Source organism: Litchfieldella rifensis (assembly GCF_042646605.1).
Taxonomy (GTDB): domain Bacteria; phylum Pseudomonadota; class Gammaproteobacteria; order Pseudomonadales; family Halomonadaceae; genus Litchfieldella; species Litchfieldella rifensis.
Genome location: NZ_JBHRUG010000027.1, coordinates 1 through 113,372, shown reverse-complemented (window position 1 = coordinate 113,372; position 113,372 = coordinate 1). Strand labels below are relative to the sequence as shown.

Sequence of the window (113,372 nt, the reverse complement as noted above, 5' to 3'; positions counted from 1 at the left end):
TCGGTCGCCGGGGATACCTGCATGCTGCTCAAGGTGCGCTGCAAGAGCAGCCGGGCGCTCGAAGGGTTACTCGCCCGGCTCTATGCCATGCCATGTGTAAAGGCGACACGCAGCTATGTCGTCCTCTCGACCTATCTCGAGCGCACGCCACAGGCGGACATCACTGACGCTCTGGAAAACGATCGCTCGATGGCCCATCCCGGGCAATGACGCCCTCTTCCGCTTGGGTAAAACCCTATTGCCCGATGGAGGCAAGCCGGTTATCCGGCGGATTGACGGCCATAGCCGGCCATCACATGCTTGGGCCCCCTATCGACACAAGCGTCCAGACTGTCTTGCAGGATGCGGCATTCGGCGCGCTTCTGCTTGACGAAGGCCGTCAGCATCGGATCCAGTTCAGGGGTGGCATTGGCGTCCAGCAGATGCTCGGAGAATCGTAGCGAGTAGTCGGCGACCGCGATTGCCTGCGTCAGCGTTTCCATGGCCATGTCACGGTTGACGACAAAGAAGTACTGCTTGGCATGGCGGGTTTCGTGCGCAGTGAGCGTGTCCGGTAATGCCAAGCGTTGTGAGGCTTGCCGTTGCTCGTCGAGACGTCGCTCGCATTCGATGCCTAATGCGGCCATTAGCTTGCTCATTCCCAGATCGAAGGGCAGGAAGCCAAAGGCTAGGCGGCGATAGTGATTCATTTCCTGCCTTTCGTGAGCATTGGCCAAGACCAGCAGTTCCTCCGGCAGAAGAACCAGTTTCGCGACGTCAGTCTGATCATGTGGCATAACAACGGTCTCCTGTGGGTTGGGAGCCGATCCTGACTCCATCCCATGAAGGTAGGGGAACTTCCGTCGAACCACCCTTGATGGCCGTCAAATTTTGGCGTTTCAATTCCAATGAACCAGACATTTCACCCATCGAGTACGAGGGAGATCAACGCGTCGGCAGAGCGGGCCGCGCCTCCTTACTTAACGGTATATTTCGCCGCCTCCCAGATAGAGCGACAACCCATGGCACCTAATCGCACCAGTACTGTCTCAAGGTCGGGCACATCGATCATGGCTGGCAGTGCCAGCCACACTCGGGTGTCCCAATTCCACTCGTCAGGAGGATAAGCCCATGGGAGCCATCGACGTCTTTGCCATCGGACTCACAACGGCAGGCCTCCTCGCCATCGCCGCCTACGCCGTCATGGAAAGCAGGCAGCATCTCATCCGTCACAAAGTCCGCAGCGACGAGCAGGAACCCCACCGCCCGCGCCGCCGCGATTGAGGTGATGGCGACACACGACAGCGCTAATGCTCGAGCGCCAGGTCACGACGAATGGCTGGGGCGCTCGAGAGTGTCCAGTGAGCCGCGCGACAGCGTCAGGCAGCGATACTAAGTGGCTTCCCTGTCGAGTAAGACACGTTTGCGCTCGATACCCCAGCGATAACCGGAGAGAGCACCATCGGCGCGCACCACACGATGACAGGGAATGGCGACGGCGAGCGCGTTGGCTCCGCAGGCACGCGCAACGGCACGTACCGCCTTCGGCGAGCCGATTCGCTCCGCCACCTCCGCATAGCTGACGGTTGAGCCAACCGGTATCTCGGTCAGGGCGTGCCAGACACGCTGCTGAAAGGCGGTCCCCCGGACATCCAGCGGGAGGTCGAGACCGAGTTGCGGTGCCTCGACGAATCCCACGACATGGGCCACCCAGCGATCGAAATCCGCGTCACCAGCCACCAGCGTGGCGTTCGCGAAGCGATCCTGGAAGTCGCGCAGCAATTCATCCGGATCGTCGCCCAACAAGATAGCGCAAATCCCCTTGTCACTGGCGGCCACCAGAATCGTGCCCAGCGAACACTCCCCCAAGGCAAAGCGGATTTCCGCTCCGCTGCCCCTCGCTCGGAATGTCGTCGGAGTCATGCCGAGAATACGGGAAGAGGCGGCATAGAAGCGTCCGTTGGAGTTGAAGCCTGACTCGTAGATGGCCTCTGTCACCGTCTCGCTACGCAGGAGCTCCTCCCGCACTCGGTCGGCGCGACATGCCGCGGCATAAGCCCGCGGCGTCACACCAGTACTCGCTTTGAACACTCGGTGAAAATGGAAGCGGCTCATGCCTGCCGCTTTCGCCAGGTCGTCGAGCGCCAGGGAATCTTCAGCGCTTTCGATCAAACGGCATGCCTGGGCCACGGCTAGTGCATGGCGCTCTGCAAACGGGGTTTCCTGCGGCCGACAGCGTTTGCACGGCCGGAAACCGGCGTGCTCGGCCGCTTCGACGCTGACATGAAACTCCACATTCTCCCGCCGCGGCCGCCGTGCGGCGCAGGAAGGTCGACAATAGATCCCGGTGGAGCGCACCGCATAGACAAAAACGCCATCCGCAGCGACATCACGGCGCTGGACTGCTCCCCACTTGTCATCGTCGGAGATGAATGGGTGTGCCTGGTTCGGGGGCTTCTCGGTCATGATGGGTTCCCTTCCCGACTTCGGGCGCAACGGTTGTCATGATTGACCAGCATGGCGTCGTTGTTCTTATCCGGCACTCCGTCTCTTGCTCTCGAATCGCCGCGACAGGCATGTGCCACATAGGCAGAGCGTAGCATCGCTGAACACAGAGATTCGGCAGCAAGAAGCGGAGTGAACGTGGCAGGCCGGGCCGGCATGGTCGGTGTCAGAGTCGCGATCGCGACTCGGGATGCACAAACCATCGGAGGAGATCCAAGATGAAGACACTTACCGGAAAGGTGGCCATCGTCACGGGCGCAAGCTCAGGAATCGGCTATGCCAGCGCCAAGCTGTTCGCTGAAGAAGGCGCTACGGTCGTCGTCAGCGGGCGGCGTCAATCCGCACTCGAGGCACTTGTCGCCGACATTGAGCAGTCGGGGGGTGAAGCCGTACTCGTGGCCGGCGATGTTCGCGACGAAAGCTTGGCCAAGGCACTGGTCGACACGGCGCTCGAGCGTTTCGGCGGACTCGATATCGCCTTCAACAACGCCGGGACGGCAGGCGTGATGGGGCCGGTGTCCGATATGGCACTGAGCGACTGGTGCGAGACGCTCGACACCAATCTGACCAGCGCGTTTCTGGGAGCCAAGTACCAGGTGCCAGCCATGCTGGAGCGAGGCCAGGGGAGCCTGATATTCACCTCGAGCTTCGTCGGCCATTCGGTCGGCATGCCGGGCATGGCGGCCTATGCTGCGAGCAAAGCGGGTATCATCGGCCTCGTGCAGTCGCTGGCGGCAGAATTCGGTGCCAATGGCATTCGTGCCAATGCGCTGCTACCCGGCGGCACCGACACTCCCTCGAATATCGCCAATGCTCCCGATGCTGGTCCAGAGGTGCAGGCGTTCGTCGAGAATCTGCACGCCTTGAAACGCATGGCGGCCCCTGGTGAAATCGCGAGGACAGCGCTGCATCTCGCGTCCGATGCTTCCCGTTTCATTACCGGGACAGCCCTGCTGGTCGACGGAGGCGTATCGATCAGCCGCACCTGATCGCTTTCTGCACCCGCTGTGGCCGGGCCCTCTTTCCGGGGGCCTCGGCCTTCGGCGACGGGCATCGGCACCATTCAGGACATTGCCTTGTCCGAATCAAGGGATTTGTCTTTTGTGATGCCAGGAGCAAACGATGCACGACGGTTACCGCAAGCTGTCACGCCGCACGGTGCTGCAAGGCATGCTGCTGACCGCGGCTGCGACGGCGCTGCCTTCCCTCGCGGCTCCGGCCAATGGCGAAGGGCCCTTGACCAGGCCGATCCCGTCCAGCGGCGAGCGGCTGCCCAGGGTCGGCCTGGGCAGTTGGATCACCTTCAACGTCGGCAACGACCCGGTGCTGCTGAAGGAGTGCACGGCGGTAATGGAGCACTTCTTCAAGGGAGGTGGTGGCATGATCGACTCCTCGCCGATGTATGGCTCTTCCCAGGCGACGATCGGCCACGGATTGAGCCAGCTCGGGGCGGTCGACCAGGTATTCTCGACCGACAAGGTCTGGACCTCGGACGTTGACAGTGGACCAGCCCAGATCGCGGAGTCCCGCGCCGAATGGGGCGTGCCGCGCTTCGACCTGCTCCAGGTCCACAACCTGGTCGCCTGGGAGGAGCATCTGAAGACGCTGTTCAGGATGAAGGAAGCCGATGAGGTACGCTACGTGGGCATCACCACCTCGCACGGCCGGCGTCATGATCAGTTTGAAGCCATCATGCGCAACGAGCCCCTGGACTTCGTGCAGCTCACCTACAACGTCGTCGACCGCGAAGCCGAGGAACGCCTGCTGCCGCTGGCCAGGGAGCGGGGCATCGGGGTGATCGTCAATCGCCCCTTCCAGCAGGGCCGGCTGACCGAACGCCTCGCCAGCGAACCGCTGCCGGAATGGGCGACAGAAGTCGACGCCGACACCTGGGCGCAGTTCATTCTCAAGTTCATCATTTCTCACCCGGCGGTCACCTGCGCCATTCCCGCCACGACCCGTGTCGATCATGTGCGTGAGAACATGGCCGTAGCCGCGTCACCGCTGCCCGATGACGCCATGCGCCAGCGCATGGCCGCGTACGTCAGGGAACTGTGATGTCCGAATGGTGGACCTACCGGCTCGAGGACCTCCTGCTCTTTTCGCCGCGCGTCTACTGGCGGTTGTTCGAACTGCACAACCAGGCCCTCTGGCCATTGCCGCTTCTCGCCCTGTTGCTGGGAGTGCTTATGCTGGTCGGCCTGCTGCGACCTCGCCCCTGGTCCGACCGGCTGATTGCCGCACTGCTGGCAGTGGCCTGGGTATTCGTGGCCTGGGCGTTCCTGTGGGAGCGCTACGCCACCATCAACTGGGCCGCCATCTACGCCGTGCCGTTCTTTGTCTTGCAGGCCCTGTTGCTGCTCGGGGTAGGCACCGTCGGTGGCCAGCTGCCGCTGATGGACAAGTGGACCCTCCCTAGAGCCATCGGGCTCGCGCTCTTTCTCTACGCGCTGGCGTTGCACCCGTTCGCGGCACTCTACGCGGGACGCGACCTGCAAAGCGCCGAAATCTTCGCTGTCGCTCCCGATCCGCTCGCCATCGCCACGCTGGGCGTGCTGGCAGCGGCATCGCCGAGACACCGGGTGTGGCCGCTGCTGGTGATTCCCGTGATGTGGTGCCTGGTGAGCTGGCTCACGCTCGACACGATGGACGCGCGTGGCGCCTGGATACCGTTGCTGGCGGTCGGCCTTGCCTTGGCTGCGAGGTCTTGGCCCACGACGTGGCGAACCGAAGCGCGGTGAACAAGGGCACCGCCGGCCATGTCGGTATGCTAGAGAGCCCGCAGTCTTCACTTCGTCCAGCCACAATGTCACCGTAGCTTCATGGCCCCTTATCAGGAGGCGACCCATGGCCACGCTGCAAGAACTCCATCAGGCACGTGAGCGCAAACGCTCGGTCTATGAGGTCCGCACCCGGTTCGTGGACGACCGGGGCGAGCCGACCTACACCAACCATCTGATTCTGGAAGACTCCCCTTACCTCCTTCAGCATGCCCATAACCCTGTCGACTGGTACCCGTGGGGCAGCGAGGCCTTCGACAAGGCCGCCAGCGAGGACAAGCCGATCTTCCTGTCGATCGGCTACAGTACCTGTCACTGGTGCCATGTCATGGAAGAGGAGAGCTTCGACGACGAAGTCGTGGCCGACCGCCTCAACCGCCATTTCGTGTCGATCAAGGTGGACCGGGAGCAGCGCCCGGACCTGGACGAGATCTACATGACCGGCGTGCAACTCACCTCGGGGCGGGGCGGCTGGCCGATGTCGAGTTTCCTCACCCCACAGGGCAAGCCGTTCTTCGGCGCCACCTACTTTCCCAGGGATCACTTCCTGGGGTTGCTGGACAAGGTCCGGCAGGTCTGGCGCGACAACCGCGACAGGCTGCTCGAGGACGCCAACAGGCTCGATGAGGGCATCCGCCAGCAGCTCGCCCCCTCCGCCACGGCGCGTCTGCCCGAGGGACTGGTCGACAAGGTGACCGAGGCCCTGACACAGCATGCCGATACCACCCATGGCGGCTTCGGCGAGGCGCCCAAGTTTCCCCAGGAGCCCAACCTGCTCCTGCTGCTGGAGCAGGTCCAGCGCGACACCCGCCCGCTAACGGAACAGCCGGCCTGGTCGGTAGTGCGTCAGGCGCTCGACGCCATGCTGCAGGGCGGGATCTACGACCAGGTGGGCGGCGGTTTTCACCGCTACGCCACCGACCCGGCATGGCAGGTGCCCCATTTCGAGAAGATGCTCTACAACCAGGGCCAGTTGGCCAGCCTCTACCTGTGGGCCTGGCAGCTCTCCGGGCACGGGGAATACCGCCGGGTCGTCGAAGAAACCCTGGACTACGTGCTGCGCGAGATGCGCTCGCCCAGCGGCGGCTTCTACTCGGCGACCGACGCCGATAGCGAGGGCCAGGAAGGCAAGTTCTTTGTCTGGGACTACACCGAACTAACCGCCCTGCTGGATCCCGCCGCCCTGGTGCTGTGCGAGCGGGTCTACGGGGTAACCCGAGAAGGCAACTTCGAGGGCGCCAACGTGCTCCACCTGCCCCGGCCACTGGACGAGGCGGCCGACGCCTTGGCCATGCCGCGCTACTCGCTCGACAAGGCCTTGGCCGACCTCAAGCATCAGCTCTACGCCGCCCGCTCGAAGCGCCCCGCGCCGCTGCGCGACAATAAGCAGATCAGCGAGTGGAACGGCATGGTCATCGCCGCGCTGGCCCAGGCGGCGGATGCCCTGGAACGGCCCGACTACCGCGATGCCGCCATCGCCGCCGCCGACGACCTGTGGCAACACCACCACGACGAGACGCAAGGCCGATTGTGGCGAACCAGCCTCGACGGCGTGGCCTCGATAGCAGCGCAACTCGAGGACTATGCCCATGTCCTTAACGCCCTGGTGGCCCTGTATGACGCCACCGGCGAGCGACATTGGCTCACCCGCGCCCGATCGCTGCTCGATGAACTGCAGGCCCAGCATTGGGATGAGGGCGACGGCGGCTACTTCGTCTCAGCGCCCGAAGCCGTGGGGCCGCAACTGGTGCGCAGCAAGAGCCTGAGGGACGGTGCCACCATCTGTGGCAACTCGCTGATGCTCCCGGTGCTGATCGCGCTTCACCAGCGCACCGGCGAGGCCGCATTGCGTCCCCTGATCGAACGCCAGATCGAGGCCTTTTCCGGCCACATCGCCCAGATGCCGCTGGCCGGGCCGGTGTTCCTGCAGGGGTTGCGCCAGTGGGACAGTCCCGCCCCGGGCCCGCTCCAGTACCTCGCCGAGGGTGCCATCCGCGTCCGCTGCCGTTCCGAACGACCCGATGACACGCGCCTGCAAGCGACCCTCACCCTCGAGATCGATCCAGGCTGGCACATCCAGGGCCACGACAGCGACGCCGCTGAAGCGACACGGGTGGGCATTCGCAACCCGGACGACTGGCAGGAGGTGAGGATCCACTACCCGACGCCCGAGCGCAGTCCTGCGGACGGCACCGACCAAGCCGAGTCGATTCACTCGGGGCACCTGACCATCGTCCTGGAAGCGAACGCCACCTCCCCCTGCCCACTGGTGGCCGAGCTGGCGCTGCAACCCTGCACGCAGACGGAATGTCTGCCTCTGGAGCGGCGGGAGTTCGTGATCCATGGCTAACGCCTCGACGGCGAGGGTCAGCGATTGTGACGCGAGCGCGACGACTGAATCCCATCGACAGACGGGGGCAATGACGAATGGAAGCTAACAAGGCAACGTCGACCGACGACCTGGCGGAAAAGGTCCGCTTCCTGAGCCAGCCGGAAGCCTACCCGGATCAGCCTGCCAGCGTGCAACTGGTGGAAACCCACTTCTCCTATGTCTTCCTCACGGATACCCGGGTCTACAAACTGAAGAAGAACGAGCGCTATCCCTTCCTGGACCTGTCGTCGCTGGAGGCCCGGCTTGCGAACTGCCGGGAGGAAGATCGCCTGAATCGGTGGCTGGCGCCGGACGTCTATCTGGGAATCGTGCCGTTGCACCGCACCTCGGAAGGCGCGCTGAGTCTTCACCCAGACGGCGCCGTCGTGGACTACCTGGTGCACATGGTGAGATTGGCGGATGAACGGAACCTGGAATATCAGTTGTGCCATGGCGGCCTGCAACCGACGGACATTACCGCCGCCGCCGATTGGATGACGGAATTCTATCGGCATACGGACAGGAAGGGCACGACCGACGTGGCAGCTCGCCGCCGCGATTGTGAACGAACCGCCGAAGAGTTGATGGAACTGGTGAACGATTCGCGAGTGCCCGAGTTGCGGGACCAATTGCTTCGCTGGATGAAAGCCAACGACCGGTTGCTGGCGCAACGCGCCCTGGTGGATGCCCATGGCGACCTGCGGCCCCAGCACCTCTACCTCGGCGCCCACCCGCGAGTCATCGACCGTTTGGAATTCGACGCCTCCCTGCGGCGGCTCGACCCGCTTGAGGAACTGGCCTTTCTGACCCTGGAGTGCGACCGGCTGGGGCAACGCTGGGTGGGCGAGCATTTTCTCGAACGCTACGAGCTACTCTGCGACGATACGTCACCGCCGGGCCTGGTGCCTTTCTATCAGGCCAGCCGGGCACTCACCTGGGCGCTGCTCAGCGCCAATCACCTGGTGACCAACCCGGAAAGCCGGGGCCATTGGCGGGAACGCACGCGACTCTATCTGGACATGGGAATGACCAGCCTGCGGTCAATGGTTTAGCGGAGGATCGGGGTCGTCCACGCGTTGTCCACTCAGCGCCAGGATGGTTCGAGCGAGTTGTGGCTCCACCCGCAGCAAGCGGGCACGCTCATCGGCCCCCTCCGGCAGTGGCCGCGAAACGGTGTTGGTGTAAAACAGGCGATCGGGCCCGGAGCGCTCGAACAACACCGCGGAGCCCGAGGCAAAGAGGCCATGCGTGGCGCAGGCGATCACCCGTGCCGCTCCGGCATGGCGGCACGCCTCCACGGCGCGCAGCATGGTGGTGCCACCCGCAATCAAGTCATCCATGATCACCACCAGCCTGCCTCGTAGTTCGCCTATCACCGCGTCACCGCTGACCTCACCTTCACTGCGGCGTTTCTCCAGAAACGCCATGCTTACCTCGTCATCGCTCATTTGCTGCAGCATCTCGCGCAACCGCTCGGCGCGCTTCACCCCGCCCGTGTCGGGCGACATGACCACCAGCGGCAGACCGTCTCGCTCTTCCATCACGGCTTCCGCCATCAGCCGACGCCCCTCCAGATGGATGACCTCGCAGCGGAAGGCATTTTCCAGGCCCGCCTGGTTGTGCACATCCATCGTCACCAGACGATCCACTCCCATGGCTTCGAACAACTGGGCCAGGTAGCGCTGGTTCAGCGGATCCCAGGACTTGGTGCGCCTGTCCTTCCTGGCATACGGCAAGTAAGGCACCACCGCCGTGATGCAGGCGGCGCCGAGATCGCGCAGGGTGGCAATGAAGAACAGTAGCCGCACCAAGCGGTCATTGGTGCTCAGTGCCGGAGCGCCCGTCAGGCGATGCACGATATAGACATCGCGACCACGCACGCTGATCTTCGGTCGCAGCTTGTGTTCGCCGTCCTCGAAATCACGCAGCTCGAACGGCGCCAGGCCGGTACCGAGATGCTGCGTCAGCGCCGCGAAGAAATCGCTGTCCTCATCCAGCAGGAAAACCACCGAAGTGGCTTCGGTCGATTGCGGTGATGTCATCTCATGCCCTCCTGTGCGCATCGTGGGCTCAACACTTCGCAAGATCAGCTGCCCTATACGCATCAGGCAATGAAAGGCTGGGAGGTGTTCAACAAGAAGGCTTCACATTCGGCGATGCACCAGTTCCCGATACACCGCCTCTGGAGCCACGCTAGCGGTTGGCCCCACTTATCGCCGCTGGCGGGCCAGGCGCGTGGCACCGGCCACCGCCACCAGCATGCCGACAACCAGGCCGGCATAACCGAGCAGGGACAACAGGAGGCCAGGCTCGACCACACGCATCACCATGGCGAGCAGCACCAGCAGGCCGGTGAGCGACATGCCGGCCCCACACAGCAGGAGTTTCATGGCACCTCCTCCTTGCTAGCTCCTAGGAAGCGCTGAAGAAATCGACGAGCAGCTTCAAGCACAAGGCGCCCGGAGCGCAGCAACCGGAGCATATGGGGTATATGTGAGGCTTGCGAGCACCGCGTAACGCGGTTATTGAGCTGTGCAGGCATTTCTTCAGTGCTTCCTTAGCGATGTAGCCAACAGGCCGAATATTGGCCGCGTCGTGGCTCGAAATCGGGCGGTTCGTCCACGTCGCACAAGCCGGCCATGGCGTGCGGGCAGCGGGGGTGGAAACGGCACCCCCGAGGTGGATGCAGCAGGCTGGGCGGCTCGCCGCGGGGGACCACTCGTTGCTTGGCGGCGTTGGCCGCGTCCGGGTCGGCGATCGCCGCGAGCAGCGCCTGGGTATAGGGATGCTGGGGGTGATCGAGCAGTTCGTTCACGCCGGCGCTTTCCACCACCCGGCCGGCGTACATCACGAAGATCCGCTCGGCGTAATGGCGCACGGTGGACAGGTCATGGGTGATAAAGGCCAGGGTCAGCTCGCGCTGGCTCTGAATGTGGCGCAGCAGATTGAGGATTTCCACCCGCACGGACGCGTCGAGCATCGAGACCGGTTCGTCGGCGATGATCATCGCCGGTTCCAGGATCAAGGCCCGCGCGATCACCACCCGCTGCTGCTGGCCGCCGCTGAGCATGTGCGGGAACTTGGGGAGGAACTCCTCGGCCGGCGACAGCCGCACCTCGTCCAGCGCCGCCCGGATGCGCTGCTCGCGCTGCGCGCGATCCTTCACTCCCTGCACGATCAGCGGCTCGGCGAGAACGTGCCGCACGTCCATGAACGGCGGCAGCGCGCCGAACGGGTCCTGCTGGACGTAACCCACCTTGGCCCGGTACGCCTTGAGTTCCCGTGCCGTCAGTCCACCCAGCGAGCGCCCCGCGAAGAGAACCTCGCCACGTGTCGGACGATGCAGCCCGAGCAGGGTCCGGGCCAGGGAGCTCTTGCCGCAACCGCTCTCCCCCACGAACGCCACCGCCTCACCACGCGCGAGCGTGAAGCTCACCCCATCGACCGCACGCACCGCCCCCACGCGCAGAAAGCCCCACTGGCGCAACTCGAACCAGGTGTGCAGGTCGTTGACCGACAATAGCGTCCCCGGCGTTGGCGCGGATCCCGCATCGGCGCCTGCCTGCCATTCGCTCATCGCTCGTCCCCTCCCGCATACAGCCAGCAACGAACCCGCCGGCGGTCGCCGAGGCGGAAGGAATCGGGATGCTGCGCACAACGTTTGAAGCGCGATGGGCAACGATCCGCGAACCGGCAACCGCTCGGCGGGTCGAGCAGGCTGGGCGGCTGTCCTGGAATCGGCTCGGGCCGCTGCTCCTGGTGCAGGCGCGGCACACTGGCCATCAGCATTTGCGAATAAGGATGCGCCGGGGCATCGAAGAACTGCGCGGCATCGCTGACCTCGACGATCTCGCCGGCATACATCAGCGCCACACGATCGGCGAGTTCGCTGGACGTCGCCACATCGTGGGTGATCAGGATGAAGCTGGTACCCAGCTCACGCTTGAGGCGCTTGAGCACGTTCATGATGCCCGCCTGGGTCAGGACATCCAGCGCCGACGTGGGCTCGTCGAGGATCACCAGCTCCGGTTCCGTGACCAACGCCATGGCCAGCACCACGCGCTGGCGCATGCCACCGGAGAGCTCGAATGGATAGCGCCGCAGGAAGTCCGTGGAGACCCCGACCAATTCGAAGACCTCCACCGCGCGCGCCAGGGCCCGTGCCCGTGGCCAGCGCCGCAACACCCGCAGCGGCTCGACGACCTGCTCGCCCACTCGCACCACCGGATTGAGGGCGTTCATCGACGCCTGCATCACCAGCGCCATGCGCACCCACTGCACGTCGCGCCGGAAGCGCTCGTCGGAAAGCGCCATCAATTCGGTCTCCCCCAGCATGACCCGGCCGGACACCTGGTGGATATTGCGCGGCAGCACCCGCATCAACGCCTTGGCCAGCGAACTCTTGCCACAGCCGGACTCGCCCAGCACCACCAGCGCCTCGTTGCGCCGCACCTCGAAACTCACGCCATCCACGGCACGCACCACGCCCCGCCGCGTCTGGTAGTGCAGGTGCAGGTCTTCCACCCTGAGCAGCGTGCGGTCGCTCATCACAGGCTCCTCAGGCGCGGGTTGAACACACGATCCAGGGCGAACCCCAGCATGGCGAAACCCAAACCGCTCAGCATCAGCAACGCCGCCGGCTCCAGCACCCAGTAGTAATAGCCGTTGTAGAGCGCACTCTGGGTCTGGGCGTCGTTGAGCACCTTGCCCCAGGTGGGCAGTACCGGGTCCCCCAAGCCCAGCACGGCGAGCGAGGCTTCCAGGAACACGAAAGTGGGAATCAGGGTGACGAAGGTGGGAATCAGCACCGGCAGGATGCGCGGGATCATGTAGCGCATCACGATTCGCAAATTGCCGGCGCCGTACGCCTGGGCCGCCTCGATATAGGGCGCCTCGCGGATCGGCAGCAACATCGCCCGGTACATCTTGATGCCGGCACTGAAGATGCCCAGCAGAACCACCACCCCCAGCATCAGCCAGATACTGGTGGAATACAGCGTGCCGACCATGACCAGAATCGGCAACATCGGCAGGATCATGTTCACCTCGGTAAGCCGCTGGATGGTGGCGTCGATCCAGCCTCGGTACCAGACCCCCAGCGCGGCGATGATCAGGGTGGTGATGGTGGTGCCCACCGCCGCCAGCAGGCCGAAGGCCAGCGCCACCGGGGTCCCCCACATCAGCGCCACGCTCAGGTCGCGGCGCTGATGGTCGGTGCCCGCGATGCCGTGCACGCGGCCGTACAGCACCAGCGAGGCCTCGAGCCCCGCCCGTTCATCGAACACCACCGCATCCACTAACAGCGTATAGCGCCCTGGCTGGGCTCGCGGCACGGCCTGGGTGTCGGATTCGGCGAGCAGCCCCACATGAGGCACCATGCCCCCCAGCCGACGCTCGAGGGCGCGATCCTGGGAGATCGAGATACGCTCCTCGCGACCGATGCGATGCCCCCCCAGCGATATCTCGCGACCGTCGGGCGTCTTCCACACCAGTCGCGCGAAGGGTTGCTGCTCGTGCCCCTCGGCACGCAGATAGAGGTTGATTTCGCTCGGAAAACCCTCGTAATCGTAGTCGAATGTCAGGGGAATCCGCAGGCGACGACCGCCCTCGAAGGCGTGCTCCTCGATATCCGCGTCGGCACTGGACACGGTGATGGTTCGCGGCTGTTCGCCGCCGGTCAGGCGATCGGCCCACACCGGGCCGGCGTTGGCCGGCGTCATTCGCCAGTGCTCGCCGCCGCGCCACAGCTCCAGCGCCTGGGAATAGGGAATGGCGATGACGGTGTAGAGGGACAGCCCCACCAACGCCAGGATGATCGCCATGCCCATGATCGCCGAAGGGTAACGGCGCAGTTCCCGCAAGCCGTCGAGCCAGCCCCTCATCGCTCGCCCCCCTCGATGCGGATGCGCGGATCCAGCAGCGCGTAAAGAATGTCCAGCAGGAACACCGTCATCGCCAGCAAGTAGGCGAAGATCACCACCGAGCCGATGATCACCGGGGTATCCCGGTGGCCGATGGCCTGAAACAACAGCAGCCCCAACCCCGGCCAGTCGAACACCTGCTCGAGAATGATGGCGCCACTCCAGAGCCCGATGAGCATCAGCAGGAAGCTGGTGATGATCGGTGGCAAGGTCGGACGCAGGATGTAGCGGCGTTCGATGAGGTTTGAGGGAAGCCCCTTGGCCCGCGCCATCTCCACGTAGTCCTCGCTGGAATGCACCAGGAAGAAGGTGCGCCAGGAATAGATGGAGACGAAGATCTGCGACAGGAACATGGCCGTGACCGGGAGCATCATGTGGCGCAGCATGCTCGCCGCATAGGCCCAGGTCCCGTCGGGCGGGGGAGCCGCCACCATGCCGCTGGCGGGCAGCACCGGCATGACGAAAGCGAACAGCAGGATCAGGAAGATGCCGTAGAACCATCCCGGGGCCGCCGAACTCGGTGCCAGGGCGATCACGCTGCGATCCAGCGGGCTGCCGTAGCGTCTCGATAGCGACAGCGCAATGAACACCGAGACGAAGAACACCAGCAGATTGGCGGTGCCGAACAGCAGCAGGGTCGCCGGCAAGCGTTCGACGATGATGTCGTAGACCGCGCGTGAGCCGCGGTCGCTGTGCATCTGCTCGGCACGCCCCAGGTTGAGAGTGATGGCCTGCCGCAGGTAGTCGATGCTGCGCAGGATGAAGGGTTCATCCAGACGCAGCCGTTCCACTTCCATCGCTACCTGGCGCTGGATCAATTGGTTGCGCTCTTCACTGGGCATGTCCTGGAAGTCGGGGTTGGCGCGCACCAGTTCGGATGCCTCGCTACGGATCTGCACCATGCGCAGTTCGTCGACCTGCCCGCCCATGTTGGCGATGACGATGGTCAGGTAGACACCGACCACCACGGTAAGGAACAGCGCCAGCAGGCGCTTGCCGGTGTAGATCAGCAGACGTCGCAGATCGCGCATGGGACCGCGCCCAGCGGGAGGTTGTGTCGGTGTTGTCGGGCTCATGGCGCACTCTCCCGCCGGCCATCGTCGGGAACCGTGGCGAAGACATGCGAGGCGAACGACGGCAGCGCCACCCGTCGACTGGTGACGGCCAGTTCCAGACTGTTGGCGCCCACCCCCAGCGCCTTGGTCGCCTCCGGCGCCAGTGCGATTTTCCACACGCCGTTGTCAAGCACCTTGGCATTGCCCTGCCTGGCCAGTTCGCCGCTGCCATCGAACAGCAGGAAGCGAACCTTCTCGATCGCCTTGCGGGCATAGGGCTCGCCTTCGAAGGTGATGTTCAGCGAGAATTCCGCGGACTCCCCGCTTTCCACGACCATCGGTCCCGCGAGATCCAGCTCCGGGATCTCCGGCCGTGTATAGCGCAGCCACTTGTCGGCCGGGTCGGGGAAATCCTCGTTGCGACGCAGCACCACGCTGCCCGACACCGGGTGCACCGACTCCAGATAGAAAGGCCCGTCACCCACCCAGAAATGCCCCCGCTGCTGGTGCCAGTCAGCCAAGGCGCGGTAGCGCTCGGCGGCTTCGCCCTCACGCATCAACGTCTCCAGCACCTCCGGGAAAGGTACGAAGTTGCGTTCGCCCGCTCGCCGTAGGTGACGTTCCAGAACCGGAATACTGGGGCCCGCCACCAGACTCATCCAATCCGCACGCAAGCGGTCGGCCTTGTACGAGGAAAAGGTCAGTTCGCCACTGCGCTCGGCCAGGATCCCCAGGCCCAGCACATGCCACGGAAGGGGAGCCGGCGCCCAGGAGGCCACGATGGTTTCCGCATCGGGATAGATCTGGTTGGTGTAGATATCGACCACCAGTGGGTCGCTGGAGACGATGCGCCAGCCTCGGAAATGCTGCTGGAACGCCTCGAAGGTGGGGAGATGGGCCACGTCATGCAGTTGGCTGTTTTCGTCGGCGCGCGCGAAGGTGAGTATCCAGGGCAGGACCACATCGGCCTGAGAGACTTGCGACCCATCGTGCCAGCGGCGCTCGAGGTATCCTTCCTCGAAGCGAATCCGCACACAGGTGCGTGCCGTGATCCCGTCCGGGTGCTTCTCACCCACCGTCACGAAATGCCCGGCCTGGGCATCCCAGTCGATCCAGGCCTCCTCGGGCACCTCGATCTCGGCAGCGGTCTCCACGCTGAGCCAGTCCAGCGTACGGGTGACCGGCACATCCTCTTGAACCGTCACTTCCGCACCCTCGATCCGCTGGGGCCGATACAGGCCGGTGAACGGATCGGGAATCAGTGCCGGATCCTGCAGTGAACGAGTGATCATCTGGTCGTAGAGCCAGTTGCTACCCGCCACCGGATTCCAGGGCTCGGTCAGCAGGCCCGGCGAGCCGAACACTATCTTCCCGCCGACACGGTCCTTGAAGCGAATGGTGTAAGGCCACAGGAACGATCCCGATAACCCACCCGCCAGGTCGGTGGCGACCTCGACGTCTCGCGAGCGCGCCGAGACGTTGAGCTGGTCCACCAGCCAGACGCGCACCGAATTCTCCATCGCCAGTTCCAGGGCGCGCGCCATCATGGTCTGGCGCTGCTCTCGGCTGTGGTAGTCGCGCTGTTGCAGACGTTCGGCGAGTTTGTCGAATTCCGGCACCGGGTCGTAGGCCTGCCACAGCGGTTCGGCACGACCTCGCGGCGTGTAGAAATAGCTGAAGTTATCCGCCTCATCGCGCTGGACCACGGCAACGATCCAGCCGCCGGTGTAGATATGCCACCGTCCGGCCTTGGGGTCACCGGCGATCCAGATCCGCGAGGCCTCCTCCGCCGTGCGGTAACGCCGCTCGACCGCAAAACCGACCTCGTCCAGCAGATTGGCGACGTAATCGCCCACGCGACGGCGCTCGTCGTCGGTACGGATCAGCATGATGACTCGCACCGGCCTCCCCTCATAGTGCCAGCGGCCATTATCCAAGCGAGCGCCGAGCGCTCGCATCTCGCGGTGAATCACCTCCTGTGCCGCTTCCGGATCGTGCGCGTAGCGCAGCTCCAGTTTCCGCGCCACGCCGGCCAGGCGGGCGTAGTCCGGAAACGCCGTACTCAATGGCAGGATGCGGGGAACGGCCAGACCGCCATAGATCTCCTCGGCGATATAGTCACGGTCGACAAGACGATTGAGTGCCTCGCGGATCTCCGGCACATGGAAAGGGTTGAGTTCGCCGTTGGAAAAGGTCGGCCCGGCAGGGTTCAACGTGAGTTCGACATTGGCGCCGTAGGACACGTCGTACGCCGCCCGCGGGGAATCGCGCAGCCGCTGGTATACCGTGGTATTGGTGATTCCCTGGGCGAAGGCGTGGTGAGTGCCTGCCTCGATCAGCCCCACCACCTGGCCCGTATCCGCCTCCTCGGTGAACACGACCTGATCCACCAAGGCACCGTGCCGGCCGGCAATCTCCAGCCCGGTCCCATTATCCGTTCTTGCATCAGTACTTGTCCCGCCCGGCGCGGCCGCCTGCTGCGGCGGCGCGGTAGGCTCTGGAACCAGGACAGCGACGAGCGCCACCACAGACAGCAGCGCCACGGCCACAAGCAGGCTCTTTCGCATGATGTCTCCCTTACTTACACAGTAGGCGATGGAGACGGGTTAAGGAAAATGCCTCGGCTCAGAGTCGGTCGTTCACATAACGCTTCAAGGCCAGCGCATTGTGAGCGGCATGGGCTTCCTCATCGTTGTTGAAGTAGGCGTAGACGTCGTAGCCGTCCTGTAGCAGGGCCGTGACCCGGTCCGCCTCCGCGGTGAGAAACTGAGAAGAGTAACTGCCGGTATAGTGTTCGCCGTGGAAGCGTAGATAGGTCCAGTCCGCGGTTACCTCGCGCGGATGCTCCTCGATCATGTCGTGGATGCATAGCGCTGCTCCATGCTCACGCAGCACCCCGAAGACGTCGTCATTGAGCCACAGCGGATCACGAAACTCGAAGGTCCAGCGGATCTGGCTCGGCGCCTCGGCGAGGAAGTGCTCCAGGCGCTGGGGCTGCGGCTGCCATTTCGGCGGCAGCTGCACCAGCACCGGCCCCAGGTGCCCCTTTAGCTGCCGGGCAGCATCGAGAAAGGTCGCAATGCTCTGTCCCGGATCCTTGAGACGTTTGATATGGCTGCCGTAGCGGCTGAACTTGAGCGCATATTCGAATCCTTCCGGCGCCGACTCCCGCCAGTTGTCGAAGGTCTCGCCCTTCGGCAGATTGTAGAAGGTATTGTTGATCTCCACCGTATCGAAACGCTCGGCGTAGTAGTCGAACCATGCCCTCTGCGGCAGCTCGGCGGGATAGAAGCGCTCCTTCCAGTGCCGGTACTGATAGCCGGACGTGCCGATCCGCAAACGGCCACTCCGTTGCTTCCTTGACGTCGCTTGTCTCGCCATGGGTCACCTCCTGTCAGTCGGCCTATCCACTGCCGTTGGGCAAGATCGGCCGGCTTCGGTTCATGGCGATGGCTCTCGTCCTCCCTCCCCCGTCCCCTGACGAGCCAGGCGCTTTTCCGAGGTGCGGACCCAGCCGGCATGCTCGCGGGAGACGTGCTCTTCCACGCGCTCGGCCAGCAGCCGCAATGCCTCGGCGCGCTCCAGCTCACGGTAAGGACCCGCGCCGGCGAGCAGGAGGTATTTCTCGTGCTTGAGATGTTCGGCGGTCGAGCGGTACTGAAGCCATAGCGTGCCGAACTGGTTGATCTGTTCGGTAGCTTCGAGCACCGCTATCAAGGCACCTAGCGAGGCCGTCAGCCAGCGCGCCAAGGGCAGGTCGGCCAAGGAAATCACCGGAATGGAGGCGGCAAACGCCACCTGCACCAGGCGCAGTCCCTTGTGCCAGCGCTGGCAGCTTCTGCTGCGGCGACCGTACCAGGCGAGTTGGTCCTCCAGACGGCGCCATTCCGCGCGCTGACGCAAGACGTCGTCCGGCGCTATGCCGTCGGGGGTCGGGGAATCGCTGCGATCAGCGGGCGCGGCGTCGTCCACATCGCTCTCCGGCGGCAATTGGCCGTGTGCGGGTATGGGGTACGGCTTGATCTTCTTCGCATAAATAAATATAGCAGTTCGGCCCCTCCCCACATGGAGCCCCTGCGCCTCTGGTGCAATACTACGGATACGCCACTCGAAGTATGCCCTCGACAAGTCAGCACATGCCCTGCCTCGACCATGTCGCCGACAGGGCCCACCACCAATGGGGGAGGCAGGCATGGAGGCGTCGATACCACGTACCACGCGAATCCTTGCGGTGCTCCTGCTGAGCCTCTTCACGCTCGGCGGCTGTCAGAATCTCAGCACCTGCGAAGGGGCCAGCACCGGCCTCGGCGCCCTCCTCGGCGGCGTGATCGGCTCGCAGATCGGAGACGGCTCCGGGCGAACCGCCGCCATGGTGATCGGTGCCTCGATGGGCGGCCTCATCGGCCGCGAGATCGGTACCCGGTTTACCTGCGAGGACCGCCAGACGATGGGGGCGGTGCTCGATCGTACCCCCGACGGCGAATCACAGAGCTGGCGCAACGCGAATACCGGCAGCGAGTACACGGTGACGCCCCAGGAGACCTTCCAGCAGGGCGACCAGCAATGTCGCCACTTCGATATGGAGGTCGTGGTCGACGGCGAGCGACGTCGCACCGATGGCACGGCCTGCCGACGACCGGACGATCAGGCGTGGACGACGGTCTAATCATGGCTAACGTTAACGAGGGCCAGCGCCGGTTCAGAGGGTATCTTGCCTGGCTGCTTACCGCGGCGCTCGCTGTCTCGCCGGTCTTGCAGGCATCGACGACCGGCGACTATGACGACTACCAACCGCCCTCCCGGGACGGGGGTGGCGGCGACAACGACTGGCGGGTACCGGCCATCGTGGCGGGCGCCGCGGCGCTGGTTCTGGTCGGGAGCTGGCTGCACCGGCGCAGCGAGGCCGCGCAACGGTCGACCGAGGACGATGGCGACGTGATCGATCGGCTGCAACGCAACGGTCCGGAGTTTGCCCCCCAGTACAATACCAGCGCGTTCGCCGCTGTCGGCGTGGTACGTGGCGATTGGCCGTTCGTGCTGGACTTCGCCCATGAGCAGCCGGTCATCGTCACGCTGCGCATCAGCGCCCAGGATGTCCCGGAGATATACACGCTGCGCATCCCCTTCGCTGCGGACGACGTGGGTCGGCATCTCCTCCAGTTCCGGCTTCCGTCCGCATTCGGCGACAGCGAACGCCCTGCCGCCATTGCCGTGACCGCGACCGATATGAGCGGGGAACGCACGGTGTCCTCGTTTCGCGTCTACGCGCTGGGTTGCGGCCCCCGGGCGGTGGGCTCGGTGGCCATCGAAGAGGTATCGTTCCTGCCACGCCGGATCCGCACTCAAGCGAGTGAGCAGGCCTCCTATCGTTTCTTCTCGCATTCCGAGTTTCCCCAGGCGGTGGCGGAGATCATGCGCGTGGAGCCGGCCGATGACGGCGAGCGCCAATTCTTCGTCAACGAGGAACCCATCGACGGCGGTGTGGCCGCCGGACGCAGCATCGATCCGCAGCAGTGGGATGGCCGCGACGAGAGCCAAAGCGTCTCTACGGGCACGCATCGTCTCAAGGTTCGCGCCTGGGCGCCGACCGGAGGGTGGGTCACGGCATGGTCGGACTCCCAAGTGAGCGTGGCACCGTAAGGCGCTCGCACTAGTCGCCCGGGTCGGCCGCGAGTTGCCGCCATATCACCGCCGACAGTGCCTCCACCTCGCCAAACGCCGTCAATCGGCTGCCGGTCAGGACCTCCTGTCGCCGAACCGGCCGGGACGGTGGCGCGCCGAGCGCGGGCCATTGCCAGAGCGTGGCGCGGTCGTCGGTGGCGACCAGCAGCCGAATCGCCGATGGTCCGAAATCGCTGTCGATGGCGAAGGAGGAACGGCCCGCACCATGCAGCGCCGGTGTCAACGGATGGCCGCCGACCGCGTCCCAGAGTCGTATGCTCCCGTCGCTCTGCCAGGTCAGCACGCGTTCCCCGTCGCGGGCGAACGCCGCGCCGACGACGTTGCCCTGGTGGGCCAGGTTCGCCAGGTGAGTGGCGGCGGCAAGGTCCCAGATGCGCACGCTGTCGCCGCCCCAACTCAGGATCCGCTGCGTGCCGGCATGCAGCCGCGCGCCACGGACATCATCGTGATGCAGGGAGACGCTGGCAGTGCGGCGGTCCTGCCACGACAGGGTGACACCGCCGTCATCGGTGGCGACCAGCAGGCGTTCGCCCGCGGCGTCGATGCCGGCACTGCGAATGAGCGGCCCGTCGGAGAAGGCCCACAGCGACACCGGCTCGCGTGCCTCGACGTCCCACAAGCGCAGGCGCCGGTCCTCGCCCCAGGTCAGCAATCGGGAGCCGTCGTCGTCGAAGGCCGCGCCGCGCAGGCGACACTCCGCGTCCCCGTCCGCCTCGCCACCATGCTCGAGCGGCACGACACGCGCCATGCCGACTCGCCACAACCACGCGGTGCACCCCTGCTCGCCCCAGAACAGCAAGCGATCGGATCCGGAGTTCCACACCACGTCCGCCACGGGAGCGTCGCCGGCGGTAGCGCCCGGTGCCGCCAGCGCCTGGAAGGCAGCCTCCTCCCAGCTCCAGATGCGCACATCGCCGCTCGGTCCGGCGGTCAGCAGGCGGTGACCGTCGGGGGCGAAGGCGGCACGCACGATGCCCCGGTCCAGCAGCCAACGCTCCACCGTGCCGTCGTTCGGTGACCAGGCGTGAACGTAGCCGTCGAGCGTGACGGCCTGAATCCGCGCCTCGCCCGGCACGAGCGCGGCATCGAGCACGGCCGTCGGGAACTCGATGGCCGCCGCGGCCGTCGGGGCGTGCACCCGCCACAGACGCAGGCTGCCGTTTCCCGCCCAGGAGAGCACGCGCTGCCCGTCATCGCTGGCCATCGCGCCCATCACCGCGGCCGGATGCCGCAGCGGCAGGCCCAGAAGGTTGCCGGTAATGCTCGCCCATAGTCGTGCCTCGCTACCGCCCCAGGTGACCAGGAGGCCCTCGTCCGCCCCGAAGCTGGCGCCCGTCACGGGGCCGGCGAGGGTGGCCACGGCCTGGCCGGTCGTGCTGTGCCATAAGCGTGCCGGGCCATTGTTGGGGCTCCAGGTGACGAAACGGGCTCTCCCGATCGCGGGCGGGGCGAGCTCCTCCGCATGGCGTATGACGGGGCCGACCGGGAGCTGCGCCTCGGGATCCCACAGCCGGGCGGTCCCGCAGGCCCCATGGTTCCAGACGAGCAGGCGAGCGGTAGCGACGAGAAACTGCGCGCCGATGGCCCGGCCGCTACAGCGTCCCCCCTCCGCCGGCGCCAGGGTGACGTCATCCAGGGCCGGCAGCCACAGCCGACCGTCGCGGCTCCAGAGCGCTACGTCCCGCTCCCTCGCACCCAGTGCCCCGCCGATGATCTCGCCAGCGCCGCGATAGCGTGCCGCCACCGTGGCGGTATCCAGGTGCCAGAGCACCGCTTCGCCGTCACGGGTCCAGAACAGGAGTCGCGCGCCCTGCGGGGAAAAGGCGACGCCGTCCACGCCCGCGGCATGCGGCAAGGCGCCGAGGCGCTCACCATGCGCGAGGTCCCATACCCAGGCCTCACCGCCGCGGTGTACGCTCACCGCCGTGGCTTCATCGGCCCCGCCGATCCAGAGGCGTTCCACCGCCGGCGGCGTCTCGATCAGCAGGGCACCGCTGCGACGATCGCGGATCTCGGCGCGGTGGTCCTCGCCATAGACGACGATCCGCGTGTGCCAGGGCATGCCCGCCGGCGAGACCGTCTGCACGAGGCGCCGCCCCCGCGGGAGCGTGGGCTCCGCCGCACCATCGCCCACGGACCAGGCACGACCGCTGCCGTCGCTGCCCCACAGCCGCACGGTCTCCCCCGCCGCCTCGAAGGCGGCCGTCACCAGGCCGGGGCCGGTATCCGCCGCGGCGGCGAGTTGCAGACCATGACCCACCCGGTTAGCGGCCCAGTAGGCGCTCGCCGCCCGCCCCGGGTCCACCGCCAACTCCGCGGCGCGCATGAAGTGATGGCTCGCCTTGAGAGGGCTATCGTCCCGATCGCGGGCGCGCACGCCGTTGACCCAATGCAGGTCGGCCAGGCCCTGGCGCGTGATCTGCTCCTGCTGGTGTAACGACCAGGCGAACCACGAGAGCCCGATGACGCCGCACAGCAGCGTCAGCCCCGTGGCCGCGATCCAGCGTCGCTTGACCCGTTCCCGCCGACGCGACTCGGCGAACTCGGCATCGCGTTGCTCGCGGCACGCCTGCAGATAGCGGCGCTCGATGTCGGCGAACAGGACGAGGCTTTCGTCCGCGAGCGCCTCCGCCATGTCCAGGCGGCTACCGCGATGAACCAGCAACTCGGCGGGGCGTCCGCCGTCCTCCCACTCGGAGGCGGCGCGATGAAGGCCATCGCGAATCCGCAGCGCCTCACGATCGGCCTCCAGCCACTGATTGAGCCGATGCCAGACCCGGAACAGCGATTCATGGGCCACCTCCAGCGTGCGCGCGCCATCGTGGCTACCGGCGATCAACAGTCGCGCCTTGACGAAACGCTCCAGCAGCGGATGACTCGCGGCGGGCAGGTCCTCCCAACGCCTCATCTGCCGTGTGTAACGGCCCTCGTCGTCGAGACGCACCAGCGTGAGCAAGGCGGCGCGCAGCGCCTGTTCCTGTTCCGGGGTGAGCGCGGCGGCGGTGAGCACCGCTTCGGCGGCTCGCGCCACCGAGCCGTGCAACCCGCCGAGCCGGTCGCGGTATTCGGCCAGGGTCAGCCGTCCGTCGTCCCCGCCCTGCTCCCACAGTTCGCGCAGCGTGAAGGCGAGCAGCGGCAGCGCGTCCTCGGTGGCGGTGTCCGCGACCATCGCCCCGACCAGACCGGTCTCGAGCTCGAGCCCCGCGAGCTCCGCCGGCCCCTCGATCACCGCAGCGAAACCACCCACCGACAGGGGCTCCACGGTCAGTGGTTCGAGGGGGACGTCGCGCCAGGCGGGGTGCTCCTGGAGGGCACCGAGGAAGTCGGAGCGCAGGGTGGCGATCACGAGGATGGGGACGTCGGAGCTGTGCAGGGCGGGGCGCAGCACTCGCATGAACTGCTCGGCCTGGACCGAGTTCGTCAGCAGCTCTTCGAGCTGGTCGACGATCAGCACCAGGGCCACGTGCTCCCTGCCGGGCAGCATCCGCAGCTCGCGGTGCACCGTCGGCAGCCACTGGGCCGCCGACTCGGCAGGCGACGTCATCGCCGGAATGCGCTCGGTCGACACGCCTTCGGCGGCGAGTCCCCGCGCAAGCTGCGTCGAGAATTCGTCGAAGGGACGCTCACGGGGACGGATGGGGCCGATAACCGCCCATGTCTCGGGAGCGGTTCGCAGTCGCGGCACGATCCCGGCACGCACGAGCGAGGACTTGCCGCTGCCCGAGGCCCCCAGGAACAGCAGCAGACGCGGTCCACCGAAGCGCCGTCTCTGGTGGAGACGGTCCAGGGCCTGCTGGATTTCGGCATCGCGACCGAAGAAGATGGCCGCATCCGCCTCCTCGAAGACCAGCAGGCCGGGATAGGGCGGACGGCGGCGATCCCAGTCGAACACGCTCGCCAGCCCCTGACGCAGCCGCTTGTAGCCCGTCTCCGGGTCCTTGACCAGATCGATCACCTGCAGCTCGGCGAGCTGGGGCCGCAGGGTGCAGCAGGCGATGCGGACCGGAAAAATCCGCTTGCCGAGGGCGCGGGCATGGCTCATCTCGGCGAGACACCAGCATGAGGTCATGGAGTGCTCGCTGCACAGCACGATCATCGCCTGGCAGGTACGGAGATTGCGGTAGAGCTCGCGCTCCCAGTCGCGCCCGGCCGGAATGCCATGTTCGACGTCGAAGTCGAGGAACAGCGAGTGATGCCCGTGCCGTTCCAGCCACTCGGCCATCTCGCGTGCCGCCGTGCTATCGGCACTGCTGTGGCTGATGAAAAGCGTGCTCATCGCCAATGCCCGTATCGCGCGCAGGGGAAGGAAGGCCTGATTTCAGTGCGCCCTCCCTTCAGCGTAATCGCTCGGCTGCAATATTCCTCATGCGACTCACGGAAGCCGCCGTCATGCCGGGGTTCACACCCATCGGTCTCGGCGCGAGCGTGCCAGCCACCCCCCGGCGATGGTGAAGGCCGCCACGTAGCAGACGCCACCCGCCGCCAGGGTCGCGCTCTGGCCGAAGTGGACGGAGACCAGCGGCGCCAGCGAGGCCCCCAGTACCGAGGCGAAGCCGTTGATGCCCCATGCCCAGGGAATCCAGCGCTCCTGCCCGGCAAGCTGGCGCAGGGCCCACGGAAAGGGCCGGCCCATGGCCCACGCCAGGGGCAGAAGCAGCGCGACCAACAGCGCGGCGCGCAGCGGAAAGGCCGGGATACTCAGGGCGTGAACGGCCAGGAACGGCACCAATGCCAGGGCGAGGCCAACGCCCACGGCGGCATAGACCCGCACCAGGCTGACACGACTGGCGGCTTCCGGGGTCATGGCGCTGCCGAGGCCGGAACCGATCAGGAAGGTGGCGAAGACCAGCGAGGCGGCGAGCACCGGCTCGCCCAGGTACAGGATCAGGCGCTGGAACAGCACCAGCTCGACGAGGATGTAGCCCAGGCCGAGCGCGGTGAAGTAGCCCGCGACCGACAGTCGGCTGAAGGGCCGTTCGATGCCCGGCAGTCGGCCCAGCGGCGCGAGGATCAGCAGGAAGGCCAGGACGGCGGCGACCACGGTGGCCACCACCGACAGGATCAGCGTCCAGTCGAGATAGCTCCAGCCGCGCCCGCCCAGATCGCGGACGAGCCGCGGCGCCTGCTCCCATTCCAGGGAGCGCCAGGGATAGGGGCGGTCGAGTCCGGCCGGAGCGGTATGGAACAGGCGCGCCTCCGGCGGCAGCGGCTGCCCCGCGAACAGTGGGCGGGCGATGTCGTAAAAGACCGGTGAGTCCAGCCGGTGATAGCGGTTGGTACGCTCGCGCGCCAGTCCCGGCAACCAGGCGGTGTCGAAGCGCCACCGTTCGGCGAATTCCCGTAGCGCGGTGATATCCGCTGCGGCCAGCGGTTGCGGCGAGGCGAGGACCAGTGCTGCCTGCAGCCCCCGCAGCACGGCCACCTGCTCGCCCGGCTCGGCCGCCCCCTGGTGACGCAGGGCCCGATCCAGCGTGGCCATCACTCGCGGATAATGGCGGGGCGGATCGTCGAGTGGCAGCGGGATGGCGAGCAGGCCATCGGGGGTCAGCCGCGTCAGGGCCAGCGCCAGGCCGGCCACGGTGAGCGCATAATCCTCGGTGGCGGCATCGCCACCCTCCCAGGCGCGGTCGAAGGTGATGAGTGCATAGACACCGGTAGCGGTGACCAGATGGCGCCAGACGCCATCCTCGAGCAGTGTCAGACCGGCCGCGGAGGCGCCCCGCTCCCGGGCAATATCGAGGATCCGGCCATCGGGCTCCACCCAGGTAATGGCCTGTTCGCGTGCCGCGGCAGGAGTCTGCCAGGCGCCGCTGCCCAGCACCAGCACCCGGCCATCAGGGCGCAATTGCAACGGTAGCCCGGCCAGCGAGGCGCGCAGGTGGTCCGCGGGGGCTGGCCAGCGGCGCGGCAGGGGCACGACCTGGTCGCTGCCGATCACCGCTACGTCCACCGACGGCACGCTCTCGGTCCAGCCCAGGCTCAGGCCCGGCGCGAAGCGCAGGCTGTCGGCGCGGAACAGGGTGAGCTGGCCGGGCAGACCGGGACGCACCGCCAGGGTTTCGACAGCGGGCAGTTCCCGGATCCGGGACAGGGCCTTGAAATCCGACACCGCGGGTGGCGGCGGACGCGCGACGGCAACCACCGCCAGCACCAGTCCCAGGGCACACATCGCGCCCCCACCCCGCCGCCCGCGGGCGAACGCCAGCACACCGCCCAACGCGAAGAGCAGTGCGGCGATCACCGCCAGGGCGGTGGCTTCGGGGACGATCACCAGCAGCGCCGCGGCTCCCAGGCTGCCCACTCCGCTGCCGAGCAGGTTGGCCGCGTACAGCACCCGGGTGCGATCGGGCCAGCGCAGGAAGACCTGGCCGATGGCCAGGCCGGCACCATAGAAGGGCACGAAGGCGACGAAGTCGACCAGCAGCAGACGCGCGAGTTCTGCCGCGTTCCAGCCGGCAAATACCGGCCGCAGCGCGACCCGCGACTGCAACACGAGCACCAGCAGGAAACCGGCGCCGGTCACCACCAGCCCCATGAGGAACCAGTCGTCGCCACGGCTGAACCGGTAACGGCCGGCCAGCGCCAGGGTGGTTCCCGCCGCCCCCAGGCCCAGCAATGCCAGGGATATCGCCAGCCCGGCGAAGTGGTACCAGTGGCTGAACTCGAACAGCCGCAGCAGCACGACCTCCAGCGCCAGCAAGGCGGCGGAGACACCGGCCAGCGCCAGCAGATCGAGTCGTCCCGGAGCCCTCATCATCGCCGATCAGTGGTCGCCGGTGAGTGGCACGAAGCGTACCGATGCCAGGTTGCGGGTACTCACCTCATCATCGGCATTCTTTTCCACCAGCAGCAGGTTCTGGACCCAGCCCATTTGCGCCACCGGGATCACCATGTGCCCGCCGGGGCGGAGCTGGGCCACCAGGGGTGGCGGCGTATGGTTCGCCGCCGCCGTGACGACGATGGCATCGAAGGGGGCGCGCGCCTCGTGGCCGTAATAGCCATCACCGTGCAGCACGGTGATATTGGTATAGCCCATTTGCTCGAGACGCTTGGCGGCGCTTTCGGCCAACTCCGCGATGATCTCGATGGTAACGACCTCGTCGACGAGCTCGGCGAGGATGGCCGCCTGATAGCCGGACCCCGTGCCCACTTCCAGAACGCGGTCATCGGGCTCCAGGGCCAACCTTTCGGTCATGAAACCAACCATGTAAGGCTGAGAAATTGTCTGGCCGTGACCGATGGGCTGAGGGGAATCCTGATAGGCGCTCTCCGGGTCCACCATGGGGGCGAAGCGATGGCGCGGCACGCGGCGCAAGGCCTCGAGCACCGCGTCGTCGGACACATCCCGGGCCTCGATCTGGTCGCGTACCATCTCCGCCCTGAGGCCCTCGAACTCGTCGCCCTCGAAGGCCGGACGCTGAGCCGTCGTCCCGTCGCGGGCAGCGTCCAGCAGCACCTTGACATCCTGTGCAGCAGCCGGCGCGCCTACGAGCGCCGCTGCCAGCAGCACGGCGCGAAACCAATCGGTTGCCGGATCTGCCTGGGTCATTGCCGCCTCCCTTAGAGGGTGTTTACAAATGTGACGAGCGATGGTCAGGCAAGGCGAAATCAGCCGAAAAAAGGACCGGGCTCGCGCACGAGTTTACGAGGTTGTAAATGAGCATTTTAAGGCTGATTTCAACGCAGTATGGCCGAGCGCAGTAGTTTGTAAACACCCTCTCAACGGCACCGGAATTAACAGGATAGGACAGGGCTGGCGCGGGGTGCGAGGCGCTTTGAAAACAATACCGCCGACACTATGGTCAAAAGAGACACTATCGCTTGGCGAGAGACTCATGAGACAAAAGGACACGCGGCAGCCGGAGAAGCAGCGAGACTCCTCGAAGCAGAGATGGACCGCCCCGGATCCCCATCAGGACTTCCAGAAACCCCCACGTCAGCAGTGGATGATATTCGTCTGGATCTCGATGGGGATCCTGCTCATGTTCTACTACGCCGACACCCTCCAGCAGCCACAGCGCACCCAACTCACCTACTCCGAATTCCTGACCGCCGTGGAAGAAGGCCATGTGGAGCGGGTCACGCTGCGTGGTCAGGAGGTAAACGGCGTACTCACCGAGGCTGGCCGCAACGCGCTGGAGGCCGGCGAAGCAAAAACCTTCGAGACCACACGCCCGGCCATGGGGGATGAGCGGCTGCTCCAGCGACTCGAGGAGAATGGCGTCAACATCACCGCCCAGCCGACCGAGCCGCCCTGGTGGCAGCGACTCCTGGTGGGCGCACTGCCCTGGATCCTGATACTGGGACTGCTGTTCTGGTTCTGGAACCGCATGCAGCAGCGGATGATGTCGGGTGGCGGCCCGTTCGGCGTCGGTCAGTCGAAGGCCAAGAAGATCCAACGCGAGGACACCAGCGTGCGCATGGAGGACGTGGCCGGGTCGGAGAACGCCAAACAGGAGATCACCGAGGTGGTGGAATTCCTCAAGAACCCGGCACATTTCCGCCAGCTCGGTGCCAGGATCCCGCGCGGGATTCTGATGATGGGTCCCCCGGGCACCGGCAAGACACTGATGGCCCGTGCCGTGGCCGGCGAGGCCGGCGTGCCCTTCTTCAGTATCAGCGGTTCCGAGTTCATCGAGATGTTCGTCGGCGTCGGTGCCTCCCGCGTGCGTGATCTTTTCAAGCAGGCCAGGGAGGAGGCACCCGCCGTGATCTTCATCGATGAACTCGATGCCATAGGCCGCTCGCGTGGCGCCGGCATGGGCGGCGGTCACGACGAGCGCGAACAGACGCTGAACCAGATCCTCTCGGAGATGGACGGCTTCACGGTGGAAGAGTCGGTGGTGGTGCTGGCCGCCACCAACCGCCCCGACGTACTCGACCCGGCGTTGCTGCGTCCCGGCCGTTTCGACCGCAAGATCACCCTCGACAGACCCCATCGTGAGGCCCGCCGCGACATCCTGCGAGTACACACGGCGAAAATACCGCTGGCCGACGACGTCGACCTCGAGCGCCTGGCCAAGATCACCATCGGCTTCTCCGGCGCGGATCTCTCCAACCTGGCGAACGAGGCGGCGCTGCTTGCCGGGCGGCGCAAGCAGCAGGAGGTGGACTGGTCCTGTTTCACCGACGCCCGCGACCGCATCATGCTGGGTGAAGCCCGGGAGACGGCGCTCTCGGAACGCGAGCGGCACATCGTGGCCTATCATGAGTCCGGCCACACGCTGCTGGCCTATCTGCTGCCCAACGCCGACCCCCTGGAGAAGGTCACGGTGATCCCGCGCGGTCGTGCCCTGGGGGTGACCGCTCAGGTGCCGGACGAGGAGCGCTACAACTACAACGAGTCCTACCTGCGCGATCGGATCGCGGTGATGTTCGGCGGCCGCCTGGCCGAATCGATCGTGTTCGGCGAGGTCAGCAGTGGCGCGGAGGACGACCTCCGGCAAGCCACGCAATTGGCCCGGCGGATGGTCGCGCACTGGGGGATGAGCAAGCGCATCGGGCCCGCCGCCTTCCCGCAGAGCGAGCAGCACGTCTTCCTGGGCAAGGAAATCGGCCAGGGCCGCGAGCACAGCGAAACCACGGCCACCGTCATCGACGAGGAGATTCGCCAACTGCTCGAGGACATCGAGGCCCATGGCCGCGAGCTGCTCGAGCGCAACCGCGACCGCCTGGACACCCTGGCCCAGGCCCTGGAAGAGCGGGAAACCCTGGAGGTCGACGAGATCCTGGAACTACTGAAGAAACCGCCGCAACGGCTGACCCGCTAGCGGCTCCTGCGGCGTCAATCGTCGTCCTGCTCATCCCAAGCGGGCGCCGTGCGCTCGGCCTGTTCTGCACGAACGTCATCGATGACGGCCATCAGGTCCCCGACATCGACGCTGGTAGTGTCATGTTCGAAATAGCCGGTAAGGGGGCTGTCGGGGTGCAATTTGCCTCCCTCGTAGAGCGCCCAGATCTCCTTGCCGTAATCGGTGGTCAACAGTTCCGGGGCAAAGCGGCCGAAATAGGCGCGCATATTATCGACATCGCGCTCCAGCATCATGGCGGCGTTGTTATTGCCGGCCGCATCCACCGCCTGGGGCAGATCGATGATCACCGGCCCGTGACGGTCCACCAGCACGTTGAACTCGGAAAGGTCGCCATGCACCAGGCCGGCACACAGCATGCGTACGACATCGGCCATCACCTGGGCATGATAATCGCGGGCCTGTTCCGCACTCAGGATGACGTCATCCAGCCGCGGCGCGGCGTACCCCTCGTCATCGGCCACCAGTTCCATCAGCAGCACCCCATCGACGAAACCATATGGCCGAGGGACGCGCACGCCGGCCGACGCCAGCCGGTACAGCGCATCGACCTCGGCGTTCAGCCAGGCCTGCTCCTGTTCTTTCTGGCCGTAGCGGGTCTTCTTCGACATCGCCCGGGCACGGCGGCTGTTGCGCTCCTTGCGCCCTTCCTGGTACTGCACCGCCTGCTTGAAACTGCGCTGCCTGGCTTCCTTGAAGACCTTGGCACAACGCAGGCCGTCGCCGCAGCGCACCACATACACCTGCGCTTCCTTGCCGCTCATCAACTGGGCGATGACCTCGTCGATCATGCCGTCGTCGACCAGCGGTTGTAATCTCTTGGGTACTTTCATGGTTCTTGGTAATCAGCCCTCTCTAGGCATGAGTAATGTGCTGGCCTTTTCAGATGATCCGGCGGGCGCGAAACGAGCGCCCCTTGAGCTTCCCTTCACTCAGCTTCTGCAGCGCGGTCTTGGCCACGTCGCGGTGGACGGCGACATAGGCGCTGCGCTCCTGCACCTTGATCTTGCCCACCTGATCGCCGTTGAGCCCACCGTCCCCGGTCAGGGCGCCGAGGATATCGCCGGGACGCACCTTGTGTTTCCTGCCACCGTCGAGTTGCAGCGTCGTCATGCGCGGGGAAAACGGTGCCTGCTCGGGGCCGCGGCCGGACGGCAGCGGCGCGGCCTCGAGTTCCTGGCCGAGAAACTCGGCGAGCCGCGCCAGCCGATAGGCTTCCTGCTCGGTGATCAGGGTATAGGCCACGCCCGTGCTGCCTGCCCGGCCGGTGCGTCCGATGCGATGTACATGCACCTCGAGATCGCGCGCGATCTGATAGTTGAACACCGCGTCGAGCGCGTCGATATCCAGCCCACGCGCCGCCACGTCGGTCGCCACCAGGATCGAAGCGCTCTTGTTGGCGAACGTCACCAGGGTCCGGTCGCGGTCACGCTGCTCGAGGTCGCCATGCAGCGCCAGGGCACTGAAGCCGTGCTCGCCCAGGGCATCGGCGATGTCCTGGGTCTCGCGCTTGGTGTTGCAGAATACCACGCTGGACTCGGGGCGATACGTCAGCAGCAACCGGCGCAGCGCTTCGAACCGCGCCGGCTCGTCCGTCACCCGATAAAAGTGCTGACGAATGCTGGAACTGTCGTGGGTCGCGGCGACCTCCACCGTCACCGGCTCGTGCATCAGGCGCTCGGCGATCGGGCGGATGCCCTCGGCATAGGTGGCACTGAACAACAGGGTCTGACGAGTGGACGGCGTCTCGCCGATGATCGCCTCCAGCGCAGCCTGGAAGCCCATGTCGAGCATGCGGTCGGCCTCATCCAGCACCAGGGTGGTGAGCGCAGCCAGGCTCAGCGAGCCCTTGCGCAGATGCTCCTCCACCCGGCCCGGGGTGCCGACGATGACATGCGCGCCATGCTCCAGCGAGCCGAGCTGCGGGCCAAAGGGGGCGCCACCACACAGGGTCAGCACCTTGACGTTGGCCAGGGTGCGCGCCAGCCGCCGCAGCTCCCCGGCCACCTGATCCGCCAGTTCACGGGTCGGGCACAGCACCAGCGCCTGCACGCGGAAACGTGCCACCTCGAGCCGCGACAACAGGCCGAGACCGAAGGCCGCCGTCTTGCCCGAGCCGGTCATGGCCTGGGCGATGACGTCCCGGCCCGCCAGCATCGCGGGTAGGCTCTCGGTCTGGATCGGGGTCATGGCGTGATAGCCAAGCGACTCCAGATTGCTCAGCAACTCCGGCGCCAGCGGCAGGGAGGCAAAAGTGGCATCGGGCACGGAGTCAGACACGGTGGCGGTCCTGTAACGAGAGAGTGGCGGTGTGGCAAACGGGTGAAATACGGGGCCGAGACAGGCGCCGGGGAGCGGAGGTCGTGAAGGGCCAGAGAATAAAGGCGAGAAGAATAACAGAGACGGGCCGGAGATGCCCGCCACACGGACATGTTTCCCGGCAAATAACCCTGTTCCCGATTTCGGTTGTTGAGTAAAATTCATCCTTCGATGATGACGCAACGGGACACCAAGATGGGCAGGGCCTTCCAGAACCGCAAGGAATCCATGGCCAAGACGGCCGCCGCCAAAACCAAGGTCTACAGCAAGTACGGCCGCGAGATCTATGTGTGCGCCAAGTCGGGCGGTGTCGATCCGGACGGCAACCTGGCGTTGCGCGGCCTGATCGACCGCGCCAAGAAGGATCAGGTGCCCTCGCACGTGATCGAGAAGGCGCTGGACAAGGCCAAGGGCGCCGGCGGCGAGGATTTCTCCCCGGCCCGCTACGAAGGCTTCGGTCCCGGCAACTGCATGGTGATCGTCGACTGCCTGACCGACAATCCCAACCGCACCTTCGGCGACGTGCGCGCTTGTTTCACCAAGACCAAGTGCAAGATCGGCACGCCTGGCAGCGTCAGCCACATGTTCGACCACTGCGCCATCCTCGCCTTCAACGGCGAGGACGAAGACGCCACGCTCGAGGCGCTGATGGAAGCCGACGTGGATGTCACCGACATCGAGAACGAAGACGGCATACTCACCGTATTCGCCCCCCACACCGAGCATTTCAAGGCCAAGCAGGCCCTGATCGACGCCTTCGGTGAACTCGACTTCGAGGTCGACGAGATCCAGTTCCTGCCACAGACCACCACGCCGGTCGAAGGCGACGACGTGACCATGTTCGAGAAATTTCTCGACATGCTCAACGACCTGGACGACGTGCAGAACGTCTATCACAACGCCGAGCCGGCAAACTAGCCTACGTGCCTCGGCTCAAGGCCATCACGACAAAGGGGGGCGAAATGCCCCCCTTCGCGTCTTCTGGCATGGCGTAACTGCCGTCAGGCCGTTGTCCTGCCGCCATGGCTCTTCATGTCGATGAGCGTCCAGACGGCATCGGCGCCTATCAACAGTCCCATGATGACGCTGTTCCATAGCGCAGCCGTCATGCCGGTATACCCCAGTACGAACGGCGCGGCGATCAGCCAGGCACCGAGCAAGAGGCTGATCCATTCCTCCCATGTTTGCGGCTTCATGATCTCGGCGATGGCAAATACGACCACCACCACGCCAACGATCACCGGGTTCCATACCGCCATCTGGGCGCCTGCACCGGCGTATCCGAGCACAAAGGGCGACACGACAAGCCATACACCGAACAGCAACATCAGCCATTCACGCCACTGCTCTTTGAAGTTGACGGATCTCATGCCTCACCTCCCAACCGGCAGTGTCCGGTTGACGTCATTACAGGGGCAACTTGACGGGTTGCCTAATCATATTTAATAGGGACAATTCTCCAATTTTTCAAGGGATTGTCAGCCAACGCCCTGCGCCGCTGCGACACTCTCCCCCAGCCGCCGCCGGGATTTCATCGCTCGACATCGACCACTCCTCACGGTGGGAAGAGAGCTAGCCTCGCGGCAATCCCGCCGCGTCGTTCAGGAAGTCATCGATGCCTTCCAGGTAGACCGCCCCGCTTTCCAGAAAACCGGTATTGTGACTGCCGCTGATCACCAGCATCTCCTTGGGTTCCCGGGCTGCCTCGAAGACGGCCTCGCCTTCGGAGAAGGGGATGATGTCGTCCTCGCGACTGTGGATCACCAGAATGGGAGCCTCGATCTCCGTTACATAGGCAGCGGTGTCATAGTCGAAGCGGGCCAGCCAGCGAGCCGGTAGGAAGGGATAAATCTGCTGGGCCAAGAGGGGCACCGAGCGGAACGGTGACTCCAGGATCACCGCCGCCGGCCGGACTTCCCGACCCAGTTCCGCCGCCACGGCGGCACCCAAGGAACGGCCGAAGAGCACGATCTCGTCGGCGGCGATGGCGCGCTCCTCACGCATCCAGCGCCAGGCGGCCCGGGCATCCAACGCCGTGCCTGCCTCCGACGGCCGCCCCTCGCTGCGGCCATAGCCACGGTAGTCGATGATCAGCACTGACAGCCCCAGTTGATGGAACTGGGCCAGGGAATCCAGGCGGTGAGAGATATTGCCGGCGTTACCGTGCAAGAACAGCAGGCTGCCACGTGGCTCGTTTGCCGGCACCCACCAGGCATCCAGGCTCAGACCATCGTCAGTCGCAAGCGTCACCGACTTCCACGCCATGCCTCTGTCTGCCGGCGTAGCGAGATGCTCGCGGCCCATGTAGGGCAAGTAGAGCAACCGATCCTGGAAGGCCCAGGCCAGCAGCACCACCAGCGCATAGGCGAGGACCAGCCAGGACAGAAGACGCAGCATATGGCCTCACTCAGTCACTCCTGATATGGCTCATCCGTCCGCGGTGCGTCCGGTGCCTGCTCATCCAGCGATTGTCGATAACGGATGCAGCCCCGGAGGAACTCCGGCCACTCGGGCACCACCGGAATCGAATCACTGGTTTCCGGCAGCAGCCCCCATAGATCGGGGTGGTGCCAACATAGCTCGTGCCCACTGCAGTCCCGATGCCGACGAATCCCCTCTCGCAACGCCTTCGCTTCCGCAATGAGCTCCTCGCGTGTCATTTTCTCCAGATCATCGTCCATTTCCGCTCTCCTCCGATAGGATTCGATCAGAGACAGCAGCAACGCAAGCGTTCGACAACTCGATACCCTAGTCGCCCGTAAGCACGGATCGCTCAAACGAACTCCCGCAACACCGCCAGCAGCCGTTCGACATCGGCGTCTTCGTTGTAGACGTGGGGCGCAATACGCAGGGAATCACCACGCGCACTCACGAACACCTGCTCCTCCGCCAGGCGCTTGGGAAGCGCTTCGGGAATGCTGCCATCCGGCAGTCGCACGCCGACCAGGTGCCCGACGCGATGGTCGGCCGGTAGTACCGAGCACCCCATCTCAGTGACTTCCTTGGCAATTTGGTTTGTGAGCCGACTCAGCGTCGCCTGTACGCATCCGACGCCCCAGTCGAGCAGTTGCGAGAGACCGGCAAATGCCATCGGCGCGAGCACGAATTGCGGATATTCGCCCATGTCGAAGCGCCGCGCGCCGGGCCGGTAGTCATCCACGTAATCGACCAGCGCAGCAAAATCCTCGGCGCCGGCCCGGGTCAGCCAGGAAGCCTCCAGGGGGCGGCCGGTCTCACGCCATCTCGGAGCCGCATAGAGGTACCCCAAGCCGTAGGGGCCTAGTTGCCACTTGTAGCCGACCGAAACCAGGAAGTCCGGCTGGATAGCAGCAATGTCGAGCGGATAGGCACCGAGCGACTGGCTGGCATCGACGACCAGGGCAGCTCCCACGCTGCGGGCGCGTTCTCCCACTTGAATAAGATCGATGAGCGCCCCGTCGGTCCAGTGGCAGTTGGGCACGGTCACCACGGCCGTGTCGTCGTCGATGGCTTCCAGCACCGCACCGGTCCAGGCATCGAGCGGCTCCTTGTGAACGGTACGTACCTCGGCAGTGCTCACCCTGGCCAGCTCCCGCCAAGCGTAAAGGTTGGAGGGGAACTGCTCATCAAGCAGCACGATGTTCTGCCCTCTCTCGATCGGAACGTTGGATGCCGCGATCGAGATGCCATAGCTCGCCGCCGGAATAAGCGCGACACCATCGGTATCGGCCCCCATGAGCCTTGCCGCGACCGCTCTGAGCGCTTCAGCATCGGTGAACCAGTCCGAGGGACTGATCTTCCAGGGCGCCTTCATCCGCCGCACCGCCTCGAGACCGGCCTTGGTGACGGAGTGCGACTGGGGTGACATGTTGGCGCAGTTGAGATAGGCAACTTCTCTAGGGAGATCGAAGAGATCCCGCTGCGAAGGGAGTGGTTCAGGGATGCTTGGATTCATGAGAATTGGCCGAGCGGGAAGTGGTGGCGACTAATGGCGCGCGAGTATTTAAGCGTAGCCCAGCACGACCTTGCTATGGCCAGAAATGCAGGAAGCCCACCGATTTCGGCGGGCTTACCAGGCGTCCTCGACGCCCGTGCGACCGTCCGGACCTGCAAGATATTTTCACCAGGCTGAATAAGGCGATTGGATGACGATACTAATAATTGCAAAAGGTTACCTAGAACTATAATGACTTTACCCAAGCCAAACGCCCACCGACGGCGGCCTACAGGCTAAGCGGTAAGAATCGAGGCTTGTACCGCCCGGTCAAGCCCCTTTCCCCACGCGACTCCTCTCCCCGCACCGAGACGGCCATGGCGGGTGGCACCTTTGTGCCTACTGTTCACGCGCTGCCGCACCGCCAGCGCAGGGCGGTCCGGCGCATCACCACGAAGGAGAAACGCCATGCAACGTTTTGGTGTTGGTGGTTTTCGCACGCTTGGCCTGGCGTCAGCGATGCTGCTGGCACTGGCAACGGGTTCCACGCAGGCCTCGGAAGGGGACATCCTGAGCGGTCACCCGGTCGCCGTCGGCAACGGCCTGGCCCGAGTGGTTGTCACGCAAGACACAGGTGGGATACCGACGTCCATCGCCGTCGTCCTGACGGCAGACGCCCTGGAGGGGTTACCGGAACCGCAACCCGACCAGAAAGCATGGTTATACCTCTTGCCTCTGCCGGAGGGTGTCTCACCGACGGGGTACGATCATGTTCTCCTGGACTGGAACCCCGCCGGGCATATTCCTGACGGCGTCTATTCGGTCCCCCACTTCGACATGCACTTCTATCTCATCAGCGATGCCGAACGGCAGGCCATCACTTTCCTGGGGCCTGACCGGGAACAACAGCTCGCGCCCCCGGACGCCTTGCTGGTACCGGCGGGTTACGTGGTACCTCCCGAGTCGGCCGTCGAGCATATGGGTGTCCATGGCATCGACCCCGCCGGCCACGAGTTCCATGGGCAGCCGTTCACCCATACCTTCATCTATGGCTACCATGGTGGACGGCTCATTTTCGTGGAGCCGATGGTATCGCTGGACTTCCTGCACTCACGACCCGATGTCACCATGCCAGTGAAGACACCGGCCCGGTACAGCCTGTCCGGCTACTACCCGACCCAGTATCGCGTGAGTTTCGACCCCGCGCACGACGAGTACCACATCGAGCTGCTTGGGCTATCCCACTTCGATCCGGAGTTGCAAACCGTCCAGCAGTAAGGATGCCCTGGCAACGATGTCGTATCGGTAGCTGTGAGGGACACGACCGTCACTGGTCGTGTCCCGCTTTCCCCATTGCCGGAATAACGGATATCGTTGAACAGGATCCCCGTGACGACACTGCAACCACAACGGCTCTGGCTCGCCCGTCTCAAGAACACTCTTCAGGCCTTGCTGATCATGGCGGGCCGGACTCTGGTCCTGTCCGTGCCCAGCTACCTCCTTGCCGGCGCCAGCGGCGTGATCATATCCCTCGTGGCGGTAGCGGTGGCAGCACACTTCAGCAGTTGGGCGCTGGCCCGGCTCATTCTGGCCAACGTTGGCGCCGGCTGCCTCGTACCCGCTCCACCGGGAACCTCTGCTCGTTCTTGGCGATCTTGTCTTCGACCGCCCGCAGCAGATCGATGTCGAGCTTGTCGCTGAGCATCAGCAGGTAGATCTGCACATCGGCGATCTCCTCGCGAACCCCTTCGAGCTCTGCGTCTGACAGCTCTTTCGACTCCTGCTCCGTCAGCCACTGGAAATGTTCCGTCAGCTCGCCCACTTCGCCCGTCAGGGCCATCACGAGGTTCTTGGGCGAGTGGAACTGGCCCCACTCGCGGGCGCGAGCGAAACCCTGAAGGCGCTCACGAATCAGCGCCAGGCGATCGACCGAGTCGGGTTCTTCCATGCTGACCTCCTTCATTTGTCCGTCTTGTCGCAGCCCATCACACCGCCCTTGGCCCAACCCTCGCCATCGATCTCGCTGAAGAACACCTGTACCGCCTCCTCCTTCGCCCCGTAGACCTCCACGAAGGCCTCGGTAATGCGCCGCGCCAGCTCCCGCTTCTGCTCCAGCGGGCGGGGAAACTGCTGAATCGTCACGATGGGCATGATCGGCTCCTGTTGTGGAAAAGCCCCTATGGTCGAATGAACTCCCTGGCGCTGCAACGCGCCCACACCAGGCTCAGAATACAGGAAACCCGACATCTCCCCCTGATATGCCTCCCAGCATCCTCGATGTCCGCTTGCCGAATACGCTCGCCATTCTCGACGCTGGCCGTGTGCCATAGTGGATTGAGACAGGTTCCGAAGGGTCATGGCCCCTTGTCCGGCCCCTTTTTGCGGAGGAAGACAACGATGCAGGAACGTGACGTCGATATCGCCATCATCGGGGCCGGGACTGCCGGCCTGAGCGCCTGGCACGCTGCCAGGAAGCAGTCCCCCAGCGTAGTGCTGATCGAGGGCGGCCAGTATGGCACCACCTGTGCCCGAGTGGGCTGCATGCCCTCGAAGCTGTTGATCGCTGCTGCCGATGCTGCCCACCATGCCCGCGACACTGCCGGTTTCGGCGTACAGGTGCGCGGTGCGATAGAAATCGACGGCCGTGCGGTCATGGAACGCGTCAAACGCGAGCGCGACGGCTTCGTCAATAGCGTCCTCAAGTCGATGCAGCGAATCGACGAGGCCGACCGCCTTCAAGGCCATGCCCGCTTCGAAGGCCCACACACCCTGATCGTCGGCGATCATACCCGCCTCAGGGCTCGCAATATCGTCATCGCCACCGGCATGCGCCCCACCTGGCCGGCTTTCTTCGAGGTCGCGGGCGACCGGCTGATCGTCAGCGACGATGTCTTCGCGTGGGACGACCTGCCGGCGTCGGTCGCCGTATTCGGCCCCGGGGTGATCGGCCTGGAGCTCGGCCAGGCCCTGCACCGCCTGGACGTACGCCTGCGCGTCTTCGGCGTCAGCGGCTCCCTCGGTCCGTTCCAGGACGAGGCCCTGCGCGACTATGCCGATCGCACCTTCAACGAGGACTTCTACGTCGACCCGAGTGCCAAGGTGGAGTCCATCGCCCGCGACGGCGAGCAAGTGGTGATCACCTTTCTCGAGCGCGGCACCGGCAAGCGTCTGACCGAACGCTTCGACTACCTGCTTGCCGCCACCGGCCGACGACCCAACGTCGACAAGCTCGACCTCGGCAGGGCCGATCTGGCGCTGAACGACAAGGGGGTGCCGTACTTCAATCGCTTCACCCTGCAGTGCCGCAACGCCGATGACAGCCCGAGCCACATATTCATCGCCGGCGACGCCAACCAGGAGCTACCGTTGCTGCACGAGGCCAGCACCGCGGGGCGCATCGCCGGCGACAACGCCGGGCGCTATCCGGAGCTTCGCGCCGGCAAGCGCAACACGCCCCTGACCATTGTCTTCACCGACCCGCAGATGGCCACGGTCGGCGCCAGCCGCGCCGAACTCGAGCAGCGCCACGGGGGGCATGAGTGCATCGCCACCGGCGAAGCTTCCTTCGAGGACCAGGGGCGCGCCAAAGTGATACGCGAGAACCGCGGCATGATGCGACTCTATGCCGAGCACGGCTCGGGCCGGTTTCTCGGCGCCGAGCTCTTCGGCCCGCGCATCGAACACATGGCGCACCTACTGGCCTGGTCGCTGGAGCAGAACATGGGCGTGAGCCGGATGCTCGAGATGCCCTTCTATCACCCGGTACTCGAGGAGGGGCTGCGCAGCGGCCTGCGCGACCTGAACACCAAGCTGCTGCAGGGCCCGGCCATCGTCGACCGCTGCATGGAGTGCGGGCCGGGGGATTAAAGAGCCCCTTGGCACGCCCAGTAACCCACAACCCCGCCAATAACGATTTTAGAGGCCGACCGGCCAACCGATCAGTCGCCGCCGAAACGGTCGGACAGCCAGAGCGGTAGCGACCGCCCTTTTCTCATCGCCAGGATAGCGGATATCGTTGAGTGACAAATGCGTTTACCGGGACAGGAGTCGCCGTGACACTCCGACCCCAACGGCTCTGGCTCGTCCGTCTCAAGAATGGCCTGCAGACCTTGTTGATCATGGCGGGTCTGGCCTTGGTCCTGTCCGTGCCCGGCTATCTCCTCGCCGGCGCCACGGGGGTGATCCTGTCCCTTTTTGCGGTTGCGGTAGCAGCGCACCTCAGCAGTTGGGTACCGGCCCGGCTCATTCTGGCCAACGCCGGTGCCGGGCTGCTGCGTCGACACCAAGCCCCCGAGCTCTATCGTGTACTCGATATCCTCTATCAACGTGCCGGCCTGGAAATTGCGCCGCAGCTTTACTATTCCCCTTCACGCGATCTCAATGCCTTTGCCGTCGGTGACCGGCGTGACGGTGGCATTGCCATTACCGATGGCCTGCTCAGGACGCTCGATCTCCGCCAGTTGGCCGCCGTGCTGGCCCATGAAGTCAATCATTTGCAACAGGGAGACACCCGCGTCATGTCGATGGCGGCCGCCATGACCCGGCTCACCTTCTGGCTAGCAACAGCAGTACAGATCGCTCTGCTGCTGATGCTGCCCCTGATCATCACGGGAGGAGGGGAACTGCCCTGGTTACTGCTGTTGCTCGTGGCACTGTCTCCAACCGTCAGCACCCTGCTCCAGCTCGCGCTCTCGCGCAATCGTGAATACACCGCCGACCTGGAAGCCATAGCCATTACCGGTGATCCCCACGGCCTTGCATCGGCTCTGGAAGTGCTGGAACGCCACAACGGCAGTTGGCTGATGACACTGTTTGGCCGACAGGCGCCGGCGTGGATCAACTGGCTGCGTACACACCCACCGACCCACAAGCGTATCCGCCGACTACTCGACGTTGGCGAGCTACCACGACACACCGGCACCCGGCCGTTCATCCGGCTATCCGACGTCGACCACCCAGTGATCAATGAGCGTCCTGGCCCGGAGAGTGGCCGCTACTGGATTCGCCGCCGACGTTGACCTTTCAGCCGGGACATGAACCAAGGGGGCTAGAAGGAAGCATGCGAGTAAATGGCTTTGATATCGCCCCGCCACTGTTGATGGAAGCGTTCGCGCCATTGCTCCGCTGGACTGAACTTATTCTCGATGATCGCTTGGAGTGGCTGCAAATAAACGGATTCATCCGCGTTTTGCGCATCCCTCTTTTGCCGCCTTTCCAGTCCCTTGCGAGCCAGTTCTGTGGCGTATCGCAAGGCTTCGAGCAAGGAAGAGGCGTTGTAAACTCCCCTGACGGGGAGGTCATCACTGTTGGCCAGGCCGAGCTGAGGTAGGCGGTGGCGCAGTTGGTTCAAGCTGGCGACGTCACACCCCGCTATGAACGCCAGGGCCTTTTGCAACGCCTGGTCATCGTAAAGAATGCCCGTCCAGAACGCGGCCAGTGCCATGCTGTGTTCCAGGGTAAGCGAGTCGTTACCACGCAACTCCAGATGGTCTTTCAAGCGGACGTCATGCATTAACGTGTTGAGGTGATCATGCCAGTCCTTCAGCGTGGGTTTTTCTCCGGGTAATTCGTGCAATTTCCCTTGCATCATATCCCGGAAAGAGCGTCCGGCGAGATCGATATGCACGCCGTTCCTTTTCACCGAGTACATGGGCACCGCCAAAGCCCGCTGAACATACTCGGCAAAATTAAAATCGGGAGAAAGCACCAGCGGCAGGACGCCACAACGCGCAGAATCGGTATGTAGCCAGACGTAGTTACGGTAAGAGGTCAACTGGCTGTCTTGGCCATCGGCGAAGGGAGAATTGGCCAGCGCTACCATCACCAGGGGCTGCAGTGCCATCGCCACACGATACTTATCGCACATATCCCGCTGGTTGCAGAAGTCGAAGTTCAGCTGGATCGAGCAGGTGCGCGTCATCATGTCCGTCCCATGCACCCCGACCTTGGGCATGTAGTCCCGCATGATGTGGTAGCGACTCTTGGGCACCCAGTCCATCTTTTGCTGAGTCCACTCCGGCGCAAAGCCCAGCGTCATTATCCCTAAATCCATTTCATCGGCAAGTTCCACCAGTTGCCGGCGATGCTCCAGCATTTCCTGGTAAACAGCGTGCAAATCCACCCAGGGTGTTCCGGACAATTCAAACTGTCCAGCGGGTTCCAGTGTGATGGCGGCACCGTCGAGTTTCAGGCCGGTGAGGTTGTTCCGTTCAAAGGTTGGCTGCCAACCGAAGCGTTGCATTTCCGTCAGCAAGGTGTGAATACTGACTCGCCCGGCATAAGGCAACAAGCGGTGGTCCTGTTGCGAAAAAATGAACTTTTCGTGTTCAATCCCGATCAGGCACTGGTCCCTGGGCTTGCATTGCCCCGCCAGGTCATCACACAGGCTCTGCTCGTCGGTTACCTCGTCCATTGGACTGCCCTTGTCTTTCCCCTTGGCGAAGATAGATGGGGATTCTCTCTACCTCTCAAGAAAATGTGGCATAAATCCCGCAGCCCTGCCGCTTTAACCTAAAGGGATGCCTTGCTGCTCACCAATTCATTCAGTGTGGAGGAACTCAACCCACCGCACGAACCCAGCGCGCCCGGCCGGACTCCTTCGCCTGATAGAGTGCTTCGTCCGCCCGGCGGTAGACATGGTTCGCAGCGATATCACTTTCGCTATCCAGCAGGTTGAGCCCGGCGGAAATGGTGATGGTGTCGTGTGGGCCGGCAGGTGCCGCGTCCAGTGCCTCGATGGTCGCCAGCAGCCGGTCCGCCATGGCAGCGGCCTGGGCTGCGTCGTCGGTGCGGAATACCACACCGAACTCCTCGCCGCCGAGCCGGAACACGATGTCCTCGCGCCGACAGAACACCCCCTGCGCTGCGCCTGCAATGCGCTTGAGCAGCTCGTCGCCCTGGGGGTGGCCGAAGCGGTCGTTGTAGGCCTTGAAGTGATCGATGTCGAACAGCAGGAACGCGAGCTGGCGCGCTTTGCGATCGCGCCGTGACAGCTCGCGCTCGAGAACATCGATGAACGTGCGGCGGTTGTAGAGCCCGGTCAGTGGATCGTGGCAGGCCAGCTCCGAGAGTTGCACACTCACGGCGCGCAACCGTGTCATCACCCGCTTGCGGTGATGGACGTACAGCGCCATCACGGCTGCCTGGAAACACATCCCGACGCTGACCGTCAGCGCGCCATCGATCGCCATGAGCAGATCGCGCGGTTCGGGGCCTAATCCCGAGAAGATCGCGACGTTGAGGCCGGCGGTCATCAGCAGCGTACCCACGATGCCTCGATGCACGTCATCGAGCATCAGGAACGCCATGGCGGGATAGATGAGCGGCAGCGTCATCGTCAGTGGATTATCGGCCCTGAGGATGGCCAGCCCCATCAGGAAAGCGAACAGGAAGGCATGGGCGACGTGCGAGACCACTGCCACCGGGGCGCCCATGCGCAGACTGGACAGCACGCCGACAGCAACCGCCAACCCCGTCACGTTGATCGCCAAGCGCCCGACAGAGCTTTCCACCACACCAAGCAGATTGAGGCACAGAAACAGTCCCCAGACGATGAAGGCCGCGGCCCCCACCAGATTCAACAGGGTGATGCGCAGATAATCCGCTTGGTCCTCCGAGGTACGACCAGCGGATGTCAGACAGTCACGCGAGAGCCGGCACCAGACCCCGGCACGCGAAACTACTGCGTCAGGCTCCCCAGCGATACCCGCTTTGGTAAGCAGCGCCTCTTTCATGCCAGCACAATGCTCCGTGTCCGAGGATAGAGCACGGTAGTCGGAGGAACCCTGCGTAGTCCCCGTTCCTCTTTTCTATCGTTATCGCCAGCCGTCTCAGCGGCCTCTGGTTACCAGTTAAGCCACTTTCGTAACAATTTGCAACAAATAACCCCGCCGCGATGGCGGGCTTTGATCCAAGGAAGCGCTGAATAAATCGACGAGCGGTTTCAAGCACAAGGCGCCCGGAGCGCAGCAACCGGAGCATATGGGGTATATGTGAGGCTTCGACCGGGCTGGCGCACCAGCACCGCGTAACGCAGTGATGGAGCTGCGCAGGCATTGATTCAGTGTTTCCCTAAGGCAAGTTATGCTCATCTATCAACAAGCATCTAAACGATCGACCGACAGGAGAGCCCAGATGGCCGATATCACCCCTCGGCTAAAGTCCGTAAAGGAGGGCATCACGAAGCTGGTGAAGCTGGCCGGCAACGACCAGGCCGAGGCAGCCCGCAAACTGGGCAAGGAATTGACCGAAGAGCTCGACCAAGCCATGGAAGAGGCTTCATCGCTGCAAGACGATACCGTACGCCCGCAGCCAGCCCCACCTCGTGCGCCACGCAATGAGGTCGAGAGGTGTCCGGTCTGTTCGCTGCGTACCTTCACCTTCCAGAAGGGCACGATCCGCGAGTGCGCCGACTGCGAAAGCGGCTTCGAAGCGCTCTACCACTGCCTGACTTGCGAGCATGAAGGATGGCACGAGATCGAGTGACACCTCGGCTTGGCGTGTTCGGCTTCCCCCTGGCCCACCCCATCCGCCGCCATCACCCTGCCAGCCGGAACAGGGGAATAAGCCCGAACCACAGTACGTAGCCGAGCGAAGCGGCCATCAGGCCGTCGATGCGGCCAGGCGATTTTTCTGAGCGTATATGGCGGGTTAGCAGCCATGTCAGCAGGGCAGCGTGGGGAACGATCGCGAAGGCGATGCCGGCGAAAGCGCCATCCGCCAGCCCCATCCATTGCCAGGCCACGGCGACAGTGGCAGAGAGCAGCGTGAAGACCAGCGCCACCCGCAACGCGCCCGTGTGCCCCAGACGTACCGCCAGGGTGCGCTTGGCAGCCCCGGCATCGGCCTCGAGGTCCGGGATGCCCGACAGCGTGATGGATGGCAGTATCGCCAGCAGCAGCGGCAGGCTCAGCAGCCATGGCAGCGGGTCGCTCCAGGTACCACCCAGGAACACATGGCCGCACAGCAGCACGCCGATGCTGTGCGTGACCGCGACATCCACCTCGCCCCAGCCGCGATAGCTGAGCCGCAACGGCGGGGCCGTATAGCCGATGGCCAGGATCGCCAACATACCCAATACGGCGATGCCCACAGCCGGAGCCGCCGGCGCTACGCTCAATACCCACACCGAACTGGCCAGAAAGCCCAGCAACGCGGCAACGATCCCGACCTTAACCTCACGCAGGCTCAGTAAGCCCTCGACGAGCACGCGCGACCCGCCCGTGAAGGTGCTGAAGAAGCGGTTGTGCCGATCGGTGTGCAAATCGACCACCTCATTGATCAGCACGGTAGCCACTTCCAGCAGGAACAGGCACAGGTAGCCGATCCAGAAAATGGGATTGCCGAATACGACCCCACTCGGAGAAGCGGCGAGGCCACCGGTCGTATAGGCCACCCAGGTCATGGGATAGAACTGCAGCCGCAGCCCGCGCAGCCAGGCACCAGCCTTGTGCTTCAGTCGTTCCATCGGGGTGATTCGGCCTCGTTCCAGTCGCCTCCCTTGCCGATTGGCGCGGACCAGCCAGGCCTGCCGCTGCTGCGTGGTGGCATCCTTGACCGAGCCGAAGGCGAGCGCACGCACCGGGCGAATGCCGCAGAAGCCCAAGGTCGCTCGCGCCATGGCATTCCTGCCCGGCTCGCGATAGAGCAGCCGGTGGATCAGCGGGGGCGTGTCCATGGTGGTGATGAGCTGCGCCGAGCGTCCGTTCAAGAGCCCCTGATAGCCGATACCGCCTTCGCAGGTCCTGAAGGCAAACTCCGGCGCCATGATGCGGTCCAAGAATCCCTTGAGCAGCGCGGGAACCGTTCCCCACCAGGTGGGGTAGACGAACACCAGGTGATCCGCCCAGAGGATGCTCTCCCGCGCCAGGCGCAGGTCCTCCTCGAGGGGCTGTTGGTTGGGCGAGGGGGTCTGCACGGACGGATCGAAATTCAGTGCCGAGAGGTTCAAGCGGCGCAGTTGCACGCCTGCGGCATGGGCACCTTCGCAAAAGGCATCTGCCAATGCCCCGCACAGGCTATCGGCACGCGGATGCCCGAGGATGACCAGCACCTTCATCGGCCGTCGCGCCGGTTCCGCCGCATCGGCCAATACGTCGTTCTTCCTGAACGTTGTCATCGAGTCTGCTTTCGGGAGTTGAGGAGTCCATGCCTGTCGTCGAACATGAGGCCGAGATCGCGGCCAGCCCACAGGAGGTGTTTGCACTCATCGACCGAGTGGAAACGTTCGCCGACTACAGCGATGCCATAGACACCATAGTTCGCCTGGACGACAGCCGCTACCGCTGGCAGGTCCGCGTGGCCGGCGTGCCCCTGAGCTTCGATGTGGAGATCACGGAGTTCACGCCCCCAGAGCGGTTCGCCTGGCGCTCCGTGACTGGTGTTCCCAATCGCGGCTGTTACCGTCTGACGCCCATCGAGGGCGGTACCCGCATCCATCTGACGCTGGAGTACAGCCTCAACGATCAGCCGATGGAGAAGGCCATTCACCAGGCCGCGAAACCCCTGCTCCGCAAGCTGAGCCGGGACATCATCGACAAGGTGGAGGCGCAGCTGAAAGCGCAGCGAACCGGGCCACCCTAGACATCGCGGTAATAGCACAACGCTGGACGATCAATCATCCTTGAATTCCGCCATGGCCCGCTTGCACCCTATCCCGACGTCTTCGCCTCCACCCGGGTCGATCCAGGGCAGGATCGCCGCGGGTGGCGCGACCACGGCACCGAGCAAGGAGGCTAGGCCACGCGCCAGTAGCTCGCGCGAAACCACATTTACCCGTGGGTTGCGCATTGGCCCTTTCAGCTCCACCGGCGACTCTCCGGTGAAAAGGGTCACGTCCTTGTTGTGCCCCTCGAAAAGCAGTCGCAGCGTCTCGGCATCCAGGTTGATCGCGCCACCGCCAGTGAAGTTCGCAATCTCGGTCGACATGAAGAACTGCTTCAAGTCGGCCAGGCCATCGTCGGCAACGAAGTGGACATAGGTGCATTCCAATGGGACCTGTTCCGCGTCCGTCAGGGCCGCGACCAAGGCATTGGCAACGTTCAAGGGCAGAAGCTCCGCCGCGATGACGTCCAACCAGCCTTGGGACATGGCCAATTCCAGCGTGCCATTGAGCCCGGCCATGACCTCATCCATCGAGCGGCCCCGATAAGCGAAATCGCCGCGCCCACCGACCACACCGAGGGAATCCTGAGCCACCTGAGGCAGGTGGGCTTCACGCAGCAGTGCCTTGAGGCTCACCCGCTTGAGCGCCAGATTCAGGTCGCCCTTCAGCACGTTCTGGCGTGCATCGATAACCCATGTGCCGTTGACCTGGCCACCGCCAAGCCCCACCTGCAAGGGGTCTATGGTCATCACGCCACGCTCCAGCTCCAGCTCGAGAGACACATCGGTAAACGGCACATACTGCATCTTGACGTTGCTTGCCCGGTAATCGAGCACGATATCCGTGCCACGCAGTCCTGCCACGTCCCAACGGCGGTCGGGGAAAAGCCGCCGGCGGCGCACGACCTCATCGGTCCAGCGCTCCCGCTCGGGAGACGCCGTCTCACCCGTATCGGGGGGCGGCGTGATGCCCAGCATCGGCAGCAGATCCACAGCCTCGAGCGTGTCCGAGGTTAGCGTGGCCGTCAGCTGTGGTCGTTCCTCCATGCGCAAGCGCACGTCGCCGGCCACATCGCTGTTACCGAAGCCGCCTTGCATGTCATTTAAACGCAGCAGGTCGTCGCTGAACTGCAGATGACTGCGGACCTGGTAGGGCGGGACCTCAGGCAGATTGATGCCGGTCAGGTCGGAGATATCCGCCAGGTTGGGACCCTTGAGCCGGAAGTCACCCTCCACCGAAGCGAGCTCCAGCGGTTGGACGACGCTGCCGTCCAGTTGAAGCTGGGTGTCGCCGGAGTTCAACTCACCAGAAATCGGATAGGGCTCGTCACTAGTCAGATCGAGCAGGGGGCCCACCACCAAGTCGAACGCAAATGGCGTTTCCTGGTAGGTGCCATCGCCGACCATGTAGACTCCGGGCTTGTCCAAGCCTTCGATCTCACGGGAATCGGCACGCAGCGAAAGCGTCAGCCCCCAACGCGGCCCCTGATAGTCAATCGCGGTGTCGTCGAACACCAGCCCACCGTCGACCACCTGCGTGTTGAGCCGGCCATCGAGCATGCCCAACTCCCCGAGCCCCAATGGCGCGAGTGCCGCGGTCAGATCGACCCGATCGAGTTGTGCCTCCACGTCGGCGACCAATCGTCGCTCCTGCACCTCGATCCAGCCCTGGATGGTCAAGCCACCTCGCTGTCCATCGGCGCTTTCCTGAAGGGCATGAAGACGCTCCACGCTGACGCGACCATCCTCGAGCTGGCCCTCGATGGCCAAATCATGCAGGGTCTGATCGGCATAGCGCAGGCGGGCAATGGAAAGGTCCACTTGCCCCTCGAACGCTTTTAGTTCCCCGAGAGCCTCAGCCCAACGCTGGTCCCAGGCCGCCTTGAGAGTCGAGGCGTTCTCCGCTTCGTTGCCGCTCCCGCTTCGTGCGGTGGCCCCGTCCGCCGTGCGGTCCCCCTCGCTCTCGTCCAGCACTCCCCAGCGGTTCAGGTCCAGTGCGTCGGCATCCAGTTGCGCTTCGATGTAGGGCACATCCCGGCCGAGGTCCACCGCCAGCGAACCGTTCAGACGGCCGCCACCGATCTCTCCTTCCAGCTCTTCGACAGCGACGCGATTCTCTGCTCGCTGGTAGTGCGCCAGTGCTTGGAATGTCAGGGGATCATCCTGCACGTGCCCCTCGCCACGCACATCAAGACGCAGTTCGTCGCTCGTTCCACCAGGCGTCTCGAAGGCGACGTCGAGCTCGATATCCTGCGCGGCGTCATGGTAGGTCAACCGGCCCCGCGCGATGGCAAAGGCCTTGGGCCAGATTGTCTGGCCCAAGGCCTTATCTGGAGGCTTTTCGCCACCTCGGCGAGACCAGTTGGGGGTGCCGTCCTCTCGTCGTGCCAGATGAAGCATTAGCCGCTCGACGCGGACGAGCTCCAGCTCCACCTCGCCCCTGATCAATCGGCCCGGGTCCAAGTCGATGGCCAGTTCGTCCAGCCGCGCCATATCCTCGTTGCGTGCCCAGGATGCATTGGCGACACGCACGTCATTCAACTGCACCGCCAACGGCCAGCCCCAACCGATGTCCAGGTCGCCGATTTCGACCTCGCGACCACCCACTTGCTGACTGGCCTGATCTTCAAGCCAATCGCGCATCCAGGGGGATTCCAGGAGCAGGGCCACCGCCACCAGGAGCAGCAGCACACTCCCGAGCGCCACACCCACCAGCCGAGTCGCCTTTGCCACATCCCTATCCAACAGTGAAGCCAGTCCTTTAACCATGGACAGGGATACAGCGTCAGTCCAATGCTGAGCGCTGGCTTAATGCGCCGCCGGAGGCGCCGGCTCGAACAGCAGCTTGATATAGTCGCGCAGCAGCATGATTTGCGTGGGAAGAATGTTCGGGTCGCCGGTTGCCCGACCGAGCACCAGCCCGCCCTCGATCACGGTCGACACCATGTCGGCCAGCGCATCGAGGTCGACCGGCTCCCTCGCTTCGTGATGTACGGCAATTTCTTCCAGAAGCGTACGAAAGCGGGTGCGCCAATGGAACACGATGTGCCGGTTCAGCTCACGCACGCCGCGGTCGAACAGGCGCTCCTGATAGCAATAGGTGGCAACGAGGCATCCCGGATGCCCGCCCGGCAGGTCGGCCATGGTTTCCGCCAGCAATTTCAGGCCGACCAGAAACCCGTTCAGTGGATTGGCGGCCAGCTCCCGCCCGCGGGCGAAGACCTCATCGAGTAGCACATCGTCACGTTCCATGTATCGCTGCAGCAATGCACGTGCCAGCTCGTTCTTGTCGCGGAAATGGTAGAAGAAACCGCTTTTGGTAATTCCGGCTTCCGCGATGACCTCCTCGATCGAGGTGGCACCAAACCCCTTGGCCAGCACCGCCGTCTCCGTGATGGCCAGGATCCGCTCGCGGGTCGCTTCGCCCCTTGCCATTGCCATGGCTGCCCCCGTACCTGCCGCGTCCACTGTACCGGAGGTACAGTTCGCCGGAACCAGGTCTTGCCGGAACCTTCGTCTCGGCGAGAAACCTCTTCGCATGTGCTTGATTGTAGTTGACGCAACCCCCCTCGCGAGAACCGCACCACGGGTTCACTAGCCGGCAACCGGGCAGGCGGCCATCCTTATTCACAGTACCGGTGCAAGCCCGCCGGTGGATAGCAAAAAGGGGGGAACCACCATGTCTACAGCAACCGATGCGGCCCATAGCGTGACCACCTTCGACGACAGGCGAGCCGAGGCCTTCGCCGACCGACTCGTCGACATCCTCAACTCAGGGGCACTCACCCTGATGACCTCGATCGGTCATCGCACCGGCCTGTTCGACACGCTAGCCGGCATGGGGCCGGCCACGAGCCAGGAAATCGCGGATCAAGCGGGCCTCGACGAGCGTTATGTGCGCGAATGGCTGGGCGCGATGACGGTGGGAAATATCGTCGAGCATGACCCCGCGACCGGTACCTATCACTTGCCACCGGAACATGCGGCCAGCCTCAGCCGTCGCTCGCCAACGGACAACGTGGCGGTATTCGCACAGTACATCCCGCTACTGGGAGCGGTGGAGGACGACATCGTGCACTGCTTCCGGCACGGAGGGGGAGTGCCCTACGAGCGCTTCGGCCGCTTCCACGAGATCATGGCCGAGGACAGCGGCCAGTCGGTAGTGCCGGCCCTGGAAGCGCATATCCTTCCGTTGGTACCGGGACTCAAGGAACGCCTCGAGCAGGGCATCCGCGTACTGGACGCCGGCTGCGGTCGGGGGAAAGCCATCAACAAGCTGGCGGCGCTGTATCCCAACAGCCATTTCACCGGCTATGACATCTCTAGCGAGGCGATTGCCCTCGCCCGCGAGGAGGCCCACGAGCTCGGCAACACCAACGTGACCTTCGAGGTCCGCGATCTCACCGACTTCGACCAGAGCGCCGAACCGGCGGCGCTCGACTTCATCACCACCTTCGATGCCGTTCACGACCAGGCCGATCCCGCGGCCCTGCTGCGCGGCATTCGCCGTGCGCTAGCCAACGACGGCATCTACCTGGCCCAGGACATCAAGGGCTCGAGTCACCATCATGAGGACCGTGACCACCCAATCGGGCCACTGCTCTACACCCTCTCATGCATGCACTGCATGACGGTGTCGCTGGCGAGTGGCGGCGCAGGGCTCGGCGCGATGTGGGGGCGGGAAAAGGCCCTGGAATACTTCCAGGCGGCCGGGTTCGGGGATATCGAGGTTCACGAACTCGACCACGACTTCCAGAACTACTGGTATGTGTGTCGTCCGCGGCAACCATCAGCATGAGCCCAACCCTTGGAAGTAATAAAGCCTGCCAAATCGGCAGGCTTTATTCTTGGGAACTCGGAATCCGGAGAAATGGATAGGGTCCGCCGAAGCGGCGGGCTTGTGAATGCCTTGCCACTGCGTCTGACTCAACAATGGTCGCAATTCATACTGCCTGCACGTTTCGGTTGCTGAAAACCTGTATAGTGACTTTGCACCATTTATTTAATGCGGAGTAGCAAACACGATCGATCATTCTTTCCAAGCCAGCACGGGAGGTTCTCATGAAGGTCTACAAACCTGAATGGCAGTGCACGTTTAGCGTAAACGAAGGCGTGGAGGAATCAGCCAGCTGGAAAGAGCGCATCGCCTGGCGCCTGCGGGAATTCGCAGACAAGCTGGACGGTGGCGGAAGAACGATCAAGATTGACTGCAACGTCACCCCTCGAGTGAGCCGCCAGGATGTCGATACCTGCCTGGGCAAAGGCTTTGAAGTGACCCAGAACCTGCTTACTCAGCTCGCCCATCAAGCTGCTTGCGAAGACGTCATGCGTCACGCCAAGGCAGATCTTTTCGAGGAAGATCATCAGTATTGAGGCCAGACGTTCCCGGCAGTCACCGCACCCCATTCCGCCCCTGGTGGAATGGGGTGTTTTCGTTCATGCCCGCTCAGCCACACCGGTCACGCCAGCCTAGTTGCCGATCCTCCGCGAGCGCGGCGCGTGGTCGGGATATTGCAACAGGGCTTCCATTTTCTGCTGGGTGTCCGTCTCGCTCGAAGGGACGTAGGTGATCAGGTGCAGCGGGACGCCATTGCCACCGGCGACCTGAAGAATGGCGTAGTCAAATGCCAGTCGTCCCGCTTCGGGATAGTCGTAAACCTTCACCCCATCCTGGGGAAGCTGCACGTTGTGCTCCTCCCACCACTCGGCGAACTCCGGGCTTTGCGCAAGGAGTAGCCCGATCAGCTCGTTGAACCAGGGATCATCGATATAATTCGCGTAGGTCAGCCGCAGCTTGGCGACACAGTCCCGGGCATGCGATTCCCAGTTCACGAGCATGCAGCGTATGCGCGGGTTCAGGAACAGTTGATGGATGCCGTTCCTCTCGATTCCCTGCATGGCGTGGAGATCGCCGTGGATGACGGTCGCAGCCCGGTTCCAGGCCAGGATGTCCGAACGCGCGCCCATGATCCACGCCGGACAGAACTCGAGCTGATCCATCAGCCGCTGCAGTTGAGGGCTCACCACGGCCTCGCGTGCCGAACCATTGCCCCCGCTCTCGGAACCATAGCCGCCGAGGGTCAGCAGATGTTGCTGCTCGGCAGGCTCGAGCTTCAACGCGAGCGCGATGCGTTGCAAGGTATCCATCGACGGATGCACGTCACGCGTCTGCTCCAGCCAGGCGTACCACTCCGTGCTGATACCGGCCAGCTCGGCGACTTCTTCGCGACGCAGGCCGGGTGTCCGCCGCCGCACACCACGCGGTAGGCCGATCTGCTCGGGTTGCAGCCGAGCACGCCGAATTCTCAAGAAGGTAGCGATCTCGCTACGACGGTCGTTGCTGAGCACTGTGCTGTTCCTTAACATTTGTCTGAAAACGCGCCGAGCAATGCCCAGACTAGGCAAAAATCAGCGAAAAGATGGAGTTTACAAAGGGGTAAATGAGGTCTTTGAGCTGATTTTTAACGCCGTATGGGCGAGCGCAGGCAGTTTTCAGGCAGAGCCTTAGGGGGAAGTGCGGATACCAGTATCCCGCATTCCTTAATGCCTCGCCCCGGTCAACGTATGCTCTTCATCACCAGCCGCAGCCGGGATCGATTCGTTCTCGCCACAAAGTATACGCTCGACACATACCCTGGCGATTCAAACACTGACGGCACCGATATCGCGTCCCGCTGAGCAATCCATCACCCCAGCAACACCAGGAGTGCATTCAATGCGTTACCGCAAATTCGGCAATACCGGCCTATTCGTCTCCGAGCTTTGCTTGGGCACCATGACCTTCGGCGGCGAGGGCGAACTGTGGAGCCAGATCGGCGACCTGCAGCAGAACGATGCCGAGCGGCTGATCGGGCGTGCGCTCGACGCCGGCATCAACTTCATCGACACCGCCGATGTGTATTCCGAAGGGCTGTCGGAAAGCATCACCGGCCAGGCGCTGAAGAACCTCAAGGTGCCGCGCGACGATCTCGTGGTCGCCACCAAGGTCTTCGGCGAAACCGGCAGCCAGGGCGTCAACTCGCGAGGCAACTCACGCTACCACATCATGGACGGGGTCAAGGCGAGCCTGAAACGCCTGCAGCTCGATCATATCGACCTGTACCAGATCCACGGCTTCGATCCGGCGACACCGATCGAGGAAACCGTGCGCGCACTCGACAACCTGGTGCAGCAAGGCCACGTGCGCTATGTCGGCGTCTCCAACTGGGCCGCCTGGCAGATCATGAAGGCACTGGGGATCGCCGAGCGTCACGGCCTGGCGCGCTTCGAATCGCTGCAGGCCTACTACACGCTCGCCGGCCGCGACCTCGAGCGCGAGATCATTCCCATGCTGCAAAGCGAGAACCTCGGCCTGATGGTATGGAGCCCGCTCGCCGGCGGCCTGTTGAGCGGCAAGTACGGGCGCGACACCCAGGCCGAGGAAGGCAGCCGTCGCACCACCTTCGACTTCCCGCCGGTAGAAGTGGAGCGCGCCTACGACTGCATCGACGTGATGCGCGGGATCGCCGAAGCACATGACGTGTCCGTCGCGCAGATCGCGCTGGCCTGGCTACTGCACCAACCGGCCGTGACCAGCGTGATCGTCGGCGCCAAGCGGGTCGACCAACTCGACGACAACATCGCCGCGACGCAGGTCGAACTCAGCGACGCCGAACTCACCGAACTCGAGACCGTCAGCGCCTTGCCGCCCGAATACCCGGGCTGGATGTTCGAGCGCCAGGGGGAACACCGCCGCGAGCAGTTGGCGCAATCCCGCAAGCGTTAAGCGCGCGCTATTCAAGCCGTCATTGCACCCCATCCGGCCCCAGCCGCATGGGGTGTTTTTCGTCCATAGGGCACGGCGAAGTAGGTCGCCCCGACTCGGCTGCGAGCGAAAAAAATAGTCCGGGGCATGTCACAACCCTCACCGCCGATTCGTCTTCATTGTATACACTCAGCAACGGAGACCTATCGATGACCCCGCGAATGAACGCTTTTGCCGCCGCACCGGATACCATGCAGGCCATGCTGGACCTGGAGCAGCACGTCAGTGGTTCGGGCCTGGAGCCGAGCCTGATGGAACTGGTCAAGACGCGCGCCTCGCAAATCAACGGCTGCGCGTTCTGCCTGCACATGCACACCCGCGATGCCCGCGCCGCCGGGGAAAGCGAGGAGCGCCTCCACCTACTCTCGGCATGGCGGGAATCGCCGCTCTATAGTGAACGGGAGCGTGCCGCCCTGGACTGGACCGAGGCGCTGACGCTGGTGGCCGACACCCAGGCACCCGACGACGTGTATGAGCACGCACGCCGCTACTTCGACGAGGAAGAACTGGTCAAACTCACCCTGCTGATAGGTGCCATCAATATCTGGAACCGGATCGCCATCGGCTTTCGCAGCATTCACCCCGTCGACACTGCCCCCCAACGCGAGATCGTTTCATGAGCGACGTTCAAGCGGCCAGGCAGCCGAAACCTTCACACGACTTCGAGAACCACCGGGCGCACCTGATGCGCCTGGCCTACCGCATGCTCGGCTCGGTCGCCGAAGCCGAGGATGCGGTACAAGACTGCTACCTGCGTTGGCACCACCAGAATCGGGAGAACGTGGACGACCCGCACGCTTATCTCTCCCGCATCGTGACACGCCTTTGCCTCGACCGGCTCAAGCAGGCCCGTACGCAACGGGAAGTCTATATCGGCCCCTGGTTGCCGGAGCCGCTGGTGGAGGAGTGGTCAGCCACAGCGCTCCCGGCCAGCCACATCGAGCAAGACGTCTCCACGGCCCTGATGATGGCGCTCGAACGCCTGTCGCCGTTGGAGCGGGCGGCCTTCATCCTCCACGACATCTTCGATATGGAATTCGAAGACGTGGCCGCAACACTCGGCCGCACGGAAGCCGCCTGCCGGCAGCTCGCCAGTCGCGCGCGCAGTAACGTCGTGGCTTCCCGGCCCCGGTTCAGCCTCGGCCAAGAGGAAAGCCTACGCCTGACCGAGGCCTTCTTCGAAGCCAGTCGCAGCGGCGATGCGGCCGACCTCCAAGCCTTGTTGACGGACGCTGCAAGGCTGCATACCGATGGCGGCGGTCGCAAGCGAGCGGCACTGCGCGTGATCGAAGGCGCCTGCAATATCGCTCGCTTCTTCGCCGGCCTTGTGCGCAAGAGCTTCGCGGCCGAGCCGATCTGGACCCGACAAGTCAGAATCGACGGCCTGCCCGGTATTCTTTCGCTCGAGCATGATGGCACCTTGCAGACCACGGCCATCGACGTGTGCGATGGCCGCATTCAGGCGATCTTCGTCGTTCGCAACCCGGACAAGCTCCGGCATCTCGAAGCGATGCTGCCCGACCAAGTGGCCAGACAGGTCGTTCATTGACAGTGCGAGCGCTTCAAAACACGAAAGCCATGCCGTCACGCCCGGCAGAATGGCCAGAACTGATAAAAGTGCCGACAGCGGAACTCGGCTTCACAAGCGGCCAACTGCGATTGATAGCGGCTCGCTTGGGCATTGACCTGCCTGGCGGCCTGCCTGACCTGGGGCTTGCTCCTGTACGTGCCACGCCGATAGCCGCCGCGGCCCTCGTGGTACGCCAGATACAGATGCTCGGGGTTATGCAGGGAAATGCCCAATTGGCGGTGAGTCTGAGCGTTGTACCAGCCAATGAAATCGGTGGCATGTTTCATGTGGGTGCGACGCGCGAAGAGGCTCCCGGCATCGTCCCGATACTCGCCCCATACCGGGTCCTGGGCCTGGGCATAGCCACGGGCAGAGGACGGGCGGGGGCCGGGGAAAATCCACAGGATGCGCTTCCTGGGTGGACGCACATGACTGCGGAACGAGGATTCCCGCTTGACGAAGGCCATCTGCGTGGCAATCGGAGTGCCCCATGTCTCCTGGGAGTCACGGGCATAGTCATACCATTTCGGCTGCTCGCGAAAGATCTCGCAGATGTTACTCTGATCCTGTGGAGGTGACGGCGCCATCATCGCGCATCCACTGGACACGATCCCGAGCCCCACGATCAGCAACCACCGCCACGCGTGCAGCACATGGCCAAACATGCCCCGCTCACTTCCATGCCGCTCAACCGATGAAACCACCTGGCCTCCTCACGAGTCACCGCCGACGTTTTGTGCGCATGATACCGTTTCGAAAGGAAACCGCCTTAAACGCTTGGGCGATGCGACACTTCACAGGCCAAAAGCCATGCCCCATTCGGGCTGTCCGGTGAGCGCATCCTGACGCTTCGCTACGATGGGAAATCTGCCGCCCTCATGGAACCCACGGCATTGGCATTCTGCCGGTATACAGGCAGTTCCAGCCTACTCATATAGGGTTGTCGTGCCCTCGGCAATGACGAGACAGTACGGCTCGCCTGTGCTCTTCCCTACCAGTTCACTGATCGGTTCGCGATAAAACGCGTAGGTGGAATGGTGAATGGGCAAAAGCCATCTTGGGCGAATTTCATCGGCAAAGGCGACGACATCGGCCGCCCCCATGCTGATCTGCCCCAGCGGGCCGTTCGTGCCCACTCCCCCGACATTCGGCACCATAATATCGGGCTTTCCAAGCGACTTGACCGAATCGATGACATCGGCGGTGGGCAGCGTGTCGCCCGTCCAATACAGCGTCCGTCTCCAGTCGCCTTGAGAGAACTCGATCCAGTATCCGTTGCCGACACCCAGCATTTCCGCCGTCTGCGGGTCTCGAGAATGGTGAGCGATAGTCGCGGTAATCCTTACCTCTCCCGTCCCGGTATGGAACTGTCGTGTCTCGCCCCACTTCAGGTCATCGAGGCTTTCGAAGCCCATCGCTTCGACGGCGTCGATGTCGGCACTCGGCAGGACGATCGGCAACATACGGCTGAGACTGGCCCGCGCCTCTTGGTCGAAGTGGTCTTCATGCGCATGACTCAGCAGCACGAGGTCAACGGCCTCCAGGTCAACGCCGCTGAATGGGGTCAAGCGACGATGGAACTTGACCCTGTGCAGGTCGGGCACATTGGGATCACCCATGCGAAACCCTTCGGCTCCTAGCGCCGGATCCGTCAGAATGGTCATGTCGTCGAAGGTGATGATCATCGTGGCACCGCCCGCCCATGTCACCTCGATATGCGGCGGTGTACTCGCCTCGCTCGCCCCGGCGTATGCGGAGGGATAGGCCAGGAAGGCGACAACAGCCAATGCTCGAAAGACACTACCCAGTTCCATCGATCTCTCCCCTGGGAAGCCCTGCACAAATGCCTGCACGTGCAAAATCGCTTCCCTTGTTGATCATTGATCGAGGACAGTAGCAACTTTCCACTAGCCGAGGTATATGGCTAATCTTGTACAGACTATCCAACAGGATTGCTCAATGATCGGCTTCTCGCAGATCCAGACGTTCCTTGAAGTGGCGCGCTCTGGCAGCTTCGCCAACGCGAGCCGACGCCTCTCCTTGCCCCGCTCCACGGTCAGTGCCCGGGTGCGCGCGCTCGAGCAACGCTTGAATGTTCGGTTGCTGCACCGGACGACGCGCCGCATCACGCTCACCGATGAGGGGCGTCGCTACATGGAGCAGTGCCAGGAGGCCATCGACAAGCTCATGCGGGCGGAAGCCGAGCTGAGCCGCCCGGACGACATAGCCGGCACGATACGCGTCACGGTACCCATCGATATGTCGAAGCGGTGGCTCGCCCGGACCCTGGGGACTTTCGCCGACCAGCATCCATCGATTCGCATCGAGGTGATCGTCACCGACGAGACCCTAGACCTGGTGGAGAACAACATCGATCTCGCCCTGAGAGGCGGCGCCCCTGGCAACCCGGGTCTGGTGGCGCGCAAACTGGATGACGGCAAGTTGGCGCTCTATGCCAGCTCGCAATACGCGGCGGAACGACTGCACGAAGCCACGCTCTCCAGTTTGTCGGAGCACGTGGTGTTCGATCCCACCAATCGGTTCAAGGGGCGCCTTACCACCAGCGCACAAAATGCGCAGGTCGAGACACGCAACTTCGAACTCGCCAAAGAGCTGGCCATTCAATCGCGAGGCATCGCGCTTTTGCCCGAGAACCTGTGCCAGGAAGAGGTTCGTACCGCGCAGCTCGTGCGTCTCTCGTTCGTCGAGCCGCTTCCGCGACTGCCGTTGTATATCGTCATGCCCACCCGGCTGCATATGCCGGCTCGGGTGCGGACATTCATCGATTTTCTGGTAGCCGCCGAGACGAAGCCCTGCGCGACGAGTGCGTCGGAGCCTCCTGCAAGCCGCTAGTCTTCGAAGAGTGCTACTTCGCTTGCTCCAGCAACTCGTCGAGCGCCCGATCCACCAGGCCAGGCCATTCGCCCGGGGCAACTTCCTGGAAACCGGCCTCACCGGAGAAAGCGCTCGAGAAGACCACGTCCGGCTCGAGCGTCTTCAGCAACCGCAGGCTCTCGGCCAGCGTCTTCCGATCCTCCGCGGTGTTGTGCCCGGGGATGAAACCGGCGCGCCAGCCGCCATCTTGGGTGCGGTAGAGGGTGTCGCCGGTGAACAGGTAGCGCTTGCCGTGGGGCGAATCCACCAGGTAGCAGGTGCTGCCCAGGCTGTGACCGGGGGTGGGGATCACCTCGATCGCATCCAGATGACGCTCGCGATTCTCGAACAGGATCTCCGGAGTGCGCACGCGGGCGAAGTCGTCGCACTCGGCGATATGGCCGGCCAGCTTGGCACCGAAGCGCTCGTGAATCAGCGCCAGGGTCTCCCCCACTTCGTCGCGGTGACTCAGGTACTGATAGGCCACGCCACCCAGCTCCGCCATCCGCTCGATCTCGTGACGATGGCCGGTATTGTAGAAAAGTACATTGCCTGCCTCGCGAATGAGCAGGTAAGCGTGAACAGTGAGCCCCGGGAAGGGGCTCTCCACTTCAGTCTCCCAGACGTCTGGCTGTACGCGTTGCATGGGTCGTATTCCTCTCAACCAAGTGACAGCCAATAGCCTAAAACCTCAAGTAAGATTTAGGTCAAGCCAGAGCTTCGCGAATCTTGGCAGCGGCTGCCGCCAGTTCTTCGGCTTCCGCCTGGGCCAAGCCTTCCACCCGGATATCCTGCATCCGGTCGAGCGGCACCAAGTGAATATGCACATGCGGCACTTCCAGGCCAACGACCAATATCCCCACCCGCGCACAGGGAAACGCCTGCTTGAGCGCCTTGGCCAACTTCTGCGACACCGCCATGAGGTGGGCGGAAAGCTCGAGCGGCAGGTCGTCCCAGTGATCGATCTCCTGGCGCGGGATCACCAGCACATGGCCGGGTTTCATGGGATTGAGGGTCATGATGGCCACGCACTGTTCGTCTTCCCAGACGAAGTGACCCGGGAGTTCTTTCTGGATGATGCGGGTAAAGATGCTTGCCATGTTCGGATGCCTCCATTCGAAAAACCACCAAGATGCCACAGGTCACCGAAACAGTCTTGCCCTCTCCCAACACCATTGACTCCCAGGCAAAGGGACTCTATTTATAAGAAGAGATGGAACTGTTATTACCACTCGCCCAACACTAGCCGCAATCAGGGCATTGCGATCTCGACGATCACCAGCAGAGGATTCCACGGGGCTTCAGTTCTGGCCCGACTGACCGATATCTGAACCAGAAGCGGTGACCGTGGTGCGGAATGTGTGTCATGTGCCGTTGTGGAGATCGTGAGATGGACGTCCTGGATATGTCGAGCAGACTGCCTGATGAGTTGGTGGATCAGCCCTACCCGATGCCCGAAGTACCACTTGCCTGTTCCTGTCTCGGCAATGCGCTGCTCAAGCGCCTGGCACGCGCCAAGGTGCGGCTGGATCGCATGGAGCGTGACAACGCGTCGAGAGACCTGGGTGAACTGGCCGCGGCACGCGTGGAATTTTCCCTGGCCTCGCGGGCCCTGGCCGACGATCTGATCGCCCAGGGCCTAGGTATACGACCTTGAGTGGGTCTTGAGTGAGTGGCAAGCGACCATCAGCGCTCCACTTCCCCCAGGCGCTCGAGCTCGTCGTCATACAGGGCGACCAACAGGGGCTCCCCTTTCTCGTTGACACGGAAGCGACCGTAGCCCGCCGGTTCATAGCGCTCGGCATGGCCTTCCTGGAAGAAGAAGGCGTCGGTGGCAAACTTGACCCGGCCAGCACGTAGCCGATAGCGAAGCCGCCTTTCACTGTCTGCCAGATTCTCTTCTTCGGCGCCTAGTCGTTCGAAGTGCGCCACGCGCCGTTCATCCAGACTCACGATGACTTGGCCGTTGGCGACTTCCATTTCATTATCGTCGGGTTTTCTCTCACGCAAGGCCTGGCGGATGTGGTTGCCGATCTCGAAGTTCAGGGCCATGTAGTCGCCCTGCATCAGCGAGCGCGGGTCCACCGGCGCCAACTCCAGGTACACCACCTCACCCTCGGCCAGGTGCTGCTCCTTGCCCCAAATGGCCCAGTTGACCACGGCCAGGATCAACAAGGTGGCCACCGCCACGATGGTCTTATTCATCGCCCAGCTCCTCCCTGGCCCACCAGTGCCTCAGTCCCCAGCGCATCGCCAGCAACAGCACGCCGATGACGGCGAGCGTCAAAGCCTTGATCAGCAAGGTGGCATCGAGCAGATAGTAGTAGTTGGCTATCGACAACAACAGCAATATCACCCCGAGCCCCATCACCAGGCGGTTGCCGATGGCGAATCCCAGCGCCACCACCATAGCCCCTTGGATCAATCCGTGGGCCTGAAGAGAGGCCAGCAGCAGTAACGCGACGGCACCGTAGGCGGCTATTCGCTTCGCCAGGTCGACGCCGTGCTCACGATGGTGGAACACATGCCAAAGCAACAGCAGTAAGGCCAGCGTGGCCAGGCCTTCTCCCACCCAAGGCCCCAGCCAGGTCAGTGCCGCGCTATCAGGGCCGCTCCACAATCCCAGCAGCGGCTGGCCGAAACTCCCCACGGACTGAATGGCCAACAAGCCCAGCAGCAAGCCGTATCCCAGCGCCTGCATCCGCCGCATGCGGTCCGGCCAACGAAATTCGTGCAGCCAGATCCAGGTCGCGACCAGCAGCACCAGGCCAGTGGCGATATCGGGCACGCCGCTTTCAGCCAAGGCCATATAAAGCGCCAGGCTGGCGGCGAAAGCGGAGAACGTACGATGGGTGAGGCTGGGCATCACCATCGCCAGCACGACCTGCAGCCCCAGCAATGCCCACCATAAGCCGGCGGACACACCATCCATGGCAGAACCTATCGCCCAAGCCACCAGCAACTGCCCTGCCAGGCTGACGGCCAGTGCCAAGTGCTCGACAAAGTCGCCGGGTGTCTTGCGCAACAGCCCATAGGCAGTGGCGATCATTGCGAGCCCAAGCGCGGCGGAGGCGACGCTGCTTTCGATGACGAACGCCACTCCCAGGGCGATGAACCCCAGCAGGAACACGGCGGCCAGCCAGCCCGACAGCGCCTGCAGCGCCCGCACGAACCAGGGCGTTTCCAGAACCGGAGTATCGTCATTCCCTGTCACGGCAATGCCGACCTGGCCAAGCTTTTCCCTCAGAGGCATTTCGGGGCGGCTCATGAAGATGTCTCCGTGTGTGTGGCCCAATCAGTGTCGATATCGCGATCCCAGGGCGCGGCATCGCCGCCGAGTCGTTCGGCCAGGAAGTCGATCATCGCCCGTAGCAGCAACGGCTGGTAGCGGCGCGACAGGTACACCGCGTGAATGCCCAGCGGATCAGGCTCCCAGGTTGGCAACACGGGTACCAGCCGGCCTTGGCGCAGGTCGTCGGCGACGAAATAGGTCGGCAGCAGCGCAATCCCCGCGCCGGCCAGCGCGGCCGCACGCACCACGCCGGCCTCGTTGCTGGACAGCCTCCCTGCCACCGGCACGGTCACGCTGCGGCCCTCCCGGCGCAGGCGGATCTCGCTACGGCTCACATAGGCGTGCGTCACGCAGGTGTGCTCGGACAGGGCCTCGGGCGTTTGCGGCACGCCGTGCTGCTTCGCATAGCCGGGAGATGCACACAGTACCGAGCGACAGGCACATAGCCGTCGCGCCACCAACGACTCATCGAGCTGATTGGTGATGCGCACCGCCAGGTCCACCCGCTCCTCCACCAGGTTGACGGCCCGCTCCAGCACCAGCAGCTCGACCTGCGCCTGCGGATGACCTGCGAGGAATTCCGCCAACGCCTCCGCGAGCCAGGCCTGGGCGAACGACTGGCTGGTGGCGATGCGCAGCCGGCCGCGGGGCTCGATACCGCGCGCTCCGGCCGCATGCTGCACCTCGTCCGCCAGATCCAGCATCTGACGGCAACGCGATAGGGCCTCGTGACCGGCGTCGGTCAGCGCAATGCGGCGCGTCGTGCGGTGCAGCAGCCGCGCCCCCAGCCAGCGCTCCAGGCTTTCAAGATAGCGGCTGGCCATCGCCCGCGACATGTCCAATGCTTCGGCGGCCGCGGTCACGCTGCCACGCTCGGTCACCGCGACGAACACCTGCATGGCGGTAAAACGATCCATCTATTTGCTCGATTTGATTGACAAAGTGTCGATCAGAATAGCGTATATCTAACCATTACGAACCAATACCATGCGCACAACACCTGTTCATTTACTTTTCAGGAAGATAAGTGCGATGAAAAATTCCCTCCCCCCGAGCCGCTGGCTCACCCTCGCCATGGCATCGCTGGGCTTCGCGTCCGCCAACGCCGACGCGCAGACTGAAGAGGACTCGGCGGCACCGCTGACGCTGCAGGTCTACAACGCCGATGCCGGAAGCTTCCACGTCAATTCCGTACTGGTGACCGGCGAACATGACGCCGTGTTGCTGGATACCGGCTTTACCCGTGCCGATGCACTGCGCATCGCGGCCATGGTGCTGGACAGTGGGAGAAACCTGAAAACGATCTACATCAGCCAGGCCGACCCCGATTTCTACTTCGGTATCGACGTCCTCAAGCAATTCTTCCCCGACGCGGAGGTGGTAGCCACCGAACCGACGGTGGAGAAGATCGAGGCCACCCTGCCTACAAAATTGCAGGTCTGGGGCCCACGGCTGGGCGCCAATGCACCTCGGCAGGTGCCACTGCCCGAGGTGTTACCTGGCAACACCCTCACGTTGGAAGGCCAGACACTGGAAATCCGCGGCCTGGACGATAGCCTGCCGCACCGCAGCTACGTGTGGATCCCATCCATCGAGACAGTGGCCGGCGGCGTGAACGTGTACGCTGGACTGCATGCATGGACTGCCGACGCCCAAACAGCAGCGGAGCGCGCAGCCTGGGTGGAGAAACTGGACGACATCGCCGCACTGAATCCGGCCACCGTGGTACCGGGCCATTCCCTGCCCGACCTATCGCAAGATGCGTCGCAGCTGGCCTACACCCAGGATTATCTGCAGCGTTTCGAGACCGAGCTGGCCAAGGCCGATGACAGCGCGGCGTTGATCGAGGCGATGCAGGACGCCTACCCGCAAGCGGGCCTGGGCATCGCGCTGGAGATCGGTGCCAAGGTCAACACGGGTGAGATGGAGTGGTGAGTGCCCCGGCATCGCCGGGGCGTAGCCAACCACGTAGAGGGGCGGCTCATGAGTGCATCTCCGCATGCAGCCGCTTGAGCCACAAGACGGCCGCGGCGCCCAAGCCCAATATCGCCAGGGACATCAACAGGAAACCGGCCGCCTCAGCCTGCCAAAACAGGTGCCTGGCGAGGAAAAGGATCGTTATGACAAGCGCTGACAGGCAGCTCCCGGCCAGCATGAACAGGTCGGGCTTCCAGTAGCGATAGACCCCATAGATCACCGCCAGCCACAGCGGATACACCAGCAACGCCAGCGCGGATGCCTCAAGCTCATCGACGATGCGCATCATCATCAACAGGGTGATGGGAATGCCGCTGCCCAGCGCCACCAAGCGCCTGGCCCAGTCGATCGCCAGCCAACGCCAGCGCCGCGCGCCAAGCTCCCAGAGAACCAGCGTCAAGGTATTGAGCAGGAACAGCCCCCACAGGGCGGACGCTTCGCCCCCAAACAGGACATCGAAAGCGCCACCCCATGTCTGGTAGTAGAGCAGGATGGCTAGGTTGAGCAGCCCCAACCACAGCACCCAGAGCACAGCGAAACGAGCGACCAGCACCCAAGGCGACATCAACAGGGCCCAGGTGAAGAACAGCTGCCAGGGATCGGCGCCGGTCTGATACACCTGGCCGAACAGCGCCAGCAACACGCCCAGCAATAACGCAGCCGCCGTTAGTGCTGCTTGGGCCACTACACCGCGCCCGTCGACCACCCAGTAGACGGCGACGGCCAGCACCAATGCCGCTTCTACCAGCCCGAAGCGCAGCCAGCGCCCCATCCCGGCCCAGTTGTAGGCGATGAAGAACAGCACCGCGAAGGCCAGCGCCAGGCAACCCAGCCATAACAACAATCGATCCACAAATACGGACCAGGCCCGGCCCGACGGATAGAGCCCGGAAAGCCGCACGGCGCGCTCCACCTGCTCATCCGGTATCGCCCCTCGTTCGATCAATGCGACCAGCTGACGACGAATCGAAGCCATGTCATTCCCTTGCGTTGCCTACCCACTTGAATCATAGCCAGTTGGCAGCCGACCTTTTCATGTCTCGTGAGATTTCCGGACTAATCTCCAAGACAGGCACGTCACTGATTGCCCTCACAAGGACGCCGAGCGAAGGTCCCTCGATGAAGGTGCAGCGGTTATCGCTCACCCGTTAGCATTCGAGGCAATCAGGGTGCCTCCGGCCCCCAGGAAGAGCCCACCGGTTGCCCGATGAAACGCACGCATCCTATTCGGGCTATCGAACCAACGGCCCAGCCCCGATCCCAAGGTGGCGTAAAGCGTCATCAGGGTTGTATCGATGACCAGCCAGGTCAGCGCCAGGATGGCGAACTGCAGCATCTGCGGTTCGCCTATGGTGATGAAGTTGGGAAACAGGGCAGCGAAGAACAACAGGTCCTTGGGGTTGCCGATACCCACCAGAAAACCTTGACGGAACAGGCCGGGTATGGAGTGGCGCTTCGCCGGCCCCGGCACGGTCACCTCGTCTATCGGCGACCGAGGTACGGTCAGCAAAGCCTTTAGCCCCAAATAGATGAGGTAGGCTCCGCCGATCAGCTTCAGCACGAAGAAAGCTGTTTCCGATGTGGCTAGAACGGCACCAAGACCGAGTGCAGAAAGCGCCATCAGCACCAGAGAAGCCACGCCGCCGCCCAACACGGTAGCGAAAGCCCGCTGCCGACCGAAACGCAGGCCATGGGTAGTGCATAGCAGTGCCACCGGCCCAGGGAAAATGATCAGGGCCGTTATCACGCCCACATAGGTTATCCAGGTCCACCACTCCACGGGCCATACCTCCTTGTAGATTCAAGTACTAGACACCGCCTCCCACACGACCGAGACGGGAAGGGCGCAACTGAGCATGGGTGGTCGTCAGTGCCATGTGTCAGGAGAAGCGGACCGGTTAACGCTCCACCTCGATTGGGGTGGTAGGCAGTAGCCTCTCACGGGAGTCTTTCCATTTCCAGGCGCGCTGTCGGCATCCCAGGCTTGCCAGCCGGGATCACCTGAATCACGACATCTGCGAGCATCGAAGGCGCCGCAGACGACATCCGGAGGGCTAGATAGCGTACGGTGTCGTGCGCCCTGGCCCCACCACTAGTCAGCTACCGATGACGGTGCGACAAGACGCTTGGCATAGAAAGCCATATTGTCGCTGCAACGAAAGCCGAGTCCTTGATAGAAGCTGGCCGCCGGAATGCCACGATCGGTGGCAAGATACACCGCCCTGACATGGCGCGTTTCCAGTTCCCGCTGCAAAACATGGTAAAGCTGCGTACCCACACCCTTCGACTGCTGCGTTGTCTCGATGCACATTTCCCTAAGATAGAACAATGTGCCCGTACAGAAGGGTTCCAGATTTCCCAGCGCGAAACCGACCACCTCCTGGCGGTGCGCCACTACGCCCACAAATCCACTCGAGTCGTGGAAGTGCACCAAGCGCCTCAGGGCGAGCTCGTCGTCCCAGGGCTCATTCCATGGATCCGCGGAAAACACCTGCGCAAACAACTGGGCGCACGGTTCCAGATCCCTTTCTTCCATGATGCGTAGCTGCATTTTCTAGATCGTCCTTGGTGTATACGCTGGCGCATGGCGCGGCCTCAGTCCGTCCCCACTCTCCGCGTGCAGCCAGCAGCCGCTCCATGAATTCGATCAGCTCGTCCACGTCCCGACAAGCCCGTATTGACTCAGCAAAAAGGCGGCGACGGCACGCACCGCCTATTCGATCGACCAGGCGCCAAACGACAGCAGCGCTCCGGAGTACACGAACGTCTTCAATTAGTTGCCGACACCGTCGATCTTCGGGTCGGGTTGCCGGCGGCGGCCATGGCAGTTACCATTCCCGCGCCCACCGGGGCCTCAACGCATCGATGAACGCGATACCCGCTACACGAGAACCATGAGGTAACTCCATGGGAGCCCGATCCCGACTGACACTCGCCTGTTGCCTGACCAGCCTGCTGACGGCCGGTATCGCGGGTAGCGTGCAGGCACACGACGCCGCTACCGAGGAAGGTCTCGCCTCCTTCTACAGCGACAGCCTCCAGGGCGCACCCACTGCCAGCGGTGAACCCTTCGACCAGCAAGCCCTGACTGCCGCCCACCCGAGCCTGCCCCTCGGCACCAAGGTGCTGGTCACTCGCCCGGACACCGGCCAGAAAGTGGAAGTGCTGATCAACGACCGCGGCCCCTTCGTCCAGGGGCGCATCATCGACCTATCCAAGCGCGCGGCCCGCAAGCTCGACATGCTCAACCGGGGCGTTGCACCGGTGATGATCACCCAGGTGAATTGAGCCCGCTAACGAACATCTGACGGCTCCTCGTTATGTTGTTCAGCCGAAACTGCGGCTGAACAGTGATGCCATCTTTACGTGCAGCAGCTGATCTACCAGCTCCTGAATCTTGGTCTCGGCATCAATAAACTTATTCATATTTGCACCGCCCCTCGTGGAATCATATATCGCCTCACCGTCAAGGCTACCATTTCGATAGACCTTGATTTCGGCATATGACATGTATAACGCCAAGTCCCATGACCAGTTGGCAGTATAACGGGCTACCCATTCGCAGGAAGTCGGCACTGCCGAGTCACCAACTACCTCATAGGCGATATTCTTGCGCTCGAGCACCGATATGAATTCCGGCAGGAAGCCCTCACGCACCGCTGGATTCTCGACGATACAGAGCCGATGTCCACTGTCGATTTGCGCAGGCTCCACCGTCTGGTGAATGGTGCACCCGGACATCACCAAGGATACTACCAATAGCATTGCCGCTTTAATCTTCATCCCATCTCCAAGATATCTTGTTTCTCTATTCATCGATGTCGTCAGAAAGCCACTTCCCAAACGCGCCTGAAGCACCGGCTCCATAGCAGAAAAGCACTACCCTTCATGGTATCGGCGGCAATGTCTGCAGCTTTAATTAGGTGCTGCTACGCCCAGATCGTCCTTGGGAGATCACCACATTGGGCTTAGGCACTCATGGGATAGGTAAACAGCAGCAGGTGCGTCAGGTTGAGCCCCCAGTGCACCAGCACTGCCCATGCTAGCCGCCCCGTCCAAAGATAGACCAAGCCGTAGAGCCGAACGAGAGCATGAGGCGCCATAGACCGTGGCAGGTTCATCGGCGTTAGCTTATGAAAGGTTGCGATGGTGAGAGTGGCTTATTCGCTGAGGACGTACTCCGATGCCAATAGCGAGTACGAGGCGAGGTCCACAAACTCCCCGTAGAGGTTCTCTTTTTGCCTCAACACTCCTTCCAGTTGGAAACCAAGACGCTCGGGTATAGCCCTACTCTTGTGGTTCTCGACAGCACAGCGCATTTCGATTCTGTTAAGTTTGTATTGCGTAAAACCAATGTCGATGAGAGTTTTTACGGATTGGGTCATGATTCCCTTTCCAGAGTGCTCTTGGCTAATCCAGTAACCTATACTTCCGACTCTGTTGCGGCAATCGATCTCGTGAAACCCACAGACACCACACAAGTCGGAACGATGAAAAATCGCATACTGAGGCCCCATGCCAGCCTCGTATTGCAAGATTACCGCCTTTATGAATTCCTCTGTATCTGCTGGGGACGTGTTGCCATCAAGCCAAGGCAGCCAGGCACGCAGGTACTCCCGGTTCGCATCAACCAGTGCGAACAGCTCATCCCTGTGGCTCAGACTCAATAGTTCGAGCGTCACATCCTTATTAATATGCAACACATGCCTCTCTCCATGCACTTACCGATATCGATCGCAGGTACCGCGGCGCTCGTCGCCTTCTGTATCGTTCAGTCAAAACTCTTTGCCGTTAACGGGAGTTCTTTTAAGGCTTCCGAGATCGATATCTTCAAGGCAGCGGACGTTAATGGCCGCCATCTCATCACCATTCGGTGCTTTTCCGACAGCAAAGGGCGCACAGCCACATGTCGGACAAAATTTGTGTTGGATGACGTGTTTGTTGAACGTATAGGTTGCGAGTTCAGACTCTCCAGAAGCGATGTCTAGAAGATGCCGGGGAGCGAACCATAGGAGATAACCTTTCCTCTGGCAGTGCGAGCAATTGCACTCGTTCACCTCGGCTATGTCACTTTCATTGGCATCAACTGAAAACGCCGTTTTCCCGCAATGACAACTACCCTTGAGCATGACGGATCTCCTTGCTATGTGAGTCTAATATCGAGCTCAGCCGAGCATTGGTGAGGCGCATCGGCTGGAGCACCTTGCTGGATGGCTTGATTGGTACTTACCTAGATCCATATATTGGTCGCTATCGGAACTTTGTGCCACCCTGCGCAAGGCTTCACCTTTTCCGATATCGAACGCTACACCAGGTGGCCGATCGACGCGTGACTCGGTGGAAACAAAAACGCCACCTCCTGATGACCGGAGGCGGCGTCGGTATGTATAACGCTACGATCGCCAGACTACTGCGACGCGGCCAAACGACAGCACTCCTGCACAGCGGTCATGCCCTTCTCCTCTTCGACCATTTCCAATCCTGCGCCACCGACAAAAACGCCCATCTTGATGTATTGCCTAACGAAATAGTTCTTGTCGACGTCGGCCACGAACGACAGGGTATTGTCACTAAATTCGGATTCCGTCGAAACAGTGTGTTCTCCGGGTGAAATCACCTCGTAGAAATAAACGCCATTGGCCGTTTCTCCGAGTATTTCCCCGTCCAGAGATACGGTCTTCTTCAAGGCCTTGCCCACGAAGCTGTCACGGTACACGTACAGCCCCGCCATGGCTTCTGGCGGCGCAGGAAATTGCTTCAGCGCCATATCCTTTTCGTTGGACCCCATCGGTACCGAGGCACAACCCGAAACGACCAGTGCCGCCAAAAGCAACAGTCCTACCATCAGATTCCTAAACATCTACTCGCTCCCTGATCCGTTATGTAATGTCTTCAATGGCATTGAAGCCGCGCCTTATCGGAACGACTCCCATAAGGTATCGGCCAGGTGATCAATTAATTTAGGAAATCAAGATGCCACCCCTGGCAGTCTGGGGTGGCGTCGGTACGTATGGCGGTAGGTGGGAAGAAATGGTGCTGACCGCTCACGCGTTGGCTTCTACCTTATCCTGGACCGTGTGCTCGACGTCGTTGGCGTCATGATGTCATTCGTGGTCAGCCAGCATGTTCATGATCAAGCGAATCATTGTCTCTTTGTTGGCCGGATCGGACTCGGCAACCAGCAGCGTCAGCGCGGCCAGGCCGACATCGTTGATCACTGGCTCACCCTCCTGGTTCAACAAGCGGCCATTGCGATGCAGAAAGTCCACGAACAGATAAGCGGCGCTGCGCTTGTTGCCATCGGCAAAGGGGTGATTCTTGATGACGAAGTACAGCAGATGGGCCGCCTTCGACTCCACACTGGGGTAAGCCGGTTCGCCGAACACGGACTGATCCAGGTTACCCAGAAGCGAGGCCAACCCATCGCTGCGGTCCCGAGCAAACAGGTCGGTGGCTTCGCCCCTGGCCATCAGATCGCCCTTCAACTGCGCCAGTGCTGCCCACGCCTCATCCACGGAAGGCAAGCGGCCGCCTGCTTGGGCCGCTGGCTCGGTAAGCAACCCCTCATCATAACGCTGCAACAACAAGAAGGTCTGGGCATAGCGGGCCAGGATATCCACCAGGCCACGACCGCTGGTGGTATCCAGCTCTGGGCTTTTCGCCGCCTTGCGCACCAGCGTCATGGCCGCTTCCAGCTCACGGGCGTTGGCCTCGAACCGCTGCTGGTTCAGGGTCCAGCCTTGGGTCAAATGCTCGCGCAGGATGCGAGTGGCCCATTGGCGGAATTGGACGGCACGACGGGAGTTGACCCGGTAGCCAACCGAAATAATGGCATCCAGGTTGTAGTGTTTGAGACTACGCTTGACCTCGCGCTTGCCTTCAATTTGAACTGCTAAGAAATCCTTAGTAGTTGCCTGTTCAGGCAACTCCCCGTCCCGAAATATATTCTTCAGGTGCATCAGAACATTCTCGGGCGTGGTATCGAACAGGGTTCCCATCTGACGCTGGGTCAGCCATACCGTATCCTGCGATGCATCCAGCCGGACATCCACCGTCTTGTCAGCGTCTTCGTAGATGATGATCGGGGTCGGGTTGTCCGTGCTCATATCTTCGCCTCGATGGTCATTCCGCTGATGAAGGCTTTCTGCATCAGGGAATGTCTTAAATCGGCCTCACTCTCCAAGGCTTCAATAGTACTTACGAATTGAGCTTGTTCCTCTAAGCCCGACAAACGTACCGGCAACGCTTTAATGGTTGATTGATAAGCGTAGCCCAGCTCCCAGAAACGGTGATGCCACCTCCGGACAACCGGAGATGGCGTCGATACGCATGCCGGTAGATGGGAAGAAATGGTGCTAGCCGCTCACGCGTTGGCTTCTAGCTTATCCTGGGTCTTGTGCTCGAAGTCGCTGGCATCGTGACGCTCGTGCAATTGCATCTCCGGCTCACCGAAGGTGCGGTTGACCATACGCCCACGCTTCACCGCCGGGCGGATGTCGATCTCCCTGGCCCAGCGCTGCACGTGTTCGTAGGTGTGCACCTGGAGGAATTCACCCGCGTCGTAGAGCCGGCCCAGCGCCAATTGGCCATACCAGGGCCAGCTGGCGATATCGGCGATGCTGTACTCGTCGCCACCCAGGTAGCGGGCCTCGGCCAGGCGCCGGTCGAGCACGTCGAGTTGACGCTTGGCCTCCATGGCGTAACGGTCGATGGCGTATTCGATCTTGGTTGGCGCGTAGGCGTAGAAGTGCCCGAAGCCACCGCCCAGGAAGGGCGCGCTGCCCATCTGCCAGAACAGCCAGTTCAGCGCCTCGGTGCGTTTGGCCGGGTTGCTGGGCAGGAATTCCCCGAACTTCTCCGCGAGGTAGAGCAGGATCGAACCGGACTCGAACACCCGGGTGGGTGTCGGCGTACTGTGGTCCACCAGCGCCGGAATCTTGGAGTTGGGGTTGATGTCGACGAAGCCGCTGCCGAACTGCTTCCCCTCGCCGATACGAATCAGCCAGGCATCATACTCGGCATCGCGATAGCCCAGCGCCAGCAGTTCCTCGAACATCACCGTGACCTTCACTCCATTGGGCGTCGCCAAGGAGTAGAGCTGGAAGGGGTGCTTGCCGACCGGCAGTGCCTTGTCGTGGGTGGGGCCGGCGATGGGCCGATTGATGTTGGCGAAGGTGCCGCCGCTTTCCTTCTCCCATTTCCAGACTTTCGGGGGTGTGTAGTCGCTATCCTGGCTCATGGTATCTCCTCAGTCGAATGGTGGCTTGGCATCCACCGCCTTCCTGGTGCGGAAGGGGTGGACGCCAGAGAACAGGGAAAAGATAGCCTGTTAATGTTTTGACAGCGAGCATATCGGTTAAGTTGAACGTCGCTCTCACACCACCAACATCACGACCAACACCGTCACCAAGAGCACAAGATACACCCTGGCATGCAGGCGATCAGGGAGACGGCCAATGAAGGGAGATGCCAGCTTGAGGCCGATCCATGAGCCCACTGCCAGAATCAGGAATGTCGCCGCGCATGCGGATGTTCATCGACTGGATCAGCGAGATTTACGAGGAGAAGTTCGGGGCGCACCTATGTCCCAGGGCGCGCAGGACGCGGGGCGGATAAACACCGGCGGCATTTGAAGCGGTTGTTTTCAACTGGTAGAGCCTGAGCACTCGCCGTGGAGCGGGCTCACATGCTCGCGGATCGTTTCCTGCGCGCGGGTTTCGTTGGAACCCGCGTTCTGCGCTTCGGCAGACGCATCGGCAAGATCGAACAGGCGCTGGAACAGCTTGTAACCTTCCGCCTCCGGTTTCAGGCGAAAGCAGGTGTGCTGCCTAGCCACATCCGACCAGGTGTGCCTGACGGCGCGCCAGAAGGCATCGGTTCGCTCGAGATAGGCGTCCGCTAGCGAGAAGTCGAACCCTTCGATGCGCTGGTAGCGGTTAACGCCATACTCCAAGGCGAGGTGCCGTTTTACACTGCCGTCGTCCTGGAGCACGGTTTTCAGGTTCTCTTGCCTGTGAATCCAGCCGCGCGGCGTAATGGTGTGTTCATTGCGGCCTACCAGGACCTGGTAGTCGTCCCTCACCGAGAACTCCCGGCGCGGCAGCGGTCGCCAGGTCTCCGAGCCTTGCCAGGTGGAAACCCCGGCGTGGTGCCGCCAGTGGCCGTACGACGCATATCGCGGGGAATCGTCTACGTGATAGACCGCTTGGGACCAGGAGCCTTCACGCTGATCCGCAGGAATCGATTCCCTCTCCCAGACATTACGGCCGCGGTAGGCGAGTATCGCGTCGTCTTCGTACTGCCAGTCCTGGCGCCAGTGCTTGGTGACGATGGGCTCCAGGGTAGCGCCCTCCTCATCCACGGGTCGAATCACCAGAACGTGCTGCAGGCTGATGAAGTCTCCCGTGTCCTTCAGGACTTCGATGTATTCCGTGGCCCAGGATTGGTAGGGCCGGTCAGGCTCGAAGTCCTCCACGAACCCCGCGATTTCCAGGAAATCGAAGCTCGTGCGATATTCGCCCGCCATCGCCAGAATCGCGCGCCGGTCTCGCTCGAAATCCTCCAGGCCGTTTTCCTGCAGTGCCCGCCAGTCCTCGGTGGGCTCCTCGGCAAGCGTTACCGGAGGGCCTTCAAGCGTGCCCCCGCGGGGCGCCATGTCGTCACCGGGGGTGTACTGATAGCTGAAGACAAAGCGGCGCTCGTCCTCTCCGTGGGCCGCAGAGGACAGCCACAGGAGTCCCAGCAGCACGAATAGCAGTATGCGTGTTCGGGTCATATGGCACTTGCCATCCTTCAATGCGGTGGCGGAACCAGGGCATCGATCCTTCCGGTACAGTGTGGCAGCAATCAAATCAAGGCGCTTCGATCCCTCGCACGGAGTCGCGGGCCAGCCGCCGCTCGCGAAGGAAGACGTAGAGCCCCGAGGCGACGATGATCGACGTGCCGAGCCAGGTGACGGCATCGGGGAAGTCGCCGAACAGCACGAAGCCGAGCACGGTGGCGCTGAAGATCTCCAGGTACTGGAAGGGGGCGAGAATGCTCGCTGACGCATGGCGGAACGCCAGGGCGATCAGGACGTGCCCCACCGTCGCGATCAAACCCAGCGCACCGAGCATGCCCAGCTCCCAGGCGGAGGGCCATGCCGGCGCGATCACCTCGACGCCTGTCGCACCGCCCACCATCAGCACCGCCGAGAGCACCAGGGCAGCAAATATGCCGGCCCAGAGCTGAATGGTCAGCACGTCCTCGTTTCCCGCCACATGCCGCGTCAGCGTGAGGTAGCCAGCGAAGCAGATCGCCGTGCCCAGCGGTAACACGGCGGCCCAGCCGAATGCCTCCCAACTCGGCCGGATGACGATCATCGCCCCGAGCAGACCGACCGCCACCGCGACCAGTCGCCGTGCACCGACCGATTCGCGCAGGAACAGGGCGGAAAAGAGCGTCAGGATCAGCGGTTCGACGAAAAAGATGGCAATGGCGTTGGCGATGGGCAGATAGCGCAGGGCCCAGAACAGCAGGACAATGGCGGTCGCGATGAGCGCCCCGCGGCAGGCGTGAACACCGAGCCGTGCACTGCGCACGGGCCGACCTGTCAAGAAGATGACCGGCAGCAGGAGCAGGGTCTGGAAGACGAACCGGCCCCAGGCGATCTGGGCCGGGGAGACGGTGGCCGAGAGCAGTTTCGCGATGGCATCGATCCCCGGAATGAGCAACATGGCGAAAGCCATGAGCAGCATGCCGATCTCGACGTCGGATCGCAGGCGTGCCTTCAGTGGGGTGCCGGTTGTACTCATGGGATCGCCTGGTTGTTTTCTCGCGAATGCGAAGCCGTTAGGACTATAGCGTGGAATGCCGGGGTATACCTGAAATAGGCTGCGCATCAGGCGTTACGGAAGACTTTTCTGAAGAGAGCCATCCCGGGCCAACGGCCAGGCGCGTGGCCAGCGAGGGTCAATGCGACGCCCACACCGATCAGCGTCGCCGAGGCGAGGTCTCGAGCGCCCGCCGCCTCGTCCAGTGCGATCACACCGAGGCCCAGGGTCACCAGCGGAATCAGGGCCGGGAGAGTCGCGCCCACCACCGGCCCGAGCAACTCCCTTGAGCGGTTGAAGGCGAAAACCGCGACGACGCTGACGAACACGCCCTGGAATAGCGCCTGCATCACGATGTCAGGCATCGGGGCGACGGGCAGTTGCTTGGGCAGGGCAGCGACGTAGACCGGCAGGTAGAGGATGGCGGAGCCCACGGCGACGATGGCAGTGGCATGCAGGGCCGGAATGCCGGCCCGGCGGACGACCAGCGCGTACCCAGCCCACATCATGCCGGTGAAGATCAGGATCAGATGGCCGACCGACGCCGTCTCTGCCCCCAGCACTCCCGCGAAGAAAGACGCACCGACAAGGATCGCCACGACCCCGACGATCCGTGCAGGCCCGAGCCTGTCACCGAAGAGCCTCCAACCCAACAGCACGGAGACGACCGCCATCACCCCGGGATTGAGGGAGCCCGCGGCCGAGGCCGGCGCGGTTCCCAGGCCGAGCGAGATGAGCAGGATATACGGCGCCCCGAACCCGGCCACCATGGCCAGGACTCCTCCCACACCCAATCTCTCCAGGGCAAAGCCACGCCGGCAGATGACCGGCGCCAGGAGCAAGGCGGCGACCCCGACGCGCAGCGCGGTCAGGTCGTAGGCATTCAGGCTCGTCGTCACGCCGAGCCGCAACATGACCAGCGACCCGGACCAGATGGCGATGGCGGCCGTGGCCCAGACAAGACCGAGAATGCGCTCTTTCGATAACGGTGACATGGCCACTCCTTTTGTTTGTCAGCGTTTCCGAAAGAGCCTAGGCTTTGATCAATGTTGAGAAAAACGATATGTTCTCACTCAATGAATCAGAAAATCTCAACCAACCAGTCGACCGGCGATCCGCATCCCGCCACCCGGACGCTCAATCTGGATGCCGCCCGAACCTTCGTGGCGATCTGCGAAGCGGGAAGTTTTCGACGCGCCGCGGCGCGTGTGAACCGCTCACCCTCGGCGGTCAGTCTTCAAGTCGGCAAACTGGAAGAGCAGCTCGGCGTCCGGCTGCTGCATCGCGATGCGCGCCGCGTCCGCCTGACCGACCAGGGAGAAGTCCTGCTCGGCTTCGCGCGGCGTCTCGTCGGGATCAGCGACGAGGCGATGGCGGTGTTCCACGGCTCACCGTTGTCCGGGAGCCTGCGTCTCGCCGCTCCGCATGATCTCGGTGTCTCGCTGGTACCGGGGCTGCTCCGGCGGCTGGCCGAAACGCATCCCCGGATTCGCGTGGACGTCCGGCTCGATACCAGTGAAACGGTGCAGCGTCTCTTCGTGGAGGGCGATGCCAATCTCGCCCTGTTCAACGAGGCAAGCGCACCACAGGTTCCGGCACGAGATCTCTTTTCCGAAGAGCTCCGCTGGTTGATGCGGGACGGCGGCCGTGCCGTGGAGCAAGACCCGCTGCCGCTCGCCGTGGCCGAGATCGGCTGTGCCTGGCGCGACGCCGCCCTCCGCGCATTGGAGGGAGTTGGGCGGTCCTATCGGATTGCCTATTCCAGCGACACCTCGATGGGCCAGGTCGCAGCCCTGCGCGCGGACCTCGCGGTGGCGGCCCTGCCCGGATCGCTTGCCGATCGCGATCTCGTCGAAGTGCCGGAGAATTGGGATCTACCGTCGCTGGGTCGGACCCACATCTATCTGGCCGACGACGGAAGCGACACGGCCAAGGCGTTCGCCGCGCTGATCACGCCCGATCTACGCTCTATCGCGCCAACTCCTCCCACCACCTGACTCAGCCCTTGTCGTACTCATCGTGGCGGCGCCACCAGACACCCGCCGTCTCGTTGCGCCCCCTGGGGGCACGGTCGAGCCACTGGTACATGCCCCACAGGCCGTCCAGGCCGCGCGCATAGGTGGAATAGGTGTGGTAGATGACGCCGTCTTCGAGCACGAACGCGCTCATGCCCGGCCTATCACGCTGGAACGTGGCCGTGTCGGTTCCACACATGGCGGCGAACTCGTCCTCCGCCCCTTCACTGCCTTCCTGGCCCGCGCGCCACTCAATCACCACCGGCTCGCGCTGGTAGTTGTATTCGATGTCCCCCTCACGCTGCTGCTGCTCGGAGAACCACACATTGAAGTCGCCGTTGAAGTCGCTGCCGTGCGAGGACGCCCAGGGAAAGGTCCACCCCAGTCGCCGTTTGTAGGCCTGCAACTTCGCGAGTGGCGCCCGCGACACCGCCCACAGCATCACATCATGGTTGGCCAGGTGGACGGCGATGCCGTTGAAGCCGTCGGCGATCGATGAACAGGAGGGACACCCCGCCGCGTAGTCGGGCCCGAACATGAAGTGGTAGACGAGAAGCTGCGAGCGCCCTTGGAAGAGATCCGCCAACGAGGCGCTGCCTTCATCGGTCTCGAAGCGGTACTCCTTGTCGATCCGCACCCACGGCAGTTCCTGGCGCCAGCGCGCCAGTTCGTCGCTGCGCCGCGTGAGTTCCTTCTCGGCCTTGAGTAGCTCCAGTCGCGCTGCCAGCCACTCGTCACGTGTCCCGGTCTTGTGTGTGGTCATGGTCTTTCTCCCCTTTTGCCAGATGTCCTCTGGTTCGTTCCGTTCTCGATATGCCCCGGTAGTTCGGGGCCATGAGATATAGTTAGTCCGGATGAGCGAACGTTGGGAGTAACAAGTGTGGCGGGATTGCGATGGACTCATTGATCACGGCCGCCGCCTATGCACTTACGGCGGGTGATCCTCTCGGCGCGTTGAACCGGGTCGCGCTGCGCGACGATGCGCCGGCGCTCGCGCTGCGGGGGATCGCGATGGCACAGCTTGGCGATTTCGACCGGGCGAAGGCGCTGCTGCGAAGTGCGGCGCGCGCCTTCGGCCCGAGAGAGGCCGTGGCCCGTGCGCGGTGCGTCGTCGCCGAGGCCGAGATCGCCCTCGCCTCACGCGACCTGGGCTGGCCCGCGAAAGCCCTCGACACGGCACGGGCGACGCTCGAAAAGCACGGCGACCGGGTGAACGCCGCCTATGCGCGGTACCTCGAGGCCCGGCGCCTACTCCTGATCGGGCGCCTGGACGAAGCGGAACACACGCTCGCTGATCTCGACCCCGCCTCCTTCCCGCCCGCGCTGAGCGCTGCCCACGAACTGGTGGTGGCGGGGATCGCCATACGCCGCCTGCAGACAAAGACGGCACGCGCGGCGCTCGCTCGGGCCGAACGCGCCGCGCACGATGCAGCAATCCCCGCGCTGACGGCGGAGGCCGAAAGCGCCTCCCACGTGCTGAACACGCCCGCCGCGCGCCTGATGGCGCATGGCGAAGAACGGCTCCTGCTGCTCGAAGAGGTCGAAGCGTTACTGGAATCGAAGGCGCTCGTCGTGGACGCCTGCCGCCATGTGGTGCGTGACGCGCACACGGTGGTCTCGCTCGCCAGCCGCCCGGTGTTGTTCGCGCTCGCCCGAATGCTGGGCGAAGCCTGGCCGGGAGACGTGCCGAGGGGCACGCTCATCGCTCAAGCCTTCCGCACCAAGTTCGCCGATGAAACGCATCGCGCGCGGTTACGGGTCGAGATCGGGCGACTTCGCACGGAGCTCGGCACACTGGCCGACGTGAGCGCGACGACGCGAGGATTCAAGCTGGTGCCGCATAGCGCCGGCGAGGTCGTAGTGCTGGCCCGGCCGATCGAAGAGAAGCATGCCGCGGTGCTTGCGCTTCTCGATGATGGTGAGCCGTGGTCGAGCTCGGCCCTGGCGCTTGCGCTCGGCGCCAGCCAGCGCACCGTGCAGCGGGCCCTCGACTCGCTGGCGGAGGAAGGCAAGGTGCAATCGTTCGGTCGCGGGCGAGCGCGTCGCTGGATGACCCCGCCCGTGCCGGGATTCACGACAACGTTGTTACTCCCCGGTTCATTACCAGGCAACTAGCATGGAAGCCACACCCCAACTGATAAGGACAGAGACATGAACCAAGCAGCCGAAATCCTCCGCGAATATGGCCCCTTTCCAAGCGTCGATGCCGTGCATGGCGTCACCTATGACGGCCAGCAAGTCTGGATTGCGGTCGGCGACAAGCTGAACGCCCTCGATCCGGCGAGCGGGGAGACACTACGCTCGATCGACGTCGCCGCGCATGCGGGAACCGCCTTCGACGGGCAGCACCTGTTCCAGATCGCCGAGGATCGCATCCAGAAGGTCGATCCGGAGACCGGCCGCGTCGTCGCCACCATCCCAGCACCCACTGGCGGTAACTCGGGCCTGGCGTGGGCCGAAGGGTCGCTGTGGGTGGGGCAGCACCCGGACCGGAAAATCCATCAAGTCGATCCCCAGTCAGGGGACATTCTGCGCACCATCGAATCCAACCGCTTCGTCACCGGCGTTACCTGGGTCGACGGAGAGCTTTGGCACGGCACCTGGGAAAATGACGAGAGCGAGTTGCGGCGAATCGATCCCCAAACGGGAGAGGTTCTGCAAAGTCTCGAGATGCCTCCCGGAGTGGGCGTGTCGGGGCTCGAATCCGACGGCGGCGATCGGTTCTTCTGTGGAGGTGGAGGCAGCGGGAAGGTGAGAATCGTGCGTCGGCCCTAAAAATAAAGCCTTTGACCCACGGTGCCAAAACATGACATTGTGGGTCAGCTGGTAAGCAAGCGGCATAGTTTCAGTAGTGTTCGAATTCTTTCGACAGCCTGTAATTTATCCCTGTCCTACCCGCTACACATCTGGGTAACACCAGGAACATTGCAAGGCGCGATTGCGCGAAAGGGTTCAACATGGCAACTGGTACAGTGAAGTGGTTCAACGACTCCAAAGGTTTTGGTTTCATTACTCCTGCCGATGGTGGCGATGATCTCTTTGCCCACTTCTCCGAAATTCAATCGGAAGGCTTCAAGTCCCTGCAGGAAGGTCAAACCGTCTCCTTCGACGTGACCCAGGGCAAGAAAGGCCTTCAGGCTTCGAATATCAAACTCGCCTGACCTTAACGGTCACGAGTTCTCGAACCTCCCCGGTTCGAAATCAAGGCCCGCTTAGGCGGGCCTTGTTGCGTTTTGGGGTTGGCGAGCGAAATCGGGGATGCTGAAACGGCGGCGATAGGCGCTCGGGGCGAGGCCGGTGGTGCGCTTGAACAGCCGCCGGAAGAATGCCGAATCCTCGTAGCCGACCCGCCAGCTGATCTCCTCGACCGAGGCCTCGGTGCGTTCGAGCCGGCGCTTGGCATCCTCGATACGCAGGCGCTGCACGTAAGCGATCGGCGTCAGGCCGGTGGCAGCTGCGAAGCGCCGCTTGAAGGTGCGTTCGGCCAGTACCGAGCGTTCGATCATCGCCTCCACCGGGTGGGCCAGCGCAAAATGCTCATCCAACCACTGCTGCCCGCGCTGGATCTCGCCATCGCCATGGTCCGTCTTGGCGGCGAACACCAGGTAAGGCGTAAGCCCATCCTGATGCCACTGCAGCGCGAACAGTCGCGCCACCTCCTGCGCCGTGGTCGCTCCGGCATAGCGCGCGATGAGATAGAGCGCCAAATCGTGCCAGCTCATCGAGGCTCCCGAACTCACCAGTTCCTCCTGCTGGCCGGCAATCACCAGCACGCGCTCGGGGTGAGTCGACACGGCGGGGTAGCTGGCCATGAACGCTTCCGCGTAGCCGAAGTGAACCGTTGCCTCCTTGCCGTCGAACAGCCCGGTCTCGGCCAGCAGGAACACCCCCGAACACGCCGAGCAGAGCACGGCGCCGCGCGCATGCACGGCGCGCAGCCATTCGACCAGATGGGGATAGCGCCCCTTCTCCCAGCCCTGGGCCGGGAGCAATACCGAGGGAACGATCACGATGTCGCTCGTCTCGACGGTATCGATGGCGCGCTGGACATCGATCGGCACGCCGCTGGCCAGCTTCAGCGCCCCCACGGCCTCCCCCACGATCTCGATATGAAACGGGGCCGGGGCATTAGGCGCCACCAAGCCCATGAGAGCCACGCCGTTCATCACATCGAAGAGACCGGCAAGTGTGGAGACCACGGCATCGGGCAGCGCCACGAGGCTGACGTGCCGGGGACTCGCCCCGGCAAGGATGGCTGATCCGGTCATGACGCCATGCGCCTCTCAGGTAGGAAAATTCAGTGTGGCACAAACGGACCGATTACGGGCGAATTAGGCTCTTCAGCGGGTACAGCCGCGCGGCGATGATGAGCGGGACGCTAGACCCCGACACAACAAGACAGGAACCGCACTTGATGAACGCCCCCGCAATCGATCAGACCAAGCTGGAATCCTTCGTCGCCCAGGCCGTTGGCGACCTCTCCTCAGCCTATGGCGGCGTCATGGTCAGCCTGGGCAGCAAGCTCGGCCTGTACAAGGCCATGGCCGGCGCCGGTCCGATCGGCGCCAAGGAACTCGCCAGCCGCACTGGCTGTGCTGAGCGCTACGTCTCCGAGTGGCTGAACGCCCAGGCCGCCGGCGGCTACGTGGGCTACCACGCCGTCAGCGATACCTACGAACTCTCCCCCGAACAGGCCATGGTGCTCGCCGACGAAGATAGCCCTGTGTTCATTCCTCACGCCTGGCAGGTACCGGCCTCGATGTGGTTCGACGAGGAGCGCACCCTGGAAGCATTCCGCACCGGCAAGGGCGTGGCCTGGGGCGACCACGACAGCCGCCTGCAGTGCGGTGTGGCGGCGTTCTACCGCAACGGTTACCGCGCCAGCCTGGTGCCGGAGTGGCTGCCCGCCCTGGAAGGCGTGGTCGAACAGCTCGAGGCCGGTATCACCGTGGCCGACGTGGGCTGCGGCCATGGCCACTCGACCGTGCTGATGGCCAAGGCGTTTCCCAACTCGCGCTTTCACGGCTTCGATGTCCACTCGGCCTCGATCGACGCCGCCAGGCAGAACGCCGCCGCGGCGGGCGTTGCCGATCGCGTGAGCTTCGAACTCACCCAGGCGGTGAATTACCCCGACAGGCAGTACGGGCTCATCTGCTTCTTCGACTGCCTGCACGACATGGGTGACCCCATCGCCGCCGCCCGCCACGCCGAGCAGGTCCTGGCCCCCAACGGCACGGTGCTGCTGGTCGAGCCCTACGCCCAGGACAAGGTCGAGAACAACCTCTCGGTCGTCTCGCGCCTGTACTACGCGGCCTCCACCACCATCTGCTGCGCCCACGCCATCTCGGAAGGCGGCCACCTCGTGCTCGGCGCCCAGGCCGGCGAAGACCGCCTGGGCGACGTGTTCCGCCAGGCGGGCTTCACCCACTTCCGGCGCGCGGCCGAAACGCCGTTCAACCTGATTCTCGAAGCGAGGCGCTGACCAGGCCGGAGGAGCGGGTCCGGGTAACCGGGCCCTTCTTCATGCTGAGGCGCCAAGTGCCGCTCGTGCTCATCACCCCGCAGCCCGGCACCAGGCGCTTCACCGCCTTGATGCGCGAGATCGGCGACATCTCCAAGCAGATGCTCTCGCGCACCCTCAAGGTGCAGTAAGCGACCAGTGCCGACCAGTCGTCGATGCCATCGAATGTTCGCCTGCGCAAGTCGCAGGAAGTTTGATTAGTCTGAAATGGTAAGCGCGACATGATCGGTGGCTCTCGATGCACGTCTTCATCAGCTACCACTCGCCCGATCAGCCCGAGGCAGAACGGCTGATCGCAGCCCTTGGCAGCGCACTTCCGCAGCTTGACCCCTATTTCGCGCCACGCAGCAATGTCGGTGGCGCCTACTGGCTTCCGAGGCTCGGCGACGAGCTGGAGCGGGCGGATGCCGTGCTGCTGCTCATCGGCAAGCGCATCGGGACCTGGCAGGAGCTGGAATACTACGAGGCGCTGCGCCTCAATCGGGTCGCCGGGCGGCCGCGCATCGTGCCCGTGCTGCTGGGCGAGGAGACGCCGGGGTTACCCTTCCTGAGTCAGCTTCACCTGCTTCGCGCCGCCCGTGGCATGGAGCGGGCCGTGGGCCAGATCCGTGCCGCACTCGAAGGGGCGGATGTGGAGACACCGGGCCCACCGCCTTGGCGCGAGACGAACCCCTATCGTGGGCTCGAGGCCTTCACCTCGGAGAACGCCGCCTTCTTCTTCGGTCGCGAGGCGTTGACCTGTGAGCTGATCGACGCCGTCGCCACGGCACGCGGCGAGATCCTGACTCTCGTCGGCAATTCCGGCGTCGGCAAGTCCTCGATCGTCATGGCCGGGCTCTTCTCCGCGCTGCGCAGTCGGCACTGGCCCGGCGACCTCGACCGCCCATGGCCCGGGCCGCTGACGGACAGCCACCGCTGGCAGAGCATCGTCATCCGCCCCGGCGAGCGACCGCTCAAATCGCTCGCCCTCGGCTTCGTGCGGCTCTGGCTGGATGACCCCGCCGAGATAGACGCTCAGGCGAACGCCTGGGCGCGGAATTTCCGCGAGGGCTCGGAGCTCGTCGATCTCACCGCCGCCGCGCGCGAGCGTCAAGCGGTTCTCACCGGGGATGCCGCGCCGAGCCGCTTCCTCCTGTATGTCGACCAGGGCGAGGAGCTCTATGTCCGCGCCGAGTCAGCGGAAGCGGCGCGCTTCGCGACGCTCCTCGCCCAGGCGGCGGCGGAGCCGGGGCTGCTGATCCTGACCAGCCTGCGGTCGGATTACTATGGCCGACACCAGGCTGACACGGCGATCTTTCCCGTCAGCCGGCGTATCGATGTGCCACCGCTCACCCGTGCCGAGCTCGAGGACGTGATCGCGAAACCCGCCGCCCGACTCGGCGCGCGGTTCGACACGCCGGACATCGTCGCTGTGATCGCCGAGGCCGCCGACCGCGAACCCGGGGCCCTGCCACTGCTCTCCTTCCTGATGGCGGAAGCCTGGGATGCGATGCGGAGGGACGAGCGGGCGGAGGGGGTCCTGCGCTTTCCCGTCGAGTTGGTGGACATCGGCAAGCCGCTTACCGAACGTGCCGAGGCCTTCCTCGCCGCCGATCCCGGGTGCGAGGAGGCACTGCGCCGGCTCCTGACACTGCGTCTCGCCCAGGTACCGAAAGAGGGCGAGGTGGTGCGCCGCCGCGCAGTGCAATCCGAGTGCCGGTCGGACGAGTGGAGCGTGGCCCTCGCCCTCGCCGGCCCGGACTGGCGGCTGCTGACGACAGGGGAAGTGGGGGGCGAGGCGACGGTCGAGGTCGCCCATGAGATGCTGTTGCGCAAGTGGCCGCGGCTCGCGCGCTGGATCGATGAAGAGCGCGAATTCCTGATCTGGCACGGCCAGCTCGAGACGGCACGGCGGGAATGGGAAGCCGCGCCCGAGGAGACGCGCGACGAGGCGGTATTGATGGGTCTCGCGTTGGCGACGGCACGGGACTGGATGGCGACGCGCAGCGAGGCGCTGTCGGAGGCGGATCGGGCGTTCCTCCATCGCAGCGTCAACGTCGCCGAGACGAGGCGCGCCGAGGAGCTGCGGCAGGCGCAGGAGCTGGCGGAGGAGCGCGAGCGCTCACGCCGCCGGCTCACCTGGATCAGCCGGCTCGCGACGGCGGCGGCGGTGATCTTTCTGCTGCTCGGCGGCTGGGCGACGAAGCTGTTCTTCGACGAGCGAGCGGCGAGCGAAGCGGCGCAAGTGGCGCTTGGCCGTGAGGAGGCCTCACGCGAACGCGCGGAGCGGCAGGCGATGCGCGCAGACGCCGAAGCGGGACTCGCCGTCGCCAGGAGCCTCGCCATCGTGGCGGACAAGACCCTGGCCGAGAACTCCGGAGAGGCCTCCGCCGCGGCGATGATCGCGGTCGACTCGCTCGACCGCCGGGTCACCCCCGAAGGTGTCGGCGCCTTGCGAGATGCGCTTGCACTCGCCGCGGGCTCGGCGGCGCCAGCCGACGACGACTGGGCCGACGAGAGTGTCGTCGCCAATGACGGAGAGACCGCTGCCTGGATACGGCGCGACGCACATGGAAGGGATTTCGAGAGCGATGCCGCGCTCTATTCGGACGTTGCACTGCTCGACGCTAGCACCTTCGAGCCACGATGGACGGGGCAGGTGGAAGGTGGCGCCGACCCGGTGCTCTCTCCGGATGGCCGAACGCTCTTGGTGAGCGGTACAACGCGCAACGTGCTGGTGTGGGACGCCGAAGCCGACGATCCCCGCCTGCTTACGGCCGCGGAGGGGGATGCGGCGGTGCTGTTCTCGGACGATGGCGAGGTGCTGTATGTCGTGCGTGAGGACGGCCGGATCGAGGTTCGGAGAGCGCCGGACTGGCATGTTGCCCACGAACTCTTGTTTCCGCGTCTGGGTGGGGCGAGCCGGCTCGAGGCGCGGCTCGTCCCGGAGAGCAGCGAGCTTCTCGTCATCGAGATCGGTTTCTTGCGCGGTTCGATCAGCCGGGTTCCGCTGGACGGCGGCGAAGCGGAGGTACTGCCGGTTGAGCTTGATCTGCTCGCTGGTGACCATGACCAGGGGCGGCCCTTTGCAATCGAGACCGCTGCCGGCTGGGCGGTCAGTAGCCATGATGACGGTTCGACGCGTGTCTGGGACCTCGACGAGGTCGCCGAACCGTCAATTCTGCGCGTGGAGGGGGCGTCGGGGCTGCATGCACGCTCGATCATTTCGGCACATGGGGCGATCGCCGCCGCACCGAGCCAGTACGTGCGTGCTTCCGACGATCACGAAAGCGACATAGTCTTCTGGCGGCAGGGCGACATGGAGCGGCTCGGAGACTGGCGCCATCCCGGCCGCGCCAATGCGCTGGCGTTCTCGCCCGACGGTGCATGGCTGGCGGCAGGCGGCGAGGGCGGGCTCAGCGCGCGCCGCGTCGACGAGGGCCAGGTGCTTCGGGCGCTCGAAGCGGAGACCGTAAGCGTTCTTCACTTCGAGCGGGAGGGCACCCTGCTGGTGGGGACCGAGTCCGGACGACTGATCAGACTCGCTGCGGACTTTCGCACGATCCTGGCAGAAAGGCGATTCGATCTTCCGCTCCGCCGCATCGTTGCCGATGAAGCTGGCAGAAGCGTTGCGGTGTCGCTGGGCGCAAACGGGTCGTCGGCCAACTGGACGGACATCCGTATCTCGGATCTGTCGACGGGGACTCGCCTGTCACACTGGTCGTGGAACGGCGAACTGAGAAATCCCGCGCTCAGCCCCGACGGGCACCTCTTCGCGGCCCGGGATGGCCAGGCCGATCTGGTCCTCATCTGGAACACCGCCGATGGGGAACTTCGCCGCCGGGTCCCGATACAGGGAGGATTCATCGGCTTCGACCCGTCCGGCACCATGCTCTTGGTCAGAGACGCCAAGCTCGTGCTCTACGATGCGGACACTGGGCGGCGACTGGCCGAGCTTGGCGAGGCGGGCGGTGTAAACGAGGTTTTCTGGTCCGATGACGATCGCTTCGTTGTCACCGGGGGCGACGGTACCTTCGCCGGCTGGGATGTGGAAACTGGTGAGACGACATGGCGAACCGAGCCCGGCGATCACGCCTCTTCGGGCTGGCGCAGCGCCGACGGTCGACTCGCCGCCAGCTACGATGACGCCGAGGAGCGATTGCAGATTTACGATGCTGCGTCTGGTATGGAGATAGCCGCTATACCGGGACCACGACCTGACGAGGCCGTTCTATCGAACGATGCTACGCGGATACTGACAGCGTACTATGTTCACGAAGACGAAGGCGCCTCCCGGGACCGTGCGCGAGTCGTTCTCTGGAACATCGAGGAAGGTCGGGCGATCTGGTCCGAAGAATTGGATACGAAGGTGACCAAAACGGCTCGCCTCACGGCGCTGCCGGGTGGCCTGTTCGTCGCCGAAGGTATCGGAGCCGACGATCGCTACATCGCGCCTTGGATCCGCTACTTCCCGGCGGACGGCGACGGGCCGTGGAGCCCCGCCGATGAGGACCTCGTCCGATTCGAGCATCTCGCGACAGACCCGGGGGCGAATGTCACCCTCCTGCACGATCACGAGGCCATCGAGCTACGTGATGCTGCGTCAGGAAACCGGATCTGGCGACGGGCTCGAAGCTTTATTGGCGGCGGGTCCGTGCCTATCGAAGCCGCATTCCTGCCGAATCGCGCGGGTGTTGCCGTAGCAGAAAGCGGCTATGGGAATCCCAAGCGGAGGCTGCGCATTTTCAGCCTCGACACCGGGCGGGAGGTGCTGACAGGCGATGGGACAGCTTGGGCCCGGAGCATCGCCGTAACCCGTGACGGCTCGTCGGTGGTGCTCGCGCTGGAAACCGATGAGGGCGGTGCGCTTTCAGTCATCCGCATCGCGGATGGGGTGGAACTCAAACGCATACCTCTCATAGACACTCCGGTGACCATCAGAACCCTGCCAGATTCGGCCCAGGTCGCGATTCACTACTTCTCCTCCATTCTGGAGACGCGGGACATCGAGAGCGGCGAGGTGTTACGGCGCTTCGATATGGCGATCACTGCCGATGCATCCGCTCATGCGACGCGTGCTCAGCGCGCCATCACACAGAAGGGAAACGCTCTTCGCCTGTGGGACACGGCCACGCTAAGCGAGATAGCGCCCCCGATAGTCGACGGCGAGATCAGGCATCCACGGATCTCCCCCGACGGGTCGCGAGTCGCCTACGCCGTCGAGAGTGCCGAGACCGGCTCCGGCATCAGGCTTCTGGATGTCGACGCCGAGGATGAGGCGCGCACGATCCCGGCGGAGGATGTCCGCGGCCTGGACTTTTCTCCCAATGGACGATGGCTCGCGATCCAAGGGGGTCGGCACACGGTGCGTGTCGTCGATGTGGAGACCCTGGCGACCCGGCTGACGGCGCGAGCACTTTCGACGGGAGAAATCAGTCAGGTCGGCTTTACGGGCGACGACTCCTTCCTCTTCGTTGTCGAGAGGGCGAGATACGTCGGCCGCGGACTGCAGAATCATCGTTGGGGTCTCAGGGCGTTCGAGGTTGCCACTGGCCGAGAGGTTGCACGCCGCGACGTGTCCGGAGCAGGGATCGCAACCGTCCCGGCGTCAGCCGAGATTATCTTCCGCGACGTTGATCGCCGTCTGAGACGGATGCGCCTTCCCGGTGATCCGTTGGACACATGGCTTGCAGCAAGCGCTGACGGTGTTGCCACAACACCCGACTCCACGATAGCTCTCACGGTTTCGTATTGGAATGCGGATCAGGTTTTCGACGCCAGCGCCGGACCCATTATGAACCTGACGACCGGCGATGAGCCCTACAACGTCCTGGCGGCAGACCTCTCCCCGGACGGGCGTCACGCGCTGCTGTCGCTGCGGGAGCGGGATTGGTCTGACTCGTCCCCAGGAGTTCTGAGCGTGCGCGAGACGGCAACCGGGAATGAGGTTGCTCGGCTTACGCGGGAGCGACACTTCTGGTCCGTCAAGCTCGCAGGGAAGGATGTGGCCCTGTTGTCCGAACTAAGAGATAGCTACGTCGATGATCCTCGGTGGCAGCTTGTCTGGTGGCACTGGCGATCTGGAGAGACGCAGACACTCGTGTCCGACAATCCGGTAACCGGGATCGAGATCAGTCCCGACGGCCGACTCTTCGCGACGGCCGAAGGTAGTCAGGACGACACCCCCGAGAACCGACGCATCTTGGGTGACCGGCTGGTCCGGGTCTGGGACATCGAGACCGGAGAGGAGCTGCTTCGAGTGTCGACGGAATTCACCTTCGCCAGGCTCGCCTTCTCGCCGGACAATCGTTTCCTGGCAGTAATGGAGAAGGCCTCGGGGCTCGTCGTGGATCTCGAGACTGGCCGGGTCGCGCTAACGCTCGGCCCCGCGCATAAGGCGAGGCCGGACGGAACGCCTCATATCGTGAACGACATCATCCCGATGCAAGTGAACCGGCTTTGGCCGGGGTTCACCGAGGGTGGCGGGAGCCTGGTCGTTGTCACCGAGGCAGATATCGTCATGCAGGATCTCGAGGCCGGCAAGACGACGAGCCTGTCCGAGGCCGAAGCGATCAAGGGCGCCTCCTTCTCGGCGGATGGCCGCTTCGTTGCGGTCATCGCGGGCGGCGAGGCGCGGATATGGGATCTGACCACGCATGCCTTGGTGGCCAACATGCCGGTGAACGGCCTTCGCTCACTCCATTTCGCCGGGCCGGACGCCTCGAACTTGCTCGCACTCGGGAATGCCAGTGTCGTGCGTCTGAACTGGCGACCGGAAGAACTTATCGATCTCGCTTGCCGCGCCTTCTCCCACGATGGATGGCACAGGAGTCGTTTCAGACTCACTGGTGAGAGCCAGCCAGGACCGTGCGGAGCACAGAGAGTGGCAGACCGGACGCCGTAACAATGAGGGCCGGCCGTGGCCAGCCAACTCGTCGCGTGTGCCGGTCGTGTGTGGTCCTCGTCTTGCCCTCCCGTCGTCAGGTGTCCTGGCTCGTTCCGTTCTCGGTATGACCGGGTCGCGCTGCAACTCTCGGTCGAAGTAGGTGAATGCCAGATGGCGGCTGGCGATGAGGTGGAAGCGCCGAGCCGGAAACTCCTCGCGAACGTCACGACGCTCCAGCTCGACGGCCCGGCGGTACTCGCGCTTGAGGCAGTAGTGCGCGTCACGGGGCTCGAAGGCGGCGTCTTTCAGCGGCGCGGGAAGGTCCTTGAGGGCGCTGGCCGGGTAGCAGGCCTGCTCGGCGCGAGCGAGCTGGTGCGCCTCGATATCCGAGGCCAGGATCGTCAGGCCGAGCCCGGGGAAGCGCGGCTGGAGGCGCTCACGCCAGAGGATGGAGAAGGTGTAGGGCTCCTCCCCGGCGCCGCATCCCAGGCTCCACAGCGCCAGGGCAGCGATGCCCTCTTCCCGGGCCCGCTGGGCCAACTCGGGGAGGAAGCGATGCTCAAGCAGCTCGAAGACCCGCCTGTCGCGCCAGAAGCGCGAGATGGTGATGGGCAGGCAGCCGTCGAGCACCTGCCACTCCTGCGGGTGCGCGTCCAGGTAGTGCCGGTACTGGCCGATGTCTTCGATGGCGAGCGCGTCCATGCGCTGCTGCACCTTCCGGCACACCTGGCGACGGACCTTGCGAAACCCCCGCCAGCGCATGTGGAGGCGGGGCAGGGCCCACTGCAGCAAGTCGACGCAGTCCTGATCTTTCATTCTTGACCGCAGCAGGCCTTGAACTTGCGCCCACTGCCGCAGGGACAGGGCGTGTTGCGGCCGGGCTTGAGCCGGTGGACGTCGGGATTGCCATCGAGATAGAACCAGCGCCCGGCCTCGCGCACGAAGCGCGACGACTCCTCCAGCACCGACCAGCGCCTCCCCTCGCGGAAGGTGGCACGGAAATGCACCCATCCCCGCTCGCCCTCCTCGCCGCTCTCGAGCACCTCGAGACGCTTCCAGGTAGTCGCGGCGTCCGGTTCCAGGCTCGATGGACGGGAACTCGGGTGCCAGGTCGCCAGCAGGTAGTCGGCGAGGTCGAGAACGAAGGCGCTGTAGCGCGAGCGCATCAGCGCCTCGGGGGTCGGCGCCAGCGCGCCGGCGTGATAGCGCCCGCAGCAGCCGGCGAACGGCCGGTCGCTGCCGCAGGGGCAGGCTGTGCGGTCGGGCTGTTTCATGCAAACCTCGTGTGGTGGCTCCTACTCGTATAGAGCATCCGTTGCCGGAATAGCAAGCCGGTTCACCGATCAGCCCCTGATGATCAGGCCGTCGCCGCGAAGGCCGGATGATATAGGCCACCTCGCGGAACGCTGCCACGGTGACGGCCTCGATGTGAGGCGTGAGGATACTGGTGCATGTTCCAGATACTTCGTGGGCCTCGACAGTCTGTCTTCGCGTGCGCTAACCCTGGACGTGATCGGTCAACGGCAGGTGGCGGATCCGTTGCCGCGTGACGGCGAAAAGCGCGTTGGCTTGGCTGGTCTTGTGGTACCAGTCGGCCTTGTGCAGTTCCTCGATGAAGATGGCACTGGCTTCGCGCGGGATATCGGCTTCACTTCACCGAGGATGCGCACGCCCAAGGTGTGGATAGTCGCTAACAAAGCGATTAGTGGTATTGGTTAGTTCTTGTGCGAATAGTAAGGCTGCACATATGAGTGCTAACCTACCTCATCACTATGGATAAGGAACATCCTATGGATCTTGCCAAGGTAGGCGATAAAGTTGTTTGTAGTTGTAAAGGAGGGCCACACAGCATTATCTCCGGCGCCTCCACCGCTACGGTCGATGGCATACCGATTGCCAGGGTCGGCGACAAGAGTTCATGCGGCGCCACCATTACGGCGGGCGTGGCGTGGTATGCCGTGGAGGGCTCGCCAGCAGCCATAAATGGCAGCGCTACGTCCTGCGGCGGTCAGGTCATTACCGGCTGCAGCACCGAGGTCGGCTCACCTCGTGCTACGGCTGCCAGCCTGCTCACCGAGCTACCCAAGCGCTACAACGAGCGCTTCCGTCTCGTGAACGCCTCCGGCGAGCCCGTAGCAAGCATGGAGTACCTCATCGTGCGGCCCAATGGCGAGCAGATCCGCGGCATAAGCGACGCCCAAGGGCTGACGCGCCTTGTACCCGACCATGACACGCCCGAGCAACTTCAGGTCTTCATAAAAGGGAGCCAACCGGCATGAGCGAAATACCTACCCGCCCCAATGAAGATGGCTACCTCCTGCTTGGCGATTTTCTTTCGACACTGACCAGCGACACCGCACCGAAGGACATAGAGGTACCCTCACTCCGGTACCGGGAATTCTCCGAGCCCTTCTACAAAGCCAGGCCCGACTATATGCTGGCGGAGGGCGTGGGTGTGCACGCCTCCTATAACCTTCGGGGGCATGTAACGCTGCGAGGCAATACGCTCAGCGTAAGCGCCATGGGTCGAACCGCCGCCAGCCGGCTCGGCTCAGTCGACTGGTTCGCTTCGGCCGCACTGCAAGACGGTGTGCTCAAGATCGCCAAGCAGAATCTCGTCATGGAAGGCGTGTCAGCCTGGCCGGATGATGACTTCGAGCCCATCGGCCACGCCACCTTCACACTGCCCATGCCAGCCCGCCGCCTGACGCTTCAGCTCACCGGCGGCTATTTCTTCTCCTCCGGCTCGGGCCACTTGGCCTCTGGCACGACGGAAATCAACTTCGAGATCGAGGTAGAAGCACTGTGAAGAGAACCCTCCCCATCTCGATGGTCGCCCTGCTTATCACTCTGCTACTCACTGCCTGCTCAACAGCCAGCGGCGAGCCTCCCGAGCACTACCAGGAACGCGCCAGCACCGCATTGATGGAGGCACGAGGCGATGCGGAGCAGCTCGAGGAAGCGCTCGCCATTTACGCTGAAGGTCTGGAAGAACACCCCGACAACCCCGAGCTGCGCAACGGTCGCGCACAGCTCCTCGTCAACCTCGGCCGGTACGAGGCAGCCAAGCAGGATTTGGATGTGCTCTACGAAGGGGAGTTACACAAGGAGGGAATGCTGCTGCGCTGCATGCTGAATGAGCGCTTGGAGGGAGCCACGGACGATGCCCTGGCATGCTATGAGGAAGTGGAGAATGCCTACGCCGGCGAGGCCAGCGACCCGCCGGACGCCAACCATATTCTGGCGGCCCGCCTGTCCGGCTCGCCCCAGGCCGAGGCGCTGTTGCAGGAGTGGCAAGCCAGCGAGAAAGCTGACCCGATGTTGGGGGAAACGCTGAAGATGGAGCGGGAGGGTCTGATTCAGCAGTTCTTGCCATGAGTTGCACTCCCCCACGATCACGATATGAGGCGCCGCCGGGGCGTTAACGCCACGTGGTTGATGCATCTAGGCTCACCCCGGCAGAACGGCAAGTCCGCTCATGACAAAGGGCTCGGCGCAAAGGGGAAAGGGGAAAACTCCAAGGTGGCACGAACGGACCGATTGCGGGCGATTTACGCTCTTCAGCGAGTAGGGGCTCACAGCGATGATGAGCGGGCGCTGCCCCCTTGACACAACAACACAGGAACCGCACCTGATGAGCGCCCCCGCAATCGCTCAAAGCAAGCTGGAGGCCGCCGTCGCCCAGGCCGTTGGCGACCTCTCCCCCACCTACGGCGACGAGACGGTGAGCATGGGCCACAAGCTCGGTCTGTACAAAGCCCTGGCCGGCGCCGGCCCGGTCAGCCCCAGGGAACTTGCCAACCGCACCGACTACCCTGAGCGCTACGTCTCGGAATGGCTGAGTGCCCAGGCCGCCGGCGGCTACGTGGGCTATCACGCCCTCAGCGACACCTATGAACTCTCGCCCGAACAGGCCCTGGTACTCGTCGGCGAAGTGAATCCGGCATTCCGATCCATGACAGGCAGATACTATTCTTCATCGTATTGGCATCTGTGCCTTTACCTCTAACCTGGTCCACGGCTGGTGCCGTTCTGCGTACTGATGAGCACGACATTCTATGCAGTGCTGTTGCGCCGCTTCATGTTTCGCATCGCTGGTGAGGATCGCCGGCAGCATCAAGTGCATACTCAGATCTTGTGCTGAGGATTCTCGCCAGGACACATCCATATGGCGATAGATGGAGGTGGGGAACCGCTCAGGACCAGCTTCGGTGCTCCCTGGATCGCCTCGGGGCAATTCAGGCTTCGCGGAATTGCTCCCTGTGGCAGGCTGAACCTATTGGAGAGTAAATGATTGCCAAGCGAGAACGCGGCAAGATGGAGCGACGACTGACCGCTTCGCTAACCCAGGCCTGTGAACAGGCCAAGCCCCTACTGCCCGGCTTTTGCTGGCTGACACACGAGGTCGATTATCAGCGCTTTCCCGAGAGCCTGATGGTCACCTGGGTGTTCGATACCCACCCCAATCTAGCGAATGCACTCAAGGGCGATGCCCGACGCTGCATCGCTGACCTGACCGCCGAGGCATTGGCCGAGGCCGGCCTCGATGTCGGCGACGTCTCGCGGCATCTCGATTTCGACAGCGAAGAAGCGTGTCAGCGGGAGCACGGCGGCGACTGGCAGCGTCGGCTACACACCAAGCCAACGAGGCATTGAATGGCGAAGAAGATCGAAAGCCCCTGTGTCTCGATATGCCAACTGTCAGGAGGCCTATGCACCGGCTGCGGCCGCACGGTGGAAGAGATACGCCAGTGGAAAGCCATGAAGCGGCCCGAAAAAATGAAAACCGTGAAACGCGCCGATGAGCGCTTGAAAAAGATCCCGCGTGATTGATGTGCACTTGGCGAAAGCGCGCCCGCCTGGGCGAACCGCTCTAGGCCGAGGGATATCTGGCATCATGATGGAAAGGTGAAGCTGAGGGAGTTACCTGAATGGACGACATAGCTGAACGGGCTGCGCTGTTCAGCAGGGCCGCACATCAAGCCGTTGGGCAGCGACGTAAGTACAGCGGCGAGCCCTACTGGCACCACCCGGTGGCCGTCGCGAAGACCGTGTCAGCCGTCGAGACGGCGACACCGGAGATGATCGCCGCCGCCCTCCTGCATGACGTGCTCGAGGATACCGGCGTTACGGCGATGGACATCCAGGAGTGCTTCGGCGAGCGGGTAGCCATCCTGGTCCACGAGCTCACGGATCAATTCATCGACCCGGAAATCGGCAACCGTGCTCACCGCAAAGCGCTGGAGCGTGACAGGCTGGCTGAGGTTTCCCCGGAAGCGCAGACCATCAAGTACGCCGACCTGATCGACAACACCATCAGCATCGTCGCGCGGGATCTTGGATTCGCCCGGGTCTACCTGGCCGAGAAGCGCCGACTCCTGGAAGTGATGATAGGGGGAGACGAGGCGCTGAGGCGCCAGGCATGGAGCGTATTGACGGAAGGCGAGGCGAAGATTCGGGGCGTTGTGAGATAACCAGCGATAGCCGCCCGAGCCCCATCGTTACCGTGCAAGAGTGGCTTTGCAAAAGTTACCGATCGGTAATTTCTTCTGCAAATTGAGCCGTGATCACCGGGATAATTACCGAGCGATAATTTTCCCGTTGCGAGATGCCGGAATCAGCACCCGCCCCCACCGTCCTTGATCAGACCATAGCCAGACCATGGCGGCCCTCAGTGCAGCACCTACACTATCCGGTAATGGCGCGAGCAGGCCCGAGATCCCGCTGCAAACAAAAATTCTATTCATCCCCATAGCCGCGGGCAAATATTCTGCTTGCCGGTTAAAATATAGCGTCTTCATCTTAATTAACATCACACAGCAGATTTTATGAGAAGTGCTGATAAACTCCGCGCATGACAGGCTCTGCCCCGCGGCGGAGCTTTCTTTATCCATCGGCAGGGAGACCTTCATGGCCCGCAATATCATCGTTCTTGGTGCCGGCATGGTCGGCGTTTCAGTGGCCTGGCATCTGGTGCGTCGCGGTCATGACGTCACGCTGGTGGACCGCCGCGAGCCGGGGCTCGAGACCTCCTTCGGCAATGCCGGCATCATCCAGCGCGAGGCGGTGCGCCCCTACGCCTTCCCCCGGGATATCGGCACCCTGCTGCGGGTGCTGCCCAACCGCAAGGTGGATATCCGCTACCGCCCCACCGGCATGATGAACGCGGCGGGCCCGCTGCTGAACTACTGGCTGAACTCGAGCGGTAAGCGCTACGAGCGCATCGTAAACGAGTGGGCGTCGCTGATCATGCGCTGCCAGGATGCCCACGCGCCGATGATAGAGGCCGCCGGCGCCGAAGCGCTGGTACGCAAGGGCGGCTGGCTGGAGCTTTACCGCACCCGCAAGGAGTTCGAGGAGCGCCAGGAAACGGCCCGGGAGAACCACGAGCGCTTCGGGGTCGAGTATGAGGTGCTTGATGCCGAGGCGCTCTACGCCAAGGAGCCGCATCTGGGCAAAGGGCTGATCGGAGCGATCTACTGGACGCAGCCTTGGATGGTCTCGGACCCGGGCGGCCTGGTGCAGGCCTACGCCCGCAGCTTTGCCGAGCAGGGCGGCCGTGTGATGCAGGCCAGCGTCGAGGATGTGCTCCAGATAGAAGGCGGCTGGCGGGTCAATACCAGCGAAGGCCCCCTGGAGGCAGATGAGGTTGTGGTGGCCCTGGGCCCCTGGGCCGGAGAACTGCTGGGAAGGCTGGGCATGAAAGTGCCGCTGTTCGTGAAGCGCGGCTACCACATGCACTACTCCGCCGAAGGGGAAGCCAAGCTCAACCACTGGGTGATGGACGCCGAGAAGGGCTTCCTGCTCGAGCCGATGCGCGCCGGCATTCGCCTGACCACCGGCGCCGAGCTTGCCGACCTGGAATCGCCGCCCCAGTACAAGCAGCTGGCCGCCGCCGAGAAAGTGGCACGCAAGCTGTTCCCGCTGGGCAAGCGTCGCGACAGCCAGCCCTGGAAAGGCGCCCGCCCCTGCCTGCCCGACATGAAGCCGGTGATCGGCCCGGCCCCCAACATGGAGGGGCTATGGCTCGCCTTCGGCCACGGCCATCAGGGCTTTACCCTGGGTCCGGCCACCGGCGAACTGCTCGCGCAGATGATGGATGGCGAAGAGCCCGCGGTGGATATGGCCCCGTTCCGCGTCGACCGCTTCTGAAGGCTAAGTCATAACGAAAGCGGGCGCCCTTGAGGCGCCCGCTTTATGTAGATTCATGCACTGATTGGATCCGAGTAAAGGGATACTCAAACCCCTTGCTCACTTGACCGCAACCATTCACCACAGTGACAGCTCGGCAAGCGGCCATGTCAGCTACGCAACATTATAATAGATTAAATAACTTTTTAATTGCACACAAATACTCGTAAAGCCAAAAAATCAAATAAAGGAGCAGCGATGCCCTGCGTTCCAAATAGATAATGAGCACACTAGCAGGAAATCATTCCAGCCCCTTTAGCTAAGGCCTTATTGATTCGTAATGATCGATACACTGCACGATCCGTTTTAAAATTGGTTTAAATCCTGAAAAACTAATACTGTCTTTTTTAGCCAAGACCACCCTCTTGGCGAACACTTCCTTCCCATATTCTTTAGCATTGTCTCTTGTTTTGTCGCATGGGTTGAATGTCTTTCCGCTTACTTTCTCGCCCAGCACTTTTTTGCTGAAGAGGTCTTCGATTGCGGTTTCTTTTCCCGCTGCTCCGAGAGGAGTTAGCACAACGTACAAATTTTGTCCAACATGAATGAATTCCGAGTTCCTGAAGTTATTCTTTTTCAGTGTACTGGGATAAGGAGTAGCATTCATCTTTTTTAGCAAATTAAATGTATCGTTAAACCCCGAATCGTTATCCATTACTATTATCACAGGCTTCTCGGGATTTGGAGCACTGTAAAAGCCTTGCTTTTCATTAAACGACTTTATAAACAAATCTATGTATGGTGTTCCGCCATGTAGATTCAGGAAAAAGCGAGTTCTTGCCGTGTATTTAAAGAAGGAGACAAGCAGCTCATACTTTTGGGTAGTCGTCTCAGGTTTAACCAGCTTTGGATAACGAGTAGCCAGCCTACTTATTGCCGCCTTTAAATACACGTTATCAGTTTTTCCTTCGCACAAAATAGTCGCTTTTTTATTTCCATAGAACCATCGGTAATATAAAAATCTGCTAAATGTTCTTTCTCTTCCGCTTAGCAACTCGTCCTGTTTATATCCATGGTTCCTTATAACGTAAATAGGGTCAGGTTTTTTTCGTGACCTTAGCCTGTTAAAGTGGTCAATTTGGTCGATAAAATTTAATTTTCCTTCTAATTCGTTAATACTGCCTGCTAGCATTACGCCGTTGACTTCTTTAGTGAAAGTTCCATTTTGAAAAAGAGCGTGACACTGGGCCTTAGCAGTTCTCCAATATTCGGATTTTACGCTAGGCTTTTGGTTGGCGACAAGTCCTGTAACTTCCTGCCGAGAGTCTTTGTATAAAATTCTTGTTTTACCGTGATTTATTTCAAATCCGGCTCGTCGGATTTCGCTTATAAACCGTTTCCCGGGGAGATACACTCCACCCTCATGTCGCATGATTTGGGGAGGAAATATTTTTTTCCGTGTCGAGAAAGTAATGTCGTCAGCATACCTTGAGTAACTACAAGAATGCTTTTTAGCCAGAGTTGCCAACCTAACATCTAGTGCATGCGTTATAAGATTAGTAATTACAGGAGAACAAGGACTCCCTTGGGGAAGCTTGTCGTCATGACAAGAAATTTGCGCGATAACAGTTGCGATGCTTGGTTCAAGATGGAAATTTTTGTTTTTTATAAAGAAGCCTCTCACTCGACCAAAGTTGAAGCTATCAAAAAAATCCTTCAGATCTACATTTAAAACATTCTTCTTGTTCAGATGCTGCATAGCGTTTGTAATAATGGAATGACCTCTAACGAAACCATGGGAAAGTGTAGATGTGGAGTCATCACCCTCCTCCGCTCTCACTCCCTCAATTTCTTCAATGCAATCTTGTAGAAGAATTGAAAGCTCGGCCTGAAGGCTTTTTAATTTCTCAGAAGGCGCCCAGATTGTTCGCACCCCACCGCTTTTCTTGGGAATTTCGAATTTCTCATATTGCGTAGACGGTTTTAACACATAGAGAACGTATGTTAAAAACGATGTCTTTACACCTAGCAGGTGTGCAAGGTCAGCCTTCGTTCTTGCACTTATCAAAGCTTCAATTTTCGACATAGTATCGCTTTACACAGTAGGAAAATGGCTTATGGGCACTCCTACGCATTTTCAAGGAGGGACTATCGAACAGCGGAAAGTCTTCTTAAGGGCGATCCACTCGGACCATGTTGTCACTGATCGCGATACGCGATCCAAAATCTGCCCATAAGCCAATCCTGATTCTACCAACATTCGACAGTTACTGCAAGTGATGCTAGGGATGTCAGGCAATCGATACCGACATCATGAGGCACGGGTTAGAGGTAGTACTGAGCAGCAATCAACACGCCTCTGCTCAAGCATGAAATATCAAGCAGGTTATGACGCTTATTCGATTGAAAATCAACATTGCCAATCTATTGCCATCACCGCATGATCGAGTTGGGGATTTATCGTCGTTGATGCAGGGGCTAGCATGTAATCAAAAAAGCAAGAATAATTGATTAGTGACGAGCAAATGGTCCTCAAGCGATATGGAATTGGCTGATCTTCGCATTTTCCCATTAGCTGTCAGCACTTTAAGCACTTTTGTTTGTTGCAACCGAAAAAGAGCATGCTTATATTGGTCGAGAGTAGCCGGAGACCTATTGCACGTCTTGAAAACCAATTCTTGTACTGTAAAAATCTCGGATGCAGCTAAAAATTCAGGTATATCCTCAACCAATGCATTCAATACCCTATGGTCCGCATCATCATCGAAATAAAAGTCAAAAGTCTGCTGATCCGCAATAGCCTCAAACGTAGGATCATACCCCAGCATCATGTTGAGCCCATTAGTACCATGATGCTCAAACGCATTCTGATTCTTCCAATGCGTCAACAACATTTCATTGCGTGCTGTCGGATGTGATGACAAATGAATCAGCCAATACGCTCGATTGCTCTTACGCGACACAATGAAAAAAGGTGTATAGAAAGAAGCACCACATTGACTCTGAATTTCTTCATATAACAACTGCTCTATGAGTAATCGACTTTGTTTTATCTCTATAGAATCCTGCAGATCCGGATGCTTAAGAAGCCCTTCCAAATTGAGCTTTTCCAAAGTTCTGACAAAATTCGGCTTGGTGGAAATATAATTTATAAGGCTATCGGTTGAGAATGTTAGAATCACCTCAGTTCCACTTGGAAAAAGCCAGAACAAATTCCTAAGCACACAGGGTGGAACATCTTTATACCCATATTGATCTAAAATAAAAATATTCCTGGGCTTTCTGCTTCTACTCTTAATGTCTATACAAATTTTTGGCAAAACCGCGAGGAAATTATCATGAAAGACATGAACATTCTTTTCGCTGGATAGACCAAACTCAGCTAAAGAAAACCTTAATTGCTCTACTGCCCCTCTATCAATTTCAACAAAGTAGTAGTTAGCATCTAAAGTAAAAGGCTTGATCCTGCCACATGCATTTATTTCAGCTTCTGCAGTTTTCATTGCCCGCATTAAACGCACCGGAGAGCCAGGAAGTATCTCCGAGCCTACGGGTGAACGATAGCGTCCACCTCCCGCAAAGCCGTCTATAATATTAATTCGAACTCTATCTACATTTGGGTTTTTGGTGAAAACTGCTATATATCTCCTAAGATAGTCACACATTATTTCATGCTTCACTGAGCTGTGACTATCCAACACAGGTGGACTGGAAATATCCGACCAATCATATCCATTTTTCTTTGGCATACAGCCGCCTTTTATGATTTTTAGTATGAAAACGGATATAACTACAGAGTTTTTATCGAAATACGTGGCATCTCATCCCAGACTCGGCCTTGGAATTCACGCCCATTTGCCTTCTTGTTTCTCTTCTTTCCATCAGCACCCCATGTCCCCCATTGCTTAAAGAAAAAGGCAACGTCTTGAGTCTCACATTGACGTCGAATATTGTCGACCCATTCCTCCTTCAGAGGTCTGGCATTACGACCTGACTCTCCACCAACGATAACCCAATGAATATCAGCAAGCTCAACGACACCTATGTCCTCGAGCAATGGCTCCACAGAAAGAAACCTGACCGTTGCATCAACAGCTCTCAAATGCTCGATTCGTGGTACACCATATTTTTTATCTTCTACAGAAACACCCAGCCAGGCATTTTCAGGAACTTTATGCCTCCAAAAGTAGTCGGCCATACGATCAGCGCGCTTAGTCAAGATTTGATATGTGTGCTGCGGAGTACGATCGATAACATCAAAAACTTTATCGAGGAATTGATCCGGAACAGCCTCATGAAAAAGATCACTCATCGAATTAACAAAATACTTGGTGGGCTTTTTCCTGCGTAGAGGCTGGTCAAGACGCTCAATTAAAAGCGAGAGCTCAAAACCATTCTCGTATCCTGGAGTTCCCATCGCCTTTAGACGTTTGGCCATCTCCTCTGCATAGCAGTGCTTGCAACCAGGGGACACCTTCGTACATCCTGTCATAGGGTTCCACGTGTGCTCAGTCCACTCAATCGTGCTCTTGTTGCTCATGATCGCCTCCATCAGTGAAGACCACTGTATATAATATTACATGGCAGAGATGCTAGTTATACTAGCACATACAGAATTAATGGAAATGAAAATAGTTTGATAACGCGATAGCATTAGTCAGTGCCCCCGAGCCATCCGAGGCACATAATCATTTCATCCTTCGGCTACGTATTCTGGCCTTCCTCTATGATTCTAAGCCGAATATCGTCCCTATAAGTAAATCGCCGAGTTCGTTTATCTGCATCATCAGGATGAATGATCAGCCTCCCGCTTTTTTCCAGTGGCTTTAAAGCATTTTTCTTAAATTGAGACGAATGATAGATCGTTCGGTCAGATCCAACAAACTGGGCTATCTGTTTCGGTGTAACCCAGCGATTCGCGAACTCTTCCGAAATGGCATTTATCAAGGGATTAAAATCTGGCGATGCAATATCAAACTCATCGTTCGCTGACCCTCGAAACACGAAGTCACCAGAAGGAGCAATGCTCCAGATGGCCGCCTTCATTTTATCGGCGCCAACCCATGATTGTGTTGCAAAGAATATACTGTAGACATGTCTATATCCTTTATACAACTCAAAGTGAACAGCATTAGTAGCCCTTGACTCTTTTAATTTTTCCTTATATAACCCATAAAGAAACTCTTTCCTCTCTGATCTGTCAGATATTGACTGAACTCTGCACCAATCATTACTGCCGAACAAATTATCCAGATGAGGTCTAAATTCCCTTGACCCAAGAAACCGGTTAATGAACTCATACATGACTGAAATATAAATTTCAGCTTTTGGATTCTTCAGAATTCTGTGAATTAGAGACATAGGGGTATCAGATACACCAAAGGGATCTATCATAGCGAAACATGGTGCTAACTGCCTATTTTGCTCTTCAACATAGCCAAGTAATTCGCTCATAGCACCATCGAACGTGGCACTTGCATATCGAACTATAAAATTTTTCGGCAATGATGGATACTTCTCGTCAACAAGAGCCTTTAGATGCTCCATCCGTTTCTTGTTTGACTCCACAAAATAGAAGACTATTTCTTGGTCACGAACCGCTTGATGCCGATGCTGCAATGCGGCATCAAGCGCAATAATTGGCGAACCAACATGGCCGTTATTATACTCTCCGGGTCCTGCAAAGCCATCTATTATCAGAAGTCTCCCATGCCATCTTGAAAGTATAGGCAGCCATGCGTTTAAATAGCTTTTTAGCACCAGATGCTTACCCAAAGAGTGCTCTTCAAGCTCCCATAATGTTGTATTTTTTCTCGACACTAAAAAGCCCCATTTTAAAAAATCTGTATTTATTAGAAACAATAGCTCGAAAGATGAAGCTTATCAATATACTAGGGCCACCTTCATTAATTTAAATACCAGCTTCTTCGAGCAAAAATCACAATATAATATCATATTGAACGAAGACAAAGCTTTTTCAATGCACCACTCATGCAATTTGGTTTAAATTTTAAGTCGGTTTAGTAAGCATTATCTCCGGGGATTGAGATATGAAAGACAAGTATTGATAAATTATTAAAGGAGCAACATGCTACCGCCCGGGGATGACATCCTTTCCCTGCGACAGCCCTGTCTGCGTTGTACTACCTGTTCTATCGGCGGTCGTCTCGGCGACCTTAACCTGAGTTAACTAAACTCTGTAACGAATTGCAAAGAAAAAGGGCCTACCCTTTGGTAGACCCTTGATCTCGCTCAGCTTAGCCGTGTCAGGCGTTCAGCCTAGGCGCGACTCACTCCCACTCGATCGTCGCGGGCGGCTTGCTGCTCACGTCGTAGGTCACGCGGGAAACGCCTTCCAGCTCGTTGATGATGCGGTTGGAGACTTTCTCCAGCAGCTCATACGGCAGGTGGGCCCATCTTGCGGTCATGAAGTCGATGGTTTCCACGGCGCGCAGGGCGATGACCCATTCGTAGCGGCGGCCGTCGCCGACCACGCCGACGGATTTGACCGGCAGGAACACGGCGAAGGCCTGGCTGGTCTTGTGGTACCAGTCAGCGTTGTGCAGTTCCTCGATGAAGATGGCGTCGGCTTCGCGCAGGATGTCGGCGTATTCCTTCTTCACTTCGCCGAGGATGCGCACGCCCAGGCCCGGCCCCGGGAAGGGGTGGCGGTAGACCATGTCGTAGGGCAGGCCGAGTTCGAGGCCGAGGCGGCGCACTTCGTCCTTGAACAGTTCGCGAAGCGGTTCGACCAGCTTGAGCTTCATGGTCTCGGGCAGGCCGCCGACGTTGTGGTGCGACTTGATCACGTGGGCCTTGCCGGTCTTGGAGGCGGCGGATTCGATCACGTCGGGGTAGATGGTGCCCTGGGCCAGGAACTCGACGCCTTCGATCTTGCTGGCCTCGTCATCGAACACGTCGATGAAGGTGTTGCCGATGATCTTGCGCTTGGCCTCGGGGTCGTTCACGCCTTCGAGCTTGGACAGGAACAGCTCCTCGGCATCGACACGAATCACCTTGACGCCCATGTGGCGGGCGAAGGTTTCCATCACCTGCTCGCCTTCGTCCTTGCGCAGCAGGCCGTTGTCGACGAACACGCAGGTCAGCTGGTCGCCGATCGCCTTGTGCAGCAGCGCCGCGACCACCGAGGAATCGACGCCGCCGGAGAGGCCGAGCAGCACGTGGCGGTCGCCGACCTGGTCGCGTACGCGGGCGATCTGGTCTTCGATGATCTGTGCCGGGGTCCACAGCCGCTCGGCCTGGCAGATGCCCAGCACGAAGTGCTCGAGGATGCGCTGGCCCTGCAGGGTATGGGTGACCTCGGGGTGGAACTGCACGCCGTAGAACCGCTTCTCTTCCCAGGCCATGGCGGCGATCGGGCAGCTCGGGGTGGAGGCGGTCACGATGAAGGTGTCGGGCACCTGGGCGACCTTGTCGCCGTGGCTCATCCACACGTCGAGCAGCGCCTTGTCGGTGACGTGGTCGACGTGATCCTTGATGTCCTTGAACAGCGCGGTCTCGGCGTCGATGCGCACCTGGGCGTAGCCGAACTCGCGCTTCTTGGAACCCTCCACGGCGCCGCCGAGCTGCTCGGCCATGGTCTGCATGCCGTAGCAGATGCCCAGCACCGGCAGGCCCATCTCGAACACGCACTGCGGCGCACGCGGCGAATCCAGCTCGGTGACCGACTCCGGCCCACCGGCAAGGATGATGCCGTTGGGGTTGTACTCGCGGATCTCGGCCTCGGTGATATCGAAGGCGCGGACCTCGGAGTAGACACCGATCTCGCGCACCCGGCGCGCGATGAGCTGGGTGTACTGGGAGCCGAAATCGAGGATCAGGATCTTATGGGCGTGAATATCGGTCATGGAAATCTCTCGGCAGCAGGCCTAGTCCAAAAGCGGTGTAAACGGTCCAGCATCGCTGGTTGAGCGTCAGGCTAGGCGAAAACGGCCGAGACAGCGCAGTTGACGTGGGGTGTCAATGAGCATGTCGAGGCCGTTTTCAACAACGCATGGCGCCAACTCAGCGGCGCTGGTTAGCCCGCACGATAGTTGGGGGCTTCTTTCGTAATCTGCACGTCGTGAACATGCGACTCGGCGAAGCCGGCGCCGGTGATCTGCACGAACTCGGGCTTGGTGCGCATCTCCAGGATGCTGCGGCAGCCGGTGTAGCCCATCGAGGCGCGCAGGCCGCCCATCAACTGGTGGACGATGGCACTCATCACGCCCTTGTAGGGCACGCGGCCTTCGATGCCTTCCGGTACCAGCTTCTCGGCGCCTTCGCTCTTGTCCTGGAAATAGCGGTCGGCGGAGCCCTGGCTCTGCGCCATGGCGCCCATCGAGCCCATGCCGCGGTAGGCCTTGTAGGTACGGCCCTGGTAGAGCTCGACCTCGCCCGGGGCTTCCTCGGTGCCGGCCAGCAGGCCGCCGATCATCACGCAGCTGGCGCCGGCGGCGATGGCCTTGGCCAGGTCGCCGGAGTAGCGCACGCCGCCATCGGCGATCAGCGGAATGTCGTACTCCTTGAGCGCCTCGGCGACGTTGGAGACCGCGGTAATCTGCGGCACGCCGACGCCGGCCACCACGCGGGTGGTGCAGATGGAACCCGGGCCGATGCCGACCTTGACGCCGTCGGCGCCGGCCTCGGCCAGCGCCCGGGCGGCTTCGGCGGTGGCGATGTTGCCGCCGATCACCTGCACGTCGGGGAAGTGTTCCTTGACCCAGGCCACACGGTCGATCACGCCCTTGGAGTGGCCGTGGGCGGTATCGACCACGATGGCGTCGACCCCGGCTTCGACCAGCGCCGCGACGCGCTCGGGCGTCTCGGGGCCGGTGCCCACCGCAGCGCCGACCAGCAGGCGGCCGTCGCTGTCCTTGGCGGCGTTGGGGTAGGTCCGGGCCTTCTCGATGTCGCGCACCGTGACCAGGCCCTGCAGGCGGAAGCTGTCGTCGACGATCAGGATCTTCTCGATGCGGTTTTCCTGCAGCTTGGCCTTGATCACGTCGAGCGGGGTGCCGACCGGCACGGTGACCAGCTTCTCGCGCGGCGTCATGATCGCTTCGACGCTGTCGCTGTGGTCGGGCTGGAAGCGCATGTCACGACCGGTGACGATGCCGACCAGGGTCTCGCCCTCGACCACCGGGAAGCCGGAGTAGCCGTATTCGTCGGCCATCGCCAGCAGGTCCTGCAGCTTGGCCTTGGGCCCCACGGTGACCGGGTCCTTGACGATCACGCTCTCGTGCTTCTTGACCTTGCGCACCTCGGCGGCCTGGCCGGCGATGGTCATGTTCTTGTGGATGATGCCAATGCCGCCTTCCTGGGCCATGGCGATCGCCAGGCGCGCTTCGGTGACGGTATCCATGGCCGACGAGACGAGCGGGATGTTGAGTTCGAGATTGCGGCTCAGGCGGGACTTGAGGCTGACATCCTTGGGCAGAACGTCGGAATAGCCGGGAACGAGTAATACGTCATCGAACGTAAGAGCTTCTTGCGCCATACGTAACATATCGGCAACACCCATTGAACTGATGGAGGACGGGGCGTGAGGAAGTTAATCAACCATTATAACGTGCCGGAGGCGGGAGCGGCAATGTGGTGATGCGCGGCAGGCTAGCCCTACTCGACGCTTTTCGCTCTATCGAATTCACGCGCCCAGCGCGCCATGAACGCATCGCGGCGCTGCGGATCGACGAACGCCAGCAGCGACGCATTGAGCGGAATGGGATAGAGGCGCTCGCCGACCTGGTCGCGCAGGCGCTGCGCCGTGTAGGGGCCGATCACGTCGGGGCGCACGCTGAACAGCGGCGTTTCCCCGGCGATCACCCGCTGGCCGTCGCGGCTGAGCAGGAAGTCGAGGAACGCCCGCGCCGCGCCGGGGTGCGGCGCGTCACGATGGATGAAGGCCATGCGCATCATCACCAGCGAGTAGTCCTGGGGCACCTGGACGATCACCTCGGGATGCTGCTGGGCCCACACCATGGCGTAGGAACCCAGCAGGTTATAGCCGAGCCAGTAGCGTCCTTCGCTGATGCCCTCGAGCATGGCGCGGGTGTTGGCTTCCAGCACGGCATCGGCATTGCCCATGGCGGCGACCAGGTCCCAGAAGCGCGTGGTATAGCGGGCATCCTGCTGGAACAAGGTGTAACCCACGCCGCTGCGCAAGGGGGAATAGGTCGTCACCCGGCCGCGCAGCAGGTCCAACTGTTCGGTCAGCAGGGTATGCAGGTCGGCATGGGTGGCTGGTGGCATCATGTGACGCGACAGGTCGAGGCGGTAGGCCATGACGATCGGCTCGAAGGTAAAGCCGAACACCTCGTCGCGCCACTTGGCCCACTCCGGCCAGCCACGCGCTTCGGCCGAATCCAGGCGCCGCGCATAGCCTTCGTTGACGCGTGCCATCTGCCACGGCATGGCCGAGCTGATGACCACGTCCGGCGCCGGGTCGGCCTCGGCGACGAGCTCGTCGACTTGCAGGGTGGAGCGATCGCGGAAGTCGAGGGCGATATCGGGATGCGCCTGCTCGAAGGCGTCCAGCAGCGGCGCGACCACGTCCTTGTCGAGCGCCGCCTCGACCACCAGCGGCGTCGTGGCCCAGCCCGACGCTGGCGCCAGCAACAGAGCGGCAAGCGCGAATGCGTGGAAGCGCCGAAACATCATGGCGTGTTCTCCAGGGGAAAATACAGACTGACCCTCAGCCCGCACGGCGTGTGCGGTGCCACGTTCAGGCGGGCATCGTGACGCCGGGCGATGGAGTCGACGATCGCCAGTCCCAGGCCGGAGCCGTGGGTGTCCTGGCGTCCGCCGCGCTCGAAGGGATGGTGCAGGCGCGCTAGCACTTCGGGGGCGACGCCGGGGCCGTCGTCTTCGATGAACAGTTCCACCTCGTCGCCGTGTCGCACCAGGCCCAGGGTGATCATGCTACCTGGCGGCGTGTAGCGCAGGGCGTTGTCGATCAGGTTGCCGAGCAGTTCGCGCAGCGCCCAGGGCTCGCCATGGATGAACAGCGGCGTGTCGGGTAGTTCGGCCAGCCCCAGGTCGTGGTCCTGGGCGACATCGCGCCCGGCCCAGTCGAACAGCGTCTCGCGCAACAGCGCGCCCAGGTCGAGCCGGCTCATCTCGCGGCCATCGACGACGTGGCGCAGCCGCGCCAGGCTCAACAGCTGGTTCGCCAGGCGGCTGGTGCGCTCGGCCCCGTCATGGACCGCCACCAATGCCCGGCGCCATTCGTCGGGCTGATGGCTCTTCAGCGCCAGTTCGCTGGTGCTCTGCAGCCCAGCCAGCGGGGTCTTGAGCTGGTGGCTGGCATCGGCGGTGAAGCGCAACAGCGCATCGCGGCTCTCGCGCTGGCGGGCGAACAGGGTGTCGAGGGTCTCGGCCAGTTCGCGCAGTTCCTCCGGCACCCGCGCATCGAACGGGCGCATGTCGTCGGCCTCGCGCTGACGCAGCAGTTGGCGCAGGCGGCGCATGGGTTTCAGCGCCACACGCATCGCCAACAGCATCAACAGCCCGGCCACCAGCACCATGACCAGGAAGCGGGTCACCGCCCGTTCAAACAGTTCATCGGTCAATGCCTGGCGCCCGGCCAGGGTGTGGCCGACCCAGATCTGCACCGGGTCCTGGCTTTCCCATCCGGCCGAGTCGAACTCCCGCCCGTGCAGGCGCCAGCCGGCGCCGAGGTTGTCGGCATCCGTCCACATCGGCTGCTCGTCGACTTGCTGGCGCCAGTCGGCCGGAATGGGGAAATCCAGGTTGGCCGAGACCCGCTGCCCGTCGGCATCGAGCACGGCGTAGAAGACCCGTTCCTGATGGCGGGTGGCGAGGATCTGCAGCGCCGCGGCGGGAATTTCCACCACCGGCTGCCCTTCCTGCCACTGCACGGCCTCGGCGATGGTCAACGCCGCCGATTCGAGCTGGCTGTCGTAGGCACGCTCGGCGGCGCGTTGCGAGCTGGAATAGGCCTCGATCAACAGCAGCGCGCCCAGTGCGCTCACGGTGACCAGCAGCCACACCGCCAAGCGCGATTTGAGGGTGCCGTCGACCTCGATCACTACCGCTCTTCCTCGAGCCGGTAGCCCAGGCCACGGAAGGTACGGATGCGCAACCCGCTGCCCTGCAGCCGCTTGCGCAGGCGGCTGACATAGACCTCCAGGGCGTTGGAACCGACGTCGCCGAAGCCGAACAGCCGGTTCTCGAGCATCTCGCGCGGGGTGATGCTGCCGGCATGCAGCAACAACCCTTCCAGCAGGCGCAGTTCGCGACGCGGCAGGTCGAGCGCCTCGCCGTTCAGCGTGGCAACGCCCGAGGCCGGGTCGAAGCACAGCGCACCGAGGCTCAGGCGGTTGTCGGTGCGCTGCTGGCTGCGCCGCAACAGGGCGCGTACCCGCGCTTCGAGTTCGGCGAGCGAGAACGGCTTGGCGAGGTAGTCGTCGGCGCCCAGGTCGAGCCCGCGCACCCGGTCGTCGATGCCATCGCGGGCGGTGAGGATCAGGACCGGCGTGGTGTCGCCGCGCTCGCGCAGTTCGCCGAGTAGCGTCAGCCCGTCGCCGTCGGGCAACCCCAGGTCGAGCAGGATCAAGTCGAAGCGGTCGTGACGCAACGCCGCGCTGGCCTCGGCATAGCGCGTGAACGCTTCCACCGTATTGCCCAGCGGGGTCAGGGCCTGGTTCAGCGAGCGGGCAATCAGCGGATCATCTTCGACGACGAGCAGACGCATACGACCAAAGTCTCATGGAGTGGTGACGAGATGACAGGTTGGTGAAAGGTTGCGCGCCTAGCATGCGGTTGTGTCATCCACCGCGATGGCAGGCGGGGAAATCCCTCTCCGCGACACCAGAACAAGAGAACAGGAGTTCGCCATGAAGATCAACAAGGCTTTCCGTCACTGCTCCGGGCTGGCCCTGCTGGGCAGCTTGCTGCTCGCCGGCGGTGCCCAGGCCCAATCCGATGCCACCGAGTGTATCGCCCCGGCCAAGCCCGGTGGTGGCTACGACCTGACCTGTCGCCTGGCGGCCAATGGCCTGCAGGAAACCGGGCTGATCGACAAGCCGATGGCCGTCAGCTACATGCCGGGCGGCATCGGCGCCGTGGCCTACAACCATGTCAACGGCGTACGCACCGACGACCCCAACCTGATCGTGGCGGCCAGCACCGGCGCGGCGGTCAACCTGGCACTGGGCAAGTTCGGCCAGTACGACGCCACGGAAGTGCGCTGGCTGGGTGCGCTGGGGGTCGACTATGGCGCCATCGTGGTCAACGCCGACGCGCCCTGGCAGAACCTCGACGAGTTGATGGCCGACCTGCGCGACAACCCGGGCGAGATCGCCTTCGGCGCCGGCGGCACGATCGGCAGCCAGGACTGGATGAAGGCGGCGCTGACCGCCAAGGCCGCCGACATCTCACCGAAGAGCCTGCGTTATGTCGCCTTCGAGGGTGGCGGTGAAGCGCTGGCGGCACTGCTCGGCGACCATATCCAGGTCTTCACCGGCGACCTTTCCGAGCTCAAGTCGCAGCTCGAAAGCGGCAAGATCCGCGTGCTGGCGGCACTCTCCGAAGAGCGCATGAACGGGCCCTACGCCGAGATTCCCACCGCCGCCGAGCAGGGTTACGACGTGCAGTGGCCGATCTGGCGCGGCTATTACATGGGCCCCGAGGTTGACGACGAGGCCTATTACTCTTGGGTCGAACGCTTCACCGCGCTGTCCGAGGATCCCAAGTTCGCCGAACTGCGCGAGGCCCGTGGGCTGTTCCCGATGTCGCGCTTCGGGCCCGACTTCGACGGCTACGTCCAGGAGCAGGTCGGTGAATTCAAGTCGCTGGCCGAAGAAGTGGGTCTGAGCCAATGAAGCTTGCCGCCGACCGATGGCTGGGCGTCTTCCTGATCGGTCTGGCGGCGTTCGTCGCCGTCCAGGCCCTCAGGCTGGAGGTGCCCTTCAGCTACGATCCCGTGGGGCCCAAGGCCTTTCCGCTGATCCTGGCCATCCTGCTCGCCGCCCTGTCGCTGGTACTGGTATTCAAGCCCGGCGCCAACGGCCACTGGCCCGACCGCGCCCTGGCCGTGAAGCTGCTGGCGGTGCTCGGCGTGCTGCTGGTCTATGCGCTGCTGTTCACACGGCTCGGTTTCGCTGCCACTTCGCTGCTGGCGATCGTCGCCCTGGCGCGAATCTTTGCCGCTTCCTGGGGCAAGGCGCTGCTGACTGGCGTGTTGATGGCCATGGGCAGCTACTTCCTGTTCACCCATGGGTTGGGGATTTCCCTCCCTAGTGGCCATTGGCTGAGCTCCTTGGTCTAGAGGTACGCCATCATGTTCGATTTCCTGATCCAAGGCTTTGGCGTCGCGCTGAGCCCGCTGAATCTTGGGCTGGCCTTTCTCGGCGCCCTGCTCGGCACGCTGTTCGGCGCCCTGCCGGGCATCGGCCCGATCAACGGTATCGCCATTCTCATGCCGCTGGCCTACACCCTGGGCCTGCCAGCCGAATCGGCATTGATCCTGCTTGCCGGCATCTATACCGGCGCCGAATACGGCGGGCGCATGTCGAGTATCCTGCTCAACGTGCCCGGCGACGCCGGCGCGGTCATGACCACTCTCGACGGTCATCCGCTGGCCAAGAAGGGACTCGCCGGCCCGGCATTGGGCCTGTCGGCGGTCAGCTCCTTCGTCGGTGCGACCATCGCCATTCTCGGCCTGACGCTGTTCGCGCCGCTGCTGGCCGAGGTCGCGGTGATGTTCGGCCCTGCCGAATTCTTCGCCCTGATGGTGTTCGCCTTCGCCTCGATGTCGGTGATGATGGGCAAGGATCCGACCAAGACCGCCATCGGCGCGGTGCTCGGGGTACTGATCGGCACCGTTGGCATCGATTCCGGCACCGGGGTGTTGCGCTATACCTTCGGCATGCCCGAACTCTACGATGGCATCGACTTCGTGGTGATGATCATCGGGCTGTTCGCGATCAGCGAGATCCTGCTGATGCTCGAGCACGCCAACCGCAAGGATGCCGACGGCGACATTCCGCCACTGGGGCGGGTGTTCATCAGCCTCAAGGAAGTGCTGTACTGCAAGGGCGCCATGCTGCGTTCGGGGCTGATCGGCTTCATCATCGGCGTGCTGCCCGGGACCGGGGCCTCGGTGGCCGGTGCGGTGTCCTACACCACCGAAAAGCGCCTCTCCGACAAGGAAGGCACCTTCGGTACCGGCGACATGCGTGGCCTGGCGGCGCCGGAAGCGGCCAATAACGCCGCGGCGGCGGGCTCGTTCGTGCCGATGCTGACGCTGGGCATTCCCGGCTCCGGCACCACCGCCGTGCTGCTCGGCGCACTGATGCTCTACAACATCACCCCGGGGCCGATGATGTTCAGCGAGCGCCCCGAAGTGGCCGGCGGCCTGATCGCTTCACTGTACATCGGCAACCTGGTGCTGCTGGCGCTGAACCTGCCGCTCGCCGGGGTGTTCGCCCGGGTGCTGACCATCCCGCGCTGGGTGCTGGTGCCGGGTATCGCCATCCTGGCCTTCGTGGGGGTCTATCAGCTTCACTCCGACCTGACCGCCATCTACCTGATGCTGATTATCGGCGTGTTCGGCTACCTGCTGCGCAAGCTGGGCTTCTCGCTGGCCCCGGTGATCCTCGGCTACGTGCTCGGCGGGTTGATGGAGCAGAACCTGCGTCGTGCCCTGTCGATCAGTGGCGGCGACGTGGAGATCCTGTGGCGCTCGGGCATCTCGCTCGGCTTGTGGATCGCCGCCGCGGCACTGCTGATACTGCCCTGGCTGCTGCCCAAGCTGTTGTCGAAGCTGCAACCCAGCGGCAAGCCCCTGGAGCAGGTCGAGGACGACTGATAGCGTTCATTCCTCGCGAGCCCGCTGTGGCCTCACAGCGGGCACTCATGTTTCACCGGGGATATGACATCTTGAGCAGCACCGTCGGGAAGCGGATGATCGCAAAGGGCAGGTTCCTGCCGACGCTGGCACTGGGCATCGGCGGTGGCGGCCTCGCCTATTGGCTGCACATGCCTGTGTTGTTGAACGGCTTCAAGCGGTTGAGTGCTTAGAGCGTAGAAGCTAGCCATGTTCTTGTAGGAGCCGCCGTGGCGGCGATCCGGCCGGCAGGCCGGCTTGGGTGGCCCATCCATCGCGCCCACGGGCGCTTCCAGGATGACGATGCCCCATCTTCTGGTAGGAGCCACCGTGGTGGCGATCCGGCCGGCAGGCCGGCTTGGGTGGCCCATCCATCGCGCCCACGGGCGCTTCTACAGGATGACGATGCCCCATCTTCTGGTAGGAGCCGCCGTGGCGGCGATCCGGCCGGCAGGCCGGCTTGGGTGGCCCATCCATCGCGCCCACGGGCGCTTCTACAGGATGACGATGCCCCATCTTCTTGTAGGAGCCACCGTGGCGGCGATCCGGCCGCAGGCCGGCTTGGGTGGCTCACCCATCGCACCCACGGGCGCTTCTACAGGATGACGATGCCCCATCTTCTGGATAGGGGTCGGGAAGGCATAGCCTCCCCGCCCTCCGAACCGTGCATGCGGTTCTCCCGCACACGGCTCTCCAGTCGATGGTTTCAACATCGTGATTGGCTCG

The 113,372-nt window shown here is 62.6% G+C and carries 104 protein-coding genes and 1 pseudogene (1 of these 105 running past the window's edge); 44 read left to right on the top strand and 61 right to left on the bottom strand.

Annotated features, from left to right (window positions below; genetic code table 11):
• On the top strand, positions 1-210 hold the 3' portion of the coding sequence (locus tag ACFOEV_RS13095) for an Lrp/AsnC family transcriptional regulator (RefSeq protein ID WP_386774622.1). The gene continues 336 nt to the left of window position 1, outside the view; the window shows 210 of its 546 coding nt (coding positions 337-546); the start codon falls outside the window, past its left edge; its stop codon occupies positions 208-210.
• 50 nt (positions 211-260) lie between these two features.
• Here ACFOEV_RS13095 and ACFOEV_RS13090 read toward each other — a convergent pair whose 3' ends face one another.
• The gene (locus ACFOEV_RS13090) at positions 261-776 is read right to left on the bottom strand and encodes a hypothetical protein (RefSeq protein WP_386774620.1); all 516 of its coding nucleotides are present in this window, start codon (positions 774-776) and stop codon (positions 261-263) included.
• A gap of 334 nt (positions 777-1,110) precedes the next feature.
• On the opposite strand from ACFOEV_RS13090, the gene ACFOEV_RS13085 reads away from it, so the two are divergent.
• Positions 1,111-1,263 (top strand): hypothetical protein, encoded by a 153-nt coding sequence (locus ACFOEV_RS13085; RefSeq protein WP_386774618.1) that lies wholly within the window; start codon positions 1,111-1,113, stop codon positions 1,261-1,263.
• Positions 1,264-1,371: 108 nt separating this feature from the next.
• Here the strand turns inward: ACFOEV_RS13085 and ada are convergent, their stop codons facing one another.
• Positions 1,372-2,445 (bottom strand): bifunctional DNA-binding transcriptional regulator/O6-methylguanine-DNA methyltransferase Ada, encoded by a 1,074-nt coding sequence (ada, locus tag ACFOEV_RS13080; RefSeq protein ID WP_386774616.1) that lies wholly within the window; start codon positions 2,443-2,445, stop codon positions 1,372-1,374.
• Between the two features lie 257 nt (positions 2,446-2,702).
• Between ada and ACFOEV_RS13075 the strand changes: the two genes are divergently transcribed.
• The 5 genes from ACFOEV_RS13075 to ACFOEV_RS13055 all read left to right on the top strand — a co-directional run bounded on the left by ACFOEV_RS13075 (position 2,703) and on the right by ACFOEV_RS13055 (position 8,687).
• Positions 2,703-3,473 carry an SDR family oxidoreductase gene (locus tag ACFOEV_RS13075; protein WP_386774614.1) on the top strand — a complete coding sequence of 257 codons (771 nt, stop codon included), beginning with the start codon at positions 2,703-2,705 and terminating at the stop codon, positions 3,471-3,473.
• Positions 3,474-3,606: 133 nt separating this feature from the next.
• Positions 3,607-4,542, top strand: coding sequence for an aldo/keto reductase (locus ACFOEV_RS13070; protein ID WP_386774612.1), 936 nt, complete (start codon positions 3,607-3,609; stop codon positions 4,540-4,542).
• Positions 4,542-5,225, top strand: a complete 684-nt coding sequence (locus ACFOEV_RS13065) for a DUF6064 family protein (RefSeq protein ID WP_386774610.1) — start codon at positions 4,542-4,544, stop codon at positions 5,223-5,225. The genes ACFOEV_RS13070 and ACFOEV_RS13065 overlap by 1 nt, the downstream gene beginning before the upstream one ends.
• 106 nt (positions 5,226-5,331) lie before the next feature.
• Positions 5,332-7,614, top strand: a complete 2,283-nt coding sequence (locus ACFOEV_RS13060; RefSeq protein WP_386774608.1) for a DUF255 domain-containing protein — start codon at positions 5,332-5,334, stop codon at positions 7,612-7,614.
• Between the two features lie 77 nt (positions 7,615-7,691).
• A complete protein-coding gene (locus ACFOEV_RS13055) occupies positions 7,692-8,687 on the top strand; it encodes a hypothetical protein (RefSeq protein ID WP_386774606.1) in 996 nt (331 codons plus the stop codon).
• Here the strand turns inward: ACFOEV_RS13055 and ACFOEV_RS13050 are convergent.
• The 9 genes from ACFOEV_RS13050 to ACFOEV_RS13010 all read right to left on the bottom strand — a co-directional run bounded on the left by ACFOEV_RS13050 (position 8,676) and on the right by ACFOEV_RS13010 (position 18,583).
• Complete coding sequence (locus ACFOEV_RS13050) at positions 8,676-9,677, bottom strand: ribose-phosphate diphosphokinase (RefSeq protein ID WP_386774604.1); 1,002 nt, start codon at positions 9,675-9,677, stop codon at positions 8,676-8,678. The two genes, ACFOEV_RS13055 and ACFOEV_RS13050, sit on opposite strands and share 12 nt — an antisense overlap.
• 168 nt (positions 9,678-9,845) lie before the next feature.
• A complete protein-coding gene (locus ACFOEV_RS13045; RefSeq protein WP_386774602.1) occupies positions 9,846-10,025 on the bottom strand; it encodes a hypothetical protein in 180 nt (59 codons plus the stop codon).
• A gap of 167 nt (positions 10,026-10,192) precedes the next feature.
• The gene (locus ACFOEV_RS13040) at positions 10,193-11,242 is read right to left on the bottom strand and encodes an ABC transporter ATP-binding protein (RefSeq protein ID WP_386774600.1); all 1,050 of its coding nucleotides are present in this window, start codon (positions 11,240-11,242) and stop codon (positions 10,193-10,195) included.
• The gene (locus tag ACFOEV_RS13035) at positions 11,209-12,183 is read right to left on the bottom strand and encodes an ABC transporter ATP-binding protein (RefSeq protein WP_386774598.1); all 975 of its coding nucleotides are present in this window, start codon (positions 12,181-12,183) and stop codon (positions 11,209-11,211) included. The genes ACFOEV_RS13040 and ACFOEV_RS13035 overlap by 34 nt, the downstream gene beginning before the upstream one ends.
• Positions 12,183-13,517, bottom strand: coding sequence for an ABC transporter permease (locus ACFOEV_RS13030; protein ID WP_386774596.1), 1,335 nt, complete (start codon positions 13,515-13,517; stop codon positions 12,183-12,185). The genes ACFOEV_RS13035 and ACFOEV_RS13030 overlap by 1 nt, the downstream gene beginning before the upstream one ends.
• Positions 13,514-14,632 (bottom strand): ABC transporter permease, encoded by a 1,119-nt coding sequence (locus tag ACFOEV_RS13025; protein ID WP_386774594.1) that lies wholly within the window; start codon positions 14,630-14,632, stop codon positions 13,514-13,516. Before ACFOEV_RS13025 ends, ACFOEV_RS13030 begins: the two co-directional genes overlap by 4 nt.
• Entirely contained in the window at positions 14,629-17,178 is a 2,550-nt protein-coding gene (locus ACFOEV_RS13020) for an ABC transporter substrate-binding protein (RefSeq protein WP_386774592.1), read from the bottom strand. Before ACFOEV_RS13020 ends, ACFOEV_RS13025 begins: the two co-directional genes overlap by 4 nt.
• 58 nt (positions 17,179-17,236) lie before the next feature.
• Complete coding sequence (locus ACFOEV_RS13015; protein ID WP_386774590.1) at positions 17,237-17,992, bottom strand: DUF72 domain-containing protein; 756 nt, start codon at positions 17,990-17,992, stop codon at positions 17,237-17,239.
• Positions 17,993-18,052: 60 nt separating this feature from the next.
• Positions 18,053-18,583 (bottom strand): DUF4231 domain-containing protein, encoded by a 531-nt coding sequence (locus ACFOEV_RS13010; protein ID WP_386774588.1) that lies wholly within the window; start codon positions 18,581-18,583, stop codon positions 18,053-18,055.
• 220 nt (positions 18,584-18,803) lie between these two features.
• Here ACFOEV_RS13010 and ACFOEV_RS13005 point away from each other — a divergent pair, with 220 nt between their 5' ends.
• Together ACFOEV_RS13005 and ACFOEV_RS13000 are read left to right on the top strand one after the other, a co-directional pair.
• Positions 18,804-19,277: an RT0821/Lpp0805 family surface protein gene (locus ACFOEV_RS13005; RefSeq protein ID WP_386774586.1), complete on the top strand. Its 474-nt coding sequence runs from the start codon at positions 18,804-18,806 to the stop codon at positions 19,275-19,277.
• Positions 19,278-19,279: 2 nt separating this feature from the next.
• On the top strand, positions 19,280-20,251 hold the full coding sequence (locus ACFOEV_RS13000; protein ID WP_386774584.1) for a hypothetical protein: 972 nt from the start codon (positions 19,280-19,282) through the stop codon (positions 20,249-20,251).
• 10 nt (positions 20,252-20,261) lie between these two features.
• On the opposite strand, the gene ACFOEV_RS12995 is transcribed toward ACFOEV_RS13000, so the two are convergent.
• From ACFOEV_RS12995 to ACFOEV_RS12985, 3 genes are all read right to left on the bottom strand, one after another.
• Positions 20,262-24,569 (bottom strand): nSTAND1 domain-containing NTPase, encoded by a 4,308-nt coding sequence (locus tag ACFOEV_RS12995; RefSeq protein WP_386774582.1) that lies wholly within the window; start codon positions 24,567-24,569, stop codon positions 20,262-20,264.
• Between the two features lie 123 nt (positions 24,570-24,692).
• Complete coding sequence (locus tag ACFOEV_RS12990) at positions 24,693-27,050, bottom strand: hypothetical protein (RefSeq protein WP_386774580.1); 2,358 nt, start codon at positions 27,048-27,050, stop codon at positions 24,693-24,695.
• A 6-nt stretch (positions 27,051-27,056) separates the two neighbouring features.
• A complete protein-coding gene (locus ACFOEV_RS12985; RefSeq protein ID WP_386774578.1) occupies positions 27,057-27,842 on the bottom strand; it encodes a protein-L-isoaspartate(D-aspartate) O-methyltransferase in 786 nt (261 codons plus the stop codon).
• A gap of 286 nt (positions 27,843-28,128) precedes the next feature.
• Here ACFOEV_RS12985 and ftsH point away from each other — a divergent pair, with 286 nt between their 5' ends.
• Positions 28,129-30,063 carry an ATP-dependent zinc metalloprotease FtsH gene (gene ftsH, locus ACFOEV_RS12980; RefSeq protein WP_386774576.1) on the top strand — a complete coding sequence of 645 codons (1,935 nt, stop codon included), beginning with the start codon at positions 28,129-28,131 and terminating at the stop codon, positions 30,061-30,063.
• Positions 30,064-30,077: 14 nt separating this feature from the next.
• On the opposite strand, the gene ACFOEV_RS12975 is transcribed toward ftsH, so the two are convergent.
• On the bottom strand, positions 30,078-30,935 hold the full coding sequence (locus ACFOEV_RS12975; protein ID WP_386774574.1) for a PA4780 family RIO1-like protein kinase: 858 nt from the start codon (positions 30,933-30,935) through the stop codon (positions 30,078-30,080).
• A 49-nt stretch (positions 30,936-30,984) separates the two neighbouring features.
• A complete protein-coding gene (dbpA, locus tag ACFOEV_RS12970) occupies positions 30,985-32,370 on the bottom strand; it encodes an ATP-dependent RNA helicase DbpA (RefSeq protein ID WP_386775127.1) in 1,386 nt (461 codons plus the stop codon).
• Between the two features lie 246 nt (positions 32,371-32,616).
• On the opposite strand from dbpA, the gene ACFOEV_RS12965 reads away from it, so the two are divergent.
• Positions 32,617-33,339 (top strand): YebC/PmpR family DNA-binding transcriptional regulator, encoded by a 723-nt coding sequence (locus ACFOEV_RS12965; RefSeq protein ID WP_386774572.1) that lies wholly within the window; start codon positions 32,617-32,619, stop codon positions 33,337-33,339.
• An 83-nt stretch (positions 33,340-33,422) separates the two neighbouring features.
• Here the strand turns inward: ACFOEV_RS12965 and ACFOEV_RS12960 are convergent, their stop codons facing one another.
• The 4 genes from ACFOEV_RS12960 to ACFOEV_RS12945 all read right to left on the bottom strand — a co-directional run bounded on the left by ACFOEV_RS12960 (position 33,423) and on the right by ACFOEV_RS12945 (position 36,355).
• Positions 33,423-33,791 carry an SPW repeat protein gene (locus ACFOEV_RS12960; protein ID WP_386774570.1) on the bottom strand — a complete coding sequence of 123 codons (369 nt, stop codon included), beginning with the start codon at positions 33,789-33,791 and terminating at the stop codon, positions 33,423-33,425.
• 202 nt (positions 33,792-33,993) lie between these two features.
• Positions 33,994-34,818 carry an alpha/beta hydrolase gene (locus ACFOEV_RS12955; RefSeq protein WP_386774568.1) on the bottom strand — a complete coding sequence of 275 codons (825 nt, stop codon included), beginning with the start codon at positions 34,816-34,818 and terminating at the stop codon, positions 33,994-33,996.
• Positions 34,819-34,832: 14 nt separating this feature from the next.
• Complete coding sequence (locus ACFOEV_RS12950; protein ID WP_386774566.1) at positions 34,833-35,102, bottom strand: hypothetical protein; 270 nt, start codon at positions 35,100-35,102, stop codon at positions 34,833-34,835.
• 92 nt (positions 35,103-35,194) lie between these two features.
• A complete protein-coding gene (locus ACFOEV_RS12945) occupies positions 35,195-36,355 on the bottom strand; it encodes an aminotransferase class V-fold PLP-dependent enzyme (protein WP_386774564.1) in 1,161 nt (386 codons plus the stop codon).
• 447 nt (positions 36,356-36,802) lie between these two features.
• Here ACFOEV_RS12945 and ACFOEV_RS12940 point away from each other — a divergent pair, with 447 nt between their 5' ends.
• Positions 36,803-37,612, top strand: coding sequence for a DUF5602 domain-containing protein (locus ACFOEV_RS12940; protein ID WP_386774562.1), 810 nt, complete (start codon positions 36,803-36,805; stop codon positions 37,610-37,612).
• Between the two features lie 304 nt (positions 37,613-37,916).
• Here ACFOEV_RS12940 and ACFOEV_RS12935 read toward each other — a convergent pair whose 3' ends face one another.
• Positions 37,917-38,282 (bottom strand): nucleotide pyrophosphohydrolase, encoded by a 366-nt coding sequence (locus tag ACFOEV_RS12935; protein WP_386774560.1) that lies wholly within the window; start codon positions 38,280-38,282, stop codon positions 37,917-37,919.
• An 11-nt stretch (positions 38,283-38,293) separates the two neighbouring features.
• Positions 38,294-38,485: a tautomerase family protein gene (locus ACFOEV_RS12930; protein WP_386774558.1), complete on the bottom strand. Its 192-nt coding sequence runs from the start codon at positions 38,483-38,485 to the stop codon at positions 38,294-38,296.
• A gap of 246 nt (positions 38,486-38,731) precedes the next feature.
• Here ACFOEV_RS12930 and ACFOEV_RS12925 point away from each other — a divergent pair, with 246 nt between their 5' ends.
• Positions 38,732-40,201, top strand: coding sequence for a dihydrolipoyl dehydrogenase (locus tag ACFOEV_RS12925; RefSeq protein ID WP_386774556.1), 1,470 nt, complete (start codon positions 38,732-38,734; stop codon positions 40,199-40,201).
• Positions 40,202-40,386: 185 nt separating this feature from the next.
• On the top strand, positions 40,387-41,352 hold the full coding sequence (locus tag ACFOEV_RS12920) for a zinc metalloprotease HtpX (protein WP_386774554.1): 966 nt from the start codon (positions 40,387-40,389) through the stop codon (positions 41,350-41,352).
• Positions 41,353-41,381: 29 nt separating this feature from the next.
• Here the strand turns inward: ACFOEV_RS12920 and ACFOEV_RS12915 are convergent, their stop codons facing one another.
• On the bottom strand, positions 41,382-42,746 hold the full coding sequence (locus ACFOEV_RS12915; RefSeq protein ID WP_386774552.1) for a glutamate--cysteine ligase: 1,365 nt from the start codon (positions 42,744-42,746) through the stop codon (positions 41,382-41,384).
• A gap of 145 nt (positions 42,747-42,891) precedes the next feature.
• On the bottom strand, positions 42,892-44,067 hold the full coding sequence (locus ACFOEV_RS12910; protein ID WP_386774550.1) for a GGDEF domain-containing protein: 1,176 nt from the start codon (positions 44,065-44,067) through the stop codon (positions 42,892-42,894).
• A 400-nt stretch (positions 44,068-44,467) separates the two neighbouring features.
• Here ACFOEV_RS12910 and ACFOEV_RS12905 point away from each other — a divergent pair, with 400 nt between their 5' ends.
• Positions 44,468-44,818, top strand: a complete 351-nt coding sequence (locus tag ACFOEV_RS12905) for a hypothetical protein (RefSeq protein ID WP_386774548.1) — start codon at positions 44,468-44,470, stop codon at positions 44,816-44,818.
• Positions 44,819-44,870: 52 nt separating this feature from the next.
• Here the strand turns inward: ACFOEV_RS12905 and ACFOEV_RS12900 are convergent, their stop codons facing one another.
• Positions 44,871-46,451 carry an NAD(P)H-dependent oxidoreductase gene (locus tag ACFOEV_RS12900; protein WP_386774546.1) on the bottom strand — a complete coding sequence of 527 codons (1,581 nt, stop codon included), beginning with the start codon at positions 46,449-46,451 and terminating at the stop codon, positions 44,871-44,873.
• 29 nt (positions 46,452-46,480) lie between these two features.
• Here ACFOEV_RS12900 and ACFOEV_RS12895 point away from each other — a divergent pair, with 29 nt between their 5' ends.
• Positions 46,481-46,915, top strand: coding sequence for an SRPBCC family protein (locus tag ACFOEV_RS12895; RefSeq protein ID WP_386774544.1), 435 nt, complete (start codon positions 46,481-46,483; stop codon positions 46,913-46,915).
• A gap of 30 nt (positions 46,916-46,945) precedes the next feature.
• On the opposite strand, the gene ACFOEV_RS12890 is transcribed toward ACFOEV_RS12895, so the two are convergent.
• Both ACFOEV_RS12890 and ACFOEV_RS12885 read right to left on the bottom strand, forming a co-directional pair.
• The gene (locus ACFOEV_RS12890) at positions 46,946-49,669 is read right to left on the bottom strand and encodes an AsmA family protein (protein ID WP_386774542.1); all 2,724 of its coding nucleotides are present in this window, start codon (positions 49,667-49,669) and stop codon (positions 46,946-46,948) included.
• Positions 49,670-49,744: 75 nt separating this feature from the next.
• Positions 49,745-50,377 carry a TetR/AcrR family transcriptional regulator gene (locus ACFOEV_RS12885; RefSeq protein ID WP_386774540.1) on the bottom strand — a complete coding sequence of 211 codons (633 nt, stop codon included), beginning with the start codon at positions 50,375-50,377 and terminating at the stop codon, positions 49,745-49,747.
• A 238-nt stretch (positions 50,378-50,615) separates the two neighbouring features.
• Between ACFOEV_RS12885 and ACFOEV_RS12880 the strand changes: the two genes are divergently transcribed.
• Both ACFOEV_RS12880 and ACFOEV_RS12875 read left to right on the top strand, forming a co-directional pair.
• Positions 50,616-51,734: a class I SAM-dependent methyltransferase gene (locus ACFOEV_RS12880; protein WP_386774539.1), complete on the top strand. Its 1,119-nt coding sequence runs from the start codon at positions 50,616-50,618 to the stop codon at positions 51,732-51,734.
• Positions 51,735-51,997: 263 nt separating this feature from the next.
• On the top strand, positions 51,998-52,309 hold the full coding sequence (locus ACFOEV_RS12875; protein WP_386774537.1) for a hypothetical protein: 312 nt from the start codon (positions 51,998-52,000) through the stop codon (positions 52,307-52,309).
• 96 nt (positions 52,310-52,405) lie between these two features.
• Here the strand turns inward: ACFOEV_RS12875 and ACFOEV_RS12870 are convergent, their stop codons facing one another.
• Positions 52,406-53,284, bottom strand: coding sequence for a helix-turn-helix transcriptional regulator (locus ACFOEV_RS12870; protein WP_386774536.1), 879 nt, complete (start codon positions 53,282-53,284; stop codon positions 52,406-52,408).
• Between the two features lie 367 nt (positions 53,285-53,651).
• On the opposite strand from ACFOEV_RS12870, the gene ACFOEV_RS12865 reads away from it, so the two are divergent.
• From ACFOEV_RS12865 to ACFOEV_RS12855, 3 genes are all read left to right on the top strand, one after another.
• Positions 53,652-54,701, top strand: a complete 1,050-nt coding sequence (locus ACFOEV_RS12865; protein ID WP_386774534.1) for an aldo/keto reductase — start codon at positions 53,652-53,654, stop codon at positions 54,699-54,701.
• A gap of 188 nt (positions 54,702-54,889) precedes the next feature.
• The gene (locus ACFOEV_RS12860) at positions 54,890-55,360 is read left to right on the top strand and encodes a carboxymuconolactone decarboxylase family protein (RefSeq protein ID WP_386774532.1); all 471 of its coding nucleotides are present in this window, start codon (positions 54,890-54,892) and stop codon (positions 55,358-55,360) included.
• On the top strand, positions 55,357-56,289 hold the full coding sequence (locus ACFOEV_RS12855) for a sigma-70 family RNA polymerase sigma factor (RefSeq protein WP_386774530.1): 933 nt from the start codon (positions 55,357-55,359) through the stop codon (positions 56,287-56,289). Before ACFOEV_RS12860 ends, ACFOEV_RS12855 begins: the two co-directional genes overlap by 4 nt.
• Before the next feature lie 35 nt (positions 56,290-56,324).
• Here ACFOEV_RS12855 and ACFOEV_RS12850 read toward each other — a convergent pair whose 3' ends face one another.
• Together ACFOEV_RS12850 and ACFOEV_RS12845 are read right to left on the bottom strand one after the other, a co-directional pair.
• A complete protein-coding gene (locus ACFOEV_RS12850) occupies positions 56,325-56,975 on the bottom strand; it encodes a transglycosylase SLT domain-containing protein (protein ID WP_386774528.1) in 651 nt (216 codons plus the stop codon).
• Positions 56,976-57,236: 261 nt separating this feature from the next.
• A complete protein-coding gene (locus tag ACFOEV_RS12845) occupies positions 57,237-58,124 on the bottom strand; it encodes an MBL fold metallo-hydrolase (RefSeq protein ID WP_386774526.1) in 888 nt (295 codons plus the stop codon).
• A 145-nt stretch (positions 58,125-58,269) separates the two neighbouring features.
• On the opposite strand from ACFOEV_RS12845, the gene ACFOEV_RS12840 reads away from it, so the two are divergent.
• Entirely contained in the window at positions 58,270-59,163 is an 894-nt protein-coding gene (locus ACFOEV_RS12840) for a LysR family transcriptional regulator (protein ID WP_386774524.1), read from the top strand.
• A gap of 13 nt (positions 59,164-59,176) precedes the next feature.
• Here ACFOEV_RS12840 and ACFOEV_RS12835 read toward each other — a convergent pair whose 3' ends face one another.
• Together ACFOEV_RS12835 and ACFOEV_RS12830 are read right to left on the bottom strand one after the other, a co-directional pair.
• Positions 59,177-59,830: an MBL fold metallo-hydrolase gene (locus ACFOEV_RS12835; protein WP_386774522.1), complete on the bottom strand. Its 654-nt coding sequence runs from the start codon at positions 59,828-59,830 to the stop codon at positions 59,177-59,179.
• 61 nt (positions 59,831-59,891) lie between these two features.
• Complete coding sequence (locus tag ACFOEV_RS12830; protein ID WP_386774520.1) at positions 59,892-60,284, bottom strand: HIT family protein; 393 nt, start codon at positions 60,282-60,284, stop codon at positions 59,892-59,894.
• Positions 60,285-60,574: 290 nt separating this feature from the next.
• Here ACFOEV_RS12830 and ACFOEV_RS12825 point away from each other — a divergent pair, with 290 nt between their 5' ends.
• Entirely contained in the window at positions 60,575-60,841 is a 267-nt protein-coding gene (locus ACFOEV_RS12825) for a hypothetical protein (RefSeq protein WP_386774518.1), read from the top strand.
• A gap of 29 nt (positions 60,842-60,870) precedes the next feature.
• Here the strand turns inward: ACFOEV_RS12825 and ACFOEV_RS12820 are convergent, their stop codons facing one another.
• Genes ACFOEV_RS12820 through ACFOEV_RS12810 form a run of 3 tightly spaced genes read right to left on the bottom strand, consistent with a single transcriptional unit; the run spans position 60,871 to position 63,393 of the window.
• Complete coding sequence (locus ACFOEV_RS12820; protein ID WP_386774517.1) at positions 60,871-61,389, bottom strand: GDYXXLXY domain-containing protein; 519 nt, start codon at positions 61,387-61,389, stop codon at positions 60,871-60,873.
• Positions 61,382-62,452: a DUF4401 domain-containing protein gene (locus ACFOEV_RS12815; protein WP_386774515.1), complete on the bottom strand. Its 1,071-nt coding sequence runs from the start codon at positions 62,450-62,452 to the stop codon at positions 61,382-61,384. The genes ACFOEV_RS12820 and ACFOEV_RS12815 overlap by 8 nt, the downstream gene beginning before the upstream one ends.
• A complete protein-coding gene (locus ACFOEV_RS12810; protein WP_386774513.1) occupies positions 62,449-63,393 on the bottom strand; it encodes a LysR family transcriptional regulator in 945 nt (314 codons plus the stop codon). The genes ACFOEV_RS12815 and ACFOEV_RS12810 overlap by 4 nt, the downstream gene beginning before the upstream one ends.
• 115 nt (positions 63,394-63,508) lie before the next feature.
• Between ACFOEV_RS12810 and ACFOEV_RS12805 the strand changes: the two genes are divergently transcribed.
• Positions 63,509-64,411, top strand: coding sequence for an MBL fold metallo-hydrolase (locus tag ACFOEV_RS12805; RefSeq protein WP_386774511.1), 903 nt, complete (start codon positions 63,509-63,511; stop codon positions 64,409-64,411).
• A 46-nt stretch (positions 64,412-64,457) separates the two neighbouring features.
• Here ACFOEV_RS12805 and ACFOEV_RS12800 read toward each other — a convergent pair whose 3' ends face one another.
• The 3 genes from ACFOEV_RS12800 to ACFOEV_RS12790 form a co-directional block, all read right to left on the bottom strand.
• Positions 64,458-65,429, bottom strand: a complete 972-nt coding sequence (locus ACFOEV_RS12800; RefSeq protein WP_386774509.1) for a DUF2157 domain-containing protein — start codon at positions 65,427-65,429, stop codon at positions 64,458-64,460.
• A gap of 165 nt (positions 65,430-65,594) precedes the next feature.
• Positions 65,595-66,233 (bottom strand): LysE family translocator, encoded by a 639-nt coding sequence (locus ACFOEV_RS12795; RefSeq protein WP_386774507.1) that lies wholly within the window; start codon positions 66,231-66,233, stop codon positions 65,595-65,597.
• Between the two features lie 312 nt (positions 66,234-66,545).
• The gene (locus tag ACFOEV_RS12790) at positions 66,546-67,004 is read right to left on the bottom strand and encodes a GNAT family N-acetyltransferase (protein WP_386774505.1); all 459 of its coding nucleotides are present in this window, start codon (positions 67,002-67,004) and stop codon (positions 66,546-66,548) included.
• 356 nt (positions 67,005-67,360) lie between these two features.
• On the opposite strand from ACFOEV_RS12790, the gene ACFOEV_RS12785 reads away from it, so the two are divergent.
• The gene (locus ACFOEV_RS12785; protein ID WP_386774503.1) at positions 67,361-67,741 is read left to right on the top strand and encodes a septal ring lytic transglycosylase RlpA family protein; all 381 of its coding nucleotides are present in this window, start codon (positions 67,361-67,363) and stop codon (positions 67,739-67,741) included.
• Between the two features lie 39 nt (positions 67,742-67,780).
• Here the strand turns inward: ACFOEV_RS12785 and ACFOEV_RS12780 are convergent, their stop codons facing one another.
• From ACFOEV_RS12780 to ACFOEV_RS12740, 9 genes are all read right to left on the bottom strand, one after another.
• Entirely contained in the window at positions 67,781-68,236 is a 456-nt protein-coding gene (locus ACFOEV_RS12780) for an Sbal_3080 family lipoprotein (protein WP_386774501.1), read from the bottom strand.
• Positions 68,237-68,613: 377 nt separating this feature from the next.
• Entirely contained in the window at positions 68,614-69,156 is a 543-nt protein-coding gene (locus ACFOEV_RS12775; RefSeq protein ID WP_386774499.1) for a GNAT family N-acetyltransferase, read from the bottom strand.
• Positions 69,157-69,228: 72 nt separating this feature from the next.
• Entirely contained in the window at positions 69,229-69,582 is a 354-nt protein-coding gene (locus ACFOEV_RS12770) for a GFA family protein (protein ID WP_386774497.1), read from the bottom strand.
• A 278-nt stretch (positions 69,583-69,860) separates the two neighbouring features.
• Entirely contained in the window at positions 69,861-70,298 is a 438-nt protein-coding gene (locus ACFOEV_RS12765) for a DUF2846 domain-containing protein (protein WP_386774495.1), read from the bottom strand.
• Between the two features lie 259 nt (positions 70,299-70,557).
• Positions 70,558-71,559, bottom strand: a complete 1,002-nt coding sequence (rhuM, locus tag ACFOEV_RS12760; RefSeq protein ID WP_386774493.1) for a RhuM family protein — start codon at positions 71,557-71,559, stop codon at positions 70,558-70,560.
• A 257-nt stretch (positions 71,560-71,816) separates the two neighbouring features.
• Positions 71,817-72,692 carry a glutathione-dependent disulfide-bond oxidoreductase gene (gene yghU / locus ACFOEV_RS12755; RefSeq protein ID WP_386774491.1) on the bottom strand — a complete coding sequence of 292 codons (876 nt, stop codon included), beginning with the start codon at positions 72,690-72,692 and terminating at the stop codon, positions 71,817-71,819.
• A gap of 405 nt (positions 72,693-73,097) precedes the next feature.
• A complete protein-coding gene (locus ACFOEV_RS12750) occupies positions 73,098-74,228 on the bottom strand; it encodes a DUF6607 family protein (RefSeq protein ID WP_386774489.1) in 1,131 nt (376 codons plus the stop codon).
• A 76-nt stretch (positions 74,229-74,304) separates the two neighbouring features.
• Positions 74,305-75,246, bottom strand: coding sequence for a DMT family transporter (locus ACFOEV_RS12745; protein ID WP_386774487.1), 942 nt, complete (start codon positions 75,244-75,246; stop codon positions 74,305-74,307).
• 86 nt (positions 75,247-75,332) lie between these two features.
• Positions 75,333-76,259, bottom strand: coding sequence for a DMT family transporter (locus tag ACFOEV_RS12740; RefSeq protein WP_386774485.1), 927 nt, complete (start codon positions 76,257-76,259; stop codon positions 75,333-75,335).
• Positions 76,260-76,340: 81 nt separating this feature from the next.
• On the opposite strand from ACFOEV_RS12740, the gene ACFOEV_RS12735 reads away from it, so the two are divergent.
• A complete protein-coding gene (locus tag ACFOEV_RS12735; RefSeq protein WP_386774483.1) occupies positions 76,341-77,261 on the top strand; it encodes a LysR family transcriptional regulator in 921 nt (306 codons plus the stop codon).
• 1 nt (position 77,262) lies between these two features.
• Here ACFOEV_RS12735 and ACFOEV_RS12730 read toward each other — a convergent pair whose 3' ends face one another.
• A complete protein-coding gene (locus ACFOEV_RS12730; protein ID WP_386774481.1) occupies positions 77,263-78,042 on the bottom strand; it encodes a DUF899 domain-containing protein in 780 nt (259 codons plus the stop codon).
• A gap of 131 nt (positions 78,043-78,173) precedes the next feature.
• Here ACFOEV_RS12730 and ACFOEV_RS12725 point away from each other — a divergent pair, with 131 nt between their 5' ends.
• The 3 genes from ACFOEV_RS12725 to ACFOEV_RS12715 all read left to right on the top strand — a co-directional run bounded on the left by ACFOEV_RS12725 (position 78,174) and on the right by ACFOEV_RS12715 (position 80,440).
• Positions 78,174-79,394, top strand: coding sequence for a helix-turn-helix domain-containing protein (locus tag ACFOEV_RS12725; protein ID WP_386774479.1), 1,221 nt, complete (start codon positions 78,174-78,176; stop codon positions 79,392-79,394).
• 36 nt (positions 79,395-79,430) lie between these two features.
• Entirely contained in the window at positions 79,431-80,054 is a 624-nt protein-coding gene (locus tag ACFOEV_RS12720; protein ID WP_386774477.1) for a Vgb family protein, read from the top strand.
• Between the two features lie 182 nt (positions 80,055-80,236).
• Complete coding sequence (locus ACFOEV_RS12715; protein WP_167112041.1) at positions 80,237-80,440, top strand: cold-shock protein; 204 nt, start codon at positions 80,237-80,239, stop codon at positions 80,438-80,440.
• A gap of 51 nt (positions 80,441-80,491) precedes the next feature.
• Here ACFOEV_RS12715 and ACFOEV_RS12710 read toward each other — a convergent pair whose 3' ends face one another.
• Positions 80,492-81,547, bottom strand: a complete 1,056-nt coding sequence (locus ACFOEV_RS12710) for a GlxA family transcriptional regulator (RefSeq protein WP_386774474.1) — start codon at positions 81,545-81,547, stop codon at positions 80,492-80,494.
• A gap of 146 nt (positions 81,548-81,693) precedes the next feature.
• On the opposite strand from ACFOEV_RS12710, the gene ACFOEV_RS12705 reads away from it, so the two are divergent.
• The 3 genes and pseudogenes from ACFOEV_RS12705 to ACFOEV_RS12695 form a co-directional block, all read left to right on the top strand.
• Positions 81,694-82,761 (top strand): class I SAM-dependent methyltransferase, encoded by a 1,068-nt coding sequence (locus ACFOEV_RS12705; protein ID WP_386774472.1) that lies wholly within the window; start codon positions 81,694-81,696, stop codon positions 82,759-82,761.
• A gap of 56 nt (positions 82,762-82,817) precedes the next feature.
• Positions 82,818-82,931 (top strand): winged helix-turn-helix transcriptional regulator, encoded by a 114-nt coding sequence (locus ACFOEV_RS12700; RefSeq protein ID WP_386774470.1) that lies wholly within the window; start codon positions 82,818-82,820, stop codon positions 82,929-82,931.
• A 107-nt stretch (positions 82,932-83,038) separates the two neighbouring features.
• Positions 83,039-87,190 (top strand): annotated as a pseudogene (locus tag ACFOEV_RS12695) (nSTAND1 domain-containing NTPase); the annotation flags it as partial.
• Positions 87,191-89,473: 2,283 nt separating this feature from the next.
• On the opposite strand, the gene ACFOEV_RS12690 reads toward ACFOEV_RS12695, so the two are convergent.
• Positions 89,474-90,481, bottom strand: a complete 1,008-nt coding sequence (locus ACFOEV_RS12690; protein WP_386774468.1) for a CheR family methyltransferase — start codon at positions 90,479-90,481, stop codon at positions 89,474-89,476.
• On the bottom strand, positions 90,478-90,939 hold the full coding sequence (locus tag ACFOEV_RS12685; RefSeq protein WP_386774466.1) for a YchJ family protein: 462 nt from the start codon (positions 90,937-90,939) through the stop codon (positions 90,478-90,480). The genes ACFOEV_RS12690 and ACFOEV_RS12685 overlap by 4 nt, the downstream gene beginning before the upstream one ends.
• 516 nt (positions 90,940-91,455) lie before the next feature.
• Between ACFOEV_RS12685 and ACFOEV_RS12680 the strand changes: the two genes are divergently transcribed.
• From ACFOEV_RS12680 to ACFOEV_RS12650, 7 genes are all read left to right on the top strand, one after another.
• On the top strand, positions 91,456-91,944 hold the full coding sequence (locus ACFOEV_RS12680; RefSeq protein WP_386774464.1) for a PAAR domain-containing protein: 489 nt from the start codon (positions 91,456-91,458) through the stop codon (positions 91,942-91,944).
• Entirely contained in the window at positions 91,941-92,474 is a 534-nt protein-coding gene (locus tag ACFOEV_RS12675; RefSeq protein WP_386774462.1) for a hypothetical protein, read from the top strand. The genes ACFOEV_RS12680 and ACFOEV_RS12675 overlap by 4 nt, the downstream gene beginning before the upstream one ends.
• Positions 92,471-93,043, top strand: a complete 573-nt coding sequence (locus ACFOEV_RS12670) for a tetratricopeptide repeat protein (protein ID WP_386774460.1) — start codon at positions 92,471-92,473, stop codon at positions 93,041-93,043. Before ACFOEV_RS12675 ends, ACFOEV_RS12670 begins: the two co-directional genes overlap by 4 nt.
• 256 nt (positions 93,044-93,299) lie before the next feature.
• Positions 93,300-93,674, top strand: coding sequence for a hypothetical protein (locus ACFOEV_RS12665; RefSeq protein WP_386774459.1), 375 nt, complete (start codon positions 93,300-93,302; stop codon positions 93,672-93,674).
• A gap of 281 nt (positions 93,675-93,955) precedes the next feature.
• The gene (locus tag ACFOEV_RS12660; protein WP_386774457.1) at positions 93,956-94,321 is read left to right on the top strand and encodes a hypothetical protein; all 366 of its coding nucleotides are present in this window, start codon (positions 93,956-93,958) and stop codon (positions 94,319-94,321) included.
• The gene (locus ACFOEV_RS12655; protein WP_386774456.1) at positions 94,322-94,498 is read left to right on the top strand and encodes a DUF1289 domain-containing protein; all 177 of its coding nucleotides are present in this window, start codon (positions 94,322-94,324) and stop codon (positions 94,496-94,498) included. It begins immediately after the preceding gene.
• Between the two features lie 98 nt (positions 94,499-94,596).
• A complete protein-coding gene (locus ACFOEV_RS12650) occupies positions 94,597-95,139 on the top strand; it encodes an HD domain-containing protein (RefSeq protein ID WP_386774454.1) in 543 nt (180 codons plus the stop codon).
• A gap of 105 nt (positions 95,140-95,244) precedes the next feature.
• On the opposite strand, the gene ACFOEV_RS12645 is transcribed toward ACFOEV_RS12650, so the two are convergent.
• Positions 95,245-95,577 carry a hypothetical protein gene (locus tag ACFOEV_RS12645; protein WP_386774452.1) on the bottom strand — a complete coding sequence of 111 codons (333 nt, stop codon included), beginning with the start codon at positions 95,575-95,577 and terminating at the stop codon, positions 95,245-95,247.
• Between ACFOEV_RS12645 and ACFOEV_RS12640 the strand changes: the two genes are divergently transcribed.
• On the top strand, positions 95,576-96,817 hold the full coding sequence (locus tag ACFOEV_RS12640; RefSeq protein ID WP_386774450.1) for an NAD(P)/FAD-dependent oxidoreductase: 1,242 nt from the start codon (positions 95,576-95,578) through the stop codon (positions 96,815-96,817). The genes ACFOEV_RS12645 and ACFOEV_RS12640 overlap by 2 nt on opposite strands.
• A 298-nt stretch (positions 96,818-97,115) precedes the next feature.
• On the opposite strand, the gene ACFOEV_RS12635 is transcribed toward ACFOEV_RS12640, so the two are convergent.
• The 9 genes from ACFOEV_RS12635 to ACFOEV_RS12595 form a co-directional block, all read right to left on the bottom strand.
• A complete protein-coding gene (locus ACFOEV_RS12635) occupies positions 97,116-98,882 on the bottom strand; it encodes a retron Ec67 family RNA-directed DNA polymerase/endonuclease (RefSeq protein WP_386774448.1) in 1,767 nt (588 codons plus the stop codon).
• A 403-nt stretch (positions 98,883-99,285) separates the two neighbouring features.
• Positions 99,286-100,545, bottom strand: a complete 1,260-nt coding sequence (locus ACFOEV_RS12630; RefSeq protein ID WP_386774446.1) for a three-Cys-motif partner protein TcmP — start codon at positions 100,543-100,545, stop codon at positions 99,286-99,288.
• A 41-nt stretch (positions 100,546-100,586) separates the two neighbouring features.
• A complete protein-coding gene (locus tag ACFOEV_RS12625) occupies positions 100,587-101,336 on the bottom strand; it encodes a DUF5131 family protein (RefSeq protein WP_386774444.1) in 750 nt (249 codons plus the stop codon).
• Between the two features lie 164 nt (positions 101,337-101,500).
• The gene (gene tcmP / locus ACFOEV_RS12620; protein ID WP_386774443.1) at positions 101,501-102,571 is read right to left on the bottom strand and encodes a three-Cys-motif partner protein TcmP; all 1,071 of its coding nucleotides are present in this window, start codon (positions 102,569-102,571) and stop codon (positions 101,501-101,503) included.
• Between the two features lie 515 nt (positions 102,572-103,086).
• Positions 103,087-104,664 carry a glutamine-hydrolyzing GMP synthase gene (gene guaA, locus ACFOEV_RS12615; RefSeq protein WP_386774441.1) on the bottom strand — a complete coding sequence of 526 codons (1,578 nt, stop codon included), beginning with the start codon at positions 104,662-104,664 and terminating at the stop codon, positions 103,087-103,089.
• 170 nt (positions 104,665-104,834) lie between these two features.
• Positions 104,835-106,304 (bottom strand): IMP dehydrogenase, encoded by a 1,470-nt coding sequence (gene guaB / locus ACFOEV_RS12610; protein ID WP_386774439.1) that lies wholly within the window; start codon positions 106,302-106,304, stop codon positions 104,835-104,837.
• Between the two features lie 110 nt (positions 106,305-106,414).
• Positions 106,415-107,455: an ABC transporter substrate-binding protein gene (locus ACFOEV_RS12605; protein WP_386774437.1), complete on the bottom strand. Its 1,041-nt coding sequence runs from the start codon at positions 107,453-107,455 to the stop codon at positions 106,415-106,417.
• The gene (locus tag ACFOEV_RS12600; RefSeq protein WP_386774435.1) at positions 107,452-108,846 is read right to left on the bottom strand and encodes a sensor histidine kinase; all 1,395 of its coding nucleotides are present in this window, start codon (positions 108,844-108,846) and stop codon (positions 107,452-107,454) included. The genes ACFOEV_RS12605 and ACFOEV_RS12600 overlap by 4 nt, the downstream gene beginning before the upstream one ends.
• Complete coding sequence (locus ACFOEV_RS12595) at positions 108,846-109,511, bottom strand: response regulator (RefSeq protein ID WP_386774433.1); 666 nt, start codon at positions 109,509-109,511, stop codon at positions 108,846-108,848. Before ACFOEV_RS12595 ends, ACFOEV_RS12600 begins: the two co-directional genes overlap by 1 nt.
• A gap of 142 nt (positions 109,512-109,653) precedes the next feature.
• On the opposite strand from ACFOEV_RS12595, the gene ACFOEV_RS12590 reads away from it, so the two are divergent.
• The 4 genes from ACFOEV_RS12590 to ACFOEV_RS12575 all read left to right on the top strand — a co-directional run bounded on the left by ACFOEV_RS12590 (position 109,654) and on the right by ACFOEV_RS12575 (position 112,840).
• Positions 109,654-110,640, top strand: a complete 987-nt coding sequence (locus tag ACFOEV_RS12590) for a Bug family tripartite tricarboxylate transporter substrate binding protein (RefSeq protein ID WP_386774431.1) — start codon at positions 109,654-109,656, stop codon at positions 110,638-110,640.
• Positions 110,637-111,086: a tripartite tricarboxylate transporter TctB family protein gene (locus ACFOEV_RS12585; RefSeq protein ID WP_386774429.1), complete on the top strand. Its 450-nt coding sequence runs from the start codon at positions 110,637-110,639 to the stop codon at positions 111,084-111,086. The genes ACFOEV_RS12590 and ACFOEV_RS12585 overlap by 4 nt, the downstream gene beginning before the upstream one ends.
• Before the next feature lie 12 nt (positions 111,087-111,098).
• Positions 111,099-112,628, top strand: coding sequence for a tripartite tricarboxylate transporter permease (locus ACFOEV_RS12580; RefSeq protein ID WP_386774427.1), 1,530 nt, complete (start codon positions 111,099-111,101; stop codon positions 112,626-112,628).
• A 71-nt stretch (positions 112,629-112,699) separates the two neighbouring features.
• Positions 112,700-112,840 carry a hypothetical protein gene (locus ACFOEV_RS12575; protein WP_386774425.1) on the top strand — a complete coding sequence of 47 codons (141 nt, stop codon included), beginning with the start codon at positions 112,700-112,702 and terminating at the stop codon, positions 112,838-112,840.
• Positions 112,841-113,372 lie beyond the last annotated feature (532 nt).

Excerpts from the sequence above, each read along its gene's own strand:
- ACFOEV_RS13090 (WP_386774620.1), bottom strand. The coding sequence starts at position 776 with ATGCCACATGATCAGACTGACGTCGCGAAACTGGTTCTTCTGCCGGAG.
- ACFOEV_RS13085 (WP_386774618.1), top strand. The coding sequence starts at position 1,111 with ATGGGAGCCATCGACGTCTTTGCCATCGGACTCACAACGGCAGGCCTC.
- ada (WP_386774616.1), bottom strand. The coding sequence starts at position 2,445 with ATGACCGAGAAGCCCCCGAACCAGGCACACCCATTCATCTCCGACGAT.
- ACFOEV_RS13075 (WP_386774614.1), top strand. The coding sequence starts at position 2,703 with ATGAAGACACTTACCGGAAAGGTGGCCATCGTCACGGGCGCAAGCTCA.
- ACFOEV_RS13070 (WP_386774612.1), top strand. The coding sequence starts at position 3,607 with ATGCACGACGGTTACCGCAAGCTGTCACGCCGCACGGTGCTGCAAGGC.
- ACFOEV_RS13065 (WP_386774610.1), top strand. The coding sequence starts at position 4,542 with ATGTCCGAATGGTGGACCTACCGGCTCGAGGACCTCCTGCTCTTTTCG.
- ACFOEV_RS13060 (WP_386774608.1), top strand. The coding sequence starts at position 5,332 with ATGGCCACGCTGCAAGAACTCCATCAGGCACGTGAGCGCAAACGCTCG.
- ACFOEV_RS13055 (WP_386774606.1), top strand. The coding sequence starts at position 7,692 with ATGGAAGCTAACAAGGCAACGTCGACCGACGACCTGGCGGAAAAGGTC.
- ACFOEV_RS13050 (WP_386774604.1), bottom strand. The coding sequence starts at position 9,677 with ATGACATCACCGCAATCGACCGAAGCCACTTCGGTGGTTTTCCTGCTG.
- ACFOEV_RS13045 (WP_386774602.1), bottom strand. The coding sequence starts at position 10,025 with ATGAAACTCCTGCTGTGTGGGGCCGGCATGTCGCTCACCGGCCTGCTG.
- ACFOEV_RS13035 (WP_386774598.1), bottom strand. The coding sequence starts at position 12,183 with ATGAGCGACCGCACGCTGCTCAGGGTGGAAGACCTGCACCTGCACTAC.
- ACFOEV_RS13030 (WP_386774596.1), bottom strand. The coding sequence starts at position 13,517 with ATGAGGGGCTGGCTCGACGGCTTGCGGGAACTGCGCCGTTACCCTTCG.
- ACFOEV_RS13025 (WP_386774594.1), bottom strand. The coding sequence starts at position 14,632 with ATGAGCCCGACAACACCGACACAACCTCCCGCTGGGCGCGGTCCCATG.
- ACFOEV_RS13020 (WP_386774592.1), bottom strand. The coding sequence starts at position 17,178 with ATGCGAAAGAGCCTGCTTGTGGCCGTGGCGCTGCTGTCTGTGGTGGCG.
- ACFOEV_RS13015 (WP_386774590.1), bottom strand. The coding sequence starts at position 17,992 with ATGGCGAGACAAGCGACGTCAAGGAAGCAACGGAGTGGCCGTTTGCGG.
- ACFOEV_RS13005 (WP_386774586.1), top strand. The coding sequence starts at position 18,804 with ATGGAGGCGTCGATACCACGTACCACGCGAATCCTTGCGGTGCTCCTG.
- ACFOEV_RS13000 (WP_386774584.1), top strand. The coding sequence starts at position 19,280 with ATGGCTAACGTTAACGAGGGCCAGCGCCGGTTCAGAGGGTATCTTGCC.
- ACFOEV_RS12995 (WP_386774582.1), bottom strand. The coding sequence starts at position 24,569 with ATGAGCACGCTTTTCATCAGCCACAGCAGTGCCGATAGCACGGCGGCA.
- ACFOEV_RS12990 (WP_386774580.1), bottom strand. The coding sequence starts at position 27,050 with ATGATGAGGGCTCCGGGACGACTCGATCTGCTGGCGCTGGCCGGTGTC.
- ACFOEV_RS12985 (WP_386774578.1), bottom strand. The coding sequence starts at position 27,842 with ATGACCCAGGCAGATCCGGCAACCGATTGGTTTCGCGCCGTGCTGCTG.
- ftsH (WP_386774576.1), top strand. The coding sequence starts at position 28,129 with ATGAGACAAAAGGACACGCGGCAGCCGGAGAAGCAGCGAGACTCCTCG.
- ACFOEV_RS12975 (WP_386774574.1), bottom strand. The coding sequence starts at position 30,935 with ATGAAAGTACCCAAGAGATTACAACCGCTGGTCGACGACGGCATGATC.
- ACFOEV_RS12965 (WP_386774572.1), top strand. The coding sequence starts at position 32,617 with ATGGGCAGGGCCTTCCAGAACCGCAAGGAATCCATGGCCAAGACGGCC.
- ACFOEV_RS12960 (WP_386774570.1), bottom strand. The coding sequence starts at position 33,791 with ATGAGATCCGTCAACTTCAAAGAGCAGTGGCGTGAATGGCTGATGTTG.
- ACFOEV_RS12955 (WP_386774568.1), bottom strand. The coding sequence starts at position 34,818 with ATGCTGCGTCTTCTGTCCTGGCTGGTCCTCGCCTATGCGCTGGTGGTG.
- ACFOEV_RS12950 (WP_386774566.1), bottom strand. The coding sequence starts at position 35,102 with ATGGACGATGATCTGGAGAAAATGACACGCGAGGAGCTCATTGCGGAA.
- ACFOEV_RS12945 (WP_386774564.1), bottom strand. The coding sequence starts at position 36,355 with ATGAATCCAAGCATCCCTGAACCACTCCCTTCGCAGCGGGATCTCTTC.
- ACFOEV_RS12940 (WP_386774562.1), top strand. The coding sequence starts at position 36,803 with ATGCAACGTTTTGGTGTTGGTGGTTTTCGCACGCTTGGCCTGGCGTCA.
- ACFOEV_RS12935 (WP_386774560.1), bottom strand. The coding sequence starts at position 38,282 with ATGGAAGAACCCGACTCGGTCGATCGCCTGGCGCTGATTCGTGAGCGC.
- ACFOEV_RS12930 (WP_386774558.1), bottom strand. The coding sequence starts at position 38,485 with ATGCCCATCGTGACGATTCAGCAGTTTCCCCGCCCGCTGGAGCAGAAG.
- ACFOEV_RS12925 (WP_386774556.1), top strand. The coding sequence starts at position 38,732 with ATGCAGGAACGTGACGTCGATATCGCCATCATCGGGGCCGGGACTGCC.
- ACFOEV_RS12915 (WP_386774552.1), bottom strand. The coding sequence starts at position 42,746 with ATGGACGAGGTAACCGACGAGCAGAGCCTGTGTGATGACCTGGCGGGG.
- ACFOEV_RS12910 (WP_386774550.1), bottom strand. The coding sequence starts at position 44,067 with ATGAAAGAGGCGCTGCTTACCAAAGCGGGTATCGCTGGGGAGCCTGAC.
- ACFOEV_RS12905 (WP_386774548.1), top strand. The coding sequence starts at position 44,468 with ATGGCCGATATCACCCCTCGGCTAAAGTCCGTAAAGGAGGGCATCACG.
- ACFOEV_RS12900 (WP_386774546.1), bottom strand. The coding sequence starts at position 46,451 with ATGACAACGTTCAGGAAGAACGACGTATTGGCCGATGCGGCGGAACCG.
- ACFOEV_RS12895 (WP_386774544.1), top strand. The coding sequence starts at position 46,481 with ATGCCTGTCGTCGAACATGAGGCCGAGATCGCGGCCAGCCCACAGGAG.
- ACFOEV_RS12885 (WP_386774540.1), bottom strand. The coding sequence starts at position 50,377 with ATGGCAATGGCAAGGGGCGAAGCGACCCGCGAGCGGATCCTGGCCATC.
- ACFOEV_RS12880 (WP_386774539.1), top strand. The coding sequence starts at position 50,616 with ATGTCTACAGCAACCGATGCGGCCCATAGCGTGACCACCTTCGACGAC.
- ACFOEV_RS12875 (WP_386774537.1), top strand. The coding sequence starts at position 51,998 with ATGAAGGTCTACAAACCTGAATGGCAGTGCACGTTTAGCGTAAACGAA.
- ACFOEV_RS12865 (WP_386774534.1), top strand. The coding sequence starts at position 53,652 with ATGCGTTACCGCAAATTCGGCAATACCGGCCTATTCGTCTCCGAGCTT.
- ACFOEV_RS12860 (WP_386774532.1), top strand. The coding sequence starts at position 54,890 with ATGACCCCGCGAATGAACGCTTTTGCCGCCGCACCGGATACCATGCAG.
- ACFOEV_RS12855 (WP_386774530.1), top strand. The coding sequence starts at position 55,357 with ATGAGCGACGTTCAAGCGGCCAGGCAGCCGAAACCTTCACACGACTTC.
- ACFOEV_RS12850 (WP_386774528.1), bottom strand. The coding sequence starts at position 56,975 with ATGTTTGGCCATGTGCTGCACGCGTGGCGGTGGTTGCTGATCGTGGGG.
- ACFOEV_RS12845 (WP_386774526.1), bottom strand. The coding sequence starts at position 58,124 with ATGGAACTGGGTAGTGTCTTTCGAGCATTGGCTGTTGTCGCCTTCCTG.
- ACFOEV_RS12840 (WP_386774524.1), top strand. The coding sequence starts at position 58,270 with ATGATCGGCTTCTCGCAGATCCAGACGTTCCTTGAAGTGGCGCGCTCT.
- ACFOEV_RS12835 (WP_386774522.1), bottom strand. The coding sequence starts at position 59,830 with ATGCAACGCGTACAGCCAGACGTCTGGGAGACTGAAGTGGAGAGCCCC.
- ACFOEV_RS12830 (WP_386774520.1), bottom strand. The coding sequence starts at position 60,284 with ATGGCAAGCATCTTTACCCGCATCATCCAGAAAGAACTCCCGGGTCAC.
- ACFOEV_RS12825 (WP_386774518.1), top strand. The coding sequence starts at position 60,575 with ATGGACGTCCTGGATATGTCGAGCAGACTGCCTGATGAGTTGGTGGAT.
- ACFOEV_RS12820 (WP_386774517.1), bottom strand. The coding sequence starts at position 61,389 with ATGAATAAGACCATCGTGGCGGTGGCCACCTTGTTGATCCTGGCCGTG.
- ACFOEV_RS12815 (WP_386774515.1), bottom strand. The coding sequence starts at position 62,452 with ATGAGCCGCCCCGAAATGCCTCTGAGGGAAAAGCTTGGCCAGGTCGGC.
- ACFOEV_RS12810 (WP_386774513.1), bottom strand. The coding sequence starts at position 63,393 with ATGGATCGTTTTACCGCCATGCAGGTGTTCGTCGCGGTGACCGAGCGT.
- ACFOEV_RS12805 (WP_386774511.1), top strand. The coding sequence starts at position 63,509 with ATGAAAAATTCCCTCCCCCCGAGCCGCTGGCTCACCCTCGCCATGGCA.
- ACFOEV_RS12800 (WP_386774509.1), bottom strand. The coding sequence starts at position 65,429 with ATGGCTTCGATTCGTCGTCAGCTGGTCGCATTGATCGAACGAGGGGCG.
- ACFOEV_RS12790 (WP_386774505.1), bottom strand. The coding sequence starts at position 67,004 with ATGCAGCTACGCATCATGGAAGAAAGGGATCTGGAACCGTGCGCCCAG.
- ACFOEV_RS12785 (WP_386774503.1), top strand. The coding sequence starts at position 67,361 with ATGGGAGCCCGATCCCGACTGACACTCGCCTGTTGCCTGACCAGCCTG.
- ACFOEV_RS12780 (WP_386774501.1), bottom strand. The coding sequence starts at position 68,236 with ATGAAGATTAAAGCGGCAATGCTATTGGTAGTATCCTTGGTGATGTCC.
- ACFOEV_RS12770 (WP_386774497.1), bottom strand. The coding sequence starts at position 69,582 with ATGCTCAAGGGTAGTTGTCATTGCGGGAAAACGGCGTTTTCAGTTGAT.
- ACFOEV_RS12765 (WP_386774495.1), bottom strand. The coding sequence starts at position 70,298 with ATGGTAGGACTGTTGCTTTTGGCGGCACTGGTCGTTTCGGGTTGTGCC.
- rhuM (WP_386774493.1), bottom strand. The coding sequence starts at position 71,559 with ATGAGCACGGACAACCCGACCCCGATCATCATCTACGAAGACGCTGAC.
- yghU (WP_386774491.1), bottom strand. The coding sequence starts at position 72,692 with ATGAGCCAGGATAGCGACTACACACCCCCGAAAGTCTGGAAATGGGAG.
- ACFOEV_RS12750 (WP_386774489.1), bottom strand. The coding sequence starts at position 74,228 with ATGACCCGAACACGCATACTGCTATTCGTGCTGCTGGGACTCCTGTGG.
- ACFOEV_RS12745 (WP_386774487.1), bottom strand. The coding sequence starts at position 75,246 with ATGAGTACAACCGGCACCCCACTGAAGGCACGCCTGCGATCCGACGTC.
- ACFOEV_RS12740 (WP_386774485.1), bottom strand. The coding sequence starts at position 76,259 with ATGTCACCGTTATCGAAAGAGCGCATTCTCGGTCTTGTCTGGGCCACG.
- ACFOEV_RS12735 (WP_386774483.1), top strand. The coding sequence starts at position 76,341 with ATGAATCAGAAAATCTCAACCAACCAGTCGACCGGCGATCCGCATCCC.
- ACFOEV_RS12730 (WP_386774481.1), bottom strand. The coding sequence starts at position 78,042 with ATGACCACACACAAGACCGGGACACGTGACGAGTGGCTGGCAGCGCGA.
- ACFOEV_RS12725 (WP_386774479.1), top strand. The coding sequence starts at position 78,174 with ATGGACTCATTGATCACGGCCGCCGCCTATGCACTTACGGCGGGTGAT.
- ACFOEV_RS12720 (WP_386774477.1), top strand. The coding sequence starts at position 79,431 with ATGAACCAAGCAGCCGAAATCCTCCGCGAATATGGCCCCTTTCCAAGC.
- ACFOEV_RS12715 (WP_167112041.1), top strand. The coding sequence starts at position 80,237 with ATGGCAACTGGTACAGTGAAGTGGTTCAACGACTCCAAAGGTTTTGGT.
- ACFOEV_RS12710 (WP_386774474.1), bottom strand. The coding sequence starts at position 81,547 with ATGACCGGATCAGCCATCCTTGCCGGGGCGAGTCCCCGGCACGTCAGC.
- ACFOEV_RS12705 (WP_386774472.1), top strand. The coding sequence starts at position 81,694 with ATGAACGCCCCCGCAATCGATCAGACCAAGCTGGAATCCTTCGTCGCC.
- ACFOEV_RS12690 (WP_386774468.1), bottom strand. The coding sequence starts at position 90,481 with ATGAAAGATCAGGACTGCGTCGACTTGCTGCAGTGGGCCCTGCCCCGC.
- ACFOEV_RS12685 (WP_386774466.1), bottom strand. The coding sequence starts at position 90,939 with ATGAAACAGCCCGACCGCACAGCCTGCCCCTGCGGCAGCGACCGGCCG.
- ACFOEV_RS12680 (WP_386774464.1), top strand. The coding sequence starts at position 91,456 with ATGGATCTTGCCAAGGTAGGCGATAAAGTTGTTTGTAGTTGTAAAGGA.
- ACFOEV_RS12675 (WP_386774462.1), top strand. The coding sequence starts at position 91,941 with ATGAGCGAAATACCTACCCGCCCCAATGAAGATGGCTACCTCCTGCTT.
- ACFOEV_RS12665 (WP_386774459.1), top strand. The coding sequence starts at position 93,300 with ATGAGCGCCCCCGCAATCGCTCAAAGCAAGCTGGAGGCCGCCGTCGCC.
- ACFOEV_RS12660 (WP_386774457.1), top strand. The coding sequence starts at position 93,956 with ATGATTGCCAAGCGAGAACGCGGCAAGATGGAGCGACGACTGACCGCT.
- ACFOEV_RS12655 (WP_386774456.1), top strand. The coding sequence starts at position 94,322 with ATGGCGAAGAAGATCGAAAGCCCCTGTGTCTCGATATGCCAACTGTCA.
- ACFOEV_RS12650 (WP_386774454.1), top strand. The coding sequence starts at position 94,597 with ATGGACGACATAGCTGAACGGGCTGCGCTGTTCAGCAGGGCCGCACAT.
- ACFOEV_RS12640 (WP_386774450.1), top strand. The coding sequence starts at position 95,576 with ATGGCCCGCAATATCATCGTTCTTGGTGCCGGCATGGTCGGCGTTTCA.
- ACFOEV_RS12645 (WP_386774452.1), bottom strand. The coding sequence starts at position 95,577 with ATGAAGGTCTCCCTGCCGATGGATAAAGAAAGCTCCGCCGCGGGGCAG.
- ACFOEV_RS12635 (WP_386774448.1), bottom strand. The coding sequence starts at position 98,882 with ATGTCGAAAATTGAAGCTTTGATAAGTGCAAGAACGAAGGCTGACCTT.
- ACFOEV_RS12630 (WP_386774446.1), bottom strand. The coding sequence starts at position 100,545 with ATGCCAAAGAAAAATGGATATGATTGGTCGGATATTTCCAGTCCACCT.
- ACFOEV_RS12625 (WP_386774444.1), bottom strand. The coding sequence starts at position 101,336 with ATGAGCAACAAGAGCACGATTGAGTGGACTGAGCACACGTGGAACCCT.
- guaA (WP_386774441.1), bottom strand. The coding sequence starts at position 104,664 with ATGACCGATATTCACGCCCATAAGATCCTGATCCTCGATTTCGGCTCC.
- guaB (WP_386774439.1), bottom strand. The coding sequence starts at position 106,304 with ATGTTACGTATGGCGCAAGAAGCTCTTACGTTCGATGACGTATTACTC.
- ACFOEV_RS12605 (WP_386774437.1), bottom strand. The coding sequence starts at position 107,455 with ATGATGTTTCGGCGCTTCCACGCATTCGCGCTTGCCGCTCTGTTGCTG.
- ACFOEV_RS12595 (WP_386774433.1), bottom strand. The coding sequence starts at position 109,511 with ATGCGTCTGCTCGTCGTCGAAGATGATCCGCTGATTGCCCGCTCGCTG.
- ACFOEV_RS12590 (WP_386774431.1), top strand. The coding sequence starts at position 109,654 with ATGAAGATCAACAAGGCTTTCCGTCACTGCTCCGGGCTGGCCCTGCTG.
- ACFOEV_RS12585 (WP_386774429.1), top strand. The coding sequence starts at position 110,637 with ATGAAGCTTGCCGCCGACCGATGGCTGGGCGTCTTCCTGATCGGTCTG.
- ACFOEV_RS12580 (WP_386774427.1), top strand. The coding sequence starts at position 111,099 with ATGTTCGATTTCCTGATCCAAGGCTTTGGCGTCGCGCTGAGCCCGCTG.